Consider the following 111758-nt stretch of genomic DNA (forward strand, 5'->3'; position numbering starts at 1 on the left):
TTCATTCGTTTGCAGTGGCCCCGGACGGCCACTCGCTGGTGCTTGCGCTGCTGCGGCGCGGCGGTTTTCAAGACCTCTACCGCTACACCCTGGAAACCGGGGCCCTTGCGCCCCTGACCCAGGACAGGAACGTGGATAGCGATCCGGTTTTCAGCCCCGATGGGCGCTACGTGATCTACAGCAGCGATGTGAACCGGGTCTACAACCTGTACGCCTACCGCCTCGAGGACGGGGCGGTCTTCCAGGTGACCAACCTGCTCACCGGAGCCTTCCAGCCCACTTTTTCATACAGCCAGCAGCAGATAATCTTCTCCGGCTACGACCAGACCGGTTACAACCTCTACCAGTTGCCCTACAACCCCAGCGCCTGGAAACGGGTGGAGCTACCGCGCGAACCCCTGCCCGCGTTCAAGCCCGCCGAGGCCGCCAACGGTGAGCCCTACAACCCCTTCCACTACCTGCGCCCGCTGTACTGGCTGCCCATCGCCGGGGTGGGGGTGGATGGGTTTGGCCTGGGGGTTTCGTTTGCGGCCTCCGACCCGGTGGGCCTCCATGCCTATGCGGTAGGGGCCGGTTTCGACAGCAGTTTGCGGGGGGTGTTCTACGACTTGGCCTACCAGTACACCGGGCTGGGCTTCCCGCTGGTGTTGCAGGCGGTGGGGGCAGGCCGGGACAGCGCCCAGGCGGTGGGTGCTTCGTTCTGGTCGCCGCAGGGCAGCCTGGGCCTGCAGTACCTGCGCTCGGACGTGCTCGAGCCCGCCCTCGACCCCAACCAGAACACGGTTACCCATGCCTTTTCGGTTCGCTTGAGCGGCGCCAGCACCACCGCCAGCGACCTGTTCCGCTCGAGGAGCAGCCTGAGCGCGGTGGGCACAGCCTTCGTGCGCGAGGGCAGCCCGGACTGGCGCTACCGTGTGCAGGGGGCGCTGGGCTTCCAGTTCCGCCTGCCGCTGGAGGCTTCGCACCTGATCGGGCTGCGGGTGGGAGGTGGCTTCACCACCTCGCCGCTGGCTTTGGATGGTTTCGACCTGGGAGCCTGGCCCCTGGTGGCCGGGGGCCAGCCGCTGCTGGCGGTGCGGGGTTTTGCGCCGGGCCAGCTTCGGGGGCAGCAGGCGCTGGTGGGCTCGCTCGAGTACCGCCTCCCCCCCTGGAGCCTCGAGCGCGGTCTGGGCAATTGGCCGCTCTTCTTCGACGACCTGAGCCTCTCGGTATTCCTGGACGCAGGGGCCGCCGGTTCGCCGCTGAACCTGAGTCAGACGCGCTTTTCGCTGGGGGCCGAGCTGCGCCTGGGCCTGACGCTGTTTTATCTGGCGCCGGGCAGTAGCGTGGCCCTGGGCGGCGCGCAGGGCTTTGGGGAGCCGGGGCCGAGGTTTTATCTCAGTCTGGTGCTGCCAGGCTTGTAGGGGGCTGGGCTTTTCGCTTTGGGCTTTTGGCTATAGGCTATACCCGTGCCAGGAATCGCCATTATTGGAGCCCAGTGGGGTGACGAAGGAAAAGGCAAAGTAACCGATGCCCTCGCAGAAGACGCCGATTTTGTGGTGCGTTACCAGGGGGGGGCCAATGCGGGGCATACTGTGGTGGCCCAGGGCAAAACCTTCAAGCTGAACCTCCTGCCCACCGGGGTTATTCACCCCCAGGCCACCAACGTGCTGGGGGACGGGATGGTGATCGATGCCTACCGCTTTGCCGAGGAGATGCAGAACATCCGGGCCGAGGGCCTGAACCCCAGGGTGCTGGTCTCGGACAAGGCCCACCTGGTGCTACCTCATCACAAGGCGGTGGAAGCCCGCAACAACTTTGTGGGCACCACCAAACGCGGCATCGGGCCGGCCTACTCCGACCGGGCCCGGCGGGTGGGTATCCGCGCCGGGGATCTGCTCAACGAGGCGGTGCTCAAGGAGCGGGTCGAAACCCTGCTTACCGAGAAGCCCAACTCGACCCGTGAAGCGGGCTGGGATACCCCCGCAAAAGCCCTAGCCGACCTCTACCGGATGCGCGAGATCCTGGCCCCACACATCACCGACACCGGCCACCTGCTGCGGGAGGCCATCAAACAGGGCAAGAAAGTGCTGTTTGAGGGGGCCCAGGCCACCCTGCTCGACCTCAACTACGGCGACTACCCCTACGTGACCAGCTCGCACCCCACGGTGGGGGGAATTATTGTGGGCGCAGGCGTGAACCACAAGGCCATCAACAAGGTCTATGGGGTAGCCAAGGCCTACGCTACCCGGGTGGGCAACGGCCCTTTCCCCACCGAGCTTTTTGGCGAGGAGGACGAGTATTTACGGCAGAAAGGGGGCGAGTTTGGCGTGACCACCGGGCGGGCCCGGCGCACCGGCTGGCTCGACCTGGTGCTGCTCAAGTACGCTTGCGAGGTGAACGGCTTTGATGGCCTGGTGCTGACCAAGCTCGACGTGCTCTCGGGCTTTCCAGTGGTCAAGGTGGGTGTGGAGCACCGCCCGGATGGCAGCGTAAAGTATGTGGAAATTCCCGGCTGGGGCGACCTGAGCGGCATCCGCAGCCGGGAGGAGCTGCCGGCTAGCCTGAAGCAGTTTATTGAACTGGTCGAAGACTTTACCCAGACCCCGGTGGTGATGTTTTCTACCAGCCCCCGCCGGGAGGACACCTTTGGGGCGGTGAGCTGGGTTTAGTCGCTCTTCAGGGCCACCACGCGGCCTCCGGTGAGGGCCAGCAGTTCTTCTGGCGAGAGGCCAAACAGCGCAAAAGGGGTTCCAGCAGCCGCGTAAATGCGCTCGTACTGGAGCAGGTCGGGGTCGATGAGGGCCTCGAGGGCCTGGGCGTGACCAACGGGCGGCACCCCGCCGATGGCAAAGCCGGTGACCTGTCGCACATACTCGGCGTCGGGCTTTTCCAGCTTTTCCCCTAGAATCTACAAACCACCTTACCCAAATCAGGCACTGCAGTTATGTTTAGAGCATGAACCGCCGTGCTTACCCATCGGACGTCCGTGATGAGGAATGGGCTCTGGTGCTGCCCTATTTGACCCTCGCCCCGCTGGAAGCACCCCAGCGCAAGTACGACCTGCGCGAAGTGTTCAACGCCCTGCGCTGGATGGTTCGAACCGGTGCTCAGTGGGACTACCTGCCCCACGACTTCCCACCCCCCCATATCGTTCAGGCGCAAGCCTACCGCTGGATGAACCGGGGGGTCTTCGAAGACCTGGTACACGACCTGCGCATGACCCTGCGAATGCTCCAGGGCAAAGCCGCCCATCCCAGCGCTGCCATCTACGATGCTCGCACCCTACAGTCCACCCCGCAAAGTGGGGAGCGGGCCGGATACGATGGGTACAAACGACGCAAGGGAAGCAAAGTTCACCTGGCGGTAGATACCCTGGGGCATCTGCTGGCCCTGGTAGTAACGGCGGCCAGTGAACAGGAACGGGCCCAGGTGGGAGCCCTCAGTCAACAGGTGCAGGAAGTGACGGGGGAGCAGGTGGAAGTGGCCTTTGTGGATCAGGGTTACACTGGGGAGGAAGCGGCACAAGCGGCAGAGGCGGAAGGCATCGCCCTGTGTGTGGTCAAGGTGGAAGGGGCCAAACGAGGATTCGTGCTGCTGCCGAAGCGTTGGGTGGTGGAACGTTCGTTTGCCTGGACATCCCGGTTTCGCAGGCTGGCGCGAGACTATGAGCGGCTGGCTGAGACCTTGCGAGGTTGGCACTGGTTGGCTTTTTCGATTCTGATGACAGCGAAAACTGTGGAGCTTTTACGAACAGCTAGTTAGCAGGCTCTAGAGGGGCCTCGAGCCGCCTCACATCCACCCGGTTGGCCCCCGAAACCAGGAGCAGGTAGGGCCTGCCGCTCCTGGCCCCCCGAAAAACCAGCGACTTGACGATCTGGCCTACCGCACAGCCCACCGCCGCGGCGGCTTCCTGGGCGGTGCGGGTAGAGGCCGATAGCTCCTGCACCTGCAGGTGGGCAAAGCCCCGCTGGTTCAGGGCTTCCTGTACTTTCAGGGCGCTGGGGGATAGTTTCATCGGGAAAGCTCGTGCAGAATGCCGCAAAGCAGGGCGGTACGGGCTGGTATTTGGGGAATATAGACATTCTCACTGAGCTGGTGAGCGGCTTCGCCGAACAGGCCCAGCCCGTCCAGGGTGGGCACGCCCAGGGCGGCGGTAAAGTTGCCGTCGGAGCCGCCCCCGACCCGCCCAGGGCCGAGCTGCAAGCCCAGTTCAGCCCCGATGCGCCGGGCCATCTCGAAGAGCTCGAGCGAGGCCGGGCTGGGCTCCATGGGGGGGCGGTTCAGGCCGCCCTCCACCGAGAGGGTAGCACCCGGTAGCACCGGCTCCAGGGCCTTGAGCGCCTTTTCGACGCGCTCCGCCTCGGCCATCGTCCAGACCCGCAGGTCGATCTCCACCCAGGCGGTGGCCGCCACCACGTTGCTGGTGGTGCCCCCCTTGATCACATTGGGCCCCAGGGTGGTGCCCTGCTCCCAGTCTTGCAGGGCCACAACTTTGAGTACCTGGTGGGCCAGCTCGACGATGGCGTTGATCCCTTTCTCGGGCTCGACGCCCTGGTGGGCGGGTTTGCCGTGGGCGGTGAGGCGGTACTGGCCCACCCCTTTGCGGGCTACCTTGAGGTCGCCGTTGCCCATGGGGGCTTCCAGCACCAGCACCAGATCGTTGCGCAGCGCACCGGCCTCGATGGCCGCGCGGGAGGCCATGGAACCTACTTCTTCGTCGGGGGTGAAGAGCAGCTCGAGGGTGGGCAGGCCCAGCCCCAGGGCCCGGTTGGTGCGCAAGGCCCACAGGAGCTGTACGATGTTGCCCTTCATATCGTAGACGCCGGGGCCGTAGGCCCGGTCGCCCTCAATCTTCCAGGGCACGGCAAAAGCCCCCACCGGGTGCACGGTGTCGAAGTGGCACAGCACCAGCACCTTTTTGCCCGCGCCCGGGATGTGCACCCTTAGCAACGGGCCGTTGGGGGTTTCTTCGCGCTCGAGGCTTCCCAAAGGCCCAAACTGTGCCGCAATCCAGTCGGCCACTTTAGCCAGGCCGGGCAGATCGTGGGAGGGGGCCTCGAGGGTTACGATGGCCTCGAGGTCTTGCAGGATGGCCGGAAGTTGGGGCTGCAGGTACTCGATTGGTTTCACGGGCCCATACTACTGTGTGGGGCAGCCCAGGGGAATCTTTCTGTTATCCTATTTCGGTGTTAGCATCTCGCCCCGAGATCAAGTCCCAGCTCAAAGCCGCCATCGCCCAGGCCCTGGAGGCCCTGGGCCTGCAGGAGTGGCCCGAAATTGTCGTGCAGGAAACCCCGCCGGACAAGGAAGGCGACTACGGCACGCCAGTCGCCATGAGCCTGGCCCGCACCCTGCGGAAAGCCCCGCCCCAGATCGCCGCCGACCTGCTCCAGAACATCCAGCTCCCCGCCTGGGTTCGGCGCCCCTTTGTGGTGGGGGGCTACTTAAATTTCGAACTCGAGCCGGCCTTTCTGGTGCAGGCGGCCACCCTGCCCATTGCGCCGTTTCCCAGGGCCGCGGGTAAGGTGCTGCTCGAGCACACCTCGGTCAACCCCAACAAAGAGCTGCACGTTGGACACCTGCGCAACATCTGCCTGGGGGATTCGCTGGCCCGCATACTGCGCTTTGTGGGCCGCGATGTAGAGGTAATGAACTACATCGACGACACCGGGCGGCAGGCCGCCGAGAGCCTGTATGCTTTGCAGTATTTTGGCCTTACGGAAGCCCCCGCCCAGACCAAATACGACCACTGGGTGGGGGAGGCCTATGTGCGGCTGCACCAGGCCATGGAAGACCCTGAGCAAAAAGCCCGCATCGAACAGGGCGTGCAATCCACCCTCCACCGCCTGGAGGCGGGCGAGCTGCGCGATGCGGTAGACAAAATTCTGCGGGCCCAACTGCAAACCATGTACCGCCTGGGCGCCGAGTACAACGCCCTGGTCTGGGAGTCCGACATCGTGCGGGAAGGGCTGCTGGGCAAGGCCATGAAAATCCTGGAAGGCTCGCCCTACGTTGCCCGTCCTACCGAGGGCAAGTATGCGGGGGCCCTGGTCATGGATACCAGCGCTTTCATTCCCGGCCTGGAAGACCCCTACCTGGTGCTGATCCGCTCCAACGGCACCTCCACCTATACCGCCAAGGACATCGCCCTGCAGTTCTGGAAGATGGGCCTGCTCGAGGGCCTGCGCTTCGTGACCTACGATACCCAGCCCAGCGGGGCGCCCCTGTACAGCACCCACCCCGAAGGCGTACCCCTGCCGTTTGGTGGGGCCAGCGAGACCATCAACGTGGTGGATGCCCGCCAGAGCCACGCCCTGCGGGTGGTGCAGGCCTCGCTCGAGGTGGAGGGGCGGCCCGACCTGGCCGAGAAGTGCTTCCATCTGGCCTACGAGACGGTGCTGCTCGAGGGCCGGCAGATGTCCGGACGCAAGGGCATCGTGGTCTCGGTGGACGAGGTGATGGACGAAGCGGTCAGGCGGGTGCGGGCGGTCATCGCCGAGAAAAACCCCGATCACCCCAGCCCCGAGGAAGCCGCCGAGCAGATTGGGGTGGGGGCGGTGCGCTTCGCCATGCTTAAAACCGAGGCCAAAAAGCAGATCGACTTCCGCTACGACCAGGCCCTGAGCTTCGAAGGGGATACCGGCCCTTATATCCAGTACGCCTACGCCCGCGCAGGCTCGATCTTGCGCAAAGCCGAGGAGCAAGGGGTTATCCAGGAAGCCCCCGACTTCACCCAGGCCACGCCTTACGAGGTGGCCCTGGCCAAGACCCTGCTGCGCTTCCCCGAGGCCGTGCAGGATGCCGCCCGCAACAAAGCCCCGCACATCGTGGCCCAGTACCTGCTCGAGCTGGCCGCGGCCTGGAGCAGCTTCTACAACGCCAAAACCCCCGATGGCCGGCCGGCCACCCCGGTGCTTACCGCGCCCCCGGGGCTGCGCGGGGTGCGGCTGGAACTGGTCAAAGCCCTGCGCCAGACCCTCAAGCAGGGCCTGGGCCTGCTGGGCCTGGAAGCCCCCGAGATTATGTAACGTTACTGGGCGCGAAGCACCACCCGACAACCACTTTCGCCCCGGCTGCCGGACTGCCCCTGGCTGTACAGGTTGGCCTCCCCGCGCAGGGCGCCGTTGACGGCGTTCTGGTACTGCTCTTCCAGCAGACAGACGATGAGGGCCTGCCCCACGGAAATATCCAGACGCACTGTGCGGCCCACATAAGTCAGACGAAAAGCCCAGTCGGCGGGGAGCGGGTTGCCGCTGCGGTTCTCCACGATTGTGGCTGTGCCGGAAAACCCGCTGCTCTCGGCCTTACTGAAGGCAAGGTTCCAGGCTACATTAAACGCCTCGAGCCGCCAGACCTGACCCATTACCGGCTCTTTGCGGGCTTCTTTGAGCCAGGTGGGGGCTCCGGCGGCACCTGAAGTACCGCTGCTGGCGCTGCCCAGGCTGGCGCTGCAGGGCACGCCGGCCAGCACGACCGTTCCCTTGCCGTCGGGCTGAATAATACAGGTAAAGGGCGAAGCGAAGCTCGAGGCTGTGGTGGGGGCCTTAAAGTCGAAAACCAGCACGTTTTTGTAGTTGGTACCGGGCAGGGTGTCGGCAAAATAGACGACCTGGGCGGGCCGGGTGTCCACGCCCTGGGCCTGGGCCTCAAAGACCCCACCCTGGGCAGTGCCCAGCCGCACGTTCCAGGTGAAGCGCTGACCCTGGGCCTCGAGGCTGAAGTTCCAGACCTGTCCTGGCTCGAGCCGGGGCGGCCAGTTGGGGTTTTGCGCCAGGACAAAGCCGAAGGTTGCCAGAAGAAGCAAAATTTTTATCAGCGGCATACTTGCTGGATTGTTTCACGGCCAGGTGCGTTGCTTAGGTTTATTCATCACAACTGGGCACGGACTAAGCTTAACGCCTAACCCCTCTACCAGGACAGAGGTGTTACGTGGATGTGCATTTTGCACACGGGATTGGTTTTCACCGTGTTACCCTGCATGAGAGGTTTAACGAAGGAGTTCACGCCTTGAGAAAAGGAGGTAAGAAACAAACGACCAAGCAAGATGGCTCGAGCCATCTGGTGGTATCTGTTTTCTGGCAGGGCTTGCGAAAACAACCCCGCGCAGATTTGGCCTTGGCGGTATATTCTAATGCCCTCATAGTACCCCGCACAACCTGCGGTTGTAGCCGGCATGGTCTTTGCGCCGGGATTTTCGCTACCGGGTTTTGGGCTATGCGCCCGTATTACCTGGGCCCCCAAGGGATTTGCAAGGAGCAAGTGCATGAATAAACCTGGAGGATCCATCCAACTTAAGCTATGGGGCCCGGCCCGGCTGGAGTACCAAGGCCGCGAATTAAAGCTCCAACGCAAGGGTCTGGCCATTTTGTATTACCTCGCCCTGGAAGGGGCTACCCGACGCGAAGTACTGGCGGATCTGCTCTGGGGCCACTCGGCGGCCTCGCAGAACCTGCGGGTTGAGCTGCACCGCCTGAGTCAGGCCCTGGCCCCCTTGGGCTACACTTTGTTTAAAGCCGGTGAAGACCCCTTGCAACTCCCGCCTTTCGTGACCCTGGATCGCACCCCGGCGCCGGGGGCGCCCATGGAAGGGCTGGAGGATATCTCGGTGGAGTTCAGGGCCTGGCTCGAGGGCCAGCGTTCACAGCTTATGGCTAGTAGCTCCGGCATGGTGGGGCGCGAGCGTTTGGTGCAGGAGGTGGCCTCGCAGATCATTTTGCCCTCGGTGCTGATTCTGACCGGACGGCCTGGTTCTGGACGCACGGCCTTTGCTCAGGCCCTGGCCAAAGCTCTGGGGATGCCCTTTCTGGAAGGCCCTCGAGGGGGAGGTAAGGCCCTGCACTACCTGCGCCCCCCCTATACAGATGTCTCGATAGAGCGCATCCTTACCGACCGGGACGGGCTGTGGGTGGTGGAACGCTCCTCTTACGGTGAAGACCCCAAGCTCATCCTGGAACTCAGGAGCCACTACCCCGCCGAGCGCACCCGCTATATCGCCTTACCCCCCCTATCCTGGGCAGAGGCCCGGGCTTCCATGCTCTCAAATCTTCCTTTTGCGCAGGCGGCGCGGCTGTTTTTGGCCTCAGGGGGCTCGCCCGGTCACCTGCGGGAGCTGCTGGCTGTGCCTCACAACGGCACCGAGATGCCCCTGCCCCAACGGGTGCGGGCCCAGGTGCAGCTCGAGGCCCGGATGCTATCGCTGGAGGCCCGGCTGGCCCTGGAGCGCCTATCGGTACATCCCGGCCCCTACAGCCAGGGCCTGCTGGATGCCCTCGAGGCCACGCCCTACCTGGATGAACTCGAGCGCCGGGGTTGGTTGGTTTATGCGGGACAGTGGCAGTTCTCCGACGATGCCAGCCGTCGGGTGCTGTACCTGGGGTTGCAGCCAGGCCGACGCCAGCAGTATCACCGTCAGGCTGCCCTGCAGTGTGCAATGGAGGAGCAGCGCATGGCCGAGGCTTACCACCGCCTGATGGCCGGGGACACCGCCGACTGGGGTACCTTTGTCAATACGCTACCCGGCTGGACGCGCTACGGCCTCAAGGCCTGGTTGGGCATGAATGAAGCCCTGCCAATGAAGCCCAGTATCAGTGAAGTGGCTAAAGGCAGCGAGCTGGCGTTACTGGAGGAGGCCCGCTTTGGTCAGGGCTTTGAGGTAGACGGACGCCATGTGCGCTGGGCACGTACCCCCTCCCTCAGCACAACCTCGGGTATTATCTGGGCTGCACACGACGAAGCTTCGTTGCTGCACCTCAAGGGTAACGCCTACGTAGAAAACCCGCTGGGGGTTGGTATTTCGGGTCGCGCCGCACCCCTCATGCTCGAGATTCAGGAGCCCCGCGAAGCCCGCGTCATTTTCCTTTCCGGCATCCAGGCTGGGGCCTTGGCCGATAATGCGCTGTTGCTGCCACTGCAAGAAGAACTTGATGTCTGGTTCCGGATACCTGCCGGGGCCAGCGTTCGTCTGACCAGCAGTGCCGAGAGCGGCCTGATCGATCTGGAAGTTACCTCCTACCGTATTGCTCCAGCAGCCCTGACCCAATCGGCCGCCAAAGTGGAGGCATACGAATTTTTTCGTAACGCGGTAGAAGCCGCGAGGAAAAGCTAAAGTGTTGCCTGCTTCGCAAAAAAGAAGGCAGTGTTCGTTTATTGCTGACCTGATTGAAGGCCAACCTGCTCGATCCAGGCCCTGAGCTTGCTGATGGAGAAGCGGCTCATCGAAGCGGCGTGCTCGCCATACACCAGGGTGGGCACACTGCGCTTACCGTTGTTGACCTTCATCACCAGCTCGGCTGCGCTGGGGTCTTGCTCGATATTGACTTCCTGGAAGGGCAGACCGAGGGTTGCAAGGGCTTGTTTGGCGGCGCGGCAGTCGGGGCACCAGGAGGTTGTGTACATCGTAATCATAGCCAGCCAGCAGTTTAGAGAAGACCTGGGCTACACAGTGTATTCTAGCTAACGTGCCATAGGGGAGAGGCGTGCCCGAACAATGGGCCATCCCAATACGGATCGAAGAATATCGCTAAAAGACTCTTCGTCGTGCGCAACAAGGTCGCCCCGGCTAAGGATTGGTATAACTGTATGCGGCCATGCCCGAACTACCCGAAGTGGAGACCACCCGGCGTATCCTCGAGCCCTACCTGCTGGGCCAGCGCATCCAACAACTCCAGCACCAAGACCCCGCCCGCTACCGCAACACCGAGCGGGCCGAAGGGCGCAGGGTGCTGGGTACTTCGCGCCGGGGCAAGTACCTGATCCTGCACCTGGACAAGAACCTGGAACTCATCGTGCACCTGGGTATGACCGGGGGCTTCCGCTTCGAGCCGCACCGGCACACCCGGGTAACCCTGCACCTGCCCCACCAAACCCTCTACTACACCGACCCCCGGCGCTTTGGGAAGTGGTGGGTGGTGGAGGCGGGTGACTACCGCGAGATTGACCTGCTGCGCCGCATGGGGCCCGAACCGCTCTCGGACGATTTCACCCTCGCGCACTTCCAGCAGGCACTCCGCACTGCTCGGAAAATCAAGGAGGTACTGCTCTCGCAAGAGGCGGTGGCGGGGGTGGGCAATATCTACGCCGACGAGTCGCTGTGGCTGAGCAGAATCCACCCCGAGCGGCCTGCTGCCTCGCTTTCAAGTCCCGAAGTCCGGCGGCTGTACAAGGCCATCCGGGAGGTGATGGAGCGGGCGGTGGAGGCTGGGGGCTCCACGCTCTCGGATGCGAGTTACCGGCAGCCCGATGGCGAACCCGGCTACTTCCAGTTCCAGCACAACGCCTACGACCGCACCGGCCAGCCCTGCAAGCGCAAGGGCTGCACGGGCCGGATTGCCAAAATTGTGGTGGGCGGGCGTGGAACCCACTTTTGCCCGCAGTGCCAGCAAAATAGCCGCTAGGATGCAGTTCAGCCAGACTTTTTCGGTAGCTTCCCCTGCTCGGCCAGGGTATTGGTCACAATCCAGGCCTCGGCCTCCTCGGGGGTTTTGACCCGGTAGACCTCGAGGCCGGTGCGCTTATCCACGATACCGTAGGCCTTGCTGCCCTTGAGGGGTTTGTACTCGTAAGGGGCCGACTGGAGGAAGGCCTCGAGGTTCACCCCCTCGCCCAGCATCTGGCGAAACCAGGCCCGCTGGGCCTGCTCGACCCGCCGGTAGCCCCAGTAGTTGACCAGGCCAAACAGGGCGATGAGCACAAAGAGGGCCAGAAAAACTGCAAGCCAGCTCATGGCCCTAGTCTAGTGTGTTATGGGCGGCTACAGCGAGGCAGTCGTTGGGTAGTATCATCATCTATATGAGCCAATTACACATTGTACTCCTTACCAATCCGTCGAACGCTCAACCGGTGGGAGGGGCCTGTTGAAGGTTCTACTGCTGGCCGGCGGCCCCCCCGGCGAACACGAGGTCTCGCTCTCCTCGGCGCGGGGGGTGCTGGCGGCCATGCCCCACCCCACCGAGCTGGCCGTGATGGCCAAAGATGGCGGGTGGCTGCTGGGCGAGGACGCGCACGAAGCCTTGCGGGCCGGCGTGGCCGAACACGGCACCCATCCCTTCCCGCCTCCCGTTCCCTGGCAACACTACGATGTGGTCTTTCCGCTGCTGCACGGCCCCCTGGGCGAGGATGGGGTGATCCAGGGGTTTTTACAGCTCCTGCGGCGGCCCTATGTGGGGGCGGGCGTGGCCAGCTCGGCGCTGTGCATGGACAAGGATCTCTGCAAGCGGGTGCTGCGCCAGGCCGGTATCCCGGTGGTGCCCTGGGTGACCCTGTACAAAGGCGAACCAACCCCCCAGCCGCCCTTCCCCCCGCCCTACTTCGTGAAGCCGGCCAACACCGGCTCCTCGGTGGGCATCTCCAAGGTCAAGGCCGACCAGGACGCAACTCGAGCCCTGGCCGAGGCTTTCGCCTGGGACGATAAGGTGCTGGTGGAGCAGGGCATTGAAGGGGTGCGGGAGCTCGAGGTGGCCCTTTTGGGCAACATTCACGCTGAGGCCAGCGTGGTGGGCGAGATTACCTACCAGGCCGAGTTCTACGACTACGAGACCAAATACACCGAGGGCAAAGCCCAGCTTCACCTGCCCGCCCCCATCCCCCCCGAACTCTCGGACGAGATTCGCGCCACTGCCATTGCGGCTTACCGCATTTTGGGCGTGCGCGGGATGGCGCGGGTAGACTTTTTCCTGTCGCCCCAGGGGGAGCTTTATCTCAACGAGTTCAACACCATCCCTGGTTTTACCCCCACCAGCATGTACCCCAAGCTCTGGCAGGCCACCGGCCTGGCCTACCCCGACCTGCTCGACCGGCTGGTGCGGCTGGCCCTCGAGCCGTGAGCCAGGCAACGCAACAGCCGCTCCTGGCTCACCTATAGGTCACTTCAATACCGATTTACCCGGTGGACTCGCATAACTCGTTTTTGTGGAAAAACCAATAAAAGCGCAATCAACAGGTTCGGGAGATACCTTTTTAGCATGGTATTTGAAGCCATAGTGCCCTCTTAGCCCAGGTGTTTGCACTAGCTAGGGTGGTTACGCGCTTTGTTGAGGCTCCGATAAAAAAACATCAGCACCAGGCCTACCCCCACAAGAATCAGGGCCAGCAACAAAACGTTTTGCCGAAGCACCTGTGAGGAAAAATTCAGAATAGTGGCTGTGGCCCACCAGCCAAACAGGATTGCAAACACGATAGCTGCACTTTTGGGGCCCCAGAAACCTCTCTGCTTTATGTGTAAAGCAATGCCAAGCAAGGCGCCTGCAGCCAGACTAAAAGCCAGCGAAAACCCAACCTCTGCCACCGGCCAACCTGGCAACCAAAGGCTTACCAACCAAGGAAGTGGAAACGCCAGCAACGCTATCAGGTAGTGAAGCCAGCGGGATGGAGAAACCGGTGTGCGAATCATGACTTTAGAAAGTTTTTAGTCTGAATTTCTACCCTGAGCGCGATGAAGTTGGTTCGCCAGGTGGATCGCACCGACTGTGGGCCGGCCTGCCTGGCCATGGTGCTGGGGTACTGGGGTCGGAAGGAACCGCTGTACCGGCTACGGACATTAGCCGGTACCACCCAGTCGGGCACCTCGATGCTAGGCTTGGTGCGTGCTGGTAGGCAGCTCGGCCTCGAGGTTCGGGCGCTGGAAGCGGATCTGGAAGTGCTCCAAACCCTAAAACCCCCTCTGGTGCTGCACTGGGAGTACAACCACTACGTGGTTCTGGTTCGCCTCACCCCGCGCAAGGTTCAGATTGCCGATCCCGCGGTGGGGTTGCGTTGGATTGGGCTCGAGGAACTGCAAAAGAAGTGGACGGGCAAGCTGTTGTGGCTTAAGCCGGGGCCTGCCTTCGAACGGGGCAACTTTGTGGGCAAGAGGGGAATCAAGGGCTTCCTGGCCCACCTGGCACATTTTCGCGGCACGGGTGGGGTGCTGCTGGAGCTCACCCTGGCCACCATCGCCCTGAGCCTTCTGGGCTTGGGTGGGCCTGTCTTGAGCCAACTGGTCTTCGACCGGGTGCTGACCTTCCGTGAGGAGAGTCTGCTGCCTTATCTGCTGGTGGCGATTTTCGCTCTGACCTTTTTCCAGACCTTGCTGGTGAGCCTGCGGGCGCACCTGGCTACCCAGCTCTCGATGCGCCTCAACTACCGGCTCAAACTAAGCTACCTGCACCATCTGCTGCGCTTGCCGCTGCGGACGCTCGAGGCCCGGCTGCCTGGCGACCTGCTCTCGCGGTTCGGCGATCTGGGCCAGGTTGAAAGCATCCTGCGCAACCTGTTGGTGGGATTGCCCCCGACCCTACTCACCCTGGTGTTGAGTTTTGTGTTGCTTTTCACCTACAACCCCAAACTGGCCTGGGTGGCGCTTCTGGTGGTTCCCATTCATCTGGTGTATCTGCTCTGGCTGGCCCCACGTTTGCGCGATAACAGTCGCCAGAGCCTGCGCAAAGGTGCCGAGGTTGATAGCTACGTGCTGGGGAGTCTGGAAGGGGTGACGGCCCTCAAGGCCTTGCGGGGAGAGGGATGGGCGCTGAGCCGAGGCCGAGACCAGATTGCCGGCCTGAACGACATTCTCTGGCAGGGATTTCTGCTCTCCAACTGGGGTGGGGCTTTGGTGGCCTTGCTGGGTGGGCTATTTAGCCTATTTTTGCTGTGGTATGGCGCCGGACTGGTCTTGCGCCACGAGCTGACCGTGGGCCAGTTGGTGGCCGCCTACGGTTTGGTACAGGGGGTCACGGCGGCCCTGGGTACCCTGAGCGGCACTGTAATGGCCATTCAGCAAGGTATTGTGGCCTCCGACCGCCTGGCCGAGGTGGTCGAACTCGAGCCCGAACAGGAACAAAAGAACGCCGTGTTGCGCCCCCTCGAGCGGGCCATTGCCCTCGAGCATCTCTGCTTTAGCTACCTGCCCCAGCGCCCCCTGCTCAAAGACCTGTGCCTGGAGCTGCCCAAAGGGAGCTACACCGCGATTGTAGGGCCCAATGGGGTGGGCAAGAGCACCCTGGGGGGGTTGCTGGCGCGGATGCTCGAGCCCCAATCGGGTCGTATTAGCTGGGATGGGCGGAACCTGGCCGAGCTTTCCCCCGATGCGGTACGGGAGCGGGTGGCGTATTTGCGCCAGGAGGTGCCCCTGTTCTACGCGACCCTGCGCGAAAACCTGAGCCTGGGGCACCCCCTGCCGGAGGAAAGACTTTGGCGGGTTCTGAAGCTGGTGGGCCTCATGCCTGCGGTACGGCGCTTACCCGAGGGGCTCGACACCGTGGTGGGTGGCGAGAGCCTCTACCGCTTCAGTAGCGGCGAGCGGCAACTGCTGGGGGTGGCCCGCGCCCTCCTAAGCCCTGCCGACCTGCTAATTCTGGACGAGCCCACTGCCACCCTCGACCCCGATAAGGAGCGCCAAATTGTCGCCTTGCTCCGGGCTTTGAAGGGTGAGCGTACCCTGCTGGTGATCACCCACCGGCCTGCCCTGCTCGAGCCTGCCGATCAAGTCTTCGCGCTGCAGGATGGGGTTCTGAAGCCCGTCGAACCGGTGTTGCAGGAGGTGTAGGCAATGAGCCAGGGCCGCCTCGAGTGGGAACTCCCGCCTGCCCGCAAAAGCCGCTGGGTGCTGTGGCTGCTGCTCCTAATTCTGGGCACCCTGGTGGTGGGGGCTTGGTTGACACCGGTGCAGGTGTATGCCCTTGCGCCGGGCGCACTGGAACCCAGGGGCCAGGTGCTGCGGGTACTGGCTCCTTCCGGCGGACGGCTCGCCTATGTAGGCGTGCAGCCCGGCCAGCTCGTGCAAAAAGGACAGCGGCTTTACACCCTGGATGGCCTGGGCAGCAGCCCGGAGGAAGCCCGCTTACAGCTTCAGACCGCTATGGCCCAGGCCGAAGAAGCCGTGCGAACCCTGGCCCAGGTACGCGAACAGCTCGCGCAGCGTCGGCGCATCGCCCAAATCCAGACCAGCCTTTATCAGGTAGGAGCCATCGCGCGTGTGGAGTACCTCGAGGCCCTGGAAAACCTGCGCCAAGCCGAGGCTGCCGTCAGGGTGGCCGAGGCCAGGGTTAGCACCCTGCGAGCCCAGGCCCAGGCCCTCAAAAGCCGCCGAAACATTCACCTAAACAGCCCGGCGACCGGACGTATACTCACGCTCTCAAGCCACCGGGCGGGCGAGCCGGTGATGGCGGGGCAGGTGCTGGCCGAGATACTCCCCCAGGACGTACCGCTGGTTTTCAGGGCCTACCTGCCCGAGCGGGAACGGCCCAAACTGCGTGCAAAAGCCGAGGCCGAGGTGGCCTGGAACGCCTTCCCACGCCAGCGCTTTGGAACCAGCCGCGGTACGGTTGAGCGCATATCCCCCAGCACAGTGGTTTACAACAACCAAGCCGTATACGAGATAGAGATTTCGCTGCCCTCACTAACGCTCTCCAGCGCCGAGGGCACCCGGCAGGTTGTTCCGGGTATGTTGGGCGAGGCGCGAATTGTTGCGGCAAGGCGCAGCGCGTTGAGCTTGCTCTGGGACTGGGTACGGGGGGTGAACCCGTGGGGATGATCCGGGTATTGAGCGGCTCGAGGCTGATTCAGGAAAGCCTGACCCTGGCCTTAGGTAACCTGCCCCTGCGCCGTGCGGTGGTGCTGGTAGCCGACTACCCCCTGGGCAGCGCCCTGGCCTTGCTTCCAGGCGTGCAAGGGCCTTGCGTGGTCAAGACTGCCTCGGACTCGCCTTACTACCTTTCCGACCTGGTTGCACTGGGCCCTGCTGGCCTGGTACTGGAGGGTGCGGGTCTAGACTTCCTCAGGTGGACGCTGCAGCAGGTTTCGGAGGGGCAAAGGGTCTTGCCCAGGCTTGGGGAGATTGGTCTTACACGAAAGGAACGCGCCGTACTGCGGTTGCTGGTTGGCGGTGTTTGTAACGAAGCGATATCTGCCCATCTCGGCATCAGTCCGCGTCGCACGGCCAACCTGGTCAGCACCGTCAAGCGGGCACTGGGTGCTGAGACCCGCGCCGATGTGGTACTGCGCTATTTTGGTCTGGCCCCTGAACCAATCATTAAGGCAAAGGCAATTCTTCAAAAAGCCGGTAACTTTTCACTTCCGCACGAGGTCGAAACCGCCTAGATTGGAGGTGTCAGGAAAGGGGGTGAACCCGATGAAACTTCGAGAGCTCGAGCCTGAGGAGATGGAGTAGGTGGTGGGTTACTAACCCTGTTTTGAACTGGAAACAGAGTCTGGGGATAGTTTGGCAAGAGGGGGGTTATGAAACTATTTGAACTGACCGAAACACAGTTGCATGAAACTTTAGGAGGTAATGTGTGTGTAGGCTCGGGATCGAATTCAGCAGTCGTTTACGATGTGGGATGCGGCGGTGGAACTGGGGCAGGGCCTTATATTCCATCAAATGCCCGTTCTCCGGCTGGCGGTGCAGGTGGGGAGGATATTTTGAATGCGTTTGGGTACAGTCCCAGACTATATGATCCCCAGTCTTCCGAGACGAGTGGTTTGGGCAGTGGTGTTGGGCTCACAGACGCAGAAGTCAGAACAGTTTATTCCCACAGTATTTACATGGATGGTCATGAAATTCGTAACGGTGATCCATATGACCGCTGGCCGTGAAACATGAAACTACAGACCTGCAAAAGGTTCCTAAAAATCAGTACATATTTATGAGGGCCAGCCAGTTTGTTCTGTATGTTACAAAATACGAACTGGCTGGTAAAGCTACTATGGATCAGGGTGTTGCAGAGTCTATCGCCGCAGTTGCCACAGTGGTTTTGTGGCTTTACTCCCTAAATGGTCTCTTAGTGGGTTGGATAGCCAAATACTATCGGGATGGTCTCAAACCATCTTTTCCGCTAGTAGGCAAGCCCAAATGGAGCGATCTACTGATGCTTGTTGCCGTGTGGTCGCTTAGTAGCATGACGTTGGCGACCTTGACAGCTTTATCTGGAGAATTGAAGACTCCAGTGCCCGGCGTACGTTTGGCTGCCGAAGAGTTGAGTGCCCAAATGCTGTTTGGGGTAGCGCTAGAAGAAATTGAACGAATGGGTATATACGAGCTGTTTCGGGGAACTTTCTGGGCCGCAGTCTGGCTAAATTCAGCCTGGTTCGGTTTCACTCATTTGGCAAGCTATGCTGACCTGATGGCACAATTTCCAGGCTTTGTGCTTATGATGCCCTTTGGTACTGCTGCTTTTGGCTTAGCTAGCCTTGCTATAACACTGAGAGTTGGTCTTTTTTGGGCAATTGGGGTTCATTTTTTGGTAAATTCCTTTCCCTTGGTGGTGATCCACGAATTAATTGTAGTCAACTACCTTATTTTTATTTTTTCTACCGCAGGGTTATTCACCATTGGCATAATCAACCTGAGGCGGTAGCGTAAAATGGCTGTTCATAAGCATATCTGTTCGCAACTCTAATCATTAAGGCGACCCTTCAAAAAACCGGTAACTTTTCACTCCCGCACGAGGTCGAAACTGCCTAGATTGGAGGTGTCAAGAAAGGAGGTGAGCCCGATGAAACTTCGAGAGCTCGAGCCTGAGGAGATGGAGCAGGTGGTGGGTGGTGCGACCGAGCCCAGCGCATGGCTGAAGCTGATAACCCAGCTTCCCACGCTGCCGGAGCCCTGGCCCCGCGGGGGGATTGTTTCACCGCCCAAGCTGCCGGAGGAGCGGGAGTAGCTGTTGGAATCTAAATCAGAGCGACCGGAAAGTCCGTAAATTTGTTACCAGACCGCTAGATAAAGGTGGGTGGTGAAAATGAAACTCATAGATTTGGGCGAAGAAGCCTTGGAACACGTAGTAGGTGGAATTTGTGTTGACCTTGGTCTCGGAAAAGTGTGTTACGAGGATGGAAAATGGAGCTATCGTTCAGAGTTTAATTTTGGCCCCATTGAGCTCAATGAGAAAGAGTCTGAGGCTTTCAGCGGGCCCTTGCGTTCGGTATCAACAGCTTTTGATTCTGTAATGGGTATTGATCGTCCATACTGGGATCCTTACGGTATAAGTGAGCGTGAAGGTGAGAAGTACTCAGGAGGAAAAGCTTTCTGATTTTCGAATATGGGGTGAGTGGAATCGATCTCTCACCCCTTAAGGAGACGGTTTGTGATTTATTACATTTACTTTATTGCGGCGATAGTGATCGCTTACAACGCTATCGCTCTGCACTTCTTTGGCAGCAATGCATTTGTGCGTTTACCAGCGCTGCTTTTTTTCATCGTAGGGGCAGGGTATCTTGCAATCAACCATAAAAAGTATCGACAATACTTTTCGCTGCCAGGGAGAACGATTATTCCCGTTATATTTTTGGTGCTGATATTCGACTCCGTATTTAGAGGACTCATGTACAGTGCTTCGTTAAGCCGAGGTGTGCAGTGGACGACACCCTTTGTAAATTTTTTTGAGGAGGCTGGTCGATTAGGTTTATATTTATTGGGGTTTCAATCATACCTTCTTAATTCTGCCTTGTGGGCTTTTGGACACTTGATTGATTCCAAAAGCCTCAGTTCAGATGCACTTATTTCTGGTATGTCCATTTGGGATCGCTGGATGATAATCCTAAATTTTCTACTGTTAGGTTTACTCCTACTTCGATACGCAATAAAGTCAGGCTCGATTTGGGGAGCCTTCTTTATTCATTTAGCTATAAATCTCAATCCTATTGATATTCGGCCATCCCAACCTGATGGTCAGGCATTTCTGTGGATAGTTCTTGTTTTCTCATATCTTGCTGCTGCTTGGTTGGTTGGTTTTTCCGTTGGACGTTTTGAGCGGTGCGCAAGAAGCACTAGGTAGCAGTGAAGAAGTTTTTTTGAGACGCCTCCTAGCAATCGGAGCTGTGCTTTTTGCGGGATTTTATTTCGGCCACCGTTAGGTCAATCTTAACAGTTAGAACGGCAAGGCAAGAATTTTGATCAAGAGATTGAACCACAAGCAGAAATACTGAGATAAAGAGCACCCAGCCAGTAAGGTCAGGCAGAAAGGCCGGTCAGAAGCTGCCGTCTGAGGGATTGAGCGGATAGTAGCTGAGCCTTACGCCAGGAAAGCGCAGGGGATAGCTGTTTTTGCTTTCGGATACAGAGCAGGGCAGTAAGGGTGAGGTCGGCGTGCTTGAGCTGGGCAGCATAAGAACGACAGAGGCATTTGCACAGGCCCAGGTTCTGCTTGAGCAGGCGGTGTACACGCTCCAGATCCCAGCGGGCTTTCCAAGCCGCGATGACCTCTTGAACACCCGTTGGCAAGGTGGACAATAGGGCGCCCTCCTGGTGGGGTAGCCAGACCAGCAACACGTCGAGCGAGCCCAGGTCAGCCAGGGTGACCCTGAGCCGTTTGGCGTACCAGCCGAAGCGCTTGTAGTAGCGGGCTTTACCAGGTGGATATTGTTCACCCAGTTCGCGGATAGATAGACGCCGAGCTTCACCTTCAAGCTCCACCTCCACCTTTTGATTCAGGCGTGCTCTGGCCACGAAAGGAACGTTTTGAGCGCACAAGCCTGCTAGATGCACCTGGCCCGCAAACTGGTTGTCGAACACCACCCCCTTGAGGTCATACCCCGCTTCCGTGACCACCTTTACGCTTTGCAACAAAGCCTGTCCGGGGGTGCGGTAGGCGTAGGGTTCAGAGGCCATCGCTGCGCTGGGAAAACCCTCCAGGCTCAACGGATAGGGCGGCTCTCCCAAACGTACCAGCCCGCTGGACAGCAGGTTATGACCCCAGACCGGGGCTTTATCACTGCTCGAATAGACCCGATCCACCCCCTCGATCCAACACCCCTGGTGCTCCACAGGCACCAAGTCCACCCCCTAATACATCCCTCTGGGGGCCAGCCTCAGCCGTTCCAAGCGGCTGCGCTCGTAGGGTTTGGCTTCCCGCTTCAGCAACCTACACCCGTAGCTGGCGCTGTGCCCAGACCACCCTCCCGAGGCCAACGCGCTGGGGCTCTTATGCTCGGACTCCAGCAGGCCCAACACGTATTGCCTTTCCCACCCTGCCAGATGCGATAAACTGCCTTGTACGACTTCAGACATCGTACAGAGTTACCGTGCTGACCGGGCTTCTCACTATAGCCCACAGCACGGTTCCTCTTTATCATCGCCTTCTTGATCCTGGGTTCAATCTCTTGATTAAGGCGACCCTTCAAAAAACCGGTAACTTTTCACTTCTGCAAGAGGTGGAAACCGCCTAGATTGGAGGTGTCAAGAAAGGAGGTGAGCCCGATGAAACTTCGAGAGCTCGAGGCTGAGGAGACGGAGCAGGTGGTGGGTGGTGCGACCGAGCCCAGCGCATGGCTGAAGCTGATAACCCAGCTTCCCACGCTGCCGGAGCCATGGCCTCGCAGGGGGATTGTTCCTCCCCCCAGGCAGCTGGCGGAGCGGGAGTAAGTGGTCTGTTAAAGAACAGTCGGTTGGTTTCGTGTTCCGTTCAGGAGGAAGCATGAAGGTCAAAGAACTTTCAACTGATGAAGCAGAGATGGTCATTGGAGGCTGCAATATTTATTGCAGAGCTTGGAAATTTTTATCAGACGCAGCCACCGTAGACTGGATTAGAGAAAAGCTAGAAGAGATGAGTAAAACGGGTGGTAGTTCCGAGCCAACACCTGTTCTTTACGACCAGTCTAGCGGTTGGTATGACAAACCCAAAAGTAACCAACCCTCAATAAGTGAAGTAACCGGAGGAGGGGGAAGGTTGGTAGTTATTGCTGATCGTTGAATCACAATTTCATCTCACGAGCTGGGCTCACATGAGCCCCGCCTGCCTAGAGTAGACTGGAGAGATTTGCGTGCCTCAAACACTCATCAATCCCTTAATTACAGGTGCGGTCACTTTCTGGGGTATTTTTTTGTTAGCTCGATACCACAGCAATGAGAGCGGACTTTCTTTCATTCTCATATTTTATGCCATATCCGGTCTCCTTTGCATCATGAGCTTTATCCGAAGTTGGGCATTGTGGTCTTTTCTATTTGCAACTTCCTTGACAATAACAGGTAGTATAGCAGTGCAAGTATTCACTGTTTCTGCGATATACTGGATAGTCCCGTTGATCGTCATTGCACTTTATAGATTGAAGTTATTGCATCCAGGTTTGATCGACCTGATGCGCCTTCCAGCAAACAAATCTCGTTCTTTGTACCTAAGCATAGTTGTTCTGGCTGCAGGTATCGCGGTTTACTTAGTTGCCGTGGGCGTTCCTGCAACGAAGTATGGTGTGCCAACTTCTTCCCCGGCTAAATTATTTGAGCTGCCTCTTACTAGTGTAAGTCCAACTCAATATCAATCTTTTCTAAGTGGTTTCAACGAGGAGATATTCAGAGCTGGGTATTTGGTGAATGGTCTATCACACCCCTTATTAAATGCACTTTTGTGGGCAGTTGCTCATCCGCATAGTTTGCAAAGAATCGAAAGAAGGTGGGGGGTGGATTTGAGCGACTCCCCGTACAAAAATGCTTTTCTAAAGACCGTGCTGATCAGCTATTTTTTCGCCATGTTACTCCAAGGCCTTTTACTTTTGTGGCTGATGAGGAAAACACAATCTGTATGGCCCTCGATTTTGTGTCATTTAGCACATAATGCTCTGGTGTGAACTGGGAACTAGAACTTTGCCGCCTCGGTACAGCGAAACACAAGCCAGCGTCGCACGGCCAACCTGGTTAGCACCTTCAAGCGGGCACTGGGTGCCGAGACCCGCGCCGATGTGGTACTGCGCTACTTTGGTCTGGCCCCTGAACCAATCATTAAGGCAATCCTTCAAAAAACCGGTAACTTTTCACTCCCCTACGAGGTCGAAACCGCCTAGATTGGGGGTGTCAGGAAAGGAGGTGAAACCGATGAAACTTCGAGAGCTCGAGGCTGAGGAGATGGAGCAGGTGGTGGGTGGTGCGACCGAGCCCAGCGCATGGCTGAAGCTGATAACCCAGCTTCCCACGCTGCCGGAGCCCTGGCCCCGCGGGGGGATTGTTTCACCGCCCAAGCTGCCGGAGGAGCGGTAGCATGGCTTTCAACCGTGTTTTTGAAACTGCGTCCACCGTGGCATGGAGGCGTCATTGTCCAAAAACCTTGTAGCGAATTTTTGTGGGAGGTAGGAGCATGATTCGTGAACTTAGCGTAGAGGAACTGGAAACCATTGAGGGCGGGGTTATCCCGGCGGCGGCATGGGTCATAGCTTCAGTTGGAGTTGCAGCAGCGGGTATCGGTGCAGGAGTTTCTATGGTTATCAACGCTTTACGTGATAACAATCCCGAGTCTTCTTCTAGCATCAACACTCCTAACTTTTGCGCCCCCTCAGGCAAATAGATAACTTCTCATACCGTTTCCGCCTAAGTCCTCACCATTGGACACAGTCAGAGATGAAGGATTCAAGCTGACCAAAGGGAGTAGAAAAGCATTTCGGCAGTATCGTTTAGGCTTTCAAAAGTGAACGATACTGCCGAAATGCGCATCAGAGAGGAAGCCGAGTCGACATCAGTTAGCTCGCCTTGTGTTCAAGATGAAGAAAATCATTCGTTTGATCTCGATTTCACTTTTATGTCTTGGGGGGATATTTGGAGTTGCCGGAGTCATACTCGCGGTGCAGTGGCTACTTGTGGGTTTCAACCCTAGTATTAGGGGCAACTCATTGAACGCTCAGGTAGCTCGAGCGGTCTATAGGAATTTTTTCGACAAAGAAAAAGCCAAGGTTTTTGTCGCCAAAGTTTTAGAGTGTGGTGAATCCAATGCCGCCTGTATAGGAAATCACCTAAGGGCACTTGACCCACATATGGCTGGAAACGATTTTGGTCTGACTAAGCGAAGAGAGCCCTCGCGCTCTACTGCTTTTGGGCAAGCGGCCATTAGTTTAGGAAAGGTAAAGTATCTTAGGATTCCCGATCTCAGGCTTCCTCACCCGATCGGGGGTCGCGAGCCGAATATTCGGTTCCTGAACCCGATTGCAGAATTTTTAGCTACAACTGCTTCTCAACATCATTTGGTTCTAGACCTCAGGGACTGCGGTGGCGGAAGGGATTGGGCTGCTCTTGCGCTGGCCTCGCCGTTCATATCTAGTGGCACAGTGGTTGAGGCGAGTTATAGCCCGGTCTGGATGCTTCGCGCACTTTCTTCGATTCTCGAGCCGAGGCAGTTTACAGATAAAGGTGTGCGCAGCAAGGTTGCTTTCTCCCTCGAGCTTCCCTCGGCAAAGAAGGTATACCCAAAGGCCATTTACATCGTTGTCAACAGAGGTACTGCGAGTGCATGCGAGTATATGGCGCTCGTCCTGAAAAAATACTCATCACAAAAGGTGATTTTTGTCGGAGATCAGTCCTCGGCTGGAATGGGAAATACCTCAATCACGCCCGTCAAAGCTGCTGGAAGGACTATTTATGTGACCTCTAGCATTGTTCGTGGATTACCACCTAGTGTCAAACCCGAGATGAGCATCGTAGAGATGGAGCGTGATTTGGGTTTTCAGCTAAGCAAGCTCGATGGGTACCGGTTCCGCTCTAATCCTTCACCAAAGGATTAGGGCTGACCGAAGGGAGTAGGCGTGCATTCCGGTAGTATTGCTTAGAGCCTGCTAACTAGCTGTTCGTAAAAGCTCCACAGTTTTCGCTGTCATCAGAATCGAAAAAGCCAACCAGTGCCAACCTCGCAAGGTCTCAGCCAGCCGCTCATAGTCTCGCGCCAGCCTGCGAAACCGGGATGTCCAGGCAAACGAACGTTCCACCACCCAACGCTTCGGCAGCAGCACGAATCCTCGTTTGGCCCCTTCCACCTTGACCACACACAGGGCGATGCCTTCCGCCTCTGCCGCTTGTGCCGCTTCCTCCCCAGTGTAACCCTGATCCACAAAGGCCACTTCCACCTGCTCCCCCGTCACTTCCTGCACCTGTTGACTGAGGGCTCCCACCTGGGCCCGTTCCTGTTCACTGGCCGCCGTTACTACCAGGGCCAGCAGATGCCCCAGGGTATCTACCGCCAGGTGAACTTTGCTTCCCTTGCGTCGTTTGTACCCATCGTATCCGGCCCGCTCCCCACTTTGCGGGGTGGACTGTAGGGTGCGAGCATCGTAGATGGCAGCGCTGGGATGGGCGGCTTTGCCCTGGAGCATTCGCAGGGTCATGCGCAGGTCGTGTACCAGGTCTTCGAAGACCCCCCGGTTCATCCAGCGGTAGGCTTGCGCCTGAACGATATGGGGGGGTGGGAAGTCGTGGGGCAGGTAGTCCCACTGAGCACCGGTTCGAACCATCCAGCGCAGGGCGTTGAACACTTCGCGCAGGTCGTACTTGCGCTGGGGTGCTTCCAGCGGGGCGAGGGTCAAATAGGGCAGCACCAGAGCCCATTCCTCATCACGGACGTCCGATGGGTAAGCACGGCGGTTCATGCTCTAAACATAACTGCAGTGCCTGATTTGGGTAAGGTGGTTTGTAGATTCTAGACTTTTAATAGTGAACGATACTGCCGGAATGCGTATGAAATCCACTGCCCGGCGAGCTGCTACGTAGTCTCCCCAGACGGAAAACAGGTGGGAACCTCAGCGCCAAGCGATGTGATGCCGTGCTACTTTGGTCTGGCCCCTGAACCAATCATTAAGGCGACCCTTCAAAAAACCGGTAACTTTTCACTCCCGTACGAGGGCGAAACCGCCTAGATTGGAGGTGTCAGGAAAGGGGTGAACCCGATGAAACTTCGAGAGCTCGAGGATGAGGAGACGGAGCAGGTGGTGGGTGGTGCGACCGAGCCCAGCGCATGGCTGAAGCTGATAACCCAGCTTCCCACGCTGCCGGAGCCGTGGCCCCGCAAGGGGATTGTTCCCCCGCCCAAGCTGCCGGAGGAGCGGGAGTAGAGAATTTGATTCAGGCAACAAGGAAATAGGAGGGATAGTGACATTGATTAGGTAAAAAGTTGGGGCTTTATAGTTGAGTAAAACCTTATTCGTTAGGAGGAACTTGTGAAACTAGAAACTAATAGAGTTGAGTGATAAGCAGCTTATTGAACTAGCAGGTGAAGACGGATGGCAAATCGGTATCTCTTGTGGATTCAATATTCCGGGAGGTTGGGGATGTCAGATTGGTATTGGGTACTCGAAAGAAATTAGTGGTGCAAGTCGAGATGAACAAATCCGTGCCCACAATGAAGCGCAATGGTACTATGGAGAAGTCATTCGGGCACATGGTAATGATGGAAGCGGGGTTTTTTCAACAAACACAGCTCCATCTGGCGCAGTAGAGGGCTATAGATAGAGTGATGCTAGGTGGGCTTGGTAAATATAGCCCACCTAGTAACAACTTGCCCCAATATTCTTGGATGATAAATGGATATAGTTTTATACGGCATTTTTGTCATTGTTGGATATCTAGGCTGGCTGGTTTGTTGGTCAGACTCCTTAGAAGATTTGCCGAAACCTAAAAGTTTCTTCCAACTCGGAAGTTTGGCCAATTTTTTACTTGTAGCCGTCTCTTTTTTTGTGATGGGTCAAACCACAATATTTGCGGCGTCAGTAAATGCTAACCTCTACTCAGAGGTATCTCCGCCATTAGCCCTACCCGTTTTGGACATGAATCGTTCCGCTAGTATTTTGGAGCTTACCCTCCGATTTCTAAAACTTCTCCTATTTGAAGATATGCCAAGAATAGGCATATATTTATTGGCACTTTATGTTAGTACCAAGTTTTTCTCCCCAAGTACTTCGGTATTTATTTCTTTGGTTCTATCCTCATTCTGCTTTGCTTTGATACACGGGTTTGATCTATCCCTAACCATTCAAGCCGCATTCGTTGGGGCCATTCTCACTTTAGTAGGTCTAAGATATGGGGTGGCTATGTCTGCTTTCTTGCACGTAGCGCTAAATCATTTCAAAATCGGCGTGTTTTTCCCTGGATTTGCTGCTGGCACTAACATTTTCTTAGGTATATTTTTGAATTCGACTTGGGTATATGTTTTATGGAGTTCTTTGTTTTGGCCAAAACTAAGGAGGGAGTAAATATGCGCTTTGGCCCAGCCCTTGTGTTCGTACTACTTTTTTGGATGTGTCCAGCGCTAGCTATCACACCTCAAGCCAAAAGCTACCTGGACAACGTACTGGACTTGCTCGAGACGCACTACGTACGTAGCGACACCATCAACTGGACTGAACTGCGACAAAAAGCGTACCAACTAGCCGCCAACGCCCAGCGTCCCTCGGACACCTACCTGGCTATTGAGCAGGTGTTGGCCGAGATAGGGGAGGGGCATATGTACTTCATCCCAGCACCCCAGGCAGGCCAGGGGAGTGAGGCCCGTACCATGTACGGGGGTGGGCTCGAGCTGCGGCGGGCGGGGAACTTCATCATTCGGCTAACCCCCGGCGGCCCGGCTCAGAAGGCAGGTCTGGAGATAGGGGATCAGATCGAAATGGTAAACGGCAGACCCTTGATCCTACCGGAAGAACTTTTCAGCTATCGGCAAGGCCAGACTGTTGAACTTTTGGTGTACCGTGCTCGTACCGACCAGCGCAAGACGGTGCGGCTCTCCCTGACCGAACCGCTACAACCGCCCAAGCCTACCGCTTGGCTCCTCGGCCAAAAGTTTGGCTATCTGGATCTGCCCCGGCACAGCCTGGCCGATGCCCGCCAGCTCGACTATGCCCGCCAGGTACAGCAGGCCATCCGGGCGGTGGATGCCCAGATGCCCTGCGGCTGGGTGGTGGACTTGCGCAACAATGCCGGGGGACTGTTCTACTCGATGCTTTTGGGGGTGGGCCCGCTGCTTGGAGAAGGATATGTGGGGGGTCTGGTGGGGCCAAAATCCAAAGAACAATGGATTTATCAGGATGGCAAGGTGCTGGTTAGGTCGGGTGATGCTACAAAGGTAATGGTGCAACTCGAGCAGCCCTACCGGCTGCGCACAGTTAATAGCCCGGTGGCGGTACTGATGGGGCCCGAAACCACCAGCGCGGGTGAGGCTCTGGTGATTGCCTTCAAGGGTCGCCCCAACACGCGCTTCTTTGGCGAACCCAGTTATGGCTTCACCACCGCCCTGCGGATGTTCGAACTGCCCGACGGAGCACGGATTGCCATTGCAGTTGCTTTCTTTGCCGACCGGGAAGGACAGCCCTACGACCAGCAGCTCGAGCCCGATGAAAGCCTCTTTACCGAATGGGGGTTTTTCCAAAGCGAAAAAGATGAGGTGTTGCAGGGTGCTCTGGTCTGGCTGCAAAACCAGCCTGTCTGCCGGGATACTCGACCTTAATGATTTCTTTAACTGTTCTGTGCAAAAAAATTCTTTGATTCTTTTTTTACAAAATGTAGTAAGTAATGAAAGCAGCAATAAGCTAACGGATGTTATCTGTTATCGCTGTGCCGCAAGTGCCTGACCAACCTCGGATTTTCTCGGGCACTGTTGAGTTTATTTAGGGATGTGATCTCAATGTCCGTTCTGAGCCCCAGCGCCCTCGAGCTTCTCGCGACCGCCCCGGCAGTGGTGGTGGCCCCGGTGGGTATCGGCTTCGCCCAGGCCGATCTAGAGGCTTGGGCGCACAAAACCAGACGCCGCATCTTGCGCGACCCCGCCGAGTTTTCCGGTCTGGCACCTACCCTAATTTTGCCCCAACGACGCTCCGACTTGGAGCGCCTTAACTCGAGCGACCCTCGAGACTTTCTCTTTCTCCGGGAATCCGATCTACTCTTCAGCCACGACGAATGGCAGCAGGCCGTGGGTGCGCAGCAAACCTACGCCGAGACCGGCGGCTGGCCCGAGGCACTGGCTCTGTTGCAGCGAATCGTCCTACGGCCTGGTGAGTCGTTGGTACGACATCCCCTTTGTGTGGCTCGGCTGGGGTCGCTGCTACCCAAGGATATTCCCCGCGAAATTTTAGCCAAAGCGGCCCAAAGCCCACTTCTGATTCCCGAGCTGTACGGGCTGCTAGGTCTAGATGGCACATCCGTTGCTGAACTCTACGACCGGGGCCTGCTTTATGCCCAGGGTTCCGGTTTGGTCATGCCCAAGCTGTTGCGGCTCTACCTACGGGGTTCTATTTCTGCCGAAGTGGCCCGGTTCATCGAGACAACATTGTTGGCCAGTGGTCATGCGACGGCTGTCCTGGAGTTGCTGGCCGAGCAGGGTGAATGGGAACGGTACCTGCGGCTCTTGACAGAGACGTTTTCGACCGCTCATGGCAATGCCTATCTGCGCGAGCGGCTGGCTCTGGTTCCACCAAAGTACCGAGATTTGCCTGTCTATCGTTATCTGGCTACCTATCTGGCCCGCTTCGCCGGCCATACCACACTCATGGAAAAAGAGCTGGTGGAGTTGTTGCCTTTGGCCGATGACCACCTTCGCCCCTTTGTGCTCAACGCCTATGGAGTTTCTCTGGGCATGCAAGCCAGGTATGAAGAGGCCATCGAAAAGTTTCGTGAGTGCCTCGAACCCAACGGTTCCAGGGTAGAAGAGATCACTGGAAAGGTTTTTCATAACCTGGGGGTGGCGTTTTTTCATCTCGGAAAATTTGCACAGGCCCAAGATGCGCTTTTGCGTGCAGCAAGCATTTATCGCCAACTTGGGCTATTTGATCAAGAAGCCATTTCCCTGGCAACCTTGGCTCCGGTGGAGCTTTGTCTGGGTAACCCGCGGGAAGCAATTTCGCTCCTCGAGCGTGCCCTACCCTACATGAATAAGCTGGCAGCCGAGAGCTATCTCACAGCCGAAAACCTGGCGAAGGCCTGGATAATGTGCGGCGATAGTTCAAATGCGGAAAAGCACCTTCTCGAGCTACCCGACCCCAAAAGAGATCTTCGCAGCCATTTGGTCACCAAGAAACGCTTGGGCGAGGTGTATTTATGGAAGGGGCGGTATGCAGAGGCGAAACAGTTGGTTGAGGAGGTTTTGTATAGCAACTTCAAGGATCAGGAAGTCCTGGACGATGCGCATTTATTGTTGAGCCGCATTGCTTTTCTGGAAGGCAAGACCGAGCAGGCTCGAGCCCATCTGAATAAGGTGGCGCGGAGTGTTCATGCCATCACCGAGTCGGGTTGGCAGGGCCTGGTCAACCTCGACACAGCCATCGCCGAGCTACGTCGGCTAGGGATGAAGTTCGATTTAGCCCAACTTCTGCTTCGCAAGGGCGATTTGGCTTCTTTACGAGAGGCACTGGAGCTTAGTCGTACATACCAGTATGGCTTGTTGCTGCACCACCCACATTATGCTCACCTCTGGCGGCCTCTGGTGTTGGCCGATAAGGGTGCGCGAAGCGTTTTCCCGTTGCAGATAGGTACTTTCGGTTCTTTTGAGGCCCGGTTATTGGGTACAAAGCTTGACTTAAGCCGGTTCAAGACCCGCAAATCTGCGGTGTTGCTTACATATATGGCCCTTCATCCCAGCGCGCACAACCGGGATAAACTGGCCGAGCTGTTTTGGAACGATGCCTCCAGTCCGCTGGCCTCTCTCAACACCGCGGTCTCCGAGCTTAGAAAACTGTTCGAAGCGCCGATCATGGAGGGTAATAAGGGCCAGGTATGGCTGACTTTTCCGGTTCAAACCGACCTGGAGGACTTTACCAAGAGCACCGAACCATTCCTGAAACAGCCCTTGCTCGATCCAAACCAAATTGGCCGCCTCGAGGCCCAACTAGCCCGCTTTGATGCACCTTGGCTTCCAGACTTTCCGGATTGGTTCGATGAAGAGCGCGCATTTGTGGAACACCGGAAGGCCAAACTTTGGCGATTACTGGCCGATTTTTATGCCACTCGTGCTCCGCATAAGGCGGTTGCTGCCTATCAACGAGTGACCTGCCTCGAGCCTTTCAACACCGAGGCTTGGGCCGGCCTGATGGAGCTTTACAACACACTTGGCGAAAAAAGCCTTGCTGAACAGGCTCGGGCCGCTATGCATAGGGCTATGCGGGAGCTCTTTCCATAAAAAACCCCTGTATGTGCTACTGGGGGATGTGAAAAAAAGAGGGGGTCTGTTGTAGGAGCTACCCGCCCAGCAGTTGCCGGTAGAGGGCCACGTACTCGCGAGCCGGCCCATCCCAGGAAAAATCCTGCTGCATGGCCCGTTTAGCTACGGCTTCACGGTCGGGGTGCTTGAGAAACTCGCGCACCCCGTGCAGAATCCCCCCGGCGTCCATGGCCTCGAAAATGAAGCCGGTTTCCCAGTGCTTTACGGTGTCCAGCAGGCCGCCCACGGCCCGCACGATGGGCGGGGTTCCGTAGCGCATGGCGATGAGCTGGGCCAGCCCGCAGGGCTCGAAGCGCGAGGGCATTAGGAATCCGTCGGAGCCGGCATAGATGCGGTGGGCCAGGGGTTCGTTGTAGCCCTGCACGTAGGCCAGGCGGCCCTTGAGGTGCGCGGCCATCCAGGCGAAGGTGCGCTCGAGGTGGGGATCTCCGCTGCCCAGCACCACCAGGTTGACCCCCAGGCCCATCAGGCCGTCCACCGCATCGGCAATCAAATCAATCCCTTTCTGATGGGCAAAACGCGAGACCACCCCCAGGGTGGGGCGGTCTTCCAGGCCCAGCTCCGAGAGCAGCAGGGCCCGGTTGCGGGTCTTGCCCGAGAGGTCGCTGGCGCTGTAGTGGTGCTCCAGGTAAGGGTCGGTGGCGGGGTTCCAGTAGGCGGTGTCGAGGCCGTTCAGGATGCCCCGCAGCTTCCACTGCTGGGCCCGCAGCACCCCGTCGAGGCCTTCGCCCCCTTCGGGGGTGGTGATCTCCCAGGCGTAGCGCGGCGAGACGGTGGTCACGGCATCGGCGTTCACAATCCCAGCTTTCATCAGGTTGACCGAGCCGTGGTGCTCGAGGCCCGCCCCGTAGTAGGTCTCGCCCGGCAGGCGCGTCCAGGCGTAGAAGTCCTGCGAACCCCAGACTCCCTGGTAGGCCAGGTTGTGGATGGTATAGACCGTGCGGGCCCTGAACCAGCCCAGGTTGCGCAGCAGCGGCAGCAGGGCAGCCTGCCAGTCGTGGGCGTGTACAACATCAAAATCGCCCAGCAGCTCGGCGGTAGCCATGGCGAAACGCACGAAGCGGCGGAAGTCGTCGGGGTAGCCGTAGGATTTGTCGCGGGCGAAATCCCCCAGCCCCACCAGCACGTAGCGCACCCCGCCGTGCTCGGCGTGGCCGATCCCAATCTTCTCGCGCTGGCCTTCGAAGTTGAACCAGGCCTCGCCCACGTAGTAGCCCTGGATACCCCAGTACCAGGGGATAAAGATGGTGGGCTCGAGGCCCTGCTTCTTCAGGGCCTGGGGCAGGCTCCCAATCACATCGGCCAGACCCCCCACCTTGGCAAAGGGGAAGGCTTCGGAGGCGACAAAGGCAACTTTCATAGGCGTAAGGGCAGTTTACCCCTTCGACCGGGTTTCTTCACGCCAGACCCCCTCCGGCAGCCAGAGGCCCGAGACGCTTTGCATGGCCCCGAGGCTGGGATAGGTATACACCCAGACCGCGCAGGGTTGTGGGGCTGGCTGGCTCAGGTAGGCCGTGGTGGGGATGCGCCGGTACTCCCGGCCTTCGTCCTCGAGTTCGTCGAGCGGCTCGAGCGCGTGTGCTAAATCGGCAAACCACTGCACCTCGCCCCAGACCCGCCCCTCCCCCCGCACCACCCCCGGATAGGCATAGGGACGCACCTCGCTTCTGGGAATGTGAAAAAGCCTGAAACCTTCTATGTAGGCCTCGGCTGAGCGCAGCCAACCGGCCTCTTTCGAGACCTGGAAGTTGCGCTCGCCCTGCTTGAGGGTACCGTAGACAAAAACCGCTTCTGGAGCATCCATCTTCAGCCAAGCATACCGGCCAGTGACTGCCTATGGTTGAGAAGTTTGCTGTACCAATTACCGCCCCAGCAACAGCACCACCACCGGGTGCTCGGCCTCGGGCAGCGAAAGGAGTTTGCGCACCTCTTCGTCGTAAAAGGTAGCGGCGGGGTAGGCTTGCAACCCCAGGGCGGTGGCGGCCACCATCACCTCGCCCACGGCGTAGCCCACCTCCAGAAGCGCATAGCGGAAGCCGCGCAGCCCGAAGACGGCCTCGGAGCGCTCCGGCACGGCGCTAAACACCACCAGCGCCGCCGAGGCCTCCACCGCTTCCAGATCCATCAGAGCCGCCCGCCAGCTTTGGGGGTCGAAGCGGCTGGAAAGCTGCTCTAGCTGGTGTTGCTTGGCGGCGTAGTGGTAGATGCCCTGGAAGGTGTCCTGCAGGCGCTGCACGGCCAGGTAGACCTCGAGCGGATACGCACCCCCCGCCGAGGGATACCCCCGCCCCCCCCGGCGCACCGCCAGCGGGGCCAGCACCTGCGAAAGCTCGGCCTGGGTGATGGAGGAGCCCACCTTGGGGGTGGTGGGCGCCACCCTCGAGAGCACACGCCACACCGCCGGGCCCCCGTCGCGGGCCGGTTCCGATAGCTCGACCGACTCCAGCGGGTTGGCATAGACCTTGGCCGCCGGCGCCCGCCCACCCGGCAGCTCGTCTCCGGGGAAAATGCGCGTCAGGCGGTAAAAAACCTTGCCGGGATGCTTGTCCATAAATGCCGATGGCCGATAGCCAATAGTGTACTGCAGACCTCTTGAGGCTACAGGCTACCAGCTTCGGGCTAAAATCTGTAGCTCTTGGGCACCACCACAATCCCTTCCGAGGTGACGGTGAAGCCCCGTACCCGGTCGGCCTCGAGGTCGTAGCCAATCTCGGTGTGGGGCGGGATGACCACATTTTTGTCCACGATGGCGTTGCGCAGCTTGGCGTAGCGCCCCACCTCCACCTCGTCGAAGAGCACGCTGCGCTCGACCAGGGCATAGGAATTGATGCGGCTGCGGCGGAAGATCACCGACTCGCGGATGGTGCCGCCGGAGATAATGCAGCCCCCGGCAATCAGGCTGTTGAAGGCCTGTCCGGTGCGGGCTCCGGCCTCGTGCACAAACTTGGCCGGTGGCGAGTTAAAGTTGGCCGCCCGCAGAGGCCATTCGGGGTTGTACAGGTCGAACTCCGGGGTGACCTGGATCAGGTCCATGCTGGCCTCAAAGTAGGCATCAATGGTGCCCACGTCGCGCCAGTAGGTGTTGGGGCCGCTCTGGCCGGGGATGGGGTTGCGTTTGAAGTCGTAGACCTGAATGCGATAACCCTCGCTCAGGGCGCGGGGGATTACGTCCTTGCCGAAGTCGTGCGAGGAGTTGGGGTCTTTGGCGTCGTGCTCGAGCTTCTCCACCAGGGCCTCGGTACGGAAGATATAGTTACCCATCGAGACCAGGGCCTGGTCGGGCTTGCCAGGGATGGGGGTGGGGTTCTTGGGTTTTTCCTGAAAGCCCACCATGCGCCACTGGTCGTCTACCTGCAGCACCCCAAAACGGCTGGCCTGCTCGATGGGCACGGGGTAGGCTGCAATGGTGAGGTCGGCTTTGTGGTCGGTGTGGTAGTCCAGCATGTGGGCGATGTTCATCTTGAAGATGTGGTCGCCCCCGAAAATTGCCACGTGCTCGGGTTTGTGGTTGTTGATGAGGTGTAAGTTCTGGTAGATGGCATCGGCGGTGCCGCGGTACCAGACCGGCCCCAGCTCCTCGTAGCGGTACATCTGAGCCGGCACCAGCAGAATGAAAGCATCCTCCAGGAAGCCCCCAAACCGCCAGTGCCGCTGTACGTGCTCGGTGAGGGACTGGGCTTTGAACTGGGTGAGCACATAAATCCCGTAAATCCCCGAGTTCAGGAAGTTGTTGAGTACAAAATCGATAATACGGTAACGCGCCCCAAAAGGCACCGAGGGTTTGGCGCGCTTGGCCGTGAGCGGGAACAGCCTTGAACCCTGACCTCCCGCGAGAATCATCCCTAAAACTCGCATAGACATGACGAAGTTGCCTCCTTTGCCAACAGCATAACAGGCCTGGGGTTGTGCTAAAAGCCTGGGGTGGGTATCCGCCCTGGCTCAGGTTCTTGATGAGCGGGCTGTGGTTATACTTTTCCAGCATGAGGCTATCCTACGAGGCGCTCGAGTGGCGCACACCCATCGAAAATTCCGCCGAACCGGTCTCCCCGCCGCCGCCCCCGCCTTTTTTCGGCCAGGAGCGGGCTAGGGGGGCGCTGGAGATGGCGATCCGCGGAGGTTTTCACGCCTATCTGGTGGGGCCTTCCAGTCTGGGAAAGCACGAGGCCCTGCTGGCTTACCTGAGCACCCAGAGCGTGGAAACCCCGCCCGATCTGCTGTACGTGCCCCTCTCGGAGCGCAAGGTAGCGGTGCTAACCCTGCCCAGCGGGCAGGAAATTCACCTGGCCGAGGCAGTGGAGGGCCTGCTGCTGGAGGTCAACCGGCTGGACGAGCTGTTTCGACAGGGCTCTTTTCTACGGGAAAAAACCCAGCTCGAGGCCCGCTTCAAAGAGGCCCGCGAACAGCAGCTCGAGGCGCTCCGACGTGAAGCCCAGGAGGCCGGGTTTGCCCTGTCTAGCAACGGCGAGCGGCTGGAGCTCACCGGCCCCGGCCCGGTTCCTGCCGAACTCAGCGCCCGGCTGGAGGAGGTTACCCTGGGCAGCCTGGCCGCTTCCGCCGAGCTCGAGGTCGCCCTCCGGCGGCTGCGCCGCGACTGGGCCCTGCACTACCTTAATAACCGCTTCGAACCCTTGTTTCAGCGCTTCCCCCAGGCCAGAACCTACCTCGAGGCCCTGCGGGCCCGGCTGGCCCGCTACGCCGAGACCGGCGAGCCCCTCGACCCGGCCCAGTGGCGGCCCAACCTGCTCACCTCCTCCAGCAGCGGCACCCCGCCCCCCATCGTCTACGAACCCTACGCCACGGCCCCCCGGCTTTTTGGGCGGCTGGACTACGTGGTGGATCGGGGGGTGTGGAGCACCAACGTCAGCCTGATCCGCCCCGGCGCGGTGCACCGCGCCCAGGGGGGGTATCTGATCCTGGATGCCCTGAGTCTCAAGCGCGAGGGCACCTGGGAGGCCTTCAAGCGGGCCCTGCGCAACGGCCAGGTCGAGCCGGTGACCGAGCCCCAGGCCCCGGCCAGCCTCGAGGTCGAACCCTTCCCCATCCAGATGCAGGTGATCCTGGTGGGCACCCCCGAGGCCTTCGAGGGGCTGGAGGAAGACCCGGCCTTCAGCGAGCTGTTTCGCATCCGGGCCGAGTTCTCGCCCACCCTGCCGGCCAGCCCCGAAAGCCGCATGGCCCTGGGGGGGTGGCTCCTGGCCCAGGGCTTCCAGCTCACCCAGGGCGGCCTCACCCGGCTCTACGACGAAGCCCGGCGCAGCGCCGAGCAGCGCGACCGCATGGACGCCCGCCTGGTGGAGATTCGGGCCCTGGCCGAAGAGGCCGCCGTTCTTGGGGAGGGCCTCGTCAGCGCCGAGTCCGTTGAACAGGCCATTGCGGCCCGCGAGCACCGGAGCTTTCTCTCCGAGGAAGAGTTTTTGCGGGCGGTGCAGGAGGGGGTTATCAGCCTGCATACGACTGGAAAAGCGGTGGGCGAGGTGAACAGCCTGGTGGTGGTCGAGGCCGCGCCCTACTGGGGCCGCCCGGCCCGCCTGACTGCTCGAGCCGCCCCCGGCCGCGATCACCTGATCTCCATCGACCGCGAGGCCGGCCTGGGCGGGCAGATTTTCCACAAGGCGGTGCTGACCCTGGCTGGTTACCTGCGCAGCCGGTACATCGAGCATGGTTCCCTACCGGTGACGATCAGCCTGGCTTTTGAGCAAAGCTATGTCTCCATCGAAGGCGACTCGGCTGGGCTGGCCGAGCTGGTAGCGACGCTATCGGCCATTGGCAACTTCCCCCTGCGGCAGGACCTGGCCGTAACGGGCGCGGTAGACCAGACCGGTAAGGTGCTGGCGGTGGGGGCCATCAACGCCAAGGTGGAGGGCTTCTTCCGGGTTTGCAAGGCGCTGGGCCTGAGCGGAACCCAGGGGGTGATTCTGCCCCAAGCCAACCTTGCCAACCTGACCCTGCAGGCCGAGGTGCTCGAGGCCATCCGGGCCGGGCAGTTCCACATCTACGCGGTCGAGACGGCCGAACAGGCCCTCGAGCTTCTGACTGGCGCCCGCATGGAGGGCTTCCGGGGTCTGCAGGACAGGATCCGGGCTGGGCTCGAGGCCTTCGCCAGGCTCGAGGAAGGCCACGATAAAGAAGACCGGGAAAATAGCCAGTAACCCGGCTGCCACAGATTGCTGCTGGCCCTTGGCGTATCATGCAGCTATGCGCCGGTGGGTGATGGCTTTGCTGCTACTGGGCAGCCTGGCTTTGGCCCAGAATCAGGATACCCAGGCCTTTGCCCTGCGCCTCGAGCAGGCCTGGCGGCTGGTTAAGGAGCGCTACTACGACACCAGCTTCAAAGGGCTGAACTGGGAGGCCATAGGCCATGCTTACCGGCAGCGGCTGGGCGAGGTGCGCGACTGGGACGGGCTATACCGCCTGCTGGACGAGATGTACGGCGAACTGCGCGACGACCACTCGAGGGTGCTGAGCCCCGAGGAGGCCCGGCGTCTGCTGAGCGGTGCCCAGTGCCTGCCCCTGCCCTTCAAAGACCAGGATCTGCTCCCCAACGCCACCCCACCCAACCCCAGCTCTCCCAGTCCCCGGCCCGCTCAGCCGGCGAACCCTGTTTCACCCCCTTCCCAGCCGTCCCGAACCCCCTACGAGACGCCCCAGGTGCGCTTTACCGATGGGGTGGTCATCGTGCGGCTGAGCAACCTAGTGGACGCGGCGGGCCTGAGCGCTTTGCAAGAGGCCATCCGTCAGTATGAGCCCAGGGCCCGGGGCTATGTGCTGGACTTACGGGGTAACCCTGGCGGACTGGCCCTGCGCATGGCCGAGGTGGCGGGGGTCTTTATGCGGGGTGTGCCCTGGCGCATTGTGAGCCGGGGCCTGGGGGGCATTCCGCTGCCCACCACCCCCTTCCTGGGCCGCCCTCAGACACAAAAACCTCTGGTGGTGCTGATTGACGGCAACGTGCACTCCGCCGCCGAAGGGCTGGCCGGGGCCCTAAAAAATGCAGGACGGGCCTACCTGATCGGCACCCGCAGCGCCGGCAACACCGAGGCCCTCACCCCCTACTGCTTCCCCGATGGTGGGGTGGCTCTGGTGGCGGGCGGCGTGCTGGCCCCATTCTCCGGCCCCACCTGGGAAGGGCGCGGGGTGGAACCCGACCTGGTAGAAGAAAACCCCGACGAGCAGCTCGAGGCCGCCCTGCGCTATATCCTGCGTCGGCAATAGATTTTGCTATTTGAGCTTTTAGGCTTGAGGGGTATCGCCAGTCGCGATTCCAGTTTTTGGCTTCCCTTGGCGATGGATACCAAACAAGAAACGACTGACCGCGCTGTGCTGCACCAGCTCGCTTAGCAACACGGTAACCACCAGCGAGCTCGTCAGCAGCAGAACATACAACCAGCCCACAGGCAGGGCCAGCTTGAGCACGAAATACCCCAGCACCACGATCACAGTTTGGTGCCAGATATAAAACGGATAAACCCAGTGGCGGGCCCTGTCCAGGAACCCCGAAGGCTTATTGAGAAAGCGGTGTGCGTAGGCCAGAATGGCAAATATAAGGCTTAAGGCGGCCAGATCTCTTAGCGACCAGTAAATCTCATGATAGGGAAGTAGTTCGCTAGAGACAAACAGATTGCGATGCAGGACGGAAGAGTAAAAAGAAGCTTTTAGCAGAACAAGACCCAGGCCTGCCAGCAGAAATTGACGGCGTTGCCCAAAAATAGCCTGTAGCAAGCCGGGCCGCAGATACAGCGCAAAGCCCAGGACAAATAGCTCGAAGTAGAAGCCGAGGTTGGCCAGGTCTTCAGCCAGGCCCGGATGAGAACCCAAGCTCAGGGGGAGCAAAGCCCCCAGTGCTGCGGGTGTGATAACCAGCAACCAGACCCGCCAGGGGGCGGCCTGTAACCAGGTCTCGAGCCGGGCCAGAAAACCCAGCCCCAGGGGACTGCGCAGATACAAAAAAACCGGCAAGGCCAGCAGCGAAAAGTAAAACAGATACAAAAGGAACCACAGATGCTCTGTGTGCAAATTGAAAAACAAGAAGGAACCATCCCCCCACCACGGGCCGATGAGAAACTGTCCGTAGCTGCCTTCGAAATGCTGGGGGTTGCTGGAGTCCAATGAAAGCCGCCGAATGTACTGCTGGGGCGGTACGATGAGCAAAACCCCCATGGCCAAAGGAATGATTAGCCGCTTGAAGCGATCTACTGAATAACCGAACGCAGAGGCCCTGCGTAGGGCGAAAACCGTTGCGGCACCGGATACAAAGAACAGCAGGGGTAGGCGCACTGTGGTAAGGGCTTCGTTGAAGTAGGTGAGCCATCCGATCTCTGGACCCTTGATAATCCAGGGCCAGCTATCAAAGGGGCGCCCGGCATGAAAGACCAGCCCCAGAAATACCGCCAGCAAGCGCAGCCAGTCTAGGTAGTGAATTCGCTTGTCGCTACTCATGTCTAGTAGTGTCTATAGTTGAGCGGGCATGCTATTTCAGCTTTCGGGCCAGCCAGACCAGGCTAATGGCTTCGGCTAGCAGGCGGGGCTGTTGCTGCATCTGGGCAGGGGAGTAGGTTTGGGTAAGGTTCAGGCTAGGGGTCAGCACCTCACGCAGTACAGGTTCAGCGGCTTGTATTTGCTCTTGCAGGTGGCTTCCCAGGCCCGCGGCCAGCCAGCTTTGGGTGACGTCGAAGCCCCGCTTGTAGCGAGCGGTACGAATAGAATCGGGGATTTTGCCCTGTGCCACCTGGCGCAAAGCCCACTTGCCATAGCCGTGTCGCAGCTTGAGGTGTACCGGCAGGGCCAGGCCCAGCTCGAGCACCCGGTAGTCCAGGAAAGGAAGGCGGCTCTCGATGCTGTGGCCCATGGAGTTGCGATCCTCATAGCGTAGCAGGGTGGGCAGGCTGTACCGGGTGACATCGAGCATCTGCCGCAACCAGGGGGCCTGACGATGGTCTGTGCCAAGCACCAGCCGCACCGAAGGCAGCCGCAAATTCCCTTGAGCTGGCCCGCCAAAATAGCGCTGGCGGTTCTGCCAGAACAGGCCCAGCTTGTACATCTCTGCGCTCAGGAGCCGGGCCAGTCCTAGAGCAAAGCCCGCTAGCTCGAGGTACTGCTTCTGGGCGAGCAGGTAACGGAACTGGAACAGGAAAAACTTACGGTAGCCCATAAAGCCCTCGTCGCCCCCCTGCCCACCCAGCAGTACCTTGTAACCTTCGCTGCGGGCTGCCTCGTAGACAAAGTTCTGGGCCAGGATGCTGAGGGTGGGGAAAGGGGCATCCTGCGCGGCCAGGGTTTTTTCGAAGGCTTGTACAAGGTGCTCTTTGGAAAGCTCGGGCCAGACAAAATGCACATCAATGCCGGCTTTTTGTGCCAGTTCCTGGGCCAGGGGGCCCTCGGAACGGGGAGCCTGGGGGTGGCCGTAGCAGAAGCCCACCACCCGCTCGTGCTGCTGTGCGGCTAAAGCTGCTACCAGCGAAGAGTCCAGCCCGCCCGAAAGCGAGACGGCCAGCGGTACATCGGAGCGCAGCCGCAGTTGAACGGCGCTGTGTAGGGTGGCCTCGAGCTCCTCCAGTAAGGCTTTTTCGTCCATGCCCCTTAGCGCCTGTATTTTCTGCTCGACCCGGCTTTTTGGGTCGTAGTAGGGCTGGGGCTCAATGCTGGGCTGGTTAAGCTGCACGCAGGCGTGGTGTCCGGCGGGCAGGGCGTGCAGGCCTGTGTAGGGCGATATGTCGCTATCGTCCTCGTAGACGTAGTAAAAAAGCCCCCTGCTGACATATTCCAGGTTGGGGGAGAGGCCAAAGTGCTGGGCCAGGGCCTCGGTAGAGGAAGCAAAGGCCAGCAGACCTTGCTGCAGGAGGTAAAACAGCGGTTTGACGCCAAAGCGGTCGCGCACCAGCCAGAGCTGCCCTGCCTGGGTATCCAGCAAGGCAAAGGCGAACATTCCAATAAAGCGTTCCCAGGCCTGATTACCCCAGGCTTTGTAGGCTTCCAGGATGACCTCGGTGTCGCCCTGGGTTTGAAAGCGGTGGCCCAGGGCCTGTAGCTCGGCGCGCAGCTCGAGGTAGTTGTAAATTTCCCCGTTGAACACAATGCAGTAGCGCCCGCTGTGATCCCACAGGGGCTGGTTGGAGTGCTCGGATAGGTCAATGATGCTCAGGCGGTTGTGGCCCAGTACCAGCTGGCCGGCAGGCTGGGGTAGCTCCACCACTGCCTGATGATCGGGGCCTCGAGGAAGCTGGCTGGTCACAATTTTACCGACCAGCTTCGTCAGCTCCGGCATGGACTGGGTGGTTGAAAAAGCCCCGGCAATACCACACATTCAGGCCTCCAGGTGATGGGCGGTGCCCGCTTTATACAGGCGCTGGTACAGCGCCGTAAGTTTGGCGAATTCCACGCCCCAGTTGAGCCGCTCGAGAATCAGTTGTCGCCCGCGCTGTCCCATGGCCTCGGCCTCGGCGGGGTGCTCGAGCAACCAGCGGATGGCCTCGGCAATGGCTTTGGGATCGTTGGGATTGACGAAGAGTCCACAGGATACATCGCCGATAGAGCGTCGCCAGAGCGGGAAATCCGAGGCTACAAAGGGAATCCCGGCCATCATGTACTCGTACAGCTTGGTTGGCTGCGAGACCAAAAAGCTGGGGATGGGGTGCAGAACGGCCAGGCCAATGCGACTGCTGGCTAAAAGCTCGAGGGTCTCAGGGCGGTTTTTGTAGCCCAGGAAATCGGTGTAGCGGTAGCCAGGGTGCTGCTCGGCCTCAGCCCGCAGGCCTGGCGGAGCAAAAGCCCCAATCAGGGTTAGGCGAACCTCTGGGTTTTGCAGGTGCTGCATGGCCTCGAGCATCTCGAAGAGCCCGCGCACCGCGGTAATGCTTCCGGCATACAGCACCCGGGCGGGCCGGTTCTGGTAGGGCGTGCTGCCCAGGGCAGCAATTTCCTGGGGGTGCGGGAAGTTTTGCAGCAGGATGGTTTTATGGGCCGGAAAGCGAGCTGCGATGGGCTCGGTAACCGTCACAATCCCGCTCAGCAGACTGCCAGCCAGGCGCTCCAGCAGCCGCATACCGCTGGCAACCGGGCCGCGCAGGGGCTTGGGAATCCAACGCTTGCTCAGAATGTCGGTAGGCACGTCCTCGTGGACATCGTAGACCACTTTTTTGCCCTGCAGGCGCAGCAGCATTCCTACAGGAATCAGCTCGGGGTCATGAAAATGATAGATGTCCCCTTGCTCGGCCAAAGCCTGCTTATATACGGCCCAGACCGTGCCCAGCATACGGCCCAGACGGCCTTTGGTTTTTGTAACCGACCGTACCTGCACCCCCTGGCGCACCTCATCTCGCTCATGGGGTGCCACCAGCACGACCGGGTAGCCTTCCTGGGCCAGACTCACGCACTCTCGATGAAAAATACGGACATCGAAGGGGGGGTGGGCCGAGGTGAGGTGAACGATCTTAGGCAGGGGTTGTGGCATGGTATTACCTGACTTGCTCAGTCGAACTGCACGTGGAAAGCACGGGCCCAGGCGATCAGATTGATCCAGCGCCAGACCCTAAAGTCGAAGGGCTTGCGTCCGGCCAGAATGGCCGCGAATTCCTCTTTTACAGCCGTCTGCTGGATGGGGTAGATATGGCCCAGGGTTTCGGAGTCCAGCAGTTGATGAACCCAGGGGGCCAGTTGGTGCAACCAGTGCTGTTCAGGGGTGGCAAACCCCACCTTGTCCTTGCGATCCAGGATGGCCTGGGGCACCAGGCCCTGCATGGCCCGGCGGAATACGGCCTTGGTCTGTCCCTGGGGCGAGAGGATGTGGGCTTCGGGCAGGTTCAGCAGCAGCTCGACGAGCTTGGGGGTGAGGAAGGGCACCCGGCTTTCGATGGAGTGAGCCATGGAGTTGCGGTCTTCGTAGCGCAGGAGCTTGGGCAGGCTGGTCTCGGTCAGGGACTGCAGTAACTCGTGGCGCAGTACCTCCCGTCCGTGGGCGGTGCGGGGCGAGGCAAGCTGTACGTTGCGCTCGGTAAACCAGGTGGTATTGAGCCAGGGCGGGGCCAGCTCCTGCCCTGCCACCCGACGGGCCAGGGGCTCGAGGGATGCGGGAATTAAAAAGCCGATCGCGCTTTTCCAGGTGTCCTTGAGGGCGGGCTCGAGCCGGCTTGTACGCAGGAAGGCCAGGGCCTCGAGCCAGCGCCCCTGCCGCACCAGCGAGGCCAGGCGGGCGCCGCCGTACACCGCGTAACCGGCCAGCACCTCATCGGCGCCCTGCCCGTCCAGCATCACCTTAATACCGGCTTCCTGGGCCAGGCGGAACACCCGGTACTGGGCATAGATGCTGGTGGAGCCGAAGGGCTCGCCCTGTATCCGGACAAGCTCGTCGAGGTCGGCGACCAGCTCGGAGGCGCTGGGTTTGACCTTGTGGGCCTGCACCCTTGCGGCCTGGCCCACCAGGTCGGCCCAGGGCTCCTCGGAGACGCCGTTGTCGGCGATGTAGGTAAAGGTGTGCAGCTCGAGGCCCGGCTCGAGGTGGCGCATGGCCGCTACGATGGCCGAGGAGTCTATACCCCCCGAAAGCGCCGCACCCACCGGTACATCTGAGCGCAGGTGCAGCCGCACATTCTCCAAAAACTGGGCCCGCACCGCCTCGGCGGCCTCTTCGAAGGAGAGCTCGAGGGGGTTTTGCAAGCGGGGCTGCCAGTAACGCTGGGGCTTGGTGAGCTGCAAATTATTCAGATCCAGCCGCAGGTAGTGCCCGGCCGGGAGCTGCCGAATATCCGAGAAGAGCGTCTGGGCCCCGTCATCGGTCAGGCCAAAGCGCAGGTAGCGGTACAGGCCCTGGGGGTGCACCTGCCGGCCCACCCCCGGCAGCTCCAGCAAGACCGGGATTTCCGAGGCAAAGCCCACGCCTTCGGCAAAAGCGCAGTAATACAGCGGCTTGATGCCGAAAAAGTCCCGCACCAGGTGCAGGCTTTGTTCCTGGGTGTCCAGCACCGCAAAAGCGAACATGCCCACCAGGCGCTCCAGGCACGCCGGGCCCCAGTGGGCCCAGGCCGCCAGCAGCACCTCGGTGTCGGAGTGGGAGCGGAAGCAGTGGCCCAGGGCCTTCAGCTCCTGGCGCAGCTCGAGGTAGTTGTAAATTTCTCCATTGAACACCAGGTGGTAGCGCCCGTCCGGGCTCGACATGGGCTGCCAGCCCAGCTCGGACAGGTCGAGGATGGACAGCCGCCGGTGCACCAGCAGCACCGAGCCCTGGGCTTCGCTCCAGGTCTTGCCCCGGTAGGCCGCAGCGCTGGGACTCCAGGCCAGCCAGCCCTGATCGTCCGGGCCGCGGTGGTGCAGGCCCTCCAGCGCCCGGCCCGCCCAGTTCAGGGCGCCCGGCTTACGTAACGCGAGACCGGCAATTCCACACAAAAGCGCTTCCTCCCTCGATCTAGCTCTGCACCGCGGCGCGAACGGCTTCAATCACGGCCCGCTGGGTTTCCGGCTGCATCTGCGGCCAGATGGGCAGCGAGAGCACCTCGGCGGCGGCCCGCTCGCTTTCGGGCAGGTGCAGTTCCAGGGGCTGGTAGATGGGCAGCTTGTGCAGCGGCACCGGGTAGTAGACCATGGTGCCGATGCCCAGCTCGGCCAGCCGGTTCTGCACGGCATCGCGCCTGTTGCCCAGAATCCGCACGGTGTACTGGTGGAAGACGTGCCCGGGGGTCAGGGCCGGGGTGAGGAGGCCCTCGAGGCCGGCCAGGCCCTCGTTGTAGCGCTGGGCGATGGCCCGGCGGGCCTGGTTGTAGCGCTCGAGGTGGGGTAGCTTGACCAGCAGGATGGCGGCCTGCAGGGTGTCCAGCCTCGAGTTATACCCCACCACCTCGTTGTGGTACTTCTTGCGCGAGCCGTGGGCTCGCAGCATCCGGGCCTGTTCGGCCACAGCGTCGTCGGCTGTAACCAGCAAACCCCCATCGCCGTAGGCCCCCAGGTTTTTGGAAGGGAAGAAGGAGAAAGCCCCCGCGTCGCCCAGGGTTCCGGTAAAGCGCTGCAGGGGTTCGTAGCGGGCACCAAAGGACTGGGCGCAGTCTTCCAGCACCTTCAGGCCGTGCCGCCGGGCGATTTCCAGAATCGGGCCCATGGCCGCGGGGTTCCCGTACAGGTGCACCGGAATGATGGCCCTGGTCTGGGGCGAGATGGCGGCCTCGAGCCCGGCGGGATCCAGGTTGAAGCTCTGGGGGTCAATGTCCACAAACACCGGTCTGGCCCCCAACAGGCTGATGGCCTCGGCGGTGGCGAAAAAGGTAAAGGGGCTGGTGATCACCTCGTCCCCGGGCCCCACCCCCAGCGCCCGCAGGCCGATGATCAGGGCGTCGGTGCCGGAGTTCAGCGCCACGGCATGCTTTACCCCCAGGTACTGGGCGAGCTGCTGCTCGAGGGCCTGTACTTCCGGCCCCATGATGAACTGGGTCGAGCGCAAGACCCGCTGGATGGCCGCGTTGAGCTCGTCCCACAGCTCGTCTACCTCTGCCTTCAGGTCGAGGATGGGAATCTGGGTTAGGGTGCTCACTTAATCCTCCGTACTTCGAGGGGGCCCACCTTCTGATAGACATGCCCCTGGGAGTCGGTCACGGTGTCGCTCTGGCTGAAGTCGAGCCGGTCGCCGTAGGCGCTCATCCAGCCGATGATGCGGGCCGGAACACCGGCCACGATGGCGTAGGCCGGTACATCTTTGGTAACTACTGCCCCCGCCGCCACAAACGCCCCCTCGTGCAGGGTCACGCCGGTCACGATGGTGGCATTGGCCCCGATGCTGGCCCCGCGCTTGACCAGGATGCGGCCATAATCGGCGGCGGTGTTGCGGGGGAACTCGCTGCGGGGGGTTAGCACGTTGGTAAACACCATGCTGGGGCCGCAAAACACATAGTCCTCCAGAATCACCCCCTCGTAGACCGAGACGTTGTTCTGGATCTTGACCCCGTTGCCAATCACCACGTTGTTGGCTACATAAACGTTTTGCCCCAGGGTGCAGTTTTCCCCGATGACTGCTTTGGCGCTGATATGGCAGAAATGCCAGATCTTGGTACCGCGCCCAATCTTGGCGCCTTCGTCCACAATGGCGGTCTCGTGCTTGAAGTAGTCCATAACTATTGTTTGACCGTCTGAAGGAAGGGGTGCATGGTGACGGTGCGATCCGATAGGGGCAGGGTGCGGATCTTGGCCACGGTGGCGATGGCCTCGTAGGTATCCTCGAGGCCGAAGCCCTGACCGGCCAGGGTGCGCTCGTAGACGCGGGTGTGCAGCTCGGTGAAGCCTTCGGAGAACTCAATCTCCTCGCCGTCTAAGCGCATGGAGCGGTAGGTGCGCTTGCCCTGGGCCCGCAGGGCCGGCGGCACATAGCCCACGTCAATCGAGAGAAACCAGCGCACCTGGGCCCGCTCGAGCTCCAGGTAGCCCGAGGCCACGGTGTCGTCGCGGCGGTGCACCTCCACCTGCTCCACCTTGCCAAAAAGCCAGGTGAGCATATCGAAGAAGTGCACCCCGATGTTGGTGGCCAGGCCCCCCGACTGCTCGGTGCGGCCCTTCCAGCTCCGCAGGTACCAGGTGCCCCGGCTGGTGATGTAGGTGAGGTCGAGCTGGTATTTGCGGGGGGGCTGGGCTTGCAGGCGGGCATGCAGGTTGAGCAGGGCCTCGTGGGTGCGGAGCTGCAAAATGGTCCAGACCCGCCGTCCGGTCTCGGCCTCGAGGTCTTTGAGTTCCCGGATTTCCTCGGGGTTGAGCACCAGGGGCTTCTCGCAGATGGCGTCGGCCCCGGCCCGGAGGGCCATGCGGATATGGGCGTTGTGCAGGTAGTTGGGGCTGGCAATGCTTACGTAGTCCACCTGCTGGGGGGTGCCGCGCAGGCGGTAGAGGTAGTCCTCGAACAGCTCGGGCTGGGTAAAAAACTCGGCCTCGGGGAAGTACGAGTCCATGATGCCCACCGAATCGAAGGGGTCGAGGGCAGCTACAAGGCGATTGCCGGTATCCTTGATGGCCTTGAGGTGGCGGGGCGCGATGTAGCCCGCAGCGCCGATGAGTGCAAAGTTCTTCATAGTTCTCCCTAGAGCAGCACCACGTTGTCGGCTTTGATCCCCCGGGTGGCGTAGCGGGTGTCGAGCACCACTTTGGACAGGGCCACCACGCGGGCGTAGTCCACATTGGAGTGGTTGGTGGTGATGATCACCAGGTCGGCGTTTTGCAGCAGCTCGTCGGTCAGCTCCACGCTGTCGGCCACAAGCCCGTGCTCCTCCACGTGCGGCGTCCAGCTATCGTGGAAGACCACCTCGGCCCCCTGCTTTTGCAGGAGCTTGAAGACCTCGATGGCCGGGCTTTCGCGGTAATCGTCCAGGTTGGCCTTGTAGGCCATGCCCAGGAGTACCACCTTGGCCCCCCGCAAAGGCTTGCCGTGCTGGCTCAGCACGCGGGCGGCCTTGTCCACGGTGAACTCCGGCATTTTGCGGTTAATCTCGCCCGCCAGGTTGATGAAGTGGGTGTTGAAGTTGTACTCCTTGGCCTTCCACTCGAGGTAGTGCGGGTCGAGGGGGATGCAGTGGCCGCCCACGCCAGGGCCGGGGTAGAAAGGCATGATGCCGAAGGGCTTGGTAAAAGCGGCGTCCAGCACCTCCCAGACGTTCAAGTCCATGCGGTCGCACAGGAGGGTAAGCTCGTTGACCAAAGCGATATTCACGGCCCGGAAGGTGTTTTCAAACACCTTGACCATCTCGGCGGCTTTGGCGCTGCTCACCGGCACCACGTGGTTGATGGTTTTGCTGTAAAAAGCCACCGCCACCTCGAGGCTCTGGGGCCCCACCCCGCCCACCACCTTGTTGGTGTTCTTGGTGGTGTAACGGGCGTTGCCGGGGTCTACCCGCTCGGGGCTGTGGGCCAGGAAGAAGTCCTGGTTCAGCTTGAGGCCGCTTTGCTCCAGGATGGGCAGCATGACCTCTTCGGTGGTGCCCGGATAGGTGGTGGACTCGAGGCTCACCAGCTGGCCGGGCCGCAGGTATCTGGCAATTTCGCGGGTCACGCCCTCCACGTACTGCAGGTCGGGCACCAGGTTCTTGGTCAGGGGCGTGGGCACGGCGATTACAATCACGTCCAGCTCGGGTACTTCCTCGAAGCTGGTGGTGGCCCGGATCAGGCCCTGGGCCACCAGGTCGCGCAGCTCCTCGTCTTTTACGTCACCGATATAGTTCTGGCCCTGATTGATCATGGCTACGCGCTTGGCGCTGCGGTCGATGCCCACCACGCGGTAGCCCACCTTGGCCTTCTCCACGGCAAAGGGCAGGCCCACATAGCCCATGCCGACCACGCCTACCACGGCGGTTTTGTCCTCGATGCGCTGCAACAAAAGGGTTTTGGGATCTACAACGGTCTGCATACGGTCTCCTTACACCGGAACTTTTTCGGCCTTGGGTTGCTGGGATTGAAGCTGGTACAGCCAGTTTTCGATGAGCACTGACCAGCTCAGGTGGGTCTCCACATAGCGCCGCCCGTTCTGGCCCAATTGCTCGGCCAGATGGGGGTTTTGCGCCACCGCCATGATGTTGTGGGCCAGGGTTTGGGCGTCTTCGGGGAGGCTTACCAGGCCGGCTCGAGCCCCCTCCACTAGCCGCGCCCCTTCCCCCTGTCCAGCGTAGAGAATGGGTTTGGCGCAGCTCATCCCGGCAAAAATTTTGACCGGGCGGGTCATCTCGAAGAGTGGGGAGTCGCGCAGGGTGGAAAGGCCGGCTACGGCCAGCGAATAAAGCCGGGTGATGTAGGCGGGGGGCTTTGGGTCCAGGAATCGCACATTGGTAAGCCCCATCTCCTGGGCCATCTGCTTCAAGCGGGGTTTTTCCGAGCCGTCGCCGATGAGCACCAGCACCACCTGTGGGTCGGTCAGGAGCCGGGCGGCCTGCAGGGCCACCTCCAGGCCGTGGGCGTAGCCGTGGTTGCCGGCGTACAGAATGATTTTCTTGCCCTCGAGGCCAAGCTCCCTTGCCAGGGCCAGGTCGGGCGGCATGGGTTTGAAAAGATCGGTATCCACCCCGTTGGGCAGGTAGAGCACCTTGTGTGCGGGCACTTTTTTCTCTTCCAGCAAAACCTTCTGGATGCCCTCGGTCACCGCGGTGATGAAGTGGGCCTGGCGGTAGCTCCAGCCTTCCAGGCCCTCGGCCAAACGCAGCAAAGGGCCTTCCTTCATCAGGCCGAGCTGGCGCACCGAGTCCGGCCAGAGATCGGCTATGTTGAAGATAAAAGGCACACCAAAGCGCCTCGAGGCCAGGTAGCCCGTTAGGCTCAGGAATAGGGGCGGCGATTCCACAAAGATGTAATCGGGCTTTTGAACCTTTAGCAGTCCACCCAGCGCGCTCAGCACAAAGCTAAAGTAGTTAAGCAGCCGCTTGGGGCCGGTGCCCATGGCGGGGTAGATCCAGGTGCGCACCACCCGCACCCCTTCCCAGTCTTCCTCGAGCCAGAGTTTGCCGCGGTAACCCTCAAACACACGCCCGGTGGGGTAATTGGGCATGGCCGTTAATACCTCTACCTGATGCCCTAACCGCACCAGCTCGCGGATGACCGAAGCCAGCCGCACCTGGGCTGCGCCGATCTCGGGGGGGAAATACTGGGTTAGGAACAAGAAACGCACAGAACCTCCGATGTAGTCTTACAACCTGCTTCAATGTGTTTCTGGCAAACGCTAATTGCTCTTACTAAACGCATTGTTCGCAGGCTGTGCCATGACTTCACAAAAACTGCACTCGTCAACTCCAAGGCGTATGGCTCGCTCATCCCATGTAGTTTAGTCAGTTTCATGTACCCGGCCAGGTTGTTTGACGCATTGGTCGTTACAGCTTCACCTCAAGAGATGTGAACTCAACGCTTCATGAGAGCCCCATAGGTAACGGGGTTAGCGGATTTCTAAGGGGCCGAGGTCGGGGGCTACTCCCAGGATGCGTGGATAACCCATGAAATCGAAGCTGGGCGCAGCCTCACGAGTGCCTTTGTCGATAGCCGGGCTATCGTTGCTCAGCCGGTAATCGCCGGAGCCATCGTCTTTGAAATCAACAAAGCGAGGGTCTTCATTGAAGCTGCTTTGCTGGGTGCTGGTAAGCAAGACCCAGTTGGCGGTGTTGTTCCAGACTAGATTGTTAATAAACCGATTAACGCCCGTGTTGTTTTCCTCACTAATACCGCGAGGGTTGCCTACCACAATGTTGTTGGCTACCAGGAAGTTCTCGGCTTTATTGCCCAGGGTATTTTCGCCCGAGCCCACCGAGATACCGCCATACAGGTTGGCAAAGGAGAGGTTGTGGCTAATGGTCACGGCGGTAGCAGCCTGCCAGGTAGTGATGCCAAAGCCCCTGGCCCGGTAAACAATATTGTTCTGGATGATACCTTTTGGACTCCCTTGGTAGATGCCGTGGATCCGGGTACAGGAACCTGCCGAAAGGTCGCCGATGTCGTGTATCAGGTTGCTCAGTATGCTGATGTTGCTGGCGTTGGGCTGGCTGGCATTGATACCGGCCCCGCCGTTGGAGTCGCACTGGGCCCGGATGCCATAGACATGGTTGAACAAGAAGCGGTTGTAGGGGGCCCAGCTAATAATGCCGCTGTTGGTGGCGTTGGTAACTTCGAACCCGACGATATCCACGTAGCTGCCGTGCACATCAATACCAAAGAGGTTGCCCTGGGCGTTGAGTTTGGCGCCCCAGCGGGTTTCGGAGGCGATGGTGATACGCTGGTTTGATGTGCCGGAGACGTTTACCTGCACGGCCTCGTTGTAGGAGCCGGGGAGCACCCGCAGGACGTCGCCGGGCTTGAGTTTTTGCACGGCGAAGGAAATCGTGGCCCAGGGGCGCTCACGGGAGCCGTCGTTGGTGTTGCTGCCGCCGGGGCCCACGTAGTAGGTGGGGCCGTTGGGAATGCTAAACAAACCGTAAGAGGTATCCGGTTTGGGATTAAGGGGGCTGCGCTGAGAGCTGGTAATACAAGCAGCCAGTAAAACAACCAGGAGCGTCACCACCCATCTCAGGCCGATACTCTTCAAGGGCAGTCGAGGGATAATGGCTCGTTTTCTCATAAGCACCACAACGATTCTCGAGGCAAATACACGTGGTACACCAATATAGCCGATTCTGTTTCTGGGCAACACAACCATCCCAAGATTTGTGGTGGGCTTTTTGCCCAGAAACCTCTACAGATAGGGTCTGTTGGAATGGTTGTTCAGCTACCCAGTGGGGCTTAACAGCCGGTCTCGAACGGCCAGCAGTATAAATCCAAGCAGCAGGGTGGAGATAGCAGCAATACCTGCGGTGAGCAAAGGACGCGGCCAGATGGCTTCGGTGGGCACTTCAGCCTGGGCTAGGAGCGAGAGCTGGCCGGTGGCGCTGTTTTCCAGCGAGCGTATGATTCCCAGTTCACGCTCGAGGTTGACCCGTAGCTCCCGCAGGACGTTTTGATCGGTGCGGCTGGCAGCCTGGGTAATCTGGATATCTACCCAGCGAATCCGGTTTTCCAGTGAGACGCTGGCGCGTTTGAAGTTGTCTCGAATCAGGGCCTCTTCCCAGTTGCGCAAAGCTTCGGCCCAGGCATTGGCTAAGGCCGCAGAGCGGCGGGGGTCGGAGTCACGGGCGCTCAATACAAATACGGTGGAACTCGAGCCCACCGTCTCGATAGAGCGAATGCGCAGTTTCTCTCGTACTTTTGATACCTCTTTCGGTAATACGCCGGGAAAGCGACGATTCATCTGCTCGAGCACCAACGTGCCATAGGCAGCCTCGCGGTAGGCGGCCGCAGCCAGGGGCCTAAACTGGGGCGAGCTGGTTGTAGAGCCCAGCTCCACCGGCTGGGCCGAAAGCAGACGGGCCGAGGCTTCATAGACACGTGGTTGAATGGTGCTCAGTAGGTAAGCCACAACCGCAATTACCACCGAAGCTCCCAGCAAAGCCCACATATAGCGGCTAAAGCTCAGGAGCAAGCGGTCGAAATCGGTCATGCTGGATGTACTTCTCATCATATTTCCTCGAGTTTTTTGACAGAGATCAATAATGTGCCGGGGTACCCCTCTTGGTTAGCCCGGCCCTTGTGGTCTCAGCCTAACCGTATTGGCCTGGGAACGCTAGCGAAAATAACCCGATGCCCCCCGAAATAACTCTTTCTACAAGCAGTTAACGCTCGGGGTTACGCAGAATAACCGGCAGCCCGAATCAGGCTGTGTACCATTGAAGCAGGGATGATGGGGATGCTCCCGAGCCAGGGCAAAACAAAAAATCCTCACTGCCTTGTATGACCCGAATCAAAGGTTTTTTGACACAAACGTCCTTTATGGGGAACGCGGCCCTACTGGCCAGCAGTACGGTGCTGGGTCAGGGCCTGGTCGTCCTGATACAGCCCCTTCTGACCCGTATATATAAGCCGGAGGATTTTGGCTGGTGGGCTTTGTATGGCTCCATCCTTTCTTTGGCGGCAGTGGTGATTAACCTTCGCTACGAGCAGGCCATCCAGCTACCCAAAGAAGAGCCAGAAGCCCGTGGGCTTTTGCTAATTGCAGTGGGAGCTGGCCTGGGCCTGAGCCTGCTGATAAGTGGTTTTTTTTGGTTTTTTCGGGATGTCTTCTCGACCTGGTTGGGCGCCCAAATCCCAGGCTGGTTCGCGGCTCTGGTGGGGGTGGGGCTGGCTTGCATAGCCCTCATGCAATCGGGCAGTATGTGGGCCTTGCGGCTGCAGCGCTTTGGTGCACTGGCCCAGACCAAGTTTCAGCAAGGCTTATGGCAGGCTTTGGCCCAGGTGGGTCTGGGGCTGCTTGTTAAGGGGCCAGCGGGGCTTTTACTGGGCGACGTCTTGGGGCGCTTGGGGGGAGTTCAGGCTTTGTGGCGTTTGTTGCCCCGGAGCCTCGAGGGCATCACCTGGCGCACCTTGCAACAGACGGCCCGCCGCTACCGGAGTTTCCTGGTTTTTGGCACCAGCGCTGCTTTACTAACCGCGGCCAGCTTTCACCTACCGTTTATTTTGTTGACCGCTTTTTTTGGTGCTGCTGCGATGGGTCAGTTTAGCCTGAGTTACCGCATTACCACCATCCCCGTAACCCTGGTGGCCCAGTCCATTGGGCAGGTCTTTTTTGCGCGCGCTGCCGCAGCCCGTGAGACCCCCGAGCTGGCCCAGCTCACCATCCGAACTGCCACCATGCTGATAGCGGTGGGTTTGCCGGTATTTGGTGCATTGTTTGTGGTCTCGCCCCAGGCCTTCCCTCTGATTTTTGGGCCCAACTGGTACGAAGCCGGGGTGTATGCCCGCTTACTTGCACCATACTTACTCCTCTCTATTGTGGCCCAACCCCTTTCTACCTTGCTCACTGTTAGGGAATGGCAGCAAGCCTTGTTGGTTTTTACTGTCTTTGAGCTGGCCTTACGCATGGGGGCCATCTACTGGGGTATTGCCACCCAGCAGATGTACTGGGCAGTTTTTTTGTTCGCCTCGAGCAGTGCGCTGGTGGCCGGAATATCGCTGGGCCTATTTTTCCGCGCAGCCGGGGCGCGCTGGGCCGATTTTTGGCGAAGTTTACGCAGGTACATCTGGCTCAACCTGCCTGCTTTGTTGCTGCTGTGGGGGCTCACCCACTGGGTTGCGGGCTGGAGCCTGTTGGGGCTAACGGTATTAGTTAGTGCTACCGTTTTATTGTTCACTGCCAGGGAACTTAGGAAGGAAGGTTTGGTATGAGATCGGTTGCGCCAGTAACGGCGGCCTTGTTGTTCCCTTTATGGTCTTGGCTGGCCTTCCCACAAATTTTGCTCTACCTATACACTTTTAGCCTGCCGCTCGAGGGGGTTTTTGCTATCGAAGGGGTGTTTACCCTATCCAAGGCACTCCTGGGCCTATTTTTGCTTTCTTTAGTTTTTCAAATCAGGCGCCCCAAAATCGCCTGGTTTCCGGCCCTAGTTTTAACCTGGCGACTCATTCCAAGGTTACGTATTTCCATACTGGCTGCAGCCCTGATGCTGTGGCTTTTTCTAAGCTATTTTTGGTCGGCCGAACCATCGGCTACCTGGGATAAGCTTCAGGCCTGGGCGCAGCAACTGATAGGTGCTATGGCTATCGCTTTTTTTATCATGGCCAGGCCCCAAACCCTCCAGCCCGTTCTGTTTTCCTACTCGCTGGGGGCTGGTATTGCGGCGGTTCAGGGTGTCTCCAACTACCTGCGCAACCCGTTGAGCCGCACTACCTTTACGGGGGCAGCCGATGCCGCCGATTTCGCAGCGGTGGTGTTGCTTGGTTCCTTGGTGGCGGTAGGGCTGTGGCTGACTACAAAAAGTCCCTGGATGCGCTGGTACAGCATTCTTTGCTTTGCGCTTTGCACCCTGGCAGTGGTGCTTTCCGGCACCCGCAGCGCCTGGGTAGCCATCGTTATTACCTTAGCGCTGGTGGTACTGCCCCGCCTGGGTTGGCGGCAGTTTCTTTCGCTGGGTGTGGCCTTTGGCCTGGTGGGCCTGGCGCTGTTTCAGTTGCCTGCGGTCAACCAGTTCCTGACCTACCGCATTACCTCGGCGGCCGAGGATGGGGGGGCCGGTCGCACGGCCATCTGGGCGGTCGGATGGCAGATCGCGCAACAAAATCTCATCTTTGGGCATGGCCTGGGCACCTTTACCGCTTTGTTCGGGCAGGGGGTTGCTGCCGAGTCTGACCTCGAGTCCATTGATACCTACTACATCACCGATGGCCGGGGGGCCCATAACATCTACTTGGAGCTTGTTAGCGAAGTGGGTCTTATAGGACTGGGCATTTTCTTGAGCTGGATGTGGGTGCTGTTGCAAGTCAGCCTGCGGCAATCGGTACACCCGGATCTGATTCTGATTCTCAAGGCCTGTCTACTGGCCTACCTGATCCAGGGGGCGTTTTTGGGGATTTTGGAGCGCAAATACCTGTGGCTTACCATAGCGCTTCTACACGGTCTGGCCATGATGGTTCGAGGTAACAGCTATGCGCGTATTGTTTCTAAGCCCTGATTTTCCTTCGAATGTACACCCTTCAGCCTGCATTTTCGTGCAGACCCAGGCCGTAGAACTCCAGCGCCTGGGGGTGCAGGTGGATGTATACGCCCCCACGCCGGCAGTACTACCCGGAATGGCCCGACTAAAACCAGCCTGGCAGGCCTACACCCAAATTCCTTCCCGGTACGAGGTGGAGGGTGTCGGGGTGCTTCGTCCCCGCTACCCGGCTTTTCCCGGCGAGAACTTTTGGGGCTGGCCGCACCGCCTCAAAGCCTTCTCGCTGCCACCCCAACGGTACGACCTGATTCATGCCCACTTTGCCCACCCGGAGGGAACCCTGGGCCTTTTGCTCAAGCGCCGCTGGAAGAAGCCGCTGGTGGTTACGCTGCACGGCGACGATGCCAATACCTACCCCTACCAGAGCCCTCGCTACATGCGCTACTACAGGCGTGTGCTGACTCAGGCTGATCTGATTCTGGCGGTGAGCGAGGCCATCCGCGAGCGGGCCCAGTCCTTCACGGCCCGCCCTGTGATCACCCACCGGGTGGGCTTGCGGCTCCCTCCACGCCCGTTCAGGCCTGACAAACCAGCTTTGCGGGCCGAGCTGGGGCTGCCGCAGGACAAGTTCGTACTGCTTTTCGTGGGTACGCTCTGGAAATACAAAGGGGTTTTGGAGCTGCTCGAGGCTCTGCAGCAACTCGACGACGAAAATGTCCTGACCGTGTTTATCGGAGAAGGGCCCTTGCGCGAGCGCCTTATAAGCACCTCGCGCGCTGCCATTCGCAGCCTGGGCCAGCAGCCCAACCCGGTGGTTCGAGCTTACATGGCCGCCGCCGACGCTTTGGTGTTACCCTCTTACCGCGAAGGACTGCCTACCGTGCTGGTCGAGGCAGGGGCAGCGGGTCTGCCTGTGATTGCCAGCCAGCAGGGGGGCATACCCGAACTGATTAGCGATAAGACTGGCTTTCCCCTCCCTGAAATTAGCGCTGCTGCCATCCTGCGAGCCCTGGCCCAGCTCCGCAATAACCCCACACAGGCCCAGGCCCGCGCCGAACAGCTACAAGCCCACATCTACCGCCACTACGATGCCGGTCAGAACGCCCAAACCCTGTTGGAGTACTACCGGCGCCTCATCGAACGACAGCCGATAAACGTCCCGGCAATGGAAGGTGTTTAGATGGAGAAGCCCAAGGTAACCACCACCCCCCACTTCAGCGCACCCTTGCAAAAGGCATGGCACCGCTTTTACTCCGATTTTCTACTCCCCAGCCGGGTACAGGAATTCCGCAGCCTGCTCGAGCAGGCCCTGGCCCGGGGCTATCAGGTGCACTCCATTGCTTCTATCTGGGAAAAGATAAAGGCCGGACAGCTCCAGGATGGCCCATACCTGGTTTTGCGACTGGACATTGATACTGACCTACGTACCACGCGGGCTTTGTGGCAGGTTGTGCGCGAAATGGGTGTGCAAGCCTCGTTTTACTTTCGGCTCTCTACGCTGGACGTGAACCTGATGCGCGAGATTCACGCCTCGGGCAGCGAGGCCAGCTACCACTACGAAGAGATCGCCACCTACGCCAAACGCCACCGCCTCAAAAGCCGCGCCGAGGTAGAAGCCCACATGCCCGCTATCCGGGCCTTGTTTGCAGAGAACTATCGCAGGATAAAGGCCCTCACCGGCCTGCCCCTGCACACCGTGGCCTCGCACGGCGACTGGCTCAACCGCCGGTTGGGGGTGATCAACCACGAACTGCTGCAAGACCCAGGCCTGCGTGAGGAGCTGGGTATCGAGCTCGAGGCCTACGACCCCGCCTTGCACCAACACTACACCCGGCGTTACTCCGATGGAGCCTACCCCAACCTCTGGCTCGATGGTGACCCCCTGGAAGCGATCCAGAAGGGCCTTCCTTTTGTAGAAGTTCTGATGCACCCCCGGCACTGGGAAGCCAACATTGCCGTTAACCTGCAGGACAACCTACTTCGCCTGGGGGAGGAGCTGGCCTACCGTCGACTCGGGCTTCCTCATCTGCTGGGCCCCCTGGCTCCTTTATGGCCGCTGCTGCAGACTGGCATTCTAGAAACGGGCTTATAACCATTAAGCGAAAGCGCCTCGAGGGGTAACCCGGCAAACCCACAAAGGCAACCCATTTCGTGTGGGAGCAGGCTTAGCTTACCAGCGTTGGCCCCAACAAAGGGGCGATCTATAAACTCGAGCGTTATCGACGCGTTACCGCAACCCATACCCAGAGTTCCCCAACCCCCCCGACTGGGTTGTGGGTTTTGCCCGCCAGCGAATCCGGGGCGGTCTGTGTGTACGAATGGCAGCATCATGCTGTATTGGTGGGGGCAATGGATTGGTGCGCCGGGCTGCATGGCGTTAAGGCCTTAGGTTACGGGCGTGTCTTTGGGTCAAACAAGTATTTGCGGCTTGATTTTTGTGGCTATACTCAAAACCTAGGATCACTCGATCCACAAAGACCCTGAGGAGGTACTTCATGACCTATCGCTGGTTTGTACTACTATTAGCCGCGCTGTTCCTGGCTGCCTGCGGGGGAGGTGGGGCGCCCAGCATTAGCACCATCGAGGTTAGCCCGGCGACCGCCAGCAAGCAGGTGGGCCAGACCCAGCAGTTCACCGCGGTAGCCAAGGATGCGGGCGGCAACGTGATTTCCGGTGTGACCTTTACCTGGAGCTCGAGCGATACCGCCGTTGCCACCGTGAATAACAGCGGCCTGGCTACTGCCGTTGCCGCGGGCACGGCCACCATCACCGCCACGGCCGGGGGCAAGAGCGGCAGCGCTACCTTTACCGTGACCAACCCATCGCCCCCGTCCCCGACCATCGAGACCATCGAGGTCAGCCCGGCGACCGCCAGCAAGCAGGTGGGCCAGACCCAGCAGTTCACCGCGGTAGCCAAGGATGCGGACGGCAACGTGATTTCCGGTGTGACCTTTACCTGGAGCTCGAGCGATACCGCCGTTGCCACCGTGAATAACAGCGGCCTAGCTACTGCCGTTGCCGTGGGCACGGCCACCATCACCGCCACGGCCGGGGGCAAGAGCGGCAGCGCTACCTTTAGCGTGACCCCCATTCCTACTTACACCGTGGGCGGCGAGGTGCGCTACCTGAACGGCAGCGGTCTGGTGCTGGCCCTGGGTTCGCAGACCAAAACCATTAGCAGCAACGGCCCCTTCACCTTCGACACCCCTGTACCAAACGGTACCTACAGTGTGAGTGTGCAGACCCCGCCCACCAACCCCTCCCAGACCTGCACCGTCGCCCCCAGCAGCGTGACCGTGAGCGGGGCCAACGTGACCAACCTGGTGGTGGAGTGCAGCCCCTACACCAAGTGGCTGGCTTCCAATGCAACCGATATCGGAAACGCCATCACCACCGATGCCAGCGGCAACGTGATTGTGGCGGGTCTTTCTAAAGAAGTGCTGGGTGATGAGGTGGGCACGCTCGCGCTGGCCTTCCCGGATGTGGTGGTGGCCAAGTACGCGCCCAACGGCAGCCGTCTGTGGGTCAAGCAGTTCACCGTGGGTGACCCCGGCACCTCGCCCAACGTGGAGTCGCAGGCCAAAGGCGTGGCCACCGACGCCGATGGCAACATCTACGTGGTGGGCAGCGCCTACGTCGCCAGCAGCAACGCCTTCAAGGGCTTTATCCTCAAGCTAAGCCCGGCTGGGGCAAAGCTGGCCTCGGTCAAGCTGGACGAGAGCACCTCGAACGTAGAGAACGGCCTTACCAGCGTGGCGGTGGTGGGTAGCGACGTGTATGTGGGCGGCTATACCGCTGGAACCGTGCCTGGTGATACTGGTACCAACGCAGGTGGGGAAGATGCCGCGCTGTATAAGTACGACACCGGCCTTACCCTACAGTGGGCACGGCGGCTCGGCTCGACCGGCAACGACCGCATTACCTCGGTTGCTGCCGCTGCAGGCGAAGTGTACGCCGCTGGATTTGCGGGTGAGGCCCTGCCTTCCAAAACCCATCTGGGTGAAACCGATGCCTTTGTTGTGAAGTACGACAACGCAGGAACCCAGCAGTGGCTCGAGCAGTTTGGTACGCCCTTTGGTGACGGGGCCAATGCGGTAGCAGTGCAGGGTTCGGATGTGTACGTGGCCGGTTATGTGACCGGAGCCTACGAGACCGGCTTTAGCTACAACGGCGGTACCGACCTGTTTGTAACCAAGTTCAGCAGCAGCGGTACGGAAACCTGGCGCCGCCAGTACAGTCCCATCGACCAGCCTCCTCCTGTTGGCCCGGTAAAGATTAACCCTTATGGTATGGCCGCCGATGCTGCAGGCAACGTCTACATCGTGGGGGAGGTCAATGTTTCGGTAGACGGCACGGCAACCCACGCCGGTGCTAAGGATGTCTTCATCCTGCAGTATCTGGCCGACGGCAGCGTGGGCTGGGCCCGCCAGCAAGGCAGCGACCAGGACGAGATCGCCCTGGCCGTCACCCTTCGCGGCAGCGACCTCTACCTGACCGGCTGGAGCAAAGGAGCGCTGGACGGCTACACCAACCAGGGCGAAGAGGATATCTTCGTGCTGAAGTACGGTACCGACGGCAGCCAGAAGTAGCGGTGGTTTTTCTGGGGCTCGAGGGTACCCTCGAGCCCCCTACTTTTGCAAGAGCGTTATAGGCTTCGTTACGCGAGTGTTGCGTGCCATTAATAACCCAGTGCCCAAGTTAACGCGATATATGCTGCCTTTAGCAGAGGGGATTTCTACCGAATAACGCCGCCATAACGAGGCTTGGGCTAAACTTTGGCACATATTTTCGGAGGAAGCCACCTCGAAGGAGCACGTAGATGCTAAAAGAACCGTTCAGCACAGTACCTTTTGCTCCCTGGCCCCACTTTGCGCCCGATGAGATCGAGGCCGCCGCCAAGGTGCTTCAGTCTGGAAAAGTGAACTACTGGACGGGCCAGGAAGGTCGCCTCTTCGAGCGGGAGTTCGCCGATTATGTTGGAACCAAGCACGCCATTGCCCTGCATAACGGTACAGTGGCGCTCGAGCTGGCCCTCTATGCCATGGGAGTGGGGGAGGGCGATGAGGTTATCACCACCCCCCGCACCTTCATTGCCTCGGCCAGCGCGGCGGTGATGCGCGGGGCAAGGCCTGTTTTTGCCGATGTAGACCCCGAGAGCGGCCTGATTACCGCCGAGACCATCGAGCGGGCCATCACCCCCCGTACCAAGGCCATTATCGTGGTGCACCTGGCTGGCTGGCCGGCCGATATGGACGCCATCATGGCCCTGGCTCGCAAGCACAACCTCTGGGTCATTGAGGACTGCGCCCAGGCCCACGGGGCCCGGTACAAGGGCCGGAGCGTAGGCTCGATTGGTCACGCCGGGGCCTGGTCGTTTTGCCAGGACAAAATTCTCACCACCGGCGGCGAGGGGGGGATGCTTACCCTCAACGACGACGAACTGTGGAACAAAGCCTGGAGTTTCAAAGACCACGGCAAGAGCTACGACGCGGTCTACAACCGCCAGCACCCCCCTGGCTTCCGCTGGCTGCACGAAGACTTCGGCACCAACTGGCGGATGCTCGAGGTGCAGTCGGCCATTGGCCGGGTGATTCTGCGCAAACTGGACGGCTGGGTTGAGCAGCGCCGGGCCAACGCCCACTACCTGAGCGAGCGTTTCCGCCAGATTCCGGCCCTGCGGGTGCCCGAAGTACCCGCCCACCTGTACCACGCCTACTACAAGTACTACGTGTATGTGCGCCCCGAGCGGCTCAAGCCCGGCTGGAGCCGCGACCGCATCATGCAGACCGTTAGCGAGATGGGCATTCCCTGCATGAGCGGAAGTTGCAGTGAGGTTTACCTCGAGAAAGCCTTTACCCGGCGGGGCTGGCAGCCAGCCGAGCGGTTGCCGGTGGCCAAGGAACTGGGCGAAACCTCGCTGATGTTCCTGGTGCACCCCACCCTGGGCCAGGCCCAGATGCAAGCCACCGCCGATGCCGTCGAACAGGTGATGGAGCAGGCCTCGATTTGAGGGAGGGAGCAGGGTATGGTTTATTTGAAGGAGCTGCGCTTCACTGCCGACGTAATTCTGCGCGTGTTGGCCGACCAGCTCATGGTGGCTGGCAGCTTTGCTGTAGCCATGGTGATACATCTACTATGGGCCTACCAAGGCGCAGCCGATGCGGCTTTGCTGGGAGCCTATGCCCAGATTTACGGCAAGAACGTGGGCATCCTGATGGCCATTGCCTTTGTGGTGTTTGCGGCCAGCGGTTTTTATAGCCGGGGCCGGGCCTACCAGAGCCGCTACAAGATGCTGGTGGTGGCCCAGGCGGTAATGCTGGCCTACCTCATCTTCGGCTTTGCGGTGTTTATGCTGCCGCTGGTAGATCCACCGCGCTCGGTGTTGTTTGCCAGTGGGTTTTTCACCCTCGGCCTGACCCTGGCCTCGAGGGCCTGGGTACACTACTGGGATAGCGTGGAGGCCCGGCGCAAGGCCAGGGCCAAACCCATCCCTTCCCTCACCGCCGATGAGCGCATCGTGCTGGTGATCGGTGGGGCGGGATACATCGGTTCGGGGTTGCTGCCGCGGCTGCTCGAGCGCGGCTACCGGGTGCGCCTGCTCGACCTGCTCTTGTTTGGCAAGGAGCCCATCGCCCACGTACTGCACCACCCCAACCTGGAAATCATCCAGGCCGACTTCCGCCAGGTAGACAAGGTGGTGGAGGCCATGCGCGGGGTGGACACCGTGGTGCACCTGGGGGGGTTGGTGGGTGACCCGGCCTGTGCCCTGGACGAAAACCTCACCATCGAAATTAACCTGGTCGCCACCCGTACCATCGCCGAGATTGCCAAGGGTATGCACGTACGGCGCTTTATCTTCGCCAGCACCTGCTCGGTATACGGCGCCAGCGACCTGGTGCTGGACGAGCGTAGCAACCTCAACCCGGTCTCGCTCTATGCCCGCAGCAAAATTGCCTCCGAACAGGTACTGCACCAGCTCCAGAGCGACGATTTCTCGGTGGTGATCCTGCGCTTCGGTACCATTTATGGTCTCTCGGGCCGCACCCGTTTCGACCTGGTGGTCAACCTGCTCACAGCCAAAGCGGTGGTGGACAAGAAGATCACCGTGTTTGGGGGCGACCAGTGGCGGCCTTTTGTGCACGTAGACGATGCCGCGCGCGCAGTCATGCTGGCTGTGGAAGCCCCCAAAGAGCGCGTGCACAACGAAACCTTTAATGTGGGCAGCAACGAGGGCAACATGACCCTGGGCATGGTGGGCGAGCTGGTCAAGAAGCTGGTGCCCGATGCCGAGCTGATCGATTCGGGTCGCGATGGTGACCGGCGCAACTACCGCGTAGACTTCTCCAAAATTCGCAACCGGCTGGGCTTCGAGCCGCAGTGGACGGTGGAGCAGGGCATCCAGCAGGTCATCGAGGCCCTGAAGAGCGGCAAGGTGCGCGACTACCGGGCAGCCATGTACTCCAACGTTAAATACCTTACCGAAGGGGCTACCTCCGATGCCGTCAAGCAGTACTACCTGGGTTGGGAAAAGTCCCTGATCGAGCAGACCTACGAGCCAAAGGAGGAAAAGGGGTCTATTACTGTGCCCCAGGCTTAGGGTTGTACCCCACTTACCGCAGGGAGGGGCGGTAAGTGAATGTGGACGTACCGTACGAGGTGATGAGTGAAAGAGATATTGGCCCTTCCAAGAGTGTTTTTACTGGTACTGGCTTTTCTGAGTCTCACGGCCTGTAACACCACCAGGCCCCCCGCAACACCCAGCAACTTTCAGGCCACCCCCGATGCCACCCCCCGGGTGGTGCTGCGCTGGGAGGCGGCAGCAGGGGCCACCGATTATGTCCTCGAGCGCAAAACAAACAGCGGTGCTTTCGCCGTTCTGGGTGTGGTTACCAATACCGACTACACCGATGAAAGCGTGGACTACAGCACCACCTACACCTACCGCCTGACCGCCCGCAACAACGCCGCTGTGAGCAGCTCGGTAGAGCAGAACGCCACCACCCCCGACCGGCCCCTGGCACCCCCCGACGCTCCCGGCAACTTCCAGGCCACCCCCGACGCCACCCCCAAAGTGGTGCTGCGCTGGACGGCCCCGGAGCGGGTAGCCCGCTATGTGCTCGAGCGCCGTACCCGCGACGGTAGCCTTGTCACCCTGAGCAGTACCCTGCCCGCCAGCACCACCGAGTACACCGATGAAGCGGTGGGCAGCGGAACCCCCTACACCTACCGTCTCACCCCCTACAACAGCGCGGGCAGCGGCAGCCCAGCCACCTTGCAAACCGAGACCCCAGCCTACAGCGAGCCGGGCTTCACCCAGACCGCTAGCAGCTACAGCTTTGCCGACGACTCGAGCCAGGATCCCGGCATTAACCCCCTGACCAGCCCCGACCTGGGTCTGGACGTGGAATACTTCGACAACCCCGACCTCACCGGCCTTTTTGCCCGGCGCATAGAGACCAACATCAACCGCACCTTCTCGGGTCAGCCCCCGCGCCCCGGTATGGGCCCCGACACCTTCAGCATCCGCTGGACGGGCCTGATTACCGCTCCGGCAAACGGAACCTACACCTTTACCGTGCTGGCCGACGACGGGGTGCGGCTCTGGGTCAACGACCAGCTCCTGATCAGCGCCTGGTTCGACCAGGGCCTCACCCGCCGCAGCGCCACCATTTCCCTGAGCGCAGGCCAGGCCTACCGCATCAAGCTCGAGTACTACAACCAGGACGCCCGCGGGGCCATCAAGCTGCGCTGGGCCTACCCCGGCCAGTCCGAGCAAGTCGTGCCCTCTTCGACATTTGTGCGCCACCAGAAGGCCCGCATCGGCTACTTTGGCCCCAAACTGCCCTGGCCCACCGTAGCCACCCACGCCGCCCTGCTGCCCGATGGCCGGGTGATGACCTTCCACGGCCTCGACCCAGTGGGTAAAGGCCAGGGTGACAATTACCGCGATTACAGCAAACATGCCTCCACCCAGGTTTTCGTCTGGACGCCCGGCACCCCCACCGATGCCCAGAGCCAGGCCCGTTACGACAACACCCGCACCGACCTTTTCTGCTCGGGCTACGTGCTGGCCGCCAACGGCAAACTCTACCTGGCCGGGGGCAACCTGGGCTACGACTACACCGCCAGTGGTGGTGAATACGGATTTCCGGCTGGGCATAAACACACCAACATCTTCGACCCCAGCACCAACACCTGGAGCGCCGGCCCCGAGATGACCCACGGCCGTTGGTACCCTAGCGTGATTACCCTGCCCAACGAAGAAATGCTAATTATCGGGGGCAACCGCGACCAGCACAATGGGGATGGGGATATATATCGAGAGGATTGGAACACGATACCCGATGTGTGGAATCCTTTTACAAATACCCTTCGTCGGCTGACTGGGGCCGAGTCCATTGACATCAATGGCAACGTGCTGATCAACCATTTTTACCCCTGGGTGCACGTGGCTCCCAATGGGCAAGTATTTCTCTCAGGTAACTATGAAAAATGGTTTTATATCAACACAACAGGCCAGGGCTCGCTAGGCCCGGTTCACAGTTCATTAGTGGATCGTTACTACGGCTCCTCGGTAATGTACCAGCCGGGAAAGATTTTGATACTGGGCGGGGGTGACGTTCAAAAAAGCAACCCTCCTGGTATAAGCCGAGGAGAGAACTCTGCCCAGGTAATCGAACTGAACCCCAATAACCAGAGCATTTCGGTGCGTAACGTAGCTCCTATGGCCTACAAACGCACGCATGTCAACGCTACCCTTATGCCGGATGGGCGCATCTTTGTAAACGGCGGGAATGAGAATGGAATTCAGTTCAACAATGCCTATGCAGTGTACGAGAGCGAGATATGGTCGCCCCTCACCGAGACCTTTAAGCGCGCTGCCGAGGCCCAGTGCCCCCGCACCTACCACTCCACCGCCCTGCTGCTGCTAGATGGCACCATCATCACCATGGGCGGCGGAGCGACCGGAGGGGATGACCCGGCAAGTGCACCTGAATGCGACAAAACCAAGGGCAACGCGCAGAAGGTCAACCAGCTCAACGCCGAGATCTACTACCCGCCCTACCTGCACAACGCCGACGGCAGCCTTGCCAGCCGTCCGGCGGTGCAGAGCGCGCCAGATCGGATTAGCTACGGCCAGAGCTTTACCCTGACCACCGACGTACCCGCCACAGTAGTGGAACGGGTGAACCTGGTGGCTTTTGGTGCGGTAACCCATGCCTTCAACATGGGCCAGCGCTTTATCGAGCTAAACTTTACGCGCACCGGCCCCAATACCCTTCAGGTGACGGCCCCGGCCAATGCAAAACTGGCCACCCCCGGCTACTACCAGCTTTACGTGCTGGATGGCCGGGGGGTGCCGTCGGAAGCTCGGGTTGTGCGTCTGCGGGATGCCAGCCAACCCTAGCGCACCTCGAAGGGGCCCAGGTCGGGGGCGCTGCCCTGGAGGCGGGGCCTGGCCTGGAAGTCTATGGCGGGAGCCCGCTCGGTAACGCCTTTGTCAATGGCCGGGCTGCTGCTTTGCAGAGTATAGTTGCCGCTGCCGTCGGGCTGGTAGTTGACAAAACCAGGGTCGAGGCTCAGGCTGCCCTGCTGGGTGCTGGTGAGCAGGCGCCAGTTGGTGGTGTTGTTCCAGGCCAGGTTGTTCACAAAGCGATTCACCCCGGTGTTGCCCTCCTCGCTAATGCCGCGGGGGTTGCCCACCACAATGTTGTTGGCTACCAGGAAGTTTTCGGCCCGGTTGCCGCGGGTGTTGTCGCCCGAGCCCACCGAGATACCACCAACTTGGTTGCCGAAGGAAAGATTGTTGCTGATGGTCACGGCGGTGGCGGCGTGCCAGGTAGTGATGCCAAAGCCCCGGGCCCGGTAGGTGATGTTGTTCTGCACCAGGCCGCGGGGCGCACCCTGATAGATGCCGTGGATGCGGGTGCAGGAACCTGCCGATAGGTCGCCGATGTCGTGTACCAGGTTGCCTAGCATCACCCCATCCGAGGAGTCGGGCGAGCTCATGTTAACCCCGGCCCCGCCGTTGGAGTCGCACTGGGCCCGGATGCCATAGACATGGTTGAACAAGAAGCGGTTGTAGGGGGCCCAGCTAATAATGCCGCTGTTGGTGGCGTTGGTAACTTCGAACCCGACGATATCCACGTAGCTGCCGTGCACATCAATACCAAAGAGGTTGCCCTGGGCGTTGAGTTTGGCGCCCCAGCGGGTTTCGGAGGCGATGGTGATACGCTGGTTTGATGTGCCGGAGACGTTTACCTGCACGGCCTCGTTGTAGGAGCCGGGGAGCACCCGCAGGACGTCGCCGGGCTTGAGTTTTTGCACGGCGAAGGAAATCGTGGCCCAGGGGCGCTCGCGGGAGCCGTCGTTGGTGTTGCTGCCGCCAGGGCCCACGTAGTAGGTGGGGCCGTTGGGCAGGGTGTAGCCACCATAATCTGCGCCAAACGAACCACCACCCGAGCCGCTGCCACCCGAGCCGCCGCTACCCGAGCCGCCAACCTGCAAGTTCAGGGTGGCGCTGGCACTTAGCCCTTCGGCATCGTAGACCCGAATGACCGCGGTGTTGCTACCGCTCACCAACGGAATCCAAAAGATAATGTTGCCGCTCTGGGTGGGTTGTATGGTGATGTCCTGCTCGGAGCCGCCGTTTACCTGGCGGGTCAGGCGGGTTACGGCCTTATCGTCGCTGACGCTTATCTCGGCCCGTGTGCCGGAACCGCTGATGCTGGCCCCGTTGGACGGGCTAAGGATGCGCAGGCTGGGCGCCTGGTTCGAAGAGGAGGAGGGGGGCACCTGTCCATCGGTGGAACAGGCCGCCAACAACCCGACCAGTAAGAGGAAGAAAAATCGCTGCATTGGGCAAAGCTCCTTGGGCAAAGGTGTTACCCTTGCCCCAACTGGGCCGGAAGTTGCACCTTGCCGACCGCAGATCGTTACAAACGATATCGGGTCAACCAAAGAGTTTTTTCTGATAAACGTTAAGCTGATATTTAAAAAACCTTGATTATTTAACGCGACAAGTCACGCCCGTAACAGGGGCTACTGTTGTCGAATGGGCGTGGCAAACAAACAGGCCATGCTGCACAAAGCCCCTATGCTGAGGGGCAGCAAATGCGTCTGATGCAGACGGTGGAAGGGTGTGTATGCTAAATGAACTGTTGTTGGCTTTGCTGGTAACACTGACGACTGTTGTGCTGGTGGGGCTATCCATGCCGCTGGCCCGGCGCCTGGGTATTGTAGACCGGCCGGGAGTCATCAAGATTCATACGCTGCCTACCCCACGCTTTGGTGGGGTGGGGATAGTGGCCGCTGTGCTGCTTTGGGGTTATTTCACTCAGGCCCTATCGGGCTGGGCGCTGTTGGGGCTGTTGATTATTGCCCTGACGGGCGGCCTGGACGACCGCTTTAGCCTTTCTCCCCGGCTACGTCTGCTGGCCGAGCTGGTGGCGGGGTTTGCGCTGGGTATGCACTTCTGGGGCGTTTTGGGCGGGCTGGGACTGGGGCTAGCAGTGGTGCTGGTGCTGCTCATGTCCAATGCGGTCAACCTAATCGACGGTATGAATGGTCTGGCTGCCGGCAATGCCCTTATCTCGGCGGCGGGGCTGGCCGCCTTGCTTTGGTCAACTACTGCTGGAGCAGGGCTGGCCGTAATTTTGGCTGCAAGCCTGCTGGGGTTTCTGTACTGGAACTACCCCAAGGCCAAAACCTTTATGGGCGATAGCGGCAGCCTGTCCATCGGCTATCTGCTGGCCATGCTATTGCTGATGGCTGCAACCCAGGGCTGGGCCACCTTCCTAGCTGCACTGGTGATGGTGGGCTTCCCTCTGTACGACACCGCGGCGGGCATTATCCGGCGCTGGCGGCGGGGCAAGCCCATCTTCGATGGGGATCGGGATCACACCTACGACCGGCTCGACCAGCTTTATTTGCAGAACCCGGCCAAAACCGTGGCGGTGGTCTGGCTGGTGAGCGGAGTGTTGGTACTGGTGGGCCTGGTGGTGGTTAAGGTGGGTGTTGGGATTGGGCTTGTTTTGAGTGCGCTGCTGGCGGCTATGTTGTTCTGGGGGGCATACCGTCTGGGCTCGCTGTAGGTTTACTCAGCGAGACGCTCCTGGGTGGGGCTATCTTCCAGGGCTCGGCGGCACTCGCGAAACACGTACAGTACAAGCACCGCGAAGGGTATATCGAGCTCGAGCGCCTCTTGCACGGCAAAGTAGCGTGCGGGGTCGGTGGCGCGCACGCGGGGTGCTAAGCCAGCCCATAGCTTTAGCAAGGCTTCGCGGCTTTTTGGGGGGGCCTCCTCGAAGCGTTTGAGTGGATCGGTGGGCAGGTTCATCTTGAGCAGGTAAGCCTGATCGGAATCCGTCACGCCCCCAGGTTAGACTCCCCTGAGTTTTTCAACAGTATTCCAGATTAAGCACCGACCAACCGTTTAGCTGAGAGGATGCTGGGTAGCTCCACCTCGAGCGGGCGTTCTTCCAGGCTAAAGGCATTGCGCATATGCACTGGATCGGCGGTATTGCCCATCTTGAGCTGGAGGTACTGGTCGCGGGTGATGGGGCTGAAGGGCAGGGGCGAGATGAGGGGAACCACCCAGTCCATCAGGGTCAGCGGGATGGGGAGTAGGGGTTTGCGGGAGCCCAGGGTGTCGCGAACCAGGAGCAGCAGCTCGCGGAAGGTATATTCCTTGGGCCCTACCAGGTTGTAGCTGCGGTGAATGGTGTTGGGGCGGTTCAGGGCTTGCTCGAAGGCCGCGGCCACATCCCCCACCCAGATGGGCCGAAAGACAAAGTGGCCATCGCCAATCAGGGGGATGAAGGGGATGGGGGCGGTGACCAGGCCCTTCAGTACCCCCCCAAAAAACTCGTCGCCCCGGCCAAAAATTAGGCTAGGGCGCAGGATGGTCCAGTCGAGCCCCGAGGCCTGAACCAGTTCCTCGCCCTCGGCTTTGGTCTCGTAGTAGCGGCTGCCGGTGCCGCGGGCGGCGCCCAGCGCGGACATGTGCACGAAGCGGGCAATTCCGGCTGCTTTGGCGGCTGCCAGGCTGTGCCGCACCCCATCCACGTGGGCTTGCTGGAAGGTCTGGTCGCCGCGCTCGCGGATGATGCCCACCAGGTAAATGAGCGCTTCCTGGCCCTGGGCGGCCTCGAGCAGACCCTCGTTCCTGGTCGCGTCGGCCACCACGTAACGCACGCCCTCGAGGGGCCCCGACCCCCGCCTCGAGGCCACCGTGACCTGGTGGCCCTGCTCCAGCAGGTGCCGCGCCATGTGGGTGCCCACATAGCCGCTGCCGCCGACAATCAGTACCTTCATCGCTACCTCAGACCGCTTGCAGCATCCGGCTTTCAGCTTCCAGCTCTAGGGTTTTGCGGTCTACCAGGTAGATTTTGCGATAGCCGGTATCCAGGATGCCTTCGTGGCGCAGGTCGGAGAGCAGTTTGCTCACCGACTCGCGGGTAGAAGCGGTAGCGTCGGCAATCTCTTCGTGGCTGGCGGTGACATAGGTTCCGCGCTCGTCCTGCCCCTGAGCGGCGGTAGCGGCCAGGTAAAGCAGATAGCGGCAGATGCGGCTACGGAGTTCACCCCATTGCAGGTGGGTTTCGTAGGCCTGCACCTGGGCCATCTGGCTGGCCAGGCTGGCGGCCAGGGCCCGCAAATCGTCGCCAGAAAGGGTCTTTGGGTCAACGGCGAAAGCCGCTGCGTCGGTGAGGGCTTCGGCGGTGTACCGGTACTGCCGCTCGGAGAGGGCCTCCTCGCCGAAATAGTCGCCGGGCAGCACGTGCCGCAGAGTGAGCTGGCGGCCATCAGGCAGAATCTCGACAATGCGCACCAGTCCGCGCTCGAGGTGATAAATTGCATCTGCACGGTCGCCCGCCCGGTAGATCACTTCTTTCCTACGTACCTTTTTCATACGGCCTCCTTGTTCCCAATCTTGCGCTTCAGCCCGGATGAACCCCAAATCGAATTCCTGCTTACCACAAGCCCAGCTCCTTCAAGGTGTGTGAAAGCCTATCGGCCAGCTCGCGGGGGTCGTTGCCCATGTAGCGTGCGCCCAGCCGCTCCACCAGGCGGGGGTCGTTGGCTGCGGCCCGCCCCCCCACCACCACCACAGGGGCCAGGTGGCGCAGGGCCTCGTGTGGCAGCGACTCCAGGGAAATGGGCTGCACTGCCGAGAGCACCACGGCCCTAGCCCCGGTGCGTTCGGCGAAGGATTGAAGGTCGGCCAGGGGGGTGTTGGGCCCCAGGTAGTGTACGGTGTAGCCGGCCCGGCGCAGGAACAGCGCGGTGATCAGGCTTCCAATCTCGTGCTGCTCGCCGGGCAGGGTGGAGACCACCAGGGTGGGCCCCAGCGCCCCGCCCATCAGGTTGAGCAGGCCCTGCAGGGTGCCCCGCAGGTAGGTGCTGGCTAAGTGTTCCTGCGCAGTGGTCACGCGGCCCAGATGCCAGCCGTCGCCGATGCGGCGCAGGCAGGGCGAAATCACCTCCATCACCACAGTTTCCATGGGGTGCAGCTTGTAAGCCTCTGAGAGCACCCGCTCGGCGGCTTCGGTGTCGGCCCGTAGCAGGGCCTCTTCGAGCTCGAGCGAAAGGGCCTCGGGAGGACGGGGGCCTTCCTGGGTCAGGCCCTCGAGGTAGCGCCGCACGGCCTGCGCTGGGGCAACTCCCTCGGCGATCCACTTTTTGATGTGGCGTAGGGCCTCGAGGTCGGTCTGGCTGTACAACCTGTGTCCACCCGGTGAGCGCTCGGGCCGGGGGAACCCATACCGACGCTCCCACTGCCGCAGCAGTGCGCTAGAAAGCCCGGTGCGCTCTTCCACTTCGGCAATGGTGTAAACCCCAAGATCGTTTCGCATACGCAAACCCGTTGAAAACTAAGATAGCTTACTGTATAACTTATGTCAAGGCTTTGCGTGGATTTATGTCCAATCTCTGTCTAACTTTAGGAATTTATCCAAATCTGAGGTCTTCGATGCACGGAAACTTCCCAGACCAACGCCCCAAAGCCCCGCTTACGCTGGCAGCCCGTACCAACCTGTGGCCCCTTACCGCCCTGGGTTATGAAGTTTGGCGCCGGCGGGCCCTCACGCTGCTATCCGGCCGACCCTTTCCCCTGGAAGAGGAGCTCTCGCTCATGCTAAAGCGGGTGCAGCCAGTGGCAGGGCAGGTTTTTCTGGATCTGGGTACCTCCACCGGCCTGTACGCCAGAGCTTTGCTCGAGGCGGGTGCCGCCAGGGTCTACGCCCTCGATCTATCGCCGGCCATGCTGAAGGTAGCCCTTCAGAAAGCCAGAGGACACCCCGGTTTCGTACCCTTGCTGGCCAGGGCCGAGGCCATCCCACTGCCCCAGGCTTCGGTGGATGGGGTGGTGGTGGGGGGTAGCTGGAACGAGTTCCCCGACCCCGAGCAGGTTATACACGAACTGTACAGGGTGCTGAAACCAGACGGGCGGCTCTGGGTCATGTTCAGCCACCGTTCGCAAAGCCCTCTGCAGCGCCTGTTGGAAGGAGCGGGCCTGCGCTTTCCCACCCTCTCAGAGCTTATGGATTCACTCACTAAAAGTGGTTTCGAGGTAGACGGCTGGCGGGAGGGGTCGGTAGGATTTGTGGCGGGGACAAAGATTACAATGCAAGGCTCGGTGCATTCTTAGCCAAACGTTGTTTTTGAGGATGCTGCTCCAGGAGATGTGTATGGAACCTAATTGGCAGGCTGTATCGGCCATTATCCGCCGCCACTCGGCCACCTTCTACTACGGTAGCCTGCTGTTCTGGGGCGAGGCCCGCAAGGGGGCCTGGGCTGTGTATGCGGCCTGCCGTATCGGGGACGACGCCGTGGACGAGTCGGCCAACCCCTGGGCCGACCTGAACGAATGGTGGGCGGGCATCGAGCGGGCCTATGCCGGGGTTCCCAGGGAAGACTGGGAAGCGGCCCTGGCCTGGGCTCTGGCGCGCTGGGAGATTCCCAAACAGGCCTTTGCCGATATGAAAGAGGGCTTCCTGGCCGACCTGTACCCGGTGCGGCTAAACACCCTGGAGGAGCTGTACACCTATTGCTACCGGGTGGCCGGCACCGTGGGGCTGATGATTGCGCCCATAGGCGGGGCCGGGGAGGCCGGGCGGGACGCGGCCATCAAGCTGGGCCAGGCCATGCAGCTTACCAACTGCCTGCGCGACGTGGGCGAAGACCTGGCCCTGGGCCGGGTGTATCTGCCCGCCGAGCTGATGCGCAAATACGAGGTGTCCCTCGAGGATCTGCGCCAGGGCCATATTAGCCCGCGCTACATTGCGCTGATGCGGGAATTGGCCCAGGAGGCCCGCCGGCTCTACCGCGAGGGGCTGGCTGGCCTCAAGCATCTGAAAACCGGGCGCGGGGCGGTGGCCCTGGCCGCTTTGCAGTACCAGGGAATTCTGGATAAGCTCGAGATGAACGGCTGGGACAACCTCTCGCGCCGGGCCTCGCTTTCCGCCTACGAGCGGGTGATGCTCCTGCCCAAGGCCATCTGGCTGCGCGGGGCCTGATACCAGTTTTGGTTTTGCACTGGGTTGGGGCCCGAAGTCCCCGGAGCCCGGTGCTATACTTGTATAGCAATGCTGGCTATTCGGCTGCCCAAGGAGATAGAGGAACGCCTCGAGGCGCTTGCTCGGAAAACCGGGCGCAGTAAGAGCTATTACGTGCGCCAGGCCATCCTCGAGCACCTCGATGACCTCGAGGACTACTACCTGGCCCTGGAACGGCTCGAGCAGAACCTTCCCGGCATCTCCCTAGACGAAGTGGAGCGCCGCCTTGGGCTACAGGATTGAGTTCGACCCACGGGCCGAGAGAGAACTGACGAAGCTAGATCGTGAGGTAGCGCGCCGCATCGTACGGTTTTTGCGCGAGCGGGTGGCCTGGTTGGATGATCCGCGTAGCATTGGGGAGGCCTTGCACGGGCCGGAGCTGGGCCGGTTTTGGAAGTACCGGGTAGGGGATTATCGCCTGATCTGCCATATCCAGGATCAGAGGGTCACTGTGCTGGTCTTGCGGATTGGGCATCGGCGGGATGTCTACCGCTGAAAGGTTTTCATGCAGGCAGTCTGCGGTATCATGCGCCCGAGATGCCGGACTTCGATGTGGCGGTGGTGGGGGCGGGGCACAACGCCCTGGTAACGGCGGCGTATCTGGCTCAGGCCGGGTACAGGGTGGGGGTCTTCGAGCGGCGCAGGGTGCCGGGCGGGGCGGTCTCGACCATTGATTACGAGGGCTTCCGCTTCGACCTGGGGGGCAGCGCGCACATTCTGATCCGCCTGACGCCCATTGTGGACGAGCTGGAACTGCACAAGTACGGGCTGGAGTACCTCGAGCTCGACCCCCTTTTTCACGCTTCGGATGCGCGCGAAAGCTGGTTCGTCTGGCGCGACCCCGAGCGCACCGCCGCCGAGCTGGACGAGCGCTACCCAGGCCAGGGCCAGGCCTACCGCCGCTTCATGCGCGACTGGCTGCCCTTTGCCCAGGCCGTCAAAGAAGCCTTCCTGGCCTCGCCCAGCCCGCTCAACCTGGGGCGCAAGATGATCTGGGGGGCCGGGTTCGGGCGCGAGTGGCAGAAGCGCCTGCCGCAGATCTTGCGGCCTTACGGCGATGTGGCGCGGGAATACTTCAGCGAGGAGCGGGTGCGAGCCCCCCTGGTCTGGATGGCCGCGCAGTCCGGGCCGCCGCCCTCCGACCCGTTGTCCTCGCCCTTTTTGCTGTGGCACCCGCTCTACCACGTGGGCGGGGTGGCCCGGCCCCGGGGGGGCTCCGGGGGGCTCTCGCTGGCGCTGGTGCGCGCGATAGAAGCCAAAGGGGGGAAGGTGCACCTGGATAGCCCGGTGGCCGGGATTGTGCTCGAGGGCCGGCGGGCGGTGGGCCTGCGCCTGGAGGACGGACAAAGCGTGGGCGCTCGAGCGGTGGTGGCCGGGGCGCACATCCAGAAAACCCTGGCCATGCTGCCCGCCGACCAGACCCCCGAGGTAGCCAGAGGGCTGCGGGTGGGCAACGGCTTCGGCCTGGTGCTGCGGCTGGGGCTCTCGGAGAAGCTCCGCTACCAGACCCACCCCGGCCCCGAGGCCCGTATCGGCCTGGGCCTCCTCATCACCGACGAGCTGCAACTCAGCCGGGCCTACGGCGACTACCTGGCGGGCGAGCCCACCCGCGACCCCCCGCTCATCGCCATGAGCTTCAGCGCAGTGGACGAGACCCTGGCCCCACCGGGGGGCGAGACCCTGTGGCTGTGGGCGCAGTACTACCCCCATAAGCTGGCCTCGGGGACGTGGGAAACCCGCGCCATGGAGGCCCGGGAGGGGGTGATTCGGAGCTTCGAGCGCTTCGACCCGGATATTCGCCGCAAGATTGTGGCCGAACTGGTGCAGACCCCGCTCTGGCTCGAGCAGGAGTTTGCCATGCCGGCGGGGAATGTGATGCACCTCGAGATGACCCCCGACCAGATGTTCATGTTCCGTCCCTGGCTGGGGGCCCACGAGTACAGGTTTCCGGGGCTAAAAGGCCTCTACCTGACCGGGGCCAGCACCCATCCCGGCGGGGGCATCATGGGCGCGAGCGGGCGGAATGCCGCAAGGGTGTTGCTCGGGGACTTGAGCCGCAACCGGGTATAAGTTTTACAGGCCTCTGCCGTGTATATAGCGCATTAGAAGGATGCACGGTGAGGGTTGTGTGTGTCCGCTTTGTAACCCTGGCTAGCCAGGGTTGGGCGTGGCGGCGTAGCCTGTTACCAGGTGAACGCGGCTTACGACTACGACTACATCATTGTTGGGGCCGGGGCGGCGGGCCTGAGCCTGGCCTACCATCTGGTGCAGGCGGGCCTGCAGGACAAGCGCATCCTGCTGCTCGAGCGGGCCCCCAAAACCCTCAACGACCGCACCTGGTGCTTCTGGGAGGTGGGGGAGGGCCCCTTCGAGCCGGTGGTCTTCCGCCGGTGGGATCGCATCTGGTTTTATGGGGAAGGCCTCTCGGAGCGGCTCGAGATCGCGCCCTATGCCTACAAGATGATCCGCGGCCTGGATTTTTATAACTTCATGCACCGCTGGATGGCAGAGCAGCCCAACATCCGCCTGCACTACGGGGAAGTCACCCGCCTCGAGGAGGCCCCGCAAGGGGTGCGGGTCGAGGCGGGTGGGCAGGTGTTCGTGGGCCGCTGGGCCTTTAGCAGCCTGTACCAGCCCGCGCCCCGGCAACCCGGCTACCACTACCTGTTGCAGCACTTCAAGGGCTGGGTGGTGCGAACCCCCCGGCCGGCCTTCGATACCGGGGCCGCGACCTTTATGGACTTTCGGGTTCCCCAGGAGGGCGCGGTGCGTTTTGCCTATGTCCTGCCCTTCGATGCCCGGACGGCGCTGGTGGAGTACACCCTCTTCTCGCCCGAGCTGCTGCCCCCGGACGCCTACGATGCCGGGCTGCGGGCCTACCTCGAGGGCCCGCTGGGCCTGGCGCAGTACGAGGTGCTCGAGACCGAGTTCGGCGTCATCCCCATGACCGACGCGCCCTTTGCCCGCCGGCCAAGCCCCCACGTCATGAATATCGGCACCGCCGGAGGCTGTACCAAGGCCTCTACCGGCTACACCTTCCGGCGCATCCAGCAGCAGTCGCGCCGCATTGCCGAAGCCCTTGCCCAGACCGGCCAGCCCTTCTTCCCAGAGCCGGCCTTCAACCGGCACGCCTACATGGACAGCGTGCTCCTGAACGTGCTGGCGCACCGCCGTAGTCCGGGTAAACAGGTTTTCAGCGACCTGTTCCGCAAAAACCCCCCCCAGCGGGTGCTGCGCTTTCTGGACGAAGAAACCAGCCTGCTGGAAGATTTGCAGATTATGTCCAGTGTGGATATTCCGGCGTTTCTGAGGGCTACGCTGGCGGTGGGAAGGTCGCGCTGGCCCCTGACGAAGTCGGGCCGAATGGAGCCCAGGCGAGGGTAGCGGTGGACTTGCTGATAACCACGTTGTTGGCTGTTTTGCTCGCGGCTGTTGGGCTCTTCTGGGCACGGCGCGCGGGGTTCGCTGCGGCGGCAGGCCCGGTCTGGCTGCGCGGGCTGGGCGGGCTTTGGGGTATGGGCCTGGCCCTGCTGGGTGCGGTGCTGCTGGTGCTGGGGTGGGGCGGGCTGCTGGGGGCTGCGCTGGCCGGGTGGGGTTGTGTGCTGGCCTTACTGGCGGTGTGGGGCGGCGATCTGCTCTGGGCAGGCCGCAGGGTTTGGCTGGTTGCAGGCGGGGCCGCCGCGCTGCTGGCGGGCGGGGTGGGCTGGCTGTTCTACCAATCCCCTGCGCTGGGGGTCTGGGCGGTGCTGGCGGCCACGGCCACCGCCCAGGCCCTCTGGCTTGCTGCCCAGCCCGAAGCCCGGGCCCGGCTTGGTGGGCTCCGGCGGCACCTGCAACCCTGGATGGCGCTGCTGGCCCTGGCGGTGCTGGTGCGCATCCCGGTGCCGCTCTGGCCGGAGGGCTTTCCCCTCATCAGCCTGGTGCAGATGCTGCTCATCAGCCTGGCGGCCCTGCTCTGGGGCTGGGGGCGGGTGGGGGTGCGAATTGTGCTGCTGGCGGTGCTGGCTTTTGTGCTGGGGCTGGGGGTGGAGTTGCTGGGCAGCCAGACCGGCTTTCCCTTTGGGCTTTACAGCTACCGGGGTGCACCGCAGCCCACCATTGGGGGCGTGCCCCTGATCGTGCCGCTGGGCTGGTTTGCCCTGGTGCTCTCGGCCCATGTGCTGGCGGGGGGGCGGCCCTGGCGCACCGGCTTGCTGGTGGTGGCCTGGGACTTAGGGCTCGAGGCCCTGATGACCGCCCAGGGTTACTGGGCCTGGCAAGACCCCAACCCCCTGTGGTACGGCGCGCCCATCCAGAACTACCTGGCCTGGTTTGCGGTGGGTTATGCCATCTCCTGGATGTACGGACGGCTGGGGCCCCGCCTGCACCAGGACGGCGCTTTTGCCTGGGCCTACCGGCTCGAGGCCCTGTTTTTACCTGTGGGAATGGCCCTGCTGGGCCTGTGGCCGGCGGCGCTGCTTTGTGGCCTGGCCATGAACGGGCTGGCGTGGCTGGAATACCTGCCTCTTGGGGGGCGTGGCGGCCTGAAACGGTCTAGAGGGCAGACATGATGCGTCCCTGGGAACGATTGCTGAGCCTGGCCTTCAAGGCCCTGTTTCGCCGCACGGTGCAGCGGGGCCTGCGGGGGGTGTGGGTGCGGGGGGCCCTGCCGGGGCAGGCCTGTGTGCTGGCCGGTAACCACCACTCCTGGTGGGATGGCTATCTGCTGCCCGTCTTGTTCTGGGGGGCTGGGCGGCCTTTCAAAATTGTGGTGGGGGAGCGCCGCTTGCGGGAGTTTGCTTTCTTTCGCCGTCTCGATACGGTCTCGGCCAGCAAGCCCAGGGAGGCGCTGGCTGCCCTTGGGCGGGGGGAGGCGCTGATCATCTTCCCCGAGGGTGAGCTGCGCCCGCCGGGGCCGCTGGGCGGGCTGAACCGGGGGGTGGTCTGGTTCGCCGAGCGGGCGGGGGTGCCGGTGGTGCCGGTGGCCTCGAGGGTGGTGCTGCGCGGGCACGAGCTGGCCGAGGCCTATCTGGTCTTTGGTGCGCCCATAGAACCCGATTTGAAGCTGCTGCGCGAGCAACTGGAGCGGATGCTGGCCGAGCTCGACGACCAGATCCGCACCGCCCCCGCCGAGGAACCGCTGCCGGGTTTCGAACTGCGGCTGGCCGGGCGCAAGAGCACCCACGAACGCATGGCGGCCTGGGGGGCGGCGCTGGGTAAACTGATCGGGCTGGCCGGGCGTAAAGGCGCTCCGTAGTCGTATGGTATCTATCCTCGAGGTGCTCTGGTATGGGGTGCTGGCCTGGCTGGGCCTCAAGCTTCTGGTACTGCTACTGAACATGCTCTTTTTCCCGGTTTTGAAGCGGGAGAAACTGCGCGGGCCGCGCCCCACGGTCTCGCTCTTGGTGCCGGCTCGCAACGAGGCCCACAACCTGCGGGAAACCCTGCCGGGCCTGCTGCTGCAGGGGGTGCAGGAAATTCTGGTGCTGGACGACCATTCCACCGACGCGACCGCCCAGGTGGTCGAGGAATATAGCCGCCAGGATGCCCGCGTGCGCTTGCTTGCGGGCCTGCCCAAACCCGAGGGCTGGATGGGCAAGACCTGGGCCTGCTACCAACTGGCCCAGGCGGCCCAGGGCGAGGTGCTCATCTTCACCGATGCCGATGTGCACTGGCGCAAGCGCGGGGTGCGGGCGGTGCTGGCCCGTATGGAGCGCGAGCGGGCCGGGCTGGTCTCGGTGTATCCGCGCCAGATGACCCACAGCCTGGCCGAACGGGTGATTCTGCCCCTGATTGACGATGTGCTCCTGTGCTACCTGCCCTACCCCCTCCTCCGAACCCCCTTTCCTTTGGCGTCGGCGGCCAACGGGCAGGTGATGGCCTTTACCCGGCTGGCCTATCTGGCCTCGGGGGGACACGCTGCGGTGCGGGGGGAGGTGCTGGAGGACGTGCGCCTGGCGCAAAAAACCAAGGCTGCGGGGCAGCGCCTGGCCCTGGCCCTGGGGGGCGGCCTGGTGGCGGTGCGGATGTACCGGAGTTTTGCCGAGATTGTGGAGGGCCTGGGCAAGAACCTGATCGAGTTTCACGGGCGCAGCCGGGTGGTTCTGGCCCTCTCGTACATGGGGCATCTGCTGGCCTATACCCTGTGCTGGCCGCTGGCCCTGTTCAGTCCGCTGTGGCTTTGGGTGGGGGTGCTGGGGCTTTTGGAGCGCCTGCTGCTGGGCCTCAAAACCAGGCGGGCGTGGTGGGAGTTGGTGCTGGTGCCGATGGCGCCCTTGCTCAGCACGCCCATCTATTTGCGCTCTGCACAACGAAAATATACCTGGAAAGGGCGAGAATATAGCCGATGAAGGCCATTGTGATAGGAGCGGGTTTTGCGGGGCTGGCGGCGGCGCTGCGGCTAAGAAAGGCGGGCCTCGAGGTCACCGTCTTCGAGCAGTTTGACCAACCGGGTGGCAAGGCCATCGGCTGGGAAGGGGTGCCCACCGGCCCCACTGTCCTCACCCTGCCCGAGATTCCCCGCCGCATCTTCGAAGCGTTTGGGGCTACACTGCCCGAACTTAAGCCGGTCTCGCCCCTCACCCGCTACACCTGGCCCGACGGGCGGGTGTTCGCGCCCGAACTGGATCTGGAGGCCACCCTAAGCCAACTCTCGGTGCAGGAAGCCCGGCATTACCGGCGCTTGCTGCAGGTGGCCCGCACGATGTACGAAGGGGCCCGGGACACCTTCATCGAAGGGACTCCCCCGCACCTGGCCCAACTGCTGCGCTACGCCCTGCGCGACGGCCTGAAGGCCCACCCCACCCGCTCGCTGGCGGCCCTGGTGCAGTCCGGCCCCTACCTGACCCCCTTTTTCCTGCGCTTTGCTACCTACTTAGGGGCCAACCCCTACCGGGCCCCGGCGGTGCTGCACAACATCGCCTGGGTGGAGCTGGGGCTGGGCGTGTTTCACCTGGCCGGGGGGATGCGAGCCCTGGCCGATAGCCTCTTCCGGCTGGCCCTAGCCCAGGGTGTGCAGTTTGCCTTTGGGCACAGGGTATTGCAGATGCAACGCTTGCCGGGCCGCGTGGGCGCGCTGCAAACCGACCAGGGCTGGCACCGCGCCGACCTGTATATCTCGGCTGCCGACCGGCACTTCACCCTAAAGTGGCTGGGCCTGCCCCTGCCGGGCTATGCCCTGGGGGTCTCGGGCTTTGCGCTGCTACTTAAGCTGGCCGAGGCGGTACCGCTGGGCCACCACATCTATTTTTCGTCGGACTACCGGGCCGAGTGGCAGATGATCGCCGCCGGACGCTGGCCGCAAGACCCCACCCTGTACCTGCATACCGACGGCGAGACTGCCTTCTTGCTGGTGAACGCACCCCCGATGGGCCAAACAGAGCCCCCAGAAGCCGAGGACTACGCCCGGCTACTGCTGGACAAGCTCGCCCGGGTGCACCCCCTGCCCATTGCGGCCTGGCGGGCCATGAGCCCCCAGGACTACAGCCTGACCGCCTACCGTGGGGCTTTGTACGGGCGGGTGCCGCATGGCCTGCTGGGGGCCTTGCGGCCTGGCTGGGGGGTGGCGGGTCTGCGCAATTTCGCGCAGGTGGGCGGAACGGTTCACCCTGGCGGGGGTGTGCCGCTCTCCATGCTTTCGGGCTGGAACGGGGCAGGCTGGCTCCTGGATAGAACGCTTGGGGGAGGTGGGCGTGAGCCTTAAGGGCCGCGTTTCAACCGGGAAGGCCGGGCTGCGCGGGCTGCCCCAACCCAAAGGCCATCCCTGGGGGCCTTTTGCCCACCTGCCGCGCTGGGCAGGGGAGCCACTGGCCTTGCTCGAGGAAGGGGCGGCCCTGGGGCCCATCTTTGCCCTGGGCCTGGGCCGTCCGGCGGTGGTGGGGTACAGCCCCGAGTGGAACCGGCGGCTGCTTGGCGACCTGGAAACCTTTCGTTCCAAAGGCAGCTTTTCCAGCCTGGTGCCCTACCTGAACGGCGGCATCATCACCACCGATGCCCCCGCACACAGAGTCAAGCGCCAGGAACTCAACCCCCATTTCCACGCCAGGGCCCTGGGGGGGCTCGAGGCCCGTATCCGCACGGCCTTGCAAGAAATCCGCCCCCAGGGCGTGTTCGAGGCCAGCCGCTGGGCCTCGGAGGTGGCCCAGACCAGCCTCAATGTGGCCTACTTTGAGGGGCAGTTTCCCAGGGCCGAGCTGGCCCGGTTCCTGGCACCGCTCAAACAGCCCTTTCCTGCTCCCCTGTGGCCGCGGCCCCTGCTTTTTGCCCGGATGCGCCGCCGAATAGGGGAGATGCAGGCGCGGGGTTTGGGGCTGGCCGCCCATCTGCCGTTGGAAGAAGTCCTGATCGGGCTGGCGGCCGGCTACGACACCACCGCCCACACCCTGGCCTGGGCCCTGTGGCACGCGGCCTGCTACCCCGACTGGCATCACCCGGCGGGGCATCCCCTGCTCGTCAAGGAGACCCTGCGCCTGTACCCGCCGGGCTTTATCGGGAGCCGCCGGGTGGCGCGGGCCCTCGAGTTCGAGGGAGTCCTCATCCCCCGAGGTGTGCTGGCGCTTTACAGCCCCTACCTGACCCACCGCCACCCCGACCTGTGGCAGAACCCCCTGGTGTTTGACCCGGCGCGCTTCGAGGGCCGCATTCCAGCCTGGGGGTATCTGCCTTTTGGTGGGGGGGAGCGCATCTGTTTGGGGATGCACTTTGCCCAGATGGTGCTGGGGGTGGCCCTTTCGCTCTTTGGGCCGCTCGAGCCCCTGCAAGGCGACCCCCAGCCCAAACCCGGCCTAACCCTGGCCCCCAGGGGTGCGCTGTGGCTGCGGGCAGTGGAGTAACGCTTCTTGCAAGTACCTTTTTTGTTACCCTTAAGCATGCCCAGTGCAGTGGTCTTCGATGCATATGCAACCCTGTTCGATGTGCAGGGTTTGAGCAAGGTCTGCGAAGTCATCTATCCGGGTCGAGGAGCTGCACTCTCTGAGCTCTCAAGTTACGCAAGGAAGAAAAAAGGCGATAGAATAGGGGTCTTCTGGTGCAACAGGAGACCCCAAGATGAGTATAACCCCGTTGGCGACGTACTTGGAAGCGATGCTGGTGTCAGTAGATAACCAAAGTTGTAGCGGTTTAGCAGACGGCTTCGATAGCGAATCAATCTCCCACGATTGGTTCCAACGAACACTCAAAGACAGTAAGGTGTGCTCGTTGTACCAAGACTTGGTCAACAAGTTGGGTTTAGAGGGGGGATACTTGCTCCTAGATGACACCATCTTGGAGAAACACACCCTCGGGATAGAAGGCATCTGCAAGCTGCTGGACACCAAAACGGGTGGATTCATCTTGGGGTTGAGTGTAGTCTTGTTGTGCTGGAGTGATGGAAAGAAGACCATCCCACTGGCTTTTCTGCCCTACACCAAAGGCAAGAGCAAGCACGATCTAGCGGTTGAGTTACTCGGGCAAGCCAAGGAATGGGGTCTAACTCCGAAGTACACCTTGTTTGATGCCTGGTATGCCAGCCAGAAAGTCCTCAAGACGGTGATACGTTTGGGATGGCACTTTGTCACCCGGCTTAGGAAGAATCGCTATCTGGATGGCAAGCAGCTCAAGACCCGCTGTCGTCACCCCCACTGGCACACCATCGGCAAGCTCAAAGGCGGAATCGAGGTCAAGGTTTTTCGCAGGGGTAGTAAGTTCTATGCCACCAGCGATACCTCACTGGAGTGGAAGACCGTCAAAAAGCTCTACAAGATACGGGCTGAGATCGAGGAGGTTTTCCGAGTGCTCAAGCAGGAGTGTGGCTGGCAGGGGGTACAACAACGCAACATCAACACCTACAGCCACCACCTGACCTTCGGCCTATTGGCCTACCACTACCTCCAAAGGCTCAAGCTTCAGACCCGTTCTGGAGTCTTTGTACTCCGTCGCAGGCTCATTTCTCGCAAGTTGACCCTCAATCGAGATGACCTCATCGCCTTCCTGGACACCGCTGCTTGAGTCTTGCGTAACTTGAGTGAGCTGTGGCGCAGGAAGCAGCTCGAGTACACCTGGCTGTTGTCCTTGATGGGACAGTACCAGGATTTCTGGACGGTCACCCGCAAGGCCCTGCACCATTCCTGCAGTGCCTTGGTTTTGCCCCTGAGCGCCGATCACCAAGCGCAATTGCTGGAAAGCTACCTGGCCCTGGAACCCTACCCCGAGGTGCCTCCGGTGCTGCGACGCCTCTCCGGACGCTTTCCGCTGGCCATTCTGTCCAATGGAACCGAGGAGATGCTGAGTAAACTGCTACACCACAACCGCCTGGAAGGCTATTTCAGCCAAATCCTTAGCGTCGAGAGCGTCAAAACCTACAAGCCCCACCCAAAAGCCTACGACCTGGCTGTCCGGGCCTTTTTCGCAAGCCCCGCAGAGATTGTTTTTGTTTCGTCCAACGGCTGGGATGTGGCCGGGGCCAAGGCATTTGGTTTCAGGGTTGCCTGGTGCAACCGCACGGCTGCGGCGCCCGAGACCCATGCCCCCGAGCCCGACTGGATGGTGGGGAACCTCGAGGAACTCGAGTCCCTCCTACTCTGATGCCGTATCCACGGGGGTTGGTCTGCCCTGCTCGTCAACGGCCACATAGGTCAGGTTGCCTTTAGTGGCCAGCACCTTGGGCTCGCGCAGGTTCTCGCGGTACACCTCCACCTCAACCGTTAGCGAGGTGCGACCGACCCGCACGACTTTGGCCACCACTTCCAGCAGGTCGCCTACCTTGATGGGCACCTCGAATACCACCTCGCCCACCCGCACCGTCACACAGCGTTTGCGAGCACGGCGAATGGCCGCATAGGAGCCCACTTTGTCCATCAGGCCCAGGACAAAACCACCAAAGGCGTTGCCACCAGGGTTGGCGTGTTCGGGGAAAACCAGTTCAAGGGTGCGGGCTTCACTCATAGCACCAACCTTATACCAGATTCGGCCCCCCAGGCCCGGCCGTACGATGAACTCCTCGGAACGGGTATACTCTTAGGCGTTGAAAAAACAGCGGTTTTCGAAAAACTTGCGATGTCTGAAAGCTAGAGAACCGCGATAGGGGCAAACGTCCAGACCACCTGTGCAACACTGGCCCCACAAAACGGAGGTTTCGTAATGCCACTCAGAAACGCCTACCGCCCCCCTGGAGACTCGAGCCTGTGGGATAGTTTTTTACGCCGCCTCGAGACCACCATCCAGGTAGCCAAGATTCATCCCGCCACCATCCAGTACCTGACCCACCCCAAGCGGATGGTGGGCGTCTCGCTACCGGTGGTCATGGATGACGGAGGGGTGCGCAACTTTACGGCCTACCGGGTCATTCACAACATCGCCCGCGGGCCCGCGCTCGGGGGGGTGCGCTACCACCCCGAGGTGGGGTTAGGCCAGACCTGCGGCATGGCCGCCTGGATGACCCTGAAGTCGGCAGTGTTTGGCCTGCCTTTTGGCGGCTCGGCCGGGGGTGTGGCAGTGGAGCCCGCCAAGCTATCGAGGCGGGAGCTCGAGCGCCTTTCGCGCCGTTATGTGACCGAGCTTATCGAGCTCATCGGGCCGGACGAAGACGTACTGGCCCCCGATGTGGGCACCAACGCCACCGTGATGGCCTGGTTCCAGGACACTTTCACCATGACCCGCGGCCAGACCACTCTCAGCGCCGTGACCGGCAAGCCCACCCAGCTTGGTGGGGTGGCCGTGCGGGACGAGGGCGGCGGGCAGGGCCTGGTATACACCCTGGCCGACCTGGCCAAGGTCAGGGGCTGGCCGGTAGCCGGGGCCAGCGTGGCCATTCAGGGTTTTGGGCAGGTAGGGAGTGCGGTGGCCCGGTATGCGGTCAAGGAGGGGCTGAAGGTGGTGGCGGTCTCCACCAGCCGGGGTGGGGTGTACAACCCCGAGGGGCTGGACGTGGCGGCCCTCGAGCAACACTACGCCCAGAACGGCCATCTCGAGGGCTTCCCCGAGGCCAAATTCATCACCAACCACGAGCTGCTCACGCTCAAGGTCAACTACCTGGTTCCCGCGGCCATCGAGGGCGTGATTCACGAGCACAATGCCCGGCAAATTGCCGCCGAGGTGGTGATCGAGGGGGCCAACGGGGCCATCACCCCCGAGGCCGAGTACCTGCTCAAGCTGCAAGGTGTTCAGGTGGTGCCCGACATCCTTGCCAACGGCGGGGGTCTGGTGCTCTCGTACCTCGAGTGGGTACAGGATCTCTCCATGCTCTTCTTCGAGGAAGCAGAGGTACAACAAAAACTCCGTGAGTTTATCCACCAGAGCTTGCAGGCGGTGCTCGAGCGGGCGAAGCCCCTCCAGGGCGACCTGCGGGCCGGTGCTTATGCCCTGGCCCTCGAGCGCATCAACGAGGCCACCCGCCTGCGGGGCGTGTATCCATAAAGAGTTCTTTGCCAACCACCTATCCGTTTTCGGAGGAACGCATGAAATCTGAACCCCTTTCCTATCTTTGCAGCGACAATATCGGCCCCTGGGAAATCTATCTGGCCCAGGTGGATCGCGTCACCCCCTACCTGGGCAAACTGGCTTTCTGGGTCGAAGACCTCAAACGACCCAAACGCATCCTGATTGTCGACGTGCCCGTCCAGATGGACGACGGCTCGGTAGCCCACTTCGAAGGCTACCGGGTTCACCACAACACCTTCCGCGGCCCGGCCAAAGGCGGTATCCGCTATCACCAGGACGTCACCCTTTCCGAGGTGATGGCCCTCTCGGCCTGGATGACCATCAAAAACGCCGCGGTGGGGCTGCCCTACGGGGGCGGTAAGGGCGGCATCCGGGTAGACCCCCGCAAACTCAGCCCTGGCGAGATCGAGCGCCTGACCCGGCGCTACACCTCCGAGATTGGCATCATCATTGGCCCGGACAAGGACATCCCCGCCCCCGATATGGGCACCGGGGCTCGTGAGATGGCCTGGATGATGGATACCTACTCCATGAACGTGGGCCGCACCGCGCCGGGGGTGGTTACTGGCAAACCTATTGCGGTGGGTGGCTCACTGGGGCGGCAGGATGCCACCGGGCGCGGGGTGTTTGTGACCGCTGCTGCCGCTGCAGAAAAAATCGGGCTGCCCGTGGCGGGTAGCCGGGTTGCGGTGCAGGGCTTCGGCAACGTGGGCAACGCCGCCGCCCGCATCTTCCACGACCACGGGGCCAGAATTGTGGCGGTCTCGGATGTCACCGGCGGTATTCGTAACGATGGCGGCATCGATCCCTACGACCTCACCGCCTACGTTCGGCAGATGGGTGGCGTGAAGGGCTACCCCAAAGCCGAGCCCATTCCGGCCGCCGAGGTGCTCACCACCCCCTGTGAGTTCCTGGTTCCGGCTGCCCTGGAAAAACAAATCACCGAGGCCAACGCCTGGAAGGTGCAGTGCAAAATTGTGGCCGAGGGCGCCAACGGTCCCACCACCCCCGCCGCCGACGATATCCTGGCCGAGCGCGGGATTCTGGTGATACCCGATGTGATCGCCAATGCCGGTGGCGTAACGGTGAGCTACTTCGAGTGGGTGCAGGATTTCAACAGCTTCTTCTGGACGGAAGACGAGATCAACGCCCGGCTCGAGCGCCTCATGCGCCAGTCCTTCGAGGCAGTTTGGCAGGTAGCGCAGGACAAAAAAGTCACCCTGCGCACTGCGGCCTACATTGTAGCCGCCACACGGGTGCTCGAGGCCCGCTCGCTGCTGGGTCTGTATCCGTAAGGTCAAACCCCGGTCAGGTGTGGCGTAGGCTGAATAACCCAAGGCCCTATCCCCTTGGCGTATGCTAAATATGTGACGCTCAGCAACACCTGGCCTCGTCATGGAAAGGTAACCCTCAAACCCTTTACCGAAGCCCTCACTGAAACCGAGTGGCGGCGGTTTTATGAATGCTTCCGTGACCCGGAAATTGCCGAGTGGAACGGGAGCCGTCCACTCAGAATGCCGTTATGGCTTTTTAAGCGGGTGGTGATGGGCGAGGTTAGCCGGGGTGATCGGGTAGGGTTTGGCATCCTGGACGAGAACGGCGAGTGGTTGGGTACCGTGGAGCTCTACGAGATGAACCACAGCGAGGCCACGCTTGGCATCCTGATAGGAGCCAAGAACCGCTGGGGCCAGGGCTATGGCACCGATGCGGTCAAGGCGGTGCTGGAGTATGCTTTCCTCACCCTTCGGCTGCAAAAGGTCAAGCTGCGCACCTACAAACACAACCTTCGGGCCCAGCGTGCCTTTGAAAAAGCAGGTTTCCGCCATATAGCGACCCCTCCTGCTCCAACACCGCGCTTTAATTTCGGCCTGGCGCCCAAGGCCGAATTTGTGCCGATGGAAATTACCAAAGAAGACTGGGAGGGTGTTTGAGGTTGTGGCCCACCTAATTCACCCGCACCAGCTCACGCTTCGCCAGGCTTTCTAGTTCGTCGCGGTAGATCGAATGCGGCAGCCCATGGAGGGCTGCGACGGCTTGCTCCACCCGGGCAGCGATGGCCTCGGTGACCTCGAGGTCGGCTCCCGAAAGCACTGCCAGCTCCTGCAAACGGGCGATATCCCCCGGTTCAGCGGCCCGGCGCTTGAAGATGGCCCCGACCTCTTCGGGGTAGGCTTCCAGAAGCCGCAGGGTGATGAGGGTTACCTTGCCCTCGCGCACATCCCCGCCGGCGGGCTTGCCCAGCACCTCGGCTGTGCCCATCAAGTCCAGGTAGTCGTCGCGCATCTGAAAGGCCTGACCGTAGAACGAGCCAAAACGGGCCAGGGCCTCGCGCTGTGCCGGGGGCGCATCCCCCAGCACCGCAGCCCCCTCGCAGGCCACCCGCATCACCGAGGCGGTTTTGCCGTCAATAATCCGCTCGTAGTTCTCCAGCGAATAGTCGTGCAGGGCGGCCACCTGAAACTGCAACACCTCGGCCTCGGAGAGCTGCCGGGCGGTCTCGGCGAACATAGCCACCAGCTCCATATGCCCGGTCTGGGCCAACAAAGCCATCAGCCTCGAGAGCAGGTAGTCGCCCGAGAGCACCGAGACCGCGTTGCCGTATTTGCGAAAGGCGGCCTCCTTGCCGCGCCGGGTCTCGGCGTCGTCTACGAGGTCGTCGTGCAGGAGCGAGGCCGAGTGCAAAAGCTCCACCGCCAGGGCCAGCTCCATGGCGTTTGGCACGCCCCCCAGGGCATTGCTGGCCAAAAAAACCAGCCGGGGGCGCACCCGCTTGCCCCCCGCGGTGACCAGGTCTTCTTCGATGAGCTGGACGAACTCCACCTCCGAGCGCACCACCTCGCGCAGGCGCAGCTCAAAAGCTTCTAGCAAGATGGATAGGTCGGGGGTAAAGTCCTTGATGCTCATCTAAGCGATTATAGCTTGGAAACAGAGCAGAAAAAACCGGCCTACCCAAGCTTAAGTTGTTTACGGATTAATGAGTACTGGAGCAGGTAGCGTAATATCGCGCACGGTGCCGTTCAGGCTCTGGGCCTGGTAGCCGGTGATTTCCAGGGTGCCTGGGTTGGCGGAAAAGGTAAGCGTTTGGGCTAGTTTAGGGCAGGCATCGGCGGTGGTTGGAGGCAGGCACTCGGCTACACCAAACCCAGTTAGAATCTACAAACCACCTTACCCAAATCAGGCACTGCAGTTATGTTTAGAGCATGAACCGCCGTGCTTACCCATCGGACGTCCGTGATGAGGAATGGGCTCTGGTGCTGCCCTATTTGACCCTCGCCCCGCTGGAAGCACCCCAGCGCAAGTACGACCTGCGCGAAGTGTTCAACGCCCTGCGCTGGATGGTTCGAACCGGTGCTCAGTGGGACTACCTGCCCCACGACTTCCCACCCCCCCATATCGTTCAGGCGCAAGCCTACCGCTGGATGAACCGGGGGGTCTTCGAAGACCTGGTACACGACCTGCGCATGACCCTGCGAATGCTCCAGGGCAAAGCCGCCCATCCCAGCGCTGCCATCTACGATGCTCGCACCCTACAGTCCACCCCGCAAAGTGGGGAGCGGGCCGGATACGATGGGTACAAACGACGCAAGGGAAGCAAAGTTCACCTGGCGGTAGATACCCTGGGGCATCTGCTGGCCCTGGTAGTAACGGCGGCCAGTGAACAGGAACGGGCCCAGGTGGGAGCCCTCAGTCAACAGGTGCAGGAAGTGACGGGGGAGCAGGTGGAAGTGGCCTTTGTGGATCAGGGTTACACTGGGGAGGAAGCGGCACAAGCGGCAGAGGCGGAAGGCATCGCCCTGTGTGTGGTCAAGGTGGAAGGGGCCAAACGAGGATTCGTGCTGCTGCCGAAGCGTTGGGTGGTGGAACGTTCGTTTGCCTGGACATCCCGGTTTCGCAGGCTGGCGCGAGACTATGAGCGGCTGGCTGAGACCTTGCGAGGTTGGCACTGGTTGGCTTTTTCGATTCTGATGACAGCGAAAACTGTGGAGCTTTTACGAACAGCTAGTTAGCAGGCTCTAGCTGGGCGGGCGTGCCGTTGACGTAGATGCGGGTAACGTAGGCGGACGGACTGCCGGGTATGGGCTGCACCTCAAATGAGACCTGGTAGCCACCCGCAGCGGGCCCAAACGATACCGGGTGGAAGCGCACCGTGGGAATCCCAAAGTCGGTTACAAAATTACTGCAGCCAGCCAGTGCAAAAGTCGCTATCACCAGTGCGATAAACTTTTTCATCCGATCATCTCCTCTCTCCATTTGGGGTTTAAGACGAAGAACGACAGCCGACTCAGTCCGGCCAGAAAATCTACGTTCTCCACCGCCACCTCTTTAGGCACTTCCAGAACTGCTGGAGCAAAGTTCAGGATACCTTTGATACCAGACTCTACCAGACGATCGGCCACGGCTTGGGCCGAATCTGCAGGAACTGCCAAAAGGCCGAAATCTATGCGCCTTTCAGCGACGGCCCGTGGCAGGTTATCCATGCTTTCGACCTGCAAGCCCCGGAAGGTGGTGGTAACTTTGGAGGGGTCGCGGTCAAACAAGCCCTTCAGCTCGAAAATCTCGCTAAAGCCAGGGTAGTCGGCGATGGCCTGCCCCAAACGGCCCATGCCCACAATGCAGAGCCCCCAACGGCGATTCAGGCCCAGAATTTGCCGGAGTTCCCGGCGCAAAACCTGCACCGTGTAGCCCACCCCCCGCGTGCCGTAACTTCCGAAGTACGAAAGGTCTTTGCGTACCTGAAAGGCGGTAACCTGAGCTTCCTCAGCCAGTTGTTCGGAGGAGGTGCGATTGATCCCACGGGCCTCGAGGTCTTCCAAAATCCGCAGGTAAGTGACCAGGCGAGAGATGGCCGCGCTGGGTACTTTAGCCATAAAACACTACTCCTATTTGGTGCATTTAGCGAACCTCCAGAACCTCGAGGCCTCGAGCCCGCAAATCGGCTGCCGCCGCGGCGGTATCCTCGAAGGGGCCGACCCGTACCTTAACCAGGCCACCTTCCTCCACCAGCACCACCGGATAGCCAGCCTGCTGCACAGCTTCTATAGCTGCCTGGGCGCTTTGAGCATTGCGGAAAGCTCCAACTTGAAGGTAACGACTAGCTCTGGGAGAGACTTCGGGGGTGGGTGCGGCAGCCGGAACCCGACCTACTTGGGGCTGATACTGACTGAGGGTGCTGGCAATGGCACGGGCCCGATCCTGGCTGTTGTAGGGGCCTACCCAGACCCGGGTAAGGTTACCAGCAGCCTCGAGGCCCACCGGGTACCCTTGCCCCCGTAACGTTGCGGCCAGGCGCTCGGCGTTTTCGCGGTTGCTAAACGAGCCCACCATTACCCGCCAACCTCCCTCGGGGTCGGCAGCTAAGCTGGGTCGCTCGGCTTTGGGTGTAGCCGTTGCTTCTGGCTGCGGGCTAGGGGTTTTCTTCTCCGCTACTTTGGGGGGAGCCGGAACGGGTTTGCTGGGTGCCACTGGAGCGGTGGGCGCTTGCGGAATGGGTAGTAGCGTAACCACGGTCTCGGGCTCTGTTTGGGGTTTGGGCTGAGACGGGGTTGGGGGGTTCGGCTGTGGAGCGGGCGGTTGAGTCTGTTGCGGCGCCAGAGGGGCAACGGTCTGTGGAGGCGTGGGGTTCCCTTGCGGTCCACTAAAGGGATTAATTCCCAGCAGAAAAAACACCACGCCTGCCATAATGGCTGCAACCAAAAGAAAAATCAGCGCATCCAGCCAGTTTGCTCGAATCCAACCCATGCCACCAATCTACCGCAATAAGTCTCGAGCTGGGGCATAGCCCAGATCGGCGGAGCGTTGCCAGGCCCGCCGGGCCTCGGCCACCCGGCCCAGGGAGCGCAGGGTGAGGCCCAGGTTGTACCAGGCCACCGCATTGCGACCATCCAGGGCTACAGCCTGCGAAAGTACCCGCTCGGCATCGGAGTATTTGCCAGCAGAGTAGAGGGCTGCGCCTAGGTTGGCAGCCGTAGAGGCGCTGGGGGCCAGGGCCTGGGCCTTCTCCAGCGATTCGGCGGCGGCGGCATAGTCCTTCAGGTTGAACTGCGAGACCCCCAGGAGGAACCAGGCTTCGGCGTTGTCGGGTTTTTGCTGGACTACCTGCGAGAGCATCTCGACGGCCTCGTTGTAGCGACGGAGGGCATACGAAGACTTGCCCTGCAGGAACAGGGCCTCGAGCCTATCGGCGCCCTGGCTGGCCCTGGCGGCCATTGCGGCAAAGCGACCTGCCTCGGCAGCCTGACCTAAGCGGTCGTGGGCGGTGGCCAGACCCAGCAGCACCTTGGGCTCGTCGGGGTTCTGAGCGTAGGCGTTCTGAAAGGCCTCCAAAGCGCCCCTGGCGTTGCCATCGCGCAGACGGGCTACGCCCAGGTTGTAGTGGGCCGCCCACAGCTTGGGGTCAAGGCGGACGGCTTCTTGCAGGGTGGCCTGCTGTTCGCGGCCCTGCTGCAGGGTGGATTTCTTGAGCAGCAACTGCGCCCGCGCAGCGTTGTCTTTGGCGGCTTCCAGCCCCCGGTCAATCTCGCGCAGGGCCCGCAGGGGCAGCCCCTGGGCAATGTAGATATCGGCAATTTGCGAGACGGCCTGAACGTTGGCGGGGTCGTTGGCCAGAATTTGATACAGCACCGGCAGGGCCTCGAGCGGCTTGTTGGCCTTGACCAGGCTATCGGCCAGCAACGAGGTGAGCTCGGCGTCGCCGGGTGCTTTTTCCAGGCCTTTACGGGCGGCAGCGGCGGCGGCCTCGTGCTGCCCCTGGGTGCGCAGGGCCTTAACCTGGCCCAGATAGGCCGGTTTAAGGTCATTGGCGCCCAGACCGGCCTTCTCGCCTACCTCAATTGCTTTGGCGAACACCTGGGCAGCCTCGCCGGCCTGGCCCTGGCGGTCGCGTACCACCCCCAGGTTGAACCAGCCCTCGAAGCGGTTGGGGTCAAGAACGGTGAGCTGGGTAAACTCGAAAGCTGCCCCCCGCAGGTCACCCAGGCGGTATAGGGCCAGCCCCAGCCCAAAATGCGCGCTGTAGTTGGAGAAATCGCGGGCAATTACGGCTTCAAAGCCCTGCACGGCCTCGTTGAGGCGCCCGGCCTCGAGGGCGGCCTGGGCCTGTTGCAGGGTCTGTGCTACCGCGGGTGCAGGCTGGCTTTGCTGCGCCCAGCCCAGCGTGAGAAATAGAAGCGCCGCGTACAAAAGTTGTTTCATAGCGTCTCCTTCAAGTTAAACCTCATCTTGCGGCCCATTGTAGCACGTGAAGAAGGGTCACAAGCGGCAAATGCACTTGTCAAGCCTTTCAATCATCCGCCCACCGGGCATCTTGACCAAACCGGCCCGCCCGGCTAATATGTAAAAGCTGTCACATGCAGCCGCCGACGCGGGGTGGAGCAGTCTGGTAGCTCGTCGGGCTCATAACCCGAAGGTCATAGGTTCAAATCCTATCCCCGCAACCAAAACCTACGAAGCCCCCTGGCAACTGGGGGCTTTTTTTATTGCACTTGTTCGATACGGCCCAGGGCTTCGGCGGGGGTGCGGGCCCCGATGGCAAACAGGGCGACCCGCAGTTCGTGCAGGAAGTTTTTTATCCATGTCACCACCGCCTCGGGGCCCTGCAGGGCCGGTTCCAGCAGCGGGCGGGCCACTGCCACCACCTGCGCACCCAGGGCCAGGGCTTTGGCGGCCTCGGTGCCGCTGCGGATGCCCCCCGAGGCGATGAGGGGTTGGTGGGGCAGCACGCTCCGGCACTCCACCAGGGCCTGCGCCGTGGGGATGCCCACCTCCACCAGCTCGGGGTGCAGGATGCGCCCGTGGTGAACCAGCTCCTCCACCCGGGCCCAGCTTGTACCGCCGGCGCCGGCCACGTCCAGCGCGGCAAAAGGCAGGGGGGCCAGTTGCTGGGCAATTTCCCGCCCGATGCCGTGGCCCACTTCCTTGAGCACCACCGGAAAGGGGAGCTGGGGCAGCAGGCCCCGCAGCTTATGCAAGAGGCCCCTGAAGTCGGTATCACCCCCTGCCTGCAGGGCTTCTTGCAGGGGGTTGATGTGCAGGGCGAGGGCGTCGGCCTGTACCAGCTCGACCGCCTGCTGAAGCTGCGCCAGGCCGTACCCCTTGTTGAGCTGCACCAGCCCCAGGTTGCCCACCAGCAGGGTGCTGGGGGCTACCTCGCGCACCTGGAAGCTGCTGCGGGCCTGGGGGCGCTCGAGCATCACCCGCTGGCTGCCCAGCATCATGCCCACCCCCAGTTGTTCGGCGGCCTGGGCCAGGGCCCGGTTGATGCGCCCCCCGTGGGCCTCGCCGCCGGTCATGGCCCCGATCAGGAAGGGGGCTTGCAGGGTTTTGCCCAGAAACCGGGTGGTGAGGTCTACTTCCTCCAATGCCAGCTCGGGCAGCGCCTGGTAGCGCAGGCGGTAGCGTTCAAACCCGGTGGTGAGCCGGGCGTACTCCACGGGTTCCTGGAGGCAGACCTCCAGGTGCTTGCGCTTGCGGGTTTGAATATCGGTCGCATTGCTCACGGCTAGGCTGATTGTACAGGCTTTGGGGAGGCCCCCGGCGCGATATAGTAACCCTTGATGATCGTACTGGTTCCCGAAGCGGTGGACTCCCGGTTGTTGCAGGGCTTCCCGGAAGGAGTAGAGATCGCTTTTTTGCCCAAGGAGGGGCCTCTGTCGGAGAAGGCCCTTGCGGCCGAGTTCGCGGTGGCCCCCTATGGCGGGGCCCGGCGTTTTTTTGCCGAGCTTCCCAACCTGAAAAAGCTCAAGGTGGTGCAGACCCTCACCGCCGGGGTGGACTGGATTCTGCCCCACCTGCCCCCCGGTCTGGTGTTGTGCGATGCTGCGGGCGTGCACGATATCCCGGTCTCGGAGTGGATTGTGGGGGCCATTCTAAGTGCTATCAAGCGCTTTCCCGAGTTCCGCGACGCCCAGCACGAGCAGCGCTGGGCCTACCGCTGGGTGGACGACCTCGAGGGTTCCACGGTGCTGTTCCTGGGCTATGGCTCCATCGCCAGAGCCACCGAAGAGCGCCTAGTTCCCTTCGGGGTCTCGTTCCTGCGCGTGGCCCGCACGGCCCGCGCGGGGGTGCACACCTGGGCCGACCTGCCCGAGCTGCTTCCAAAGGCCGATGTGATCGTGAACCTGCTGCCCTACACGCCGCAGACCGATAAGCTCGTGGGGGCGGCCCAGTTTGCCCAGATGAAGCCGGGGGCGCTGTTTGTGAACGCAGGGCGCGGCAAAACCGTAGACCAGGAGGCCCTGGTGGAGGCCATCCGGGCCCGGCAGGTGCGACTGGTCACCGATGTGACCACCCCCGAGCCCCTGCCCGAAGGGCACCCGCTGTGGTCGCTGCCGGAGGTGTTTCTCACCCCCCACATCGCCGGCTCCACCCCCAAGCTGTTCGAGCGGGGCTTCCGGCTGGTGCGGGAGCAGGTGGCGCGCTACCTGCGGGGTGAGCCCCTGCTCAACGTGGTGACCGATGGCTATTGACCTTTTGCTGGCCCTGGTGTTTGCGCTCCTGGCCTGGGCCATGGCCCTGTGGGTCTCGGCGGAGGTGAGCCTGAGCCCGGCCCAGAACCGCCTGCAAAGCCGCATCCACCTGGGCCTCACGCTGGCCACCCAACTGCTCTACGTGCTGCTGGTGCAGAGCGTGGGCTCCTGGCGCGATGCGCTGCTGGTGATCTCGGTCATGCTGGCTTTGGCCTGGTACGCCATGCTGGGCCTGACCAGAGCCCTGCGCCAGAACACGGCCGAGAGAAAAGGATCGCTGATGGGGCGCCTCGAGCTCTCCGGACACCGAGCCTTTGCTTTTGCTGCCCTCATCCTGATGGGCGTTGGCGCGCTTTTTGCGCTCTTTGACCCCACCCTGGCGCTTACCATCGCCCTGCCCTTGGGCGTGGCCCTGTTCTGCACCCTCTGGGTGACCTACTGGGTGCGTAATACCGTTTCCGCTTGAATCCTTCACCGTTGGACGCAGCAGAGGTGAAGGATTCAAGCCGACCGAAGGGAGTAGAAAAGCATTTCGGTAGTATCGTTTAGGCTTGCCGAAGGGAACGATACTGCCGAAATGCGTGTAAAAGAGCCTAGCCGCTACGAACGCCGGGTGGGGCGCAGCAAAAACAGCGCCAGCGAGATGAGCAAGAAAGCGATACCGGCCTGTAGCGGAATGGGGAAGCTGGGGATGTACTCCACGTTGCAGGGAATGGGGCCTTTACAGACGTTGGGGGCCAGGCCGGGCACCCATAGCTCCAGAAGGTGGTAGCTGCTCCAGAACAGGCCCACCAGCGACAGGGTGAGGGCATAGGGGCGGATATGAACGTCGTTGCGCCAGGTGGCGATGCCCAGGATTAATACCAGCGGGTACATGGCGATGCGCTGGTACCAGCACAGGGTACAGGGGATAAAGTTGCGCACCTCCGAGTAGTAGAGGCTGCCCAGGGTGGCGACCAGCGCCACCAGCCAGGCGAAGGCCAGCAAGAGCGCGTTTCTGTCGAGCGGGGTGGATTGGGTCTGCATCTGGCTCATTCTAAGGCGTAGCGTATGAAGTGGCTTAGGACGCGGCCAGGCAGCTCGGCCTCGGTTCCGGCCAGCCGCACGAAGGGCCGGGGATGGATGCGTCCTATCAGGGCCGCGCCCACCCCGTTTCCCAGCCGCGCGGGAACCACCCCTGCCAGGAGGCCGGTGTCCTGATGGGTGAGGATGGCGCCCGCGGCGTCGCCGTACAGGTAGGCCACAAAAGCCAGGCTGTGGGGGTCTTGCAGCAGCCGGCCCACCCGTTCAGCGAAGGGAAAGCGCCACTGGGGGGCCTGGTAGGCCTCGGTGAGCAGGCGGGCGATGGACCAGGCCTCCGACCAGGGCACCTGCTCAGTCCAGTAGGCGCGGGGGCTGGGCTCGGACTGGCAGAGCTCGAACGCAGCCGTGGCCCGGTAGCCCAGATCCAGCAGCCTCGAGGTTTCGGAGCCCTCGAGTACGGTAAAGGCCGGGGGCGCTCCAACAGCCCGGAAGCGGGCCTCGAGCTCCTCTCGAGCAGCCTCGAGGTAGCCAAAGGCGGTGTTGGCGAGCAGCAGGGGAAAGCTGGGCTGGAGCAGATAGGGGATACCCGCAACCTCCCCGGAGTGGGCTGCCGAGGCCAGCGGACGGTACAGGGGGTACAGGTCGTGGGGGGTCATGCGCCCAGCAGGGCCTCCACAAACTCGCCTGCGTCGAAGGGTTGCAGGTCGTCGGCTTTCTCGCCCACCCCGATAAACTTGATGGGCACGCCCAGCTCGCGCACGATGGGCACCAGCACCCCCCCCTTGGCGGTGCCGTCCAGCTTGGTCACGATCACCCCGGTCAGGCCCACGGTCTGGTGGAATTTTTTGGCCTGCTCGAGGCCGTTCTGCCCCGTGACGGCGTCCAGCACCAGCCAGACCTCGCCGGGCTCGCCGGGGTCGGCCTTGGCGATGGAGCGCTTGACTTTAGCCAGCTCCTCCATCAGGTTGTGCTTGGTGTGCAGCCGCCCGGCGGTGTCTACCAGCAGCAGATCCAGGCCCCGGGCCTTGCGGGCCGAGGCCGCGTCGAAGGCCAGCGCGGCGGGGTCGGAGCCTTCGGGGCCCTGAATCACCGGGATGCCCAGCCGCTCCCCCCACAGCCCGAGCTGGGCCCCGCCCGCAGCGCGGAAGGTATCGCCGGCACAGAACATCACGCTTTTGCCCTTGCTCTGGTAGTACTGCCCCAGTTTGGCGATGGTGGTGGTCTTGCCCACCCCATTAACCCCCACCATCAGAATCACCTTGCCGGCGGGCTCCACGGTGGACTTTTTGGCGTTGGGGTTGAAGCCCGCCTTGCGGATTTTGGCCCGGAAGCGGTCGGGCTCGAGCTGCACCGTGAGGGCCTGTTTTAGCGCCTCGCGCAGGTCTTTTTTGCCCGACTGGCGTACCTCCTCCAGAACTTCCTGGGTGGCCTCCACGCCCACATCAGCGGCAATCAGGGCGAACTCGAGTTCCTCCAAGACCGCCTCGGGGTTTTCGCTCCAGGGGATGGCTTTGACCAGGTTGTCGCGGGTTTTGCTCAGACCCTCTTTGAGGCGTTGCAGCCAACTCATGGTACTAAGTCTACCCTTTTGTTTTGGCGACAAGGGACTCTGCTATGATGTGCAGGTTGCTATGGTTGTACCGCCTACCCCCGAAAACCTCGAGCGCGCCGCCCAGATTATCCGCAATGGGGGGCTGGTGGCCTTTCCCACCGAGACCGTCTATGGCCTGGGGGCCAATGCCCTGGATGCCATGGCTGTGGCCAAAATTTTTGAGGCGAAAGAGCGCCCCAGCTTTGACCCACTGATCGTGCACGTCTCGGATCGCGAGATGTTGCAGCGCGTGGTGCGGGAGGTGCCTGCCCTGGCCGAACAGCTTATCGCGCGTTTCTGGCCGGGCCCCCTGACCCTGGTGCTGCCCAAGTCGGAGTTAGTCCCAGAGATCGTTACCGCGGGTCTACCCACGGTAGCTGTGCGTATGCCGGCTCACCCGGTGGCCCAGGCGCTCATCCGGCAGGCAGGGGTGCCGGTGGCCGCGCCCAGCGCCAATCCCTTCGGCTACCTGAGCCCCACCCGGGCCGAGCACGTCGAGCGGATGCTGGGGGAGCGGGTAGATCTGATCCTGGATGGGGGAAGAACCGAGTTTGGAGTAGAGTCCACCATTGTCTTGTTGGCCGAAAAGCCGGTTGTGCTCCGTTACGGCGCGGTGGCTTTGGAGGCGCTCGAGCAGGTGGTGGGGGAGGTGGCGCTGCAGGTTGAGGAGCGCGAAAAGCCCCTGGTACCGGGGCAGTTGCCCCAGCACTATGCGCCCCACACGCCCATCCGTATTGCTGCCCCAGAGGATATCCCGCCGCCCCAGCGCAAGCGGGCGGGCTACCTGGCTTTCCGGGAGGTGCCCAAAGGGTTTAAGGTGGTAAAGGTTTTGTCCCCTACCGGCAATTTGCTGGAAGCCGCCGCCCATCTATTTGAAGCCCTGCACCAGCTCGATCGATTGGGACTGGAGGCGATCTACGCCGAGCCGATACCGGAAGTGGGGCTGGGAAGGGCCATTATGGATAGACTGCGGCGGGCCTCCACAAAACCCCTGAACCCCACCCTGCCTACATGAATAGGCTCACGCTGGAGGATTGGATACGCCGACTGAAGCGATCTGCGCACGCGGAGCGCAATACCACCCGAAAAAAGACGCTTTCTTTGCCGAGCGTAAGGGGGGCTTGCCAGGCTTCACCAAGGTATTTATTGAAAATTGTCTTTGTGAGGCCTGCGCTAGAGATATAATCATGTGAGGCTAAAAATGCGAGGGCGAAATGTCTTTCTGTTGGTCTTAATCGTCTTGATGGCGGTTTTTGCTTGGCGCAACTGGGCCGTCTTCAGTGAGGAGAAAACACTCTCGCTTATCTTCACCCAGGTTACCGCGCCATTTGGCATCGTGATGCTTACCATCATGGCGGTACTGGTGGCCGTCTACTTCATGTACACGGTGGGCCTCGAGACCGCCGCCTTGCTCGAGGTCAAGCGGTATGCCCGCGAGCTGCTGGCCGCTCGCAAGCTGGCCGATGAGGCCGAGGCCAGCCGCTTCTCGGAGCTGAAAAAGTGGCTCGAGGGCGAACTGGCAGGCATCAATGCTCAAAGCCCGACGGGGCTCGAGGCCAAGCTACAAGCCATCGTAGAGCGGATAGATCGGGTCGAGCACGAGCTACGCGAGGATATCGAAAGGGCCGGTAACACCCTGGCTGCATACATTGGTGAGCTGGAAGACCAGATAACCGGCCAGGACAGGCATCCGCCCCCTCCGCGTTGAGCAAATTGACTAAACCCGCTAGACTAGACCCTGCTTGGGGGCCGTTAGCTCAGTTGGTCAGAGCAAGCGACTCATAATCGCCAGGTCGCGGGTTCAAGTCCTGCACGGCCCACCATTTTTTCAAGGCTACTACGCCTGCTGGCCTTGATTTGCCGGGCAGGCTCCTGAGTTTGTCGAAAAAGTAAGAAGCGATTTGAGGGCGCAGGTGAACCGGGTAATTGTTAAAGCGGGCAAAGGCAAAAAAGTGCGCAACTTTTATCCGGGCCTGTTTGCCGACGAACTGGCTTCGGTGCCAGAACAGGCCGGGGTTGTGCAGGTTTATTCCGAAGAAGAGGGTTTTTTGGGGGTGGGGTATTACGACCCCCAAAGCCGGGTGGCGGTGCGGGTCTACCGCTTCGACGAGGGGCCGCTCGACAAAAGATTTTTCCTGCAGCGCTTCGAGCGGGCCCAGAAAAAGCGGGCCCGGCTAGACCCCTTTCACCGCCTGGTGCACGCCGAGGCCGATGGGCTGCCGGGGCTGGTGGTGGATCGTTTTGGTGGTGTGCTGGTGGTGCAGGTGCGCAACCGGGCCATGGAAGCCCTGCGGGTGCACTGGCTACCGGCCCTGATCGAAGCCTTGCAGCCAGCCAGCATTTACGAACGCTCCGACGTGGACAGCCGCCGCCAGGAAGGACTCCCGGAGCAGGTGGGTGTGCTGTACGGCGAAGTGCCGCCGGTGCTGGAAGTTCAGGAAGATGGCCTGATCTTCCAGATTCCCCTGGCCCTGGCCCAGAAAACCGGTTACTACCTCGACCAGCGGGAGAACCGCCGGCGGCTCGAGCAGATGGTGGGGCCCGGTGAGCGGGTGCTGGACGTTTACAGCTATGTGGGAGCTTTTGCGCTGCGTGCAGCCCGAAAAGGGGCCTATGCACTGGCGGTGGATAAAGACCTCGACGCTTTGGCTGTGCTGGATCGGGCCGCCTCGATGCAGGGCTTGCGGGTGGATATCCGCCAGGGGGATGCGCTAGCGGTGCTGGACGATCTGGCTCGAGGCAGAACCCCGCCCTTTCAGCACGTCTTGCTCGACCCCCCCACCCTGGTTAAGAAGCCCGATGAACTGCCCAGGGTCAAGCGACTGCTGGTGGATTTGTTGCGGCCGGCCCTTCGGCTGTTGGATCGGGAAGGCTGGCTGTGGCTCTCGAGCTGCGCCTACTACCTGGGGGTGGACGCGCTGCTCGAGGTGACCCGCCGGGCTGCTGCCGATGAAGGCCGCCGCCTGCGGGTGCACGCCGTCCACTACAACCCGCCCGACCACCCCTGGAGCCTGCATGTGCCGGAATCGCTGTACCTGAAAACGGTCGTTTTTCAGGACGACCCCCTTTAGTTCGGACGGTTTAGTGCGTTAATCCCAATGTAGGGCTGGAGGTGCTGCTCTTGAAGTCTCTTCCCGCTCCAGTGGGAGTACCGCCCCTAACATCCGGATTTACAGGAGAGGGGTTATGCTCATAAAGTGTCGGCGAGCCTGCCCATCCGAAACGTCATCCATGTGGAGGTAGAGGTGGTTTACGCCCAGGCACACTCGAGGCCTGGGCAGCAGGTGTTTGTCTATTTCATCACCCTGGAAAACCGGGGCTACGAAACCGTGCAGCTCTTGCGCCGGGAATGGTTCATTCAGGACGCCCAGGGAGGGCTGGCGCACGTAGAGGGTGAAGGGGTGGTAGGTGAAAAGCCCATCCTCGAGCCGGGGCAGCTTTACAAATACAACAGCTTCTGCCCCATAGCCCAACCTCCAGGCCTAATGTGGGGTTTTTATACCTTTCAGAACATGCTGGGTGAACTGTTTCGCGTGGAGATCCCAGCCTTTGCCCTGCGCCTGCCGGACGCCCACCGCACCCTCAACTAGGCCAGTACGCTGGCGGACTCGCTGGCGTCTTCGGTGAGGCGTAAGAAGAACTCCTCGAGGTCGCTCGAGCCGTGCTGGTGCAGGAGCTGCTTGGGAGAGCCCAGTGCCAGCAGACGCCCTCGGTGCACCAGAGCCACCCGGTCGGCGACCTGCTCGGCCAGGTGGAGCTGGTGGGTGGCGTAGAGCACCGCCCGTCCGTCCTTGGAGTATTCGCGCAACAAGTCCTTGACCAGTCGGGTGGCGTGGGGGTCGAGCCCCACCATCGGCTCGTCCAGAATGAGGGCTTGGGGAGCGTGCAGAAGGCTCATGGCGAGCGAGAGCTTTTGCCGCATACCATGCGAGTAGGTCTCGATCAGCGACGAAGCAAAGCGGTCGAGGCGGAACTGCACCAGCAGTTCCTCGATGCGGGCCTCGGCTTTGGGCCTTGGAAGGCGGTAGACGCCGGCGGCGAAGCGCAGGAGCTCGAGGCCCGACAGCTTGCCATACAGGTAGGGCCGGTCGGGTACGTAGCCGAACTGGGCCTTGGCCCGCACCGGGTCTTTCCACACGTCCACCCCGTTTACCAGTGCCCGGCCCCGGCTGGGTCGCAGCAACCCCACCAGCGCCTTTATGGCGGTGCTTTTGCCCGCGCCGTTGGGCCCGAGCAGGGCCAGGGTCTCGCCGGGGTGCACTTCCAGGCTCAGGCCGTTCAGGGCCTCAAACCGGCCATATCGTTTGCTGAGGTCTTCCAGCCGAATCATCGCCACGATTAAAGCCTAAGGCCGAAAGCCTCTGGCAAGGGTGCAAAACCTGCTCTTAGGCTTTCGGCCCGGGGGCGGGTTTACCTTAGCTCTTCCAAGGCTCGCCGCAGGATGGCATCTTTGTTCAGGTCTACCTCAGCCTGGCCGCGCTCGGCAGGCAGGTTGACCGCGGGCCGGGGCTGGCTGAAGTTGAACTTGCCCTGAGCGTCGGCCTTGGTGGTAAAGGTCTGGCCGCCAATGGTGATGGTCACGGTCTCGCCGGGCTTGGCCCCGGTGCCCTCGAAGGCCACCGGCACCTCAAAGCGGGTGTCCTTGACCTCGATGTCGGGCTTGATGCCTTCTTTGTTGATACCCCGGCGCTTGGGGGTGAGCCACTCGAAGGTGACCAGGGTCAGGTCGCCGCCGTTGGCCAGGTCAATCACGTTCTGCCCCACACCCTTGCCAAAGGAAGTCTCGCCGATCACCTTGGCCCGCCCGGTGTCCTGCATGGCCCCCGCCACAATCTCCGAAGCCGAGGCCGAGTTGCCGTTGATCAGCACCACCATGGGCCCGCTCCAGGTGACCTGGCCGTTGGCCTCGCAGTAGAGCCGGGTCTCGTTGCGGGTGCGGGTGTATACGATAGGCCCCTCGCGGATAAAGGCCCGTGCCACCTGGCAGCCCTGATCCAGCAGACCGCCGCCGTTGTCGCGCAGGTCGAAGACCAGCTTTTGCACACCCCGCTGCTTCATCTCGTTCAGGGCCGCATTGAGCTGCTCGATGACCCGCACATTGCCGAAGGTTTCCAGTGCCACGTACCCCACGTTGCCGGGCAGGATGGTCTTGGAGACCGAGATAATCTCCACCCGCTGCCGGATCATCTCGAAGCGCAGGATGGCATTGGTGCCTTCCCGGCGGATGCCGATGGTGACCTTGGTGTTTTGCGGCCCCCGAATCTGGGCCACAATTTCGTTCAGATCGAGCTTGGTAACGTCCTGACCGTTGACCTCGACGATGATATCCCCGGCCCGGATGCCGGCATTGAAGGCCGGCAGACCCCGGATAACCCCCTGCACCCGTGCGCCACCCCCGTTTTCGTTGGGGGCCAGGGTCGCGCCAATGCCAAAGAACTCACCCTGGATATCCTGGTTGCGCAGGTTGGCCCGTTGGGGCGGGGAGTAGCTGGTAAACTCGTCGTCTAGTGCGCCCAGCATGCCCCGTATGCCGCCCTCGAGCACACGGTTGAGCTGGTCGGGCTCGAGGCGAGTTAGATACTGGGTTTGCAAAAGTTGATAGGTTTGAATCAGGGCTTGTCCGTAGGGGTTGCGGTTGAAGGACTCGGCGACCCCCCCTGAAAGCTGGGCATAGACCAGGGCGGCCAGAATACCACCCACCACAATTATCCAGGCTCTGCGCTTCATGGTTTCGTTCACCTAAGACCCCAGTTTAGCGGCAATGAATGAGAGCGAAGTGTTCACTAAGGGACAAAAAGGCGGAGTATCAAGAAACAGGAGCGGTCTGGCTTTTTTAACGCCTGATGCCCGCGCTCGTAGTACCCTGAGTACCGATGATCCACTTTCACCGGGTTACGCTCGAGTACCCCCGTACCCAGACCAAGGCCCTCTTCGACCTGAACTTGGAAATAAAAAAAGGCGAGTTTGTTTTTCTGGTAGGGCATTCCGGTGCGGGTAAATCCAGCCTGCTCAACCTGATTCTGAAGCGCCTCGAGCCCACCTCGGGAGCGGTTTATTTTGCTGGAGAAAACCTCAAAGCACTCCATGGTGACCGCATTGCCCTGCACCGTCGCCGGATTGGAGTGGTGTTCCAGGATCACCGGCTATTGAAGGATAGAACCGTCGAGGAAAACCTGCTGTTTGCCCTGCATGTGCTGGGGGTGCCCCGGAACGAGTGGGATACCCGCGTGACCCGCGTGCTCAGGCAGGTGGGGATTGTGCATAAAAAGCGGGCCTATCCCGAAGAACTCTCGGTAGGGGAGGCCCAGCGGGTCGCCATTGCCAGGGCGTTGGTGGGCGACCCCCAGGTACTCCTGGCCGACGAACCCACGGGTAACCTCGACCCGGCCAATGCGCTGGCGGTGCTGGAGATATTCAAATCGGTGCACGCTCGAGGGGCCACCGTGCTGATGGCAACCCACTCCCGCGATCTGGTAGAAGCCTATCCCCAGCGGGTGGTTGTGCTCAAGGCAGGGCAACTGGTGCGCGATGAGCGGGAGGGCAAGTACAGCCTGGCCTGAGGGTGTGGGCTTGGACAAATATCCCTCATCCGGCAATGGTAGTATTTAGATACCAGGCTCGAGGGCATTTTGAAAGCCTAAAGCAGTGTTTCGGGAATCCCAAAAAAGTGGAGGTTCCGAGTGGCCTTCGCTATACCTCGAAACCCAGCCTGGAAATCTAACTCGGAACGCGATTGGAGGGCAAAATGAACGTCTACAAGCTGGTTGGTCGTCAAATTGAGATTACTGAGGCCCTCAAGAACTACCTGGATAAGAAGATGGCCCGCCTAGACCGCTACTTCGATAACAACGTTGAAGCCAAAGTTGTGCTCTCGATGGCCCAGGGGGCACGCATCGAGCGTAAGGCCAAGGCGGAGATTCAGGTCAATGTGCCGGGGGGTATTGTACGCGTAGAGGAGTCCGATCCTGATATGTACGCGGCTATAGATCGCTCGATTGACCGCCTCGAGTACCAGCTCAAGCGCTACAAGGAGCGTCACTTCCAGCGCGAGCGTCACGCAGTGCCAGAGGCAGTGCTGGCCGGGAGCGCCCAGACCGAGGCTGAAGAAGAGGCCGAACCTCGCATCGTGCGCACCAAACGCTTTCACATGAAGCCCATGACCCCAGAAGATGCTGCTTTCGAGATGGAAGCCCTGGGGCACGACTTCTTCGTGTTCCGCAACTCCGATACCGATCAAATCAACGTGATTTATCGGCGCCGTGATGGCAATTACGGCCTAATCGAGCCCACCGCCTAAACAGGCCCCACCCCGCTGTGGCGGGCATACAGCCAGCATGCGCATTCTGGTTACGTCGCTCAAAGGCGGGGTGGGCAAAACCACCACAGCCATACACCTCGCCGCGTTTTTGCAGCTTCATGGCTCCACGCTGCTGATTGACGCTGACCCTGCCGAAGGTGCCCTGGTCTGGGCCCGCCAGGGGCCCGGACTGCCTTTTGAGGTAGCCGGCCCGGAGGAGGCCCGGCCCAAGCGGTTTGAGCACGTAGTGATTGATACGGCGGGGCATGCCAAAGCTAAGGTGCTGCGCGAATATGCAAACAAGGCTGACCTGGTGATCGTTCCCACCTCGCCGGGGCTGCTTTCCCTGGTCAGCCTGGAGCAGTTCGAGCAAGCTCTGGAGGGCCTGCCCTTGAAGGCCCTGGTTACCTTGGTTCCACCCTTTCCCTCACTGGACGGAGTACGCACCCTTGCTTACTTGAAGGCCCAAAAAATATCCCACTTCAAACACGTTATACATCGCCGGGCGGCCTACGAAAAGGCGGTGTTGGCAGGCACTTTGGTGCAAAACGTCCCAGACCCACGGGCTGCGCGGGCCTGGGAAGAGTATGTGCTGGTGGGACGAGAGCTGCTCAAAAGGTAGTGCAGCTTCATCGTTGGCGCTGAACCACCGATGCTCAAGGTGTCCGATCGCTAATCTACCGCCTGGACTACCCGCGCAACCCGCTCGAGCGCTTCTTGTACGAGCTGGCGGCTGGTCGCAAAGTTTAGACGCAGCCAGCCCTGGTACTGTGGCCCGAACATCTTGCCGTCGTTGAGACCCACTTTGGCCCGCTCGAGCATGACCCTATGAATCTCCTGGGCAAAAGGGGTTTTGGAGAAGTCGAGCCAGGCCAGGTAGGTGCCTTGCGGGGGCCGGTAGCCCACCTGGGGTAGGTGCTGCTGCATGAACTGGGTGATGAAGTCGCGGTTGCCTTTCAGGTAGGCCCGCACCTCCTGTAGCCAGTCCTGGGCGTGCTCGAGCGCGGCTCGCCAGGCAGCCATGGCGAGCACGTTGGGGTGGCCCCCAAGGCCTTTGCTGACCTGGGCCATGGCGCTCAAGATCTGCTTGTTGTGGCTGATGGCTACCCCGCCGCCCAGCCCGGCAGTGTTGTACGACTTACAAGGCCCGGTGAGGGTCACGGTGCGCTGGGCAATCTCGGGGCTTAAAGAGGCAATGGGGATGTGCTGGCCCTCGTAAATCAGGTCGGCCCAGAGTTCGTCGGACATCACCCACAGGCGGTGGCGCAGAGCGAATTCAGCCAGCTGTTCTAGCTCGTCGCGCCGGAAGACCCGCCCGGTGGGGTTCTGGGGGTTGCACAGCAGCAACAGCCGGGTGCGAGGGGTTACCAGGCGCTCGAGCTGTTCAAAATCGATCTCCCAACTGCTGGGGGTGGGTAGCAGCGGATTGTACCGGGCCACGCGATGATGCTCACTGAGCGCGTTAAGAAAGGGATGATAGACCGGCACCTGGGTAATCACCTCATCGCCGGGGCTGCTCAGGGCCAGCACGCTGGCGTAGATGGCCGGCACAACGGAGGTGGTGAGCAGCAGGTTTTCGGGGGTAAGACCTTCCAGGCCGTACCTGCTTTGCTGCTGAATAATGCGCTCCAGCAGCAGCTTATCCCCTTTCATCTGGGGGTAGCCCACCCGCTCCTGCAGCCGTTCCACAATAGCCTGGGCGATGGCCGGGCTGATGGGGAAGTCCATGTCGGCTACCCACATGGGCAGTACATCCTCGGGATAAAAGTGCCATTTGCCGCTGTAGCCGTAGGGGTCGCGCAGGGTGCGGGGCGATAACTCGTCGAGTTGCATGGCTATAGCTTATAGCTCCGGCTTGGTGGGGTGAGCAGGGATAATTATGTCTTCCATTTCTTCTTCCAGCATGACCCGGTTACGCCCGCTGGCCTTGGCCCGGTACATGGCCTCGTCGGCGCGGCTTAGCAGGGCAGCGATGGTGTCACCCTGGCGATAGCAAGCCACCCCAAGGCTTAACGTAACCGGTACACCCGATATGGGATTTTCGCGGATGGCCTCGAGCAAGCGTTGTGCCAACAGATGAGCTTGGTGAAGGTCGGTCTCGGGAGCAAGGATTAGAAATTCTTCACCGCCCCATCGGGCCAGACTATCGCTCTCGCGCAGGTGCTGTGCCAGCCTACTGGACACTTCCCGCAAGACCTGGTCGCCTACCGAGTGGCCGTAGGTGTCGTTTACTTGTTTGAAGTGGTCGATGTCGGCCAGCAGGAGCGCAAATGGGCGGTTGTAGCGACGAGCCCGATCCAGCTCGCCTTCCAGTCTTTGCTGCATGGCCCGGCGGTTGGTTAGATTGGTCAGGGCGTCGGTGTGGGCCATCTGGTGCATCTGAGCGTAGTGTCGGCGCAGGTAGGCAAACATATACAGCAAGGCCAGGTAAGCGATATTGGAAAGTGTGAACTGTAGGGCGGTATTGATAGACGACACATTAAGAGACGGGCTCATGAGCAAGCCAACGCCCCCCGCCAGCAGCCCCGAAGCCAGGTATATGAGCGAAAATCGCAGGGCCTGCCTTCGGTTGAGCAGATTAAAGGCCATTAGATAGACCATTGGAAACCACAGGGCGGCGGGAGTAATTCCATCGCGCTGGTGCAGCTTATAGCCTGTTTCATAAAAAAGGCTGAAAACTTCATAGGCTGCAATCATGAAGAGGGCAGTTTGCCAGACCCGCCGGATGCCCTGTGGATTGCGCCAGAGGTAGATTTCCAGCAAGATAAACCCTGCGGCCATTGGCAGAAGCAAATACTGATCGGGCAATGACAGCTTACCCGCTATTGCCGAGAGTCCCCAGGCAGCCAGGGCAGCCAGGGCCCCGAGCGGCAGCAACCACAGGCTGATGCGGACTCGCAGACCCTCGAGGGGATCGGCAACTTCAATGGTGGCGTATGGGTCGGGCGTGTAGCGGGGCGGCATAACAATTTTCTAGTCAATCTAACACCAATACTGGAGTTTTTGAGTTTATTTCAGCGCAACCAACGAAAGTTTCTTGAAACGTACAAGAACGCTAGCCCAATTATCACCGGGCACAAATGTCATTCCCGGCCGGACGGCGCCCTTTGGGGCGAGCAGTTGGCTCGAGCCCAGTTTAGCGGCCTTTGCCCACCCTGGTCGAGCCTGGCGGGCTTTTGATAGGCTTTGATCCGAGATGTTGAAGTTGGAGTCGGACTGGTGGAGGATGGGCCTGCGGGTGGCTGGCGTGGACGAAGCCGGACGCGGGGCATTGGCCGGGCCGGTGGTGGCCGCAGCAGTGATCCTGCCCCCACCGAAAGGCCAGGCCCAGTACCCCTTCTACGACTCCAAAATCCTTACCCCTAAGGCGCGTAACCGCCTGGAAGCACAAATTCGGGCGGTGGCTTTGGCCTGGGGGGTGGGTTGGGCCGAGGTGGTCGAAATAGATCGACTCGGCATCTTGAAGGCCACCCATCTGGCCGCCGCGCGGGCTTTAGAGCAGCTCGAGGTGCCTCCGGAAGCATTGCTTACCGACTATTTACGCCTGGAGGGAGAGTGGCGCCAGTATTTGCGTAAAAATCCATCCCGGCCCGACTCGTTGCACCTGCTGCGCTGTCCGCCTAAAGCCGATCAGCATAGCCCTACCGTGGCAGCAGCCAGTATCCTGGCAAAAGTAGCACGAGACCGCTATATGGAAGCGCTCGAGCAGCAGTACCCCGGCTATGGTTTTGCCCAACACAAGGGCTACGGTACTGCGCTGCACCTGCAAGCTTTAGAGAGACTGGGTCCCTGTGCGGTGCATCGACATAGCTTTGCGCCGGTGGCTCAGGCCGGGCTTTTTTAGGAATTCTTAAGGCGGCATTGCCCCTAGCCAACCTGGCGTAAAATGCGCTCGAGAAGATTATGCGTGTAAAACTGCTGCTTGCCTTACTGGCCATACTGTTTTCCGGCTGCTTTCCTGCACGTTCTAGCCTCACCGTGGGGCTGCGCTTTGGTATCGAGCTAAACCCTGTGATCACCCGCTTTGAACCCGACCGAGGACAGGCCGCTAGCTACCGGGTGGGGGATAGCGTGAGCTTTATCATCACCCTGACCCGGCCAGGCTACGTGGTATTGGTTGGCATAGACCCGGACGGGGTGACCTACGAGTTCGACCGGATTTATCTGAACCCTGGTACCCACAGGCTTTCGGGGCCGCCGGGGTTCCGCTACGAGGTGCGCCCGCCCCTCGGCTTGCAGCGGGTGCGGGCCATCTATACCGATACCCCGCACCCCTCTGGGTTTGTTTTCCGTGGTAGATATAGCCTGGAGCTTTGGGATCAGCAGGTCTCCATCTACATTCAGCGCTCGGGCTCGAGAGTGCAGGATGTGGCCGAAACATACTTCTACATTCACTAAAGCCACAAAACCAAAGCGGTTTTCCACGATCTCCAAAAGCAACCGAAGCGATCCTCGAACGCGCCTCAGACCAAGTCGCTTGCGCGATTCCGACTGAGCCGGAACCTATCAGGTGTGGCAAGTGCGTGGCGCTTTACTGCGATTTCCTCTATAGGTCATTCGCGTGTAGAGCTGGTAGGCTCGAGGGTCTTGTACCAACAATATACGCAGTATTGATACCCCAAATGCGCTGACATATAATCTCCTCGCACCGAACGTGCAAAAAGGTAGCTTTTTTGCTGAGGAGGAATTCGATGAAGCGACGTGACTTCTTGAAGAAAGCAGGGGTTGGTGCTGTAGCGGCCAGCACGGTATTTGGTCCGGTTTACGCCCAAACCTTGCCGCGTTTGCGCTGGCGTATGGCCACGAGCTGGCCTCGCTCGCTGGATACCCTGTTTGGCGCTGCCGAGATTGTGGCCAAGCGGGTGGCCGAGATGACCGATGGGCGTTTCGAGATTACCCCCTACCCGGCGGGTGAAATCGCCCCTGGGTTGCAGGTGCTGGACGTGGTACAGGCTGGCAACGTCGAGATGGGCCACACCGCCAACTACTACTATGTAGGTAAAAGCCCTTCGCTGGCCTTCGACACCGGGGTACCCTTTGGCCTGAACCCCCGTCAGCAGAATGCCTGGCTCTACTTTGGCGGTGGGTTGCAGGCCATGCAACGGGTGGCCGCCGACTTCAACGCCATTACCTTCCCGGCGGGTAACACCGGGGTGCAGATGGGGGGCTGGTTCCGCAAGGAGATCAAAGGCCCGGAAGACCTCAAAGGACTGCGCTTCCGTATCCCAGGGCTGGGCGGACAGGTCATGGCCCGCCTGGGGGTTACGGTGCAAACCCTGCCGGGGGGTGAGATCTTCCTGGCGCTCGACCGTGGGGCCATTGACGGGGCCGAGTGGGTGGGCCCCTACGACGACGAAAAACTAGGCCTGAACAAAGCTGCCCGCTTCTACTACTACCCCGGCTGGTGGGAGCCCGGCTCCACGGTTTCTGCTCTGGTTAACCTGGATCGCTGGAAAAGCCTGCCCAAGGAGTACCAGGAGATTATCAAGGCGGCCTGCGCCGAAGCCAACGAGCGAACCCTGGCCGAGTACGATGCCAAAAACGCCCCGGCGCTGGCACGCTTGCAGCGGGCCGGTACCCAGCTCAGGCCCTACCCTTCCAGCGTGCTGCAGGCGGCCAACAAAGAATCCACCGCTTTGTACGAGGAAATTGCAGCCAAAGACGCCACTTACCGCGGCATCTACGAAAACTGGAAGAAATTCCGCGACGAGATTCGGCGCTGGTTCGCGCTCAACGAGTTCCGCTACGACGACTTTACCCGTACTTTGCGCTAACCTTGGCCTCTTCAAATCCCCTACAGTGGCACTGTAGGGGAATTTTTGTAGCCAATTGATTATTGATTGACGGAACCCAACCTGCTCGTTACGATGGGCAGGGCCAAAAAGGAGTCAGTAAAATGCACGAAAGGGTACTTTTACCTGAGGGAGGTTGGGTTTGAAGGCGTTGCTCTTCGCTTCCAGGCTAATTGATAGCCTTAACGAATGGGTAGGGCGTGTGGTCTTGTGGCTGGTAGTGCCGATGATCGCTATTGGGGCTTACAACGCTATAGGACGTAGCCTCGATAAAAGCATTGGAACCCGGCTGGCCTCCAACACCTACTTCGAGCTGCAGTGGTATCTCTTCTCCCTGATTTTTTTGTTGATGGTGGGCTACGTGCTCAAGCACAACGGCCATATCCGGGTGGATGTGGTCTATGCCCGCCTGGGCGCACGGGGTCGGGCCTGGGTGAATATGCTGGGTTCGATTTTGTTTGTGGTGCCTTTTGCTTTGATTCTCTTCTACGTTTCCCTACCGCTGGTGGCGTTCTCTGTGCAGGTGCGGGAAGCCTCCCTAGATGCCGGTGGACTGCCTCGCTGGCCCCTGAAGCTCATGATGTTGCCAGCCTTTATCTTGCTCGCTTTGCAGGGCTTTTCGGAGTTTGTCAAGAACCTGGCTTATTTGCGTGGGGTGTTGCCCCAGCTACCCAGCGAGGCTGAAGGGGAGGTGGCCTAGATGGTGCTTTCCGGCGGTGGGGTGGAGCTGTTGGGCGGGGCAATGTTTATTGCAGCCCTGGTGCTGATTTTTACGGGCTATCCGGTGGCTTTTGCGCTGGGTGGGGTGGCGCTTATTTTTGGGGCCATTGGCATTGGTATCGGTGAGTTCGACATCCGCTTCGTGGGCAGCCTGCCCCAGCGCATCTTTGGCATAATGTCCAACTACACCCTGCTGGCCATTCCGTACTTTATTTTTCTGGGACTCATTCTGGAGAAATCCAAGCTGGCCGAGCAGCTTTTAGACACGGTTGGGCAGCTTTTTGGCCCCATCCGGGGCGGTGTGGCTATTGCGGTGGTGCTGGTGGGTACTTTGCTGGCGGCCACAACCGGGGTGGTGGCGGCTACTGTGGTGGCGATGGGCCTTATCTCGTTGCCGGTGATGCTCAAGTACGGCTACAGCAGACCTCTGGCTACGGGGGTGATTGCCGCCTCGGGAACCCTGGGCCAGATTATTCCCCCTAGCATTGTGCTGGTGGTACTGGGCGACCAGCTGGGCGTTAGCGTGGGCGACCTGTTCTTGGGTGCTTTGATACCAGGGCTAATTCTCTCCGGCAGCCTGATCTTGCTGGTGGCGCTGGTGGCCCTGGTTCGGCCTAAGCTGGCCCCGGCTCTGCCGCCGGAGGCCCGCCCGTACCGGGGCTGGGAGCTGGCCTGGCGGGCCCTGGTAGCGCTGGTGCCGCCGGTGCTGTTGATTTTGTTTGTACTGGGCAGCATTTTCTTTGGCATCGCGACCCCTACGGAGGCCGGGGCGGTGGGCTCTATTGCAGCGCTGCTGATGGCGGCTGCCTACCGGCGCTTGAGCTGGAAAGTGTTTCGCGATGCCGTGGCCGAGACGGCGCGCTTCACCAGCATGGTGATCTTTATCCTGATTGGGGCTACCGCCTTCAGCCTGATTTTCCGGGGCCTCGAGGGCGACAAACTGGTGAAAGACATTCTGGTGGCGCTACCCGGCGGAGAAATAGGGTTTATCGTCTTTGTGATGGTGCTGGTCTTTGTGCTGGGCTTCTTTATTGATTTTTTCGAAATCTGCTTTATTATTGTGCCCCTAATTCTGCCAGCGGCTACGGAAATCTGGACGGCCCAGGCCGAGGCCTTGCAGATGGCCGGTAACTACGACCTTT

General features: G+C 61.1%; 110 protein-coding genes and 2 tRNA genes (2 of these 112 only partly in view). 70 read left to right on the top strand and 42 right to left on the bottom strand.

Going from position 1 to position 111758, the window contains the following annotated elements:
* Together Q0X18_RS01015 and Q0X18_RS01020 are read left to right on the top strand one after the other, a co-directional pair.
* A protein-coding gene (locus Q0X18_RS01015) for a hypothetical protein (RefSeq protein ID WP_297557413.1) crosses the window boundary here: on the top strand, positions 1-1403 show its 3' portion. 1303 nt of this gene lie to the left of the window's left edge; only the last 1403 of its 2706 coding nucleotides appear in the window; its start codon lies off the left edge, out of view; its stop codon occupies positions 1401-1403.
* 45 nt (positions 1404-1448) lie between these two features.
* Positions 1449-2651: an adenylosuccinate synthase gene (locus Q0X18_RS01020; RefSeq protein WP_297557415.1), complete on the top strand. Its 1203-nt coding sequence runs from the start codon at positions 1449-1451 to the stop codon at positions 2649-2651.
* Here Q0X18_RS01020 and Q0X18_RS01025 read toward each other — a convergent pair.
* Positions 2648-2890, bottom strand: coding sequence for a YbaK/EbsC family protein (locus tag Q0X18_RS01025; RefSeq protein WP_374707518.1), 243 nt, complete (start codon positions 2888-2890; stop codon positions 2648-2650). The two genes, Q0X18_RS01020 and Q0X18_RS01025, sit on opposite strands and share 4 nt — an antisense overlap.
* A 47-nt stretch (positions 2891-2937) precedes the next feature.
* On the opposite strand from Q0X18_RS01025, the gene Q0X18_RS01030 reads away from it, so the two are divergent.
* Positions 2938-3744 (top strand): IS5 family transposase, encoded by an 807-nt coding sequence (locus Q0X18_RS01030; protein ID WP_119342530.1) that lies wholly within the window; start codon positions 2938-2940, stop codon positions 3742-3744.
* Here Q0X18_RS01030 and Q0X18_RS01035 read toward each other — a convergent pair.
* Positions 3737-3997, bottom strand: coding sequence for a YbaK/EbsC family protein (locus Q0X18_RS01035; protein WP_374707495.1), 261 nt, complete (start codon positions 3995-3997; stop codon positions 3737-3739). The genes Q0X18_RS01030 and Q0X18_RS01035 overlap by 8 nt on opposite strands.
* Positions 3994-5112 (bottom strand): M20 family metallopeptidase, encoded by a 1119-nt coding sequence (locus Q0X18_RS01040; protein WP_297557417.1) that lies wholly within the window; start codon positions 5110-5112, stop codon positions 3994-3996. The genes Q0X18_RS01035 and Q0X18_RS01040 overlap by 4 nt, the downstream gene beginning before the upstream one ends.
* A 56-nt stretch (positions 5113-5168) precedes the next feature.
* Here Q0X18_RS01040 and Q0X18_RS01045 point away from each other — a divergent pair, with 56 nt between their 5' ends.
* On the top strand, positions 5169-7010 hold the full coding sequence (locus Q0X18_RS01045) for an arginine--tRNA ligase (protein WP_297557419.1): 1842 nt from the start codon (positions 5169-5171) through the stop codon (positions 7008-7010).
* Between the two features lie 2 nt (positions 7011-7012).
* On the opposite strand, the gene Q0X18_RS01050 is transcribed toward Q0X18_RS01045, so the two are convergent.
* Positions 7013-7804, bottom strand: coding sequence for a hypothetical protein (locus Q0X18_RS01050; protein WP_297557420.1), 792 nt, complete (start codon positions 7802-7804; stop codon positions 7013-7015).
* A gap of 441 nt (positions 7805-8245) precedes the next feature.
* Between Q0X18_RS01050 and Q0X18_RS01055 the strand changes: the two genes are divergently transcribed.
* The gene (locus Q0X18_RS01055; RefSeq protein WP_297557422.1) at positions 8246-10087 is read left to right on the top strand and encodes a transcriptional regulator; all 1842 of its coding nucleotides are present in this window, start codon (positions 8246-8248) and stop codon (positions 10085-10087) included.
* A gap of 38 nt (positions 10088-10125) precedes the next feature.
* Here the strand turns inward: Q0X18_RS01055 and Q0X18_RS01060 are convergent, their stop codons facing one another.
* On the bottom strand, positions 10126-10386 hold the full coding sequence (locus tag Q0X18_RS01060) for a glutaredoxin family protein (RefSeq protein ID WP_297557425.1): 261 nt from the start codon (positions 10384-10386) through the stop codon (positions 10126-10128).
* A 182-nt stretch (positions 10387-10568) separates the two neighbouring features.
* Between Q0X18_RS01060 and Q0X18_RS01065 the strand changes: the two genes are divergently transcribed.
* On the top strand, positions 10569-11375 hold the full coding sequence (locus tag Q0X18_RS01065) for a DNA-formamidopyrimidine glycosylase (protein WP_297557426.1): 807 nt from the start codon (positions 10569-10571) through the stop codon (positions 11373-11375).
* 8 nt (positions 11376-11383) lie between these two features.
* Here the strand turns inward: Q0X18_RS01065 and Q0X18_RS01070 are convergent, their stop codons facing one another.
* Positions 11384-11704, bottom strand: a complete 321-nt coding sequence (locus tag Q0X18_RS01070) for a hypothetical protein (protein WP_297557428.1) — start codon at positions 11702-11704, stop codon at positions 11384-11386.
* A gap of 130 nt (positions 11705-11834) precedes the next feature.
* On the opposite strand from Q0X18_RS01070, the gene Q0X18_RS01075 reads away from it, so the two are divergent.
* From Q0X18_RS01075 to Q0X18_RS01115, 9 genes are all read left to right on the top strand, one after another.
* Positions 11835-12803 (top strand): D-alanine--D-alanine ligase family protein, encoded by a 969-nt coding sequence (locus Q0X18_RS01075; protein ID WP_297557430.1) that lies wholly within the window; start codon positions 11835-11837, stop codon positions 12801-12803.
* A gap of 608 nt (positions 12804-13411) precedes the next feature.
* Positions 13412-15499, top strand: coding sequence for a peptidase domain-containing ABC transporter (locus tag Q0X18_RS01080; RefSeq protein ID WP_297557432.1), 2088 nt, complete (start codon positions 13412-13414; stop codon positions 15497-15499).
* 3 nt (positions 15500-15502) lie between these two features.
* Complete coding sequence (locus tag Q0X18_RS01085) at positions 15503-16486, top strand: efflux RND transporter periplasmic adaptor subunit (RefSeq protein WP_297557434.1); 984 nt, start codon at positions 15503-15505, stop codon at positions 16484-16486.
* Entirely contained in the window at positions 16483-17052 is a 570-nt protein-coding gene (locus Q0X18_RS01090) for a LuxR C-terminal-related transcriptional regulator (protein ID WP_297557436.1), read from the top strand. Before Q0X18_RS01085 ends, Q0X18_RS01090 begins: the two co-directional genes overlap by 4 nt.
* A gap of 138 nt (positions 17053-17190) precedes the next feature.
* Entirely contained in the window at positions 17191-17547 is a 357-nt protein-coding gene (locus Q0X18_RS01095) for a hypothetical protein (protein WP_297557437.1), read from the top strand.
* Positions 17544-18308: a hypothetical protein gene (locus Q0X18_RS01100; protein ID WP_297557438.1), complete on the top strand. Its 765-nt coding sequence runs from the start codon at positions 17544-17546 to the stop codon at positions 18306-18308. The genes Q0X18_RS01095 and Q0X18_RS01100 overlap by 4 nt, the downstream gene beginning before the upstream one ends.
* Positions 18309-18446: 138 nt before the next feature.
* Complete coding sequence (locus Q0X18_RS01105; RefSeq protein ID WP_297557440.1) at positions 18447-18611, top strand: hypothetical protein; 165 nt, start codon at positions 18447-18449, stop codon at positions 18609-18611.
* A 78-nt stretch (positions 18612-18689) separates the two neighbouring features.
* Positions 18690-18980 carry a hypothetical protein gene (locus Q0X18_RS01110; protein ID WP_297557442.1) on the top strand — a complete coding sequence of 97 codons (291 nt, stop codon included), beginning with the start codon at positions 18690-18692 and terminating at the stop codon, positions 18978-18980.
* A 54-nt stretch (positions 18981-19034) separates the two neighbouring features.
* On the top strand, positions 19035-19724 hold the full coding sequence (locus Q0X18_RS01115) for a type II CAAX prenyl endopeptidase Rce1 family protein (protein WP_297557443.1): 690 nt from the start codon (positions 19035-19037) through the stop codon (positions 19722-19724).
* 176 nt (positions 19725-19900) lie between these two features.
* Here the strand turns inward: Q0X18_RS01115 and Q0X18_RS01120 are convergent, their stop codons facing one another.
* The gene (locus Q0X18_RS01120; protein WP_297557444.1) at positions 19901-20719 is read right to left on the bottom strand and encodes a transposase; all 819 of its coding nucleotides are present in this window, start codon (positions 20717-20719) and stop codon (positions 19901-19903) included.
* A 426-nt stretch (positions 20720-21145) separates the two neighbouring features.
* Here Q0X18_RS01120 and Q0X18_RS01125 point away from each other — a divergent pair, with 426 nt between their 5' ends.
* The 6 genes from Q0X18_RS01125 (at position 21146) to Q0X18_RS01150 (ending at position 24426) form a co-directional block, all read left to right on the top strand.
* Positions 21146-21310, top strand: coding sequence for a hypothetical protein (locus tag Q0X18_RS01125; protein WP_297557446.1), 165 nt, complete (start codon positions 21146-21148; stop codon positions 21308-21310).
* 52 nt (positions 21311-21362) lie between these two features.
* Positions 21363-21638 carry a hypothetical protein gene (locus tag Q0X18_RS01130; RefSeq protein WP_297557448.1) on the top strand — a complete coding sequence of 92 codons (276 nt, stop codon included), beginning with the start codon at positions 21363-21365 and terminating at the stop codon, positions 21636-21638.
* A gap of 328 nt (positions 21639-21966) precedes the next feature.
* Positions 21967-22509 (top strand): type II CAAX prenyl endopeptidase Rce1 family protein, encoded by a 543-nt coding sequence (locus Q0X18_RS01135; RefSeq protein WP_297557450.1) that lies wholly within the window; start codon positions 21967-21969, stop codon positions 22507-22509.
* A gap of 244 nt (positions 22510-22753) precedes the next feature.
* Complete coding sequence (locus tag Q0X18_RS01140; protein ID WP_297557451.1) at positions 22754-22915, top strand: hypothetical protein; 162 nt, start codon at positions 22754-22756, stop codon at positions 22913-22915.
* A 97-nt stretch (positions 22916-23012) separates the two neighbouring features.
* Positions 23013-23219, top strand: coding sequence for a class IIb bacteriocin, lactobin A/cerein 7B family (locus Q0X18_RS01145; protein ID WP_297557452.1), 207 nt, complete (start codon positions 23013-23015; stop codon positions 23217-23219).
* Between the two features lie 193 nt (positions 23220-23412).
* Positions 23413-24426 (top strand): S41 family peptidase, encoded by a 1014-nt coding sequence (locus Q0X18_RS01150; RefSeq protein ID WP_297557453.1) that lies wholly within the window; start codon positions 23413-23415, stop codon positions 24424-24426.
* 51 nt (positions 24427-24477) lie between these two features.
* Here the strand turns inward: Q0X18_RS01150 and Q0X18_RS01155 are convergent, their stop codons facing one another.
* Positions 24478-25284 (bottom strand): IS5 family transposase, encoded by an 807-nt coding sequence (locus Q0X18_RS01155; RefSeq protein WP_119342530.1) that lies wholly within the window; start codon positions 25282-25284, stop codon positions 24478-24480.
* Positions 25285-25581: 297 nt separating this feature from the next.
* On the opposite strand from Q0X18_RS01155, the gene Q0X18_RS01160 reads away from it, so the two are divergent.
* The 5 genes from Q0X18_RS01160 to Q0X18_RS01180 all read left to right on the top strand — a co-directional run bounded on the left by Q0X18_RS01160 (position 25582) and on the right by Q0X18_RS01180 (position 30794).
* Positions 25582-25746 (top strand): hypothetical protein, encoded by a 165-nt coding sequence (locus Q0X18_RS01160; protein ID WP_297557454.1) that lies wholly within the window; start codon positions 25582-25584, stop codon positions 25744-25746.
* Positions 25747-25873: 127 nt separating this feature from the next.
* A complete protein-coding gene (locus Q0X18_RS01165) occupies positions 25874-26143 on the top strand; it encodes a hypothetical protein (protein WP_297557456.1) in 270 nt (89 codons plus the stop codon).
* Positions 26144-26214: 71 nt separating this feature from the next.
* Positions 26215-26883, top strand: coding sequence for a type II CAAX prenyl endopeptidase Rce1 family protein (locus Q0X18_RS01170; protein ID WP_297557458.1), 669 nt, complete (start codon positions 26215-26217; stop codon positions 26881-26883).
* Between the two features lie 44 nt (positions 26884-26927).
* Positions 26928-28130 carry a S41 family peptidase gene (locus Q0X18_RS01175; RefSeq protein ID WP_297557460.1) on the top strand — a complete coding sequence of 401 codons (1203 nt, stop codon included), beginning with the start codon at positions 26928-26930 and terminating at the stop codon, positions 28128-28130.
* Between the two features lie 306 nt (positions 28131-28436).
* A complete protein-coding gene (locus tag Q0X18_RS01180; protein ID WP_297557461.1) occupies positions 28437-30794 on the top strand; it encodes a tetratricopeptide repeat protein in 2358 nt (785 codons plus the stop codon).
* Between the two features lie 58 nt (positions 30795-30852).
* Here the strand turns inward: Q0X18_RS01180 and Q0X18_RS01185 are convergent, their stop codons facing one another.
* The 4 genes from Q0X18_RS01185 to glgC form a co-directional block, all read right to left on the bottom strand.
* On the bottom strand, positions 30853-32196 hold the full coding sequence (locus tag Q0X18_RS01185; RefSeq protein ID WP_297557463.1) for a glycogen synthase: 1344 nt from the start codon (positions 32194-32196) through the stop codon (positions 30853-30855).
* A 15-nt stretch (positions 32197-32211) separates the two neighbouring features.
* A complete protein-coding gene (locus Q0X18_RS01190) occupies positions 32212-32640 on the bottom strand; it encodes a gamma-glutamylcyclotransferase (RefSeq protein WP_297557465.1) in 429 nt (142 codons plus the stop codon).
* A gap of 57 nt (positions 32641-32697) precedes the next feature.
* The gene (locus tag Q0X18_RS01195) at positions 32698-33387 is read right to left on the bottom strand and encodes a SagB/ThcOx family dehydrogenase (protein WP_297557467.1); all 690 of its coding nucleotides are present in this window, start codon (positions 33385-33387) and stop codon (positions 32698-32700) included.
* 68 nt (positions 33388-33455) lie between these two features.
* On the bottom strand, positions 33456-34697 hold the full coding sequence (gene glgC / locus Q0X18_RS01200) for a glucose-1-phosphate adenylyltransferase (protein ID WP_297557469.1): 1242 nt from the start codon (positions 34695-34697) through the stop codon (positions 33456-33458).
* A gap of 119 nt (positions 34698-34816) precedes the next feature.
* On the opposite strand from glgC, the gene Q0X18_RS01205 reads away from it, so the two are divergent.
* On the top strand, positions 34817-36985 hold the full coding sequence (locus Q0X18_RS01205) for an AAA family ATPase (RefSeq protein WP_297557471.1): 2169 nt from the start codon (positions 34817-34819) through the stop codon (positions 36983-36985).
* 46 nt (positions 36986-37031) lie between these two features.
* Positions 37032-38048 (top strand): S41 family peptidase, encoded by a 1017-nt coding sequence (locus Q0X18_RS01210; protein ID WP_297557473.1) that lies wholly within the window; start codon positions 37032-37034, stop codon positions 38046-38048.
* Between the two features lie 18 nt (positions 38049-38066).
* On the opposite strand, the gene Q0X18_RS01215 is transcribed toward Q0X18_RS01210, so the two are convergent.
* The 11 genes from Q0X18_RS01215 to Q0X18_RS01265 all read right to left on the bottom strand — a co-directional run bounded on the left by Q0X18_RS01215 (position 38067) and on the right by Q0X18_RS01265 (position 51813).
* Positions 38067-39272: an acyltransferase family protein gene (locus tag Q0X18_RS01215; protein WP_297557474.1), complete on the bottom strand. Its 1206-nt coding sequence runs from the start codon at positions 39270-39272 to the stop codon at positions 38067-38069.
* 31 nt (positions 39273-39303) lie between these two features.
* Positions 39304-41136, bottom strand: a complete 1833-nt coding sequence (gene asnB / locus Q0X18_RS01220; RefSeq protein WP_297557475.1) for an asparagine synthase (glutamine-hydrolyzing) — start codon at positions 41134-41136, stop codon at positions 39304-39306.
* The gene (locus tag Q0X18_RS01225) at positions 41137-42282 is read right to left on the bottom strand and encodes a glycosyltransferase family 4 protein (RefSeq protein WP_297557477.1); all 1146 of its coding nucleotides are present in this window, start codon (positions 42280-42282) and stop codon (positions 41137-41139) included.
* A 17-nt stretch (positions 42283-42299) separates the two neighbouring features.
* Positions 42300-44210 (bottom strand): asparagine synthase (glutamine-hydrolyzing), encoded by a 1911-nt coding sequence (gene asnB, locus Q0X18_RS01230; protein WP_297557478.1) that lies wholly within the window; start codon positions 44208-44210, stop codon positions 42300-42302.
* A 19-nt stretch (positions 44211-44229) separates the two neighbouring features.
* The gene (locus Q0X18_RS01235) at positions 44230-45345 is read right to left on the bottom strand and encodes a DegT/DnrJ/EryC1/StrS aminotransferase family protein (protein ID WP_297557480.1); all 1116 of its coding nucleotides are present in this window, start codon (positions 45343-45345) and stop codon (positions 44230-44232) included.
* Positions 45342-45920, bottom strand: a complete 579-nt coding sequence (locus Q0X18_RS01240; protein ID WP_297557481.1) for an acyltransferase — start codon at positions 45918-45920, stop codon at positions 45342-45344. Before Q0X18_RS01240 ends, Q0X18_RS01235 begins: the two co-directional genes overlap by 4 nt.
* Before the next feature lie 2 nt (positions 45921-45922).
* Positions 45923-46867 carry a Gfo/Idh/MocA family protein gene (locus tag Q0X18_RS01245; protein WP_297557483.1) on the bottom strand — a complete coding sequence of 315 codons (945 nt, stop codon included), beginning with the start codon at positions 46865-46867 and terminating at the stop codon, positions 45923-45925.
* An 8-nt stretch (positions 46868-46875) separates the two neighbouring features.
* Positions 46876-48195: a nucleotide sugar dehydrogenase gene (locus Q0X18_RS01250; RefSeq protein WP_297557484.1), complete on the bottom strand. Its 1320-nt coding sequence runs from the start codon at positions 48193-48195 to the stop codon at positions 46876-46878.
* A 9-nt stretch (positions 48196-48204) separates the two neighbouring features.
* Positions 48205-49443, bottom strand: a complete 1239-nt coding sequence (locus Q0X18_RS01255) for a glycosyltransferase family 4 protein (protein ID WP_297557486.1) — start codon at positions 49441-49443, stop codon at positions 48205-48207.
* A gap of 261 nt (positions 49444-49704) precedes the next feature.
* Positions 49705-50877 (bottom strand): right-handed parallel beta-helix repeat-containing protein, encoded by a 1173-nt coding sequence (locus tag Q0X18_RS01260; RefSeq protein ID WP_297557488.1) that lies wholly within the window; start codon positions 50875-50877, stop codon positions 49705-49707.
* A gap of 147 nt (positions 50878-51024) precedes the next feature.
* Positions 51025-51813 (bottom strand): hypothetical protein, encoded by a 789-nt coding sequence (locus tag Q0X18_RS01265; protein ID WP_297557490.1) that lies wholly within the window; start codon positions 51811-51813, stop codon positions 51025-51027.
* A gap of 269 nt (positions 51814-52082) precedes the next feature.
* On the opposite strand from Q0X18_RS01265, the gene Q0X18_RS01270 reads away from it, so the two are divergent.
* The 8 genes from Q0X18_RS01270 (at position 52083) to Q0X18_RS01305 (ending at position 65186) form a co-directional block, all read left to right on the top strand.
* Positions 52083-53513: a lipopolysaccharide biosynthesis protein gene (locus Q0X18_RS01270; RefSeq protein WP_297557492.1), complete on the top strand. Its 1431-nt coding sequence runs from the start codon at positions 52083-52085 to the stop codon at positions 53511-53513.
* Positions 53510-54796, top strand: coding sequence for an O-antigen ligase (locus tag Q0X18_RS01275; RefSeq protein WP_297557494.1), 1287 nt, complete (start codon positions 53510-53512; stop codon positions 54794-54796). The genes Q0X18_RS01270 and Q0X18_RS01275 overlap by 4 nt, the downstream gene beginning before the upstream one ends.
* Positions 54797-54833: 37 nt before the next feature.
* Positions 54834-55958 carry a glycosyltransferase gene (locus Q0X18_RS01280; RefSeq protein ID WP_297557495.1) on the top strand — a complete coding sequence of 375 codons (1125 nt, stop codon included), beginning with the start codon at positions 54834-54836 and terminating at the stop codon, positions 55956-55958.
* Entirely contained in the window at positions 55959-56870 is a 912-nt protein-coding gene (locus Q0X18_RS01285) for a hypothetical protein (protein WP_297557497.1), read from the top strand.
* 403 nt (positions 56871-57273) lie between these two features.
* A complete protein-coding gene (locus Q0X18_RS01290; RefSeq protein WP_297557499.1) occupies positions 57274-59367 on the top strand; it encodes an Ig-like domain-containing protein in 2094 nt (697 codons plus the stop codon).
* A 230-nt stretch (positions 59368-59597) separates the two neighbouring features.
* Positions 59598-60788, top strand: a complete 1191-nt coding sequence (locus Q0X18_RS01295; protein WP_297557502.1) for a DegT/DnrJ/EryC1/StrS aminotransferase family protein — start codon at positions 59598-59600, stop codon at positions 60786-60788.
* 15 nt (positions 60789-60803) lie between these two features.
* Positions 60804-62375: an NAD(P)-dependent oxidoreductase gene (locus Q0X18_RS01300; RefSeq protein ID WP_297557503.1), complete on the top strand. Its 1572-nt coding sequence runs from the start codon at positions 60804-60806 to the stop codon at positions 62373-62375.
* A gap of 66 nt (positions 62376-62441) precedes the next feature.
* The gene (locus tag Q0X18_RS01305; protein WP_297557505.1) at positions 62442-65186 is read left to right on the top strand and encodes a galactose oxidase-like domain-containing protein; all 2745 of its coding nucleotides are present in this window, start codon (positions 62442-62444) and stop codon (positions 65184-65186) included.
* On the opposite strand, the gene Q0X18_RS01310 is transcribed toward Q0X18_RS01305, so the two are convergent.
* The gene (locus tag Q0X18_RS01310; RefSeq protein ID WP_297557507.1) at positions 65183-66637 is read right to left on the bottom strand and encodes a choice-of-anchor Q domain-containing protein; all 1455 of its coding nucleotides are present in this window, start codon (positions 66635-66637) and stop codon (positions 65183-65185) included. The two genes, Q0X18_RS01305 and Q0X18_RS01310, sit on opposite strands and share 4 nt — an antisense overlap.
* Before the next feature lie 287 nt (positions 66638-66924).
* Here Q0X18_RS01310 and Q0X18_RS01315 point away from each other — a divergent pair, with 287 nt between their 5' ends.
* Positions 66925-67872: a glycosyltransferase family 4 protein gene (locus Q0X18_RS01315; protein ID WP_297557510.1), complete on the top strand. Its 948-nt coding sequence runs from the start codon at positions 66925-66927 to the stop codon at positions 67870-67872.
* A 2-nt stretch (positions 67873-67874) separates the two neighbouring features.
* On the opposite strand, the gene Q0X18_RS01320 is transcribed toward Q0X18_RS01315, so the two are convergent.
* From Q0X18_RS01320 to Q0X18_RS01335, 4 genes are all read right to left on the bottom strand, one after another.
* The gene (locus Q0X18_RS01320) at positions 67875-68150 is read right to left on the bottom strand and encodes a hypothetical protein (protein WP_297557512.1); all 276 of its coding nucleotides are present in this window, start codon (positions 68148-68150) and stop codon (positions 67875-67877) included.
* A 44-nt stretch (positions 68151-68194) separates the two neighbouring features.
* Positions 68195-69094 carry a complex I NDUFA9 subunit family protein gene (locus Q0X18_RS01325; RefSeq protein ID WP_297557515.1) on the bottom strand — a complete coding sequence of 300 codons (900 nt, stop codon included), beginning with the start codon at positions 69092-69094 and terminating at the stop codon, positions 68195-68197.
* 7 nt (positions 69095-69101) lie between these two features.
* Positions 69102-69692: a Crp/Fnr family transcriptional regulator gene (locus Q0X18_RS01330; protein ID WP_297557518.1), complete on the bottom strand. Its 591-nt coding sequence runs from the start codon at positions 69690-69692 to the stop codon at positions 69102-69104.
* A gap of 61 nt (positions 69693-69753) precedes the next feature.
* The gene (locus Q0X18_RS01335; RefSeq protein ID WP_297557520.1) at positions 69754-70635 is read right to left on the bottom strand and encodes a MerR family transcriptional regulator; all 882 of its coding nucleotides are present in this window, start codon (positions 70633-70635) and stop codon (positions 69754-69756) included.
* A gap of 116 nt (positions 70636-70751) precedes the next feature.
* On the opposite strand from Q0X18_RS01335, the gene Q0X18_RS01340 reads away from it, so the two are divergent.
* The 13 genes from Q0X18_RS01340 (at position 70752) to Q0X18_RS01400 (ending at position 82875) form a co-directional block, all read left to right on the top strand.
* Complete coding sequence (locus Q0X18_RS01340; protein WP_297557522.1) at positions 70752-71429, top strand: class I SAM-dependent methyltransferase; 678 nt, start codon at positions 70752-70754, stop codon at positions 71427-71429.
* Positions 71430-71469: 40 nt separating this feature from the next.
* Entirely contained in the window at positions 71470-72297 is an 828-nt protein-coding gene (locus Q0X18_RS01345; RefSeq protein WP_297557524.1) for a phytoene/squalene synthase family protein, read from the top strand.
* A gap of 69 nt (positions 72298-72366) precedes the next feature.
* On the top strand, positions 72367-72579 hold the full coding sequence (locus Q0X18_RS01350; RefSeq protein ID WP_297557527.1) for a TraY domain-containing protein: 213 nt from the start codon (positions 72367-72369) through the stop codon (positions 72577-72579).
* A complete protein-coding gene (locus tag Q0X18_RS01355) occupies positions 72563-72832 on the top strand; it encodes a type II toxin-antitoxin system RelE/ParE family toxin (RefSeq protein WP_297557529.1) in 270 nt (89 codons plus the stop codon). The genes Q0X18_RS01350 and Q0X18_RS01355 overlap by 17 nt, the downstream gene beginning before the upstream one ends.
* Before the next feature lie 41 nt (positions 72833-72873).
* On the top strand, positions 72874-74406 hold the full coding sequence (locus Q0X18_RS01360) for an NAD(P)/FAD-dependent oxidoreductase (protein WP_297557532.1): 1533 nt from the start codon (positions 72874-72876) through the stop codon (positions 74404-74406).
* Positions 74407-74526: 120 nt separating this feature from the next.
* Positions 74527-75720, top strand: a complete 1194-nt coding sequence (locus Q0X18_RS01365) for a lycopene cyclase family protein (protein ID WP_297557535.1) — start codon at positions 74527-74529, stop codon at positions 75718-75720.
* Positions 75721-75722: 2 nt separating this feature from the next.
* Entirely contained in the window at positions 75723-76886 is a 1164-nt protein-coding gene (locus tag Q0X18_RS01370; RefSeq protein WP_297557538.1) for a carotenoid biosynthesis protein, read from the top strand.
* Positions 76883-77572 carry a 1-acyl-sn-glycerol-3-phosphate acyltransferase gene (locus tag Q0X18_RS01375; RefSeq protein ID WP_297557541.1) on the top strand — a complete coding sequence of 230 codons (690 nt, stop codon included), beginning with the start codon at positions 76883-76885 and terminating at the stop codon, positions 77570-77572. Before Q0X18_RS01370 ends, Q0X18_RS01375 begins: the two co-directional genes overlap by 4 nt.
* A 4-nt stretch (positions 77573-77576) precedes the next feature.
* On the top strand, positions 77577-78665 hold the full coding sequence (locus Q0X18_RS01380; protein ID WP_297557544.1) for a glycosyltransferase family 2 protein: 1089 nt from the start codon (positions 77577-77579) through the stop codon (positions 78663-78665).
* On the top strand, positions 78662-80017 hold the full coding sequence (locus Q0X18_RS01385; RefSeq protein WP_297557546.1) for an NAD(P)/FAD-dependent oxidoreductase: 1356 nt from the start codon (positions 78662-78664) through the stop codon (positions 80015-80017). Before Q0X18_RS01380 ends, Q0X18_RS01385 begins: the two co-directional genes overlap by 4 nt.
* Positions 80007-81146, top strand: coding sequence for a cytochrome P450 (locus Q0X18_RS01390; protein ID WP_297557548.1), 1140 nt, complete (start codon positions 80007-80009; stop codon positions 81144-81146). Before Q0X18_RS01385 ends, Q0X18_RS01390 begins: the two co-directional genes overlap by 11 nt.
* 214 nt (positions 81147-81360) lie before the next feature.
* Positions 81361-82299, top strand: coding sequence for a transposase (locus tag Q0X18_RS01395; RefSeq protein WP_297557551.1), 939 nt, complete (start codon positions 81361-81363; stop codon positions 82297-82299).
* A 3-nt stretch (positions 82300-82302) separates the two neighbouring features.
* Positions 82303-82875 carry a haloacid dehalogenase type II gene (locus Q0X18_RS01400; RefSeq protein WP_297557554.1) on the top strand — a complete coding sequence of 191 codons (573 nt, stop codon included), beginning with the start codon at positions 82303-82305 and terminating at the stop codon, positions 82873-82875.
* Here Q0X18_RS01400 and Q0X18_RS01405 read toward each other — a convergent pair.
* Positions 82867-83235, bottom strand: a complete 369-nt coding sequence (locus tag Q0X18_RS01405; RefSeq protein WP_297557557.1) for an acyl-CoA thioesterase — start codon at positions 83233-83235, stop codon at positions 82867-82869. The two genes, Q0X18_RS01400 and Q0X18_RS01405, sit on opposite strands and share 9 nt — an antisense overlap.
* A gap of 195 nt (positions 83236-83430) precedes the next feature.
* Between Q0X18_RS01405 and Q0X18_RS01410 the strand changes: the two genes are divergently transcribed.
* The 3 genes from Q0X18_RS01410 to Q0X18_RS01420 all read left to right on the top strand — a co-directional run bounded on the left by Q0X18_RS01410 (position 83431) and on the right by Q0X18_RS01420 (position 86660).
* The gene (locus Q0X18_RS01410; protein ID WP_297557559.1) at positions 83431-84705 is read left to right on the top strand and encodes a Glu/Leu/Phe/Val dehydrogenase; all 1275 of its coding nucleotides are present in this window, start codon (positions 83431-83433) and stop codon (positions 84703-84705) included.
* A gap of 41 nt (positions 84706-84746) precedes the next feature.
* Positions 84747-86024, top strand: coding sequence for a Glu/Leu/Phe/Val dehydrogenase (locus Q0X18_RS01415; protein ID WP_297557561.1), 1278 nt, complete (start codon positions 84747-84749; stop codon positions 86022-86024).
* Positions 86025-86096: 72 nt separating this feature from the next.
* Positions 86097-86660 carry a GNAT family N-acetyltransferase gene (locus Q0X18_RS01420; protein ID WP_297557572.1) on the top strand — a complete coding sequence of 188 codons (564 nt, stop codon included), beginning with the start codon at positions 86097-86099 and terminating at the stop codon, positions 86658-86660.
* A 13-nt stretch (positions 86661-86673) separates the two neighbouring features.
* Here Q0X18_RS01420 and Q0X18_RS01425 read toward each other — a convergent pair whose 3' ends face one another.
* Positions 86674-87633, bottom strand: coding sequence for a polyprenyl synthetase family protein (locus Q0X18_RS01425; RefSeq protein ID WP_297557574.1), 960 nt, complete (start codon positions 87631-87633; stop codon positions 86674-86676).
* A 296-nt stretch (positions 87634-87929) separates the two neighbouring features.
* On the opposite strand from Q0X18_RS01425, the gene Q0X18_RS01430 reads away from it, so the two are divergent.
* A complete protein-coding gene (locus Q0X18_RS01430) occupies positions 87930-88736 on the top strand; it encodes an IS5 family transposase (protein WP_119342530.1) in 807 nt (268 codons plus the stop codon).
* Here Q0X18_RS01430 and Q0X18_RS01435 read toward each other — a convergent pair.
* The 4 genes from Q0X18_RS01435 to Q0X18_RS01450 form a co-directional block, all read right to left on the bottom strand.
* Entirely contained in the window at positions 88729-88959 is a 231-nt protein-coding gene (locus Q0X18_RS01435) for a hypothetical protein (RefSeq protein WP_297557577.1), read from the bottom strand. The genes Q0X18_RS01430 and Q0X18_RS01435 overlap by 8 nt on opposite strands.
* Positions 88956-89597 (bottom strand): redox-sensing transcriptional repressor Rex, encoded by a 642-nt coding sequence (locus tag Q0X18_RS01440; RefSeq protein ID WP_297557578.1) that lies wholly within the window; start codon positions 89595-89597, stop codon positions 88956-88958. The genes Q0X18_RS01435 and Q0X18_RS01440 overlap by 4 nt, the downstream gene beginning before the upstream one ends.
* Positions 89598-89622: 25 nt before the next feature.
* Entirely contained in the window at positions 89623-90234 is a 612-nt protein-coding gene (locus Q0X18_RS01445) for an SPOR domain-containing protein (RefSeq protein ID WP_297557580.1), read from the bottom strand.
* Positions 90235-90477: 243 nt separating this feature from the next.
* Positions 90478-91920, bottom strand: coding sequence for a tetratricopeptide repeat protein (locus Q0X18_RS01450; protein WP_297557582.1), 1443 nt, complete (start codon positions 91918-91920; stop codon positions 90478-90480).
* A gap of 168 nt (positions 91921-92088) precedes the next feature.
* On the opposite strand from Q0X18_RS01450, the gene Q0X18_RS01455 reads away from it, so the two are divergent.
* Positions 92089-92165: transfer RNA gene (locus tag Q0X18_RS01455), tRNA-Met, on the top strand.
* Positions 92166-92201: 36 nt separating this feature from the next.
* Here Q0X18_RS01455 and fni read toward each other — a convergent pair.
* Entirely contained in the window at positions 92202-93224 is a 1023-nt protein-coding gene (fni, locus tag Q0X18_RS01460) for a type 2 isopentenyl-diphosphate Delta-isomerase (RefSeq protein ID WP_297557585.1), read from the bottom strand.
* 57 nt (positions 93225-93281) lie between these two features.
* Between fni and Q0X18_RS01465 the strand changes: the two genes are divergently transcribed.
* Both Q0X18_RS01465 and Q0X18_RS01470 read left to right on the top strand, forming a co-directional pair.
* Positions 93282-94193 (top strand): 2-hydroxyacid dehydrogenase, encoded by a 912-nt coding sequence (locus tag Q0X18_RS01465; RefSeq protein ID WP_297557588.1) that lies wholly within the window; start codon positions 93282-93284, stop codon positions 94191-94193.
* Entirely contained in the window at positions 94183-94659 is a 477-nt protein-coding gene (locus tag Q0X18_RS01470; RefSeq protein ID WP_297557591.1) for a hypothetical protein, read from the top strand. Before Q0X18_RS01465 ends, Q0X18_RS01470 begins: the two co-directional genes overlap by 11 nt.
* Positions 94660-94793: 134 nt before the next feature.
* On the opposite strand, the gene Q0X18_RS01475 is transcribed toward Q0X18_RS01470, so the two are convergent.
* The 3 genes from Q0X18_RS01475 to ftsY are packed head-to-tail and all read right to left on the bottom strand — an operon-like array spanning position 94794 to position 96786.
* Entirely contained in the window at positions 94794-95219 is a 426-nt protein-coding gene (locus Q0X18_RS01475) for a disulfide bond formation protein B (RefSeq protein WP_297557593.1), read from the bottom strand.
* Positions 95220-95224: 5 nt separating this feature from the next.
* Positions 95225-95872, bottom strand: coding sequence for a hypothetical protein (locus Q0X18_RS01480; RefSeq protein ID WP_297557596.1), 648 nt, complete (start codon positions 95870-95872; stop codon positions 95225-95227).
* Positions 95869-96786 carry a signal recognition particle-docking protein FtsY gene (gene ftsY / locus Q0X18_RS01485; protein ID WP_297557600.1) on the bottom strand — a complete coding sequence of 306 codons (918 nt, stop codon included), beginning with the start codon at positions 96784-96786 and terminating at the stop codon, positions 95869-95871. Before ftsY ends, Q0X18_RS01480 begins: the two co-directional genes overlap by 4 nt.
* A gap of 61 nt (positions 96787-96847) precedes the next feature.
* Here ftsY and Q0X18_RS01490 point away from each other — a divergent pair, with 61 nt between their 5' ends.
* The 5 genes from Q0X18_RS01490 (at position 96848) to apaG (ending at position 100397) form a co-directional block, all read left to right on the top strand.
* Positions 96848-97822 carry an L-threonylcarbamoyladenylate synthase gene (locus Q0X18_RS01490; protein ID WP_297557602.1) on the top strand — a complete coding sequence of 325 codons (975 nt, stop codon included), beginning with the start codon at positions 96848-96850 and terminating at the stop codon, positions 97820-97822.
* A 186-nt stretch (positions 97823-98008) separates the two neighbouring features.
* Positions 98009-98515, top strand: coding sequence for a DNA cytosine methyltransferase (locus Q0X18_RS01495; protein ID WP_297557605.1), 507 nt, complete (start codon positions 98009-98011; stop codon positions 98513-98515).
* A 38-nt stretch (positions 98516-98553) separates the two neighbouring features.
* Positions 98554-98630: transfer RNA gene (locus tag Q0X18_RS01500), tRNA-Ile, on the top strand.
* A gap of 90 nt (positions 98631-98720) precedes the next feature.
* Positions 98721-99878: a class I SAM-dependent rRNA methyltransferase gene (locus Q0X18_RS01505; protein WP_297557608.1), complete on the top strand. Its 1158-nt coding sequence runs from the start codon at positions 98721-98723 to the stop codon at positions 99876-99878.
* Positions 99879-100004: 126 nt separating this feature from the next.
* Entirely contained in the window at positions 100005-100397 is a 393-nt protein-coding gene (apaG, locus tag Q0X18_RS01510) for a Co2+/Mg2+ efflux protein ApaG (RefSeq protein ID WP_297557611.1), read from the top strand.
* Here apaG and Q0X18_RS01515 read toward each other — a convergent pair.
* Together Q0X18_RS01515 and Q0X18_RS01520 are read right to left on the bottom strand one after the other, a co-directional pair.
* On the bottom strand, positions 100394-101137 hold the full coding sequence (locus tag Q0X18_RS01515) for an ABC transporter ATP-binding protein (protein WP_297562906.1): 744 nt from the start codon (positions 101135-101137) through the stop codon (positions 100394-100396). The genes apaG and Q0X18_RS01515 overlap by 4 nt on opposite strands.
* A gap of 80 nt (positions 101138-101217) precedes the next feature.
* Positions 101218-102534, bottom strand: coding sequence for a S41 family peptidase (locus Q0X18_RS01520; RefSeq protein ID WP_297562908.1), 1317 nt, complete (start codon positions 102532-102534; stop codon positions 101218-101220).
* 146 nt (positions 102535-102680) lie between these two features.
* On the opposite strand from Q0X18_RS01520, the gene ftsE reads away from it, so the two are divergent.
* The 3 genes from ftsE to Q0X18_RS01535 all read left to right on the top strand — a co-directional run bounded on the left by ftsE (position 102681) and on the right by Q0X18_RS01535 (position 104726).
* The gene (ftsE, locus tag Q0X18_RS01525; RefSeq protein WP_297557613.1) at positions 102681-103367 is read left to right on the top strand and encodes a cell division ATP-binding protein FtsE; all 687 of its coding nucleotides are present in this window, start codon (positions 102681-102683) and stop codon (positions 103365-103367) included.
* A 185-nt stretch (positions 103368-103552) separates the two neighbouring features.
* Positions 103553-104104 carry a ribosome hibernation-promoting factor, HPF/YfiA family gene (hpf, locus tag Q0X18_RS01530; RefSeq protein WP_297557616.1) on the top strand — a complete coding sequence of 184 codons (552 nt, stop codon included), beginning with the start codon at positions 103553-103555 and terminating at the stop codon, positions 104102-104104.
* A gap of 37 nt (positions 104105-104141) precedes the next feature.
* Entirely contained in the window at positions 104142-104726 is a 585-nt protein-coding gene (locus Q0X18_RS01535; RefSeq protein WP_297557618.1) for a ParA family protein, read from the top strand.
* A gap of 50 nt (positions 104727-104776) precedes the next feature.
* Here Q0X18_RS01535 and Q0X18_RS01540 read toward each other — a convergent pair whose 3' ends face one another.
* On the bottom strand, positions 104777-105937 hold the full coding sequence (locus tag Q0X18_RS01540; protein ID WP_297557620.1) for a MalY/PatB family protein: 1161 nt from the start codon (positions 105935-105937) through the stop codon (positions 104777-104779).
* 9 nt (positions 105938-105946) lie between these two features.
* Entirely contained in the window at positions 105947-107068 is a 1122-nt protein-coding gene (locus Q0X18_RS01545) for a GGDEF domain-containing protein (RefSeq protein WP_297557624.1), read from the bottom strand.
* A gap of 232 nt (positions 107069-107300) precedes the next feature.
* Between Q0X18_RS01545 and Q0X18_RS01550 the strand changes: the two genes are divergently transcribed.
* The 5 genes from Q0X18_RS01550 to Q0X18_RS01570 all read left to right on the top strand — a co-directional run.
* Positions 107301-107948: a ribonuclease HII gene (locus Q0X18_RS01550; protein ID WP_297557626.1), complete on the top strand. Its 648-nt coding sequence runs from the start codon at positions 107301-107303 to the stop codon at positions 107946-107948.
* A gap of 59 nt (positions 107949-108007) precedes the next feature.
* Entirely contained in the window at positions 108008-108502 is a 495-nt protein-coding gene (locus tag Q0X18_RS01555; RefSeq protein ID WP_297557628.1) for a DUF4384 domain-containing protein, read from the top strand.
* A 293-nt stretch (positions 108503-108795) separates the two neighbouring features.
* Entirely contained in the window at positions 108796-109878 is a 1083-nt protein-coding gene (locus Q0X18_RS01560) for a TRAP transporter substrate-binding protein (protein WP_297557630.1), read from the top strand.
* Between the two features lie 160 nt (positions 109879-110038).
* Entirely contained in the window at positions 110039-110596 is a 558-nt protein-coding gene (locus tag Q0X18_RS01565; RefSeq protein WP_297557633.1) for a TRAP transporter small permease subunit, read from the top strand.
* Positions 110597-111758 carry the 5' portion of a TRAP transporter large permease subunit gene (locus Q0X18_RS01570; RefSeq protein WP_297557635.1) on the top strand. It continues 263 nt past the right edge of the window, so the window shows 1162 of its 1425 coding nt (coding positions 1-1162); it begins with the start codon at positions 110597-110599; the stop codon falls past the right edge of the window. It begins immediately after the preceding gene.

It is taken from the genome of Meiothermus sp., from assembly GCF_026004075.1.
GTDB lineage: Bacteria > Deinococcota > Deinococci > Deinococcales > Thermaceae > Meiothermus.

What these genes read in the sequence shown, in the direction of transcription:
- Q0X18_RS01125 (WP_297557446.1), top strand. Translation starts at nt 21,146, where the DNA reads ATGAAACTTCGAGAGCTCGAGGCTGAGGAGACGGAGCAGGTGGTGGGT.
- Q0X18_RS01215 (WP_297557474.1), bottom strand. Translation starts at nt 39,272, where the DNA reads ATGAGTAGCGACAAGCGAATTCACTACCTAGACTGGCTGCGCTTGCTG.
- Q0X18_RS01160 (WP_297557454.1), top strand. Translation starts at nt 25,582, where the DNA reads ATGAAACTTCGAGAGCTCGAGGATGAGGAGACGGAGCAGGTGGTGGGT.
- Q0X18_RS01265 (WP_297557490.1), bottom strand. Translation starts at nt 51,813, where the DNA reads ATGATGAGAAGTACATCCAGCATGACCGATTTCGACCGCTTGCTCCTG.
- Q0X18_RS01345 (WP_297557524.1), top strand. Translation starts at nt 71,470, where the DNA reads ATGGAACCTAATTGGCAGGCTGTATCGGCCATTATCCGCCGCCACTCG.
- Q0X18_RS01085 (WP_297557434.1), top strand. Translation starts at nt 15,503, where the DNA reads ATGAGCCAGGGCCGCCTCGAGTGGGAACTCCCGCCTGCCCGCAAAAGC.
- Q0X18_RS01490 (WP_297557602.1), top strand. Translation starts at nt 96,848, where the DNA reads ATGGTTGTACCGCCTACCCCCGAAAACCTCGAGCGCGCCGCCCAGATT.
- Q0X18_RS01205 (WP_297557471.1), top strand. Translation starts at nt 34,817, where the DNA reads ATGAGGCTATCCTACGAGGCGCTCGAGTGGCGCACACCCATCGAAAAT.
- Q0X18_RS01495 (WP_297557605.1), top strand. Translation starts at nt 98,009, where the DNA reads ATGCGAGGGCGAAATGTCTTTCTGTTGGTCTTAATCGTCTTGATGGCG.
- Q0X18_RS01145 (WP_297557452.1), top strand. Translation starts at nt 23,013, where the DNA reads ATGATTCGTGAACTTAGCGTAGAGGAACTGGAAACCATTGAGGGCGGG.
- Q0X18_RS01035 (WP_374707495.1), bottom strand. Translation starts at nt 3,997, where the DNA reads ATGAAACTATCCCCCAGCGCCCTGAAAGTACAGGAAGCCCTGAACCAG.
- glgC (WP_297557469.1), bottom strand. Translation starts at nt 34,697, where the DNA reads ATGTCTATGCGAGTTTTAGGGATGATTCTCGCGGGAGGTCAGGGTTCA.
- Q0X18_RS01520 (WP_297562908.1), bottom strand. Translation starts at nt 102,534, where the DNA reads ATGAAGCGCAGAGCCTGGATAATTGTGGTGGGTGGTATTCTGGCCGCC.
- Q0X18_RS01030 (WP_119342530.1), top strand. Translation starts at nt 2,938, where the DNA reads ATGAACCGCCGTGCTTACCCATCGGACGTCCGTGATGAGGAATGGGCT.
- asnB (WP_297557475.1), bottom strand. Translation starts at nt 41,136, where the DNA reads ATGTGTGGTATTGCCGGGGCTTTTTCAACCACCCAGTCCATGCCGGAG.
- Q0X18_RS01060 (WP_297557425.1), bottom strand. Translation starts at nt 10,386, where the DNA reads ATGATTACGATGTACACAACCTCCTGGTGCCCCGACTGCCGCGCCGCC.
- ftsE (WP_297557613.1), top strand. Translation starts at nt 102,681, where the DNA reads ATGATCCACTTTCACCGGGTTACGCTCGAGTACCCCCGTACCCAGACC.
- Q0X18_RS01090 (WP_297557436.1), top strand. Translation starts at nt 16,483, where the DNA reads ATGATCCGGGTATTGAGCGGCTCGAGGCTGATTCAGGAAAGCCTGACC.
- Q0X18_RS01435 (WP_297557577.1), bottom strand. Translation starts at nt 88,959, where the DNA reads ATGAAAAAGTTTATCGCACTGGTGATAGCGACTTTTGCACTGGCTGGC.
- Q0X18_RS01350 (WP_297557527.1), top strand. Translation starts at nt 72,367, where the DNA reads ATGCTGGCTATTCGGCTGCCCAAGGAGATAGAGGAACGCCTCGAGGCG.
- Q0X18_RS01545 (WP_297557624.1), bottom strand. Translation starts at nt 107,068, where the DNA reads ATGCCGCCCCGCTACACGCCCGACCCATACGCCACCATTGAAGTTGCC.
- Q0X18_RS01440 (WP_297557578.1), bottom strand. Translation starts at nt 89,597, where the DNA reads ATGGCTAAAGTACCCAGCGCGGCCATCTCTCGCCTGGTCACTTACCTG.
- ftsY (WP_297557600.1), bottom strand. Translation starts at nt 96,786, where the DNA reads ATGAGTTGGCTGCAACGCCTCAAAGAGGGTCTGAGCAAAACCCGCGAC.
- Q0X18_RS01540 (WP_297557620.1), bottom strand. Translation starts at nt 105,937, where the DNA reads ATGCAACTCGACGAGTTATCGCCCCGCACCCTGCGCGACCCCTACGGC.
- Q0X18_RS01550 (WP_297557626.1), top strand. Translation starts at nt 107,301, where the DNA reads ATGTTGAAGTTGGAGTCGGACTGGTGGAGGATGGGCCTGCGGGTGGCT.
- Q0X18_RS01155 (WP_119342530.1), bottom strand. Translation starts at nt 25,284, where the DNA reads ATGAACCGCCGTGCTTACCCATCGGACGTCCGTGATGAGGAATGGGCT.
- Q0X18_RS01470 (WP_297557591.1), top strand. Translation starts at nt 94,183, where the DNA reads ATGGCTATTGACCTTTTGCTGGCCCTGGTGTTTGCGCTCCTGGCCTGG.
- Q0X18_RS01260 (WP_297557488.1), bottom strand. Translation starts at nt 50,877, where the DNA reads ATGAGAAAACGAGCCATTATCCCTCGACTGCCCTTGAAGAGTATCGGC.
- Q0X18_RS01130 (WP_297557448.1), top strand. Translation starts at nt 21,363, where the DNA reads ATGAAGGTCAAAGAACTTTCAACTGATGAAGCAGAGATGGTCATTGGA.
- Q0X18_RS01410 (WP_297557559.1), top strand. Translation starts at nt 83,431, where the DNA reads ATGCCACTCAGAAACGCCTACCGCCCCCCTGGAGACTCGAGCCTGTGG.
- Q0X18_RS01195 (WP_297557467.1), bottom strand. Translation starts at nt 33,387, where the DNA reads ATGGACAAGCATCCCGGCAAGGTTTTTTACCGCCTGACGCGCATTTTC.
- Q0X18_RS01315 (WP_297557510.1), top strand. Translation starts at nt 66,925, where the DNA reads ATGCTAAATGAACTGTTGTTGGCTTTGCTGGTAACACTGACGACTGTT.
- hpf (WP_297557616.1), top strand. Translation starts at nt 103,553, where the DNA reads ATGAACGTCTACAAGCTGGTTGGTCGTCAAATTGAGATTACTGAGGCC.
- Q0X18_RS01395 (WP_297557551.1), top strand. Translation starts at nt 81,361, where the DNA reads ATGAGTATAACCCCGTTGGCGACGTACTTGGAAGCGATGCTGGTGTCA.
- Q0X18_RS01290 (WP_297557499.1), top strand. Translation starts at nt 57,274, where the DNA reads ATGACCTATCGCTGGTTTGTACTACTATTAGCCGCGCTGTTCCTGGCT.
- Q0X18_RS01175 (WP_297557460.1), top strand. Translation starts at nt 26,928, where the DNA reads ATGTGTCCAGCGCTAGCTATCACACCTCAAGCCAAAAGCTACCTGGAC.
- Q0X18_RS01430 (WP_119342530.1), top strand. Translation starts at nt 87,930, where the DNA reads ATGAACCGCCGTGCTTACCCATCGGACGTCCGTGATGAGGAATGGGCT.
- Q0X18_RS01055 (WP_297557422.1), top strand. Translation starts at nt 8,246, where the DNA reads ATGAATAAACCTGGAGGATCCATCCAACTTAAGCTATGGGGCCCGGCC.
- Q0X18_RS01270 (WP_297557492.1), top strand. Translation starts at nt 52,083, where the DNA reads ATGACCCGAATCAAAGGTTTTTTGACACAAACGTCCTTTATGGGGAAC.
- Q0X18_RS01275 (WP_297557494.1), top strand. Translation starts at nt 53,510, where the DNA reads ATGAGATCGGTTGCGCCAGTAACGGCGGCCTTGTTGTTCCCTTTATGG.
- Q0X18_RS01300 (WP_297557503.1), top strand. Translation starts at nt 60,804, where the DNA reads ATGGTTTATTTGAAGGAGCTGCGCTTCACTGCCGACGTAATTCTGCGC.
- Q0X18_RS01140 (WP_297557451.1), top strand. Translation starts at nt 22,754, where the DNA reads ATGAAACTTCGAGAGCTCGAGGCTGAGGAGATGGAGCAGGTGGTGGGT.
- Q0X18_RS01560 (WP_297557630.1), top strand. Translation starts at nt 108,796, where the DNA reads ATGAAGCGACGTGACTTCTTGAAGAAAGCAGGGGTTGGTGCTGTAGCG.
- Q0X18_RS01465 (WP_297557588.1), top strand. Translation starts at nt 93,282, where the DNA reads ATGATCGTACTGGTTCCCGAAGCGGTGGACTCCCGGTTGTTGCAGGGC.
- Q0X18_RS01325 (WP_297557515.1), bottom strand. Translation starts at nt 69,094, where the DNA reads ATGAAGGTACTGATTGTCGGCGGCAGCGGCTATGTGGGCACCCACATG.
- Q0X18_RS01375 (WP_297557541.1), top strand. Translation starts at nt 76,883, where the DNA reads ATGATGCGTCCCTGGGAACGATTGCTGAGCCTGGCCTTCAAGGCCCTG.
- Q0X18_RS01330 (WP_297557518.1), bottom strand. Translation starts at nt 69,692, where the DNA reads ATGAAAAAGGTACGTAGGAAAGAAGTGATCTACCGGGCGGGCGACCGT.
- Q0X18_RS01405 (WP_297557557.1), bottom strand. Translation starts at nt 83,235, where the DNA reads ATGAGTGAAGCCCGCACCCTTGAACTGGTTTTCCCCGAACACGCCAAC.
- Q0X18_RS01105 (WP_297557440.1), top strand. Translation starts at nt 18,447, where the DNA reads ATGAAACTTCGAGAGCTCGAGCCTGAGGAGATGGAGCAGGTGGTGGGT.
- Q0X18_RS01535 (WP_297557618.1), top strand. Translation starts at nt 104,142, where the DNA reads ATGCGCATTCTGGTTACGTCGCTCAAAGGCGGGGTGGGCAAAACCACC.
- Q0X18_RS01385 (WP_297557546.1), top strand. Translation starts at nt 78,662, where the DNA reads ATGAAGGCCATTGTGATAGGAGCGGGTTTTGCGGGGCTGGCGGCGGCG.
- Q0X18_RS01415 (WP_297557561.1), top strand. Translation starts at nt 84,747, where the DNA reads ATGAAATCTGAACCCCTTTCCTATCTTTGCAGCGACAATATCGGCCCC.
- Q0X18_RS01555 (WP_297557628.1), top strand. Translation starts at nt 108,008, where the DNA reads ATGCGTGTAAAACTGCTGCTTGCCTTACTGGCCATACTGTTTTCCGGC.
- Q0X18_RS01295 (WP_297557502.1), top strand. Translation starts at nt 59,598, where the DNA reads ATGCTAAAAGAACCGTTCAGCACAGTACCTTTTGCTCCCTGGCCCCAC.
- Q0X18_RS01380 (WP_297557544.1), top strand. Translation starts at nt 77,577, where the DNA reads ATGGTATCTATCCTCGAGGTGCTCTGGTATGGGGTGCTGGCCTGGCTG.
- Q0X18_RS01080 (WP_297557432.1), top strand. Translation starts at nt 13,412, where the DNA reads ATGAAGTTGGTTCGCCAGGTGGATCGCACCGACTGTGGGCCGGCCTGC.
- Q0X18_RS01225 (WP_297557477.1), bottom strand. Translation starts at nt 42,282, where the DNA reads ATGCCACAACCCCTGCCTAAGATCGTTCACCTCACCTCGGCCCACCCC.
- Q0X18_RS01425 (WP_297557574.1), bottom strand. Translation starts at nt 87,633, where the DNA reads ATGAGCATCAAGGACTTTACCCCCGACCTATCCATCTTGCTAGAAGCT.
- Q0X18_RS01335 (WP_297557520.1), bottom strand. Translation starts at nt 70,635, where the DNA reads ATGCGAAACGATCTTGGGGTTTACACCATTGCCGAAGTGGAAGAGCGC.
- Q0X18_RS01050 (WP_297557420.1), bottom strand. Translation starts at nt 7,804, where the DNA reads ATGCCGCTGATAAAAATTTTGCTTCTTCTGGCAACCTTCGGCTTTGTC.
- Q0X18_RS01310 (WP_297557507.1), bottom strand. Translation starts at nt 66,637, where the DNA reads ATGCAGCGATTTTTCTTCCTCTTACTGGTCGGGTTGTTGGCGGCCTGT.
- Q0X18_RS01240 (WP_297557481.1), bottom strand. Translation starts at nt 45,920, where the DNA reads ATGGACTACTTCAAGCACGAGACCGCCATTGTGGACGAAGGCGCCAAG.
- Q0X18_RS01250 (WP_297557484.1), bottom strand. Translation starts at nt 48,195, where the DNA reads ATGCAGACCGTTGTAGATCCCAAAACCCTTTTGTTGCAGCGCATCGAG.
- Q0X18_RS01480 (WP_297557596.1), bottom strand. Translation starts at nt 95,872, where the DNA reads ATGACCCCCCACGACCTGTACCCCCTGTACCGTCCGCTGGCCTCGGCA.
- Q0X18_RS01070 (WP_297557428.1), bottom strand. Translation starts at nt 11,704, where the DNA reads ATGAGCTGGCTTGCAGTTTTTCTGGCCCTCTTTGTGCTCATCGCCCTG.
- Q0X18_RS01110 (WP_297557442.1), top strand. Translation starts at nt 18,690, where the DNA reads ATGAAACTCATAGATTTGGGCGAAGAAGCCTTGGAACACGTAGTAGGT.
- Q0X18_RS01190 (WP_297557465.1), bottom strand. Translation starts at nt 32,640, where the DNA reads ATGGATGCTCCAGAAGCGGTTTTTGTCTACGGTACCCTCAAGCAGGGC.
- Q0X18_RS01095 (WP_297557437.1), top strand. Translation starts at nt 17,191, where the DNA reads ATGAAACTATTTGAACTGACCGAAACACAGTTGCATGAAACTTTAGGA.
- Q0X18_RS01515 (WP_297562906.1), bottom strand. Translation starts at nt 101,137, where the DNA reads ATGATTCGGCTGGAAGACCTCAGCAAACGATATGGCCGGTTTGAGGCC.
- Q0X18_RS01150 (WP_297557453.1), top strand. Translation starts at nt 23,413, where the DNA reads ATGAAGAAAATCATTCGTTTGATCTCGATTTCACTTTTATGTCTTGGG.
- Q0X18_RS01185 (WP_297557463.1), bottom strand. Translation starts at nt 32,196, where the DNA reads ATGAAAGTTGCCTTTGTCGCCTCCGAAGCCTTCCCCTTTGCCAAGGTG.
- Q0X18_RS01340 (WP_297557522.1), top strand. Translation starts at nt 70,752, where the DNA reads ATGCACGGAAACTTCCCAGACCAACGCCCCAAAGCCCCGCTTACGCTG.
- Q0X18_RS01475 (WP_297557593.1), bottom strand. Translation starts at nt 95,219, where the DNA reads ATGCAGACCCAATCCACCCCGCTCGACAGAAACGCGCTCTTGCTGGCC.
- Q0X18_RS01360 (WP_297557532.1), top strand. Translation starts at nt 72,874, where the DNA reads ATGCCGGACTTCGATGTGGCGGTGGTGGGGGCGGGGCACAACGCCCTG.
- Q0X18_RS01210 (WP_297557473.1), top strand. Translation starts at nt 37,032, where the DNA reads ATGCGCCGGTGGGTGATGGCTTTGCTGCTACTGGGCAGCCTGGCTTTG.
- Q0X18_RS01065 (WP_297557426.1), top strand. Translation starts at nt 10,569, where the DNA reads ATGCCCGAACTACCCGAAGTGGAGACCACCCGGCGTATCCTCGAGCCC.
- Q0X18_RS01170 (WP_297557458.1), top strand. Translation starts at nt 26,215, where the DNA reads ATGGATATAGTTTTATACGGCATTTTTGTCATTGTTGGATATCTAGGC.
- Q0X18_RS01285 (WP_297557497.1), top strand. Translation starts at nt 55,959, where the DNA reads ATGGAGAAGCCCAAGGTAACCACCACCCCCCACTTCAGCGCACCCTTG.
- Q0X18_RS01245 (WP_297557483.1), bottom strand. Translation starts at nt 46,867, where the DNA reads ATGAAGAACTTTGCACTCATCGGCGCTGCGGGCTACATCGCGCCCCGC.
- Q0X18_RS01450 (WP_297557582.1), bottom strand. Translation starts at nt 91,920, where the DNA reads ATGAAACAACTTTTGTACGCGGCGCTTCTATTTCTCACGCTGGGCTGG.